104 protein-coding genes, 2 other RNA genes and 7 pseudogenes (2 of these 113 cut by a window edge) are annotated in these 112,867 nt (G+C 67.8%); 54 read left to right on the top strand and 59 right to left on the bottom strand.

All coding sequences use genetic code 11. From position 1 onward, the window contains the following. Nucleotides 1–201: the 3' portion of a GntR family transcriptional regulator gene (locus tag JHW48_RS07690; RefSeq protein ID WP_170152212.1), read on the top strand. It extends 453 nt beyond the left edge of the window; 201 of the gene's 654 nt are visible here — the last part of the coding sequence; the start codon falls outside the window, past its left edge; it ends in the stop codon at nt 199–201. Here the strand turns inward: JHW48_RS07690 and JHW48_RS07685 are convergent. Next, nucleotides 186–3,257, bottom strand: coding sequence for an efflux RND transporter permease subunit (locus JHW48_RS07685; protein ID WP_119884953.1), 3,072 nt, complete (start codon nt 3,255–3,257; stop codon nt 186–188). The two genes, JHW48_RS07690 and JHW48_RS07685, sit on opposite strands and share 16 nt — an antisense overlap. Beyond that, nucleotides 3,254–4,369 (bottom strand): efflux RND transporter periplasmic adaptor subunit, encoded by a 1,116-nt coding sequence (locus JHW48_RS07680; protein WP_170152211.1) that lies wholly within the window; start codon nt 4,367–4,369, stop codon nt 3,254–3,256. Before JHW48_RS07680 ends, JHW48_RS07685 begins: the two co-directional genes overlap by 4 nt. Before the next feature lie 149 nt (nt 4,370–4,518). Here JHW48_RS07680 and JHW48_RS07675 point away from each other — a divergent pair, with 149 nt between their 5' ends. Beyond that, a complete protein-coding gene (locus tag JHW48_RS07675; protein ID WP_119884951.1) occupies nt 4,519–5,316 on the top strand; it encodes an inositol monophosphatase family protein in 798 nt (265 codons plus the stop codon). Here the strand turns inward: JHW48_RS07675 and JHW48_RS07670 are convergent. After that, entirely contained in the window at nt 5,298–6,029 is a 732-nt protein-coding gene (locus JHW48_RS07670) for an FkbM family methyltransferase (protein WP_240637677.1), read from the bottom strand. The genes JHW48_RS07675 and JHW48_RS07670 overlap by 19 nt on opposite strands. Nucleotides 6,030–6,233: 204 nt before the next feature. Between JHW48_RS07670 and ribA the strand changes: the two genes are divergently transcribed. From ribA to JHW48_RS07645, 5 genes are read left to right on the top strand one after another with little or no spacing between them, the layout of a single operon-like run. After that, nucleotides 6,234–7,367, top strand: coding sequence for a GTP cyclohydrolase II (gene ribA / locus JHW48_RS07665; RefSeq protein WP_119884950.1), 1,134 nt, complete (start codon nt 6,234–6,236; stop codon nt 7,365–7,367). After that, nucleotides 7,364–8,308 (top strand): zinc-dependent alcohol dehydrogenase, encoded by a 945-nt coding sequence (locus JHW48_RS07660; RefSeq protein ID WP_119884949.1) that lies wholly within the window; start codon nt 7,364–7,366, stop codon nt 8,306–8,308. Before ribA ends, JHW48_RS07660 begins: the two co-directional genes overlap by 4 nt. Nucleotides 8,309–8,333: 25 nt before the next feature. Continuing rightward, complete coding sequence (locus tag JHW48_RS07655) at nt 8,334–8,729, top strand: 6-pyruvoyl trahydropterin synthase family protein (protein WP_119884948.1); 396 nt, start codon at nt 8,334–8,336, stop codon at nt 8,727–8,729. 1 nt (nt 8,730) lies between these two features. Then, entirely contained in the window at nt 8,731–9,504 is a 774-nt protein-coding gene (locus JHW48_RS07650; protein ID WP_119884947.1) for a class I SAM-dependent methyltransferase, read from the top strand. Nucleotides 9,505–9,521: 17 nt separating this feature from the next. Then, nucleotides 9,522–10,358: a RibD family protein gene (locus tag JHW48_RS07645; RefSeq protein ID WP_119884946.1), complete on the top strand. Its 837-nt coding sequence runs from the start codon at nt 9,522–9,524 to the stop codon at nt 10,356–10,358. Here JHW48_RS07645 and JHW48_RS07640 read toward each other — a convergent pair. Both JHW48_RS07640 and JHW48_RS07635 read right to left on the bottom strand, forming a co-directional pair. Then, nucleotides 10,342–11,493: a CaiB/BaiF CoA transferase family protein gene (locus JHW48_RS07640; protein ID WP_119884945.1), complete on the bottom strand. Its 1,152-nt coding sequence runs from the start codon at nt 11,491–11,493 to the stop codon at nt 10,342–10,344. The genes JHW48_RS07645 and JHW48_RS07640 overlap by 17 nt on opposite strands. Continuing rightward, the gene (locus tag JHW48_RS07635; RefSeq protein ID WP_240637676.1) at nt 11,486–12,712 is read right to left on the bottom strand and encodes an acyl-CoA dehydrogenase; all 1,227 of its coding nucleotides are present in this window, start codon (nt 12,710–12,712) and stop codon (nt 11,486–11,488) included. Before JHW48_RS07635 ends, JHW48_RS07640 begins: the two co-directional genes overlap by 8 nt. A gap of 89 nt (nt 12,713–12,801) precedes the next feature. On the opposite strand from JHW48_RS07635, the gene JHW48_RS07630 reads away from it, so the two are divergent. After that, nucleotides 12,802–13,704 carry a LysR substrate-binding domain-containing protein gene (locus tag JHW48_RS07630; protein WP_119884972.1) on the top strand — a complete coding sequence of 301 codons (903 nt, stop codon included), beginning with the start codon at nt 12,802–12,804 and terminating at the stop codon, nt 13,702–13,704. Here JHW48_RS07630 and JHW48_RS07625 read toward each other — a convergent pair. From JHW48_RS07625 to gmk, 10 genes are all read right to left on the bottom strand, one after another. Continuing rightward, entirely contained in the window at nt 13,701–14,114 is a 414-nt protein-coding gene (locus tag JHW48_RS07625; protein ID WP_170152210.1) for a DUF2141 domain-containing protein, read from the bottom strand. The genes JHW48_RS07630 and JHW48_RS07625 overlap by 4 nt on opposite strands. Before the next feature lie 92 nt (nt 14,115–14,206). After that, the gene (locus tag JHW48_RS07620) at nt 14,207–14,530 is read right to left on the bottom strand and encodes a 2Fe-2S iron-sulfur cluster-binding protein (RefSeq protein WP_119884943.1); all 324 of its coding nucleotides are present in this window, start codon (nt 14,528–14,530) and stop codon (nt 14,207–14,209) included. 91 nt (nt 14,531–14,621) lie between these two features. Then, nucleotides 14,622–16,199: a DegQ family serine endoprotease gene (locus tag JHW48_RS07615; protein ID WP_119884942.1), complete on the bottom strand. Its 1,578-nt coding sequence runs from the start codon at nt 16,197–16,199 to the stop codon at nt 14,622–14,624. A gap of 181 nt (nt 16,200–16,380) precedes the next feature. Continuing rightward, nucleotides 16,381–17,619 carry an SPFH domain-containing protein gene (gene hflC, locus JHW48_RS07610; RefSeq protein WP_119884941.1) on the bottom strand — a complete coding sequence of 413 codons (1,239 nt, stop codon included), beginning with the start codon at nt 17,617–17,619 and terminating at the stop codon, nt 16,381–16,383. Then, nucleotides 17,619–18,926, bottom strand: coding sequence for an FtsH protease activity modulator HflK (gene hflK / locus JHW48_RS07605; RefSeq protein WP_119884940.1), 1,308 nt, complete (start codon nt 18,924–18,926; stop codon nt 17,619–17,621). Before hflK ends, hflC begins: the two co-directional genes overlap by 1 nt. A gap of 116 nt (nt 18,927–19,042) precedes the next feature. Further along, on the bottom strand, nt 19,043–20,422 hold the full coding sequence (gene gorA / locus JHW48_RS07600; protein ID WP_119884939.1) for a glutathione-disulfide reductase: 1,380 nt from the start codon (nt 20,420–20,422) through the stop codon (nt 19,043–19,045). A gap of 1 nt (nt 20,423) precedes the next feature. Continuing rightward, entirely contained in the window at nt 20,424–21,176 is a 753-nt protein-coding gene (gene rpiA, locus JHW48_RS07595) for a ribose-5-phosphate isomerase RpiA (protein ID WP_119884938.1), read from the bottom strand. A gap of 69 nt (nt 21,177–21,245) precedes the next feature. Next, the gene (locus JHW48_RS07590) at nt 21,246–22,346 is read right to left on the bottom strand and encodes a sensor histidine kinase (RefSeq protein ID WP_419182414.1); all 1,101 of its coding nucleotides are present in this window, start codon (nt 22,344–22,346) and stop codon (nt 21,246–21,248) included. Nucleotides 22,347–22,353: 7 nt separating this feature from the next. Next, complete coding sequence (locus JHW48_RS07585) at nt 22,354–22,878, bottom strand: gamma carbonic anhydrase family protein (protein WP_119884936.1); 525 nt, start codon at nt 22,876–22,878, stop codon at nt 22,354–22,356. Beyond that, entirely contained in the window at nt 22,875–23,507 is a 633-nt protein-coding gene (gene gmk, locus JHW48_RS07580; protein WP_170152213.1) for a guanylate kinase, read from the bottom strand. The genes JHW48_RS07585 and gmk overlap by 4 nt, the downstream gene beginning before the upstream one ends. 194 nt (nt 23,508–23,701) lie before the next feature. Here gmk and JHW48_RS07575 point away from each other — a divergent pair, with 194 nt between their 5' ends. Further along, nucleotides 23,702–24,460 (top strand): PAS domain-containing protein, encoded by a 759-nt coding sequence (locus JHW48_RS07575; protein ID WP_240637675.1) that lies wholly within the window; start codon nt 23,702–23,704, stop codon nt 24,458–24,460. 7 nt (nt 24,461–24,467) lie between these two features. Here the strand turns inward: JHW48_RS07575 and JHW48_RS07570 are convergent, their stop codons facing one another. From JHW48_RS07570 to JHW48_RS07530, 9 genes are all read right to left on the bottom strand, one after another. Further along, entirely contained in the window at nt 24,468–25,433 is a 966-nt protein-coding gene (locus tag JHW48_RS07570) for a GNAT family N-acetyltransferase (RefSeq protein ID WP_170152209.1), read from the bottom strand. A gap of 7 nt (nt 25,434–25,440) precedes the next feature. Further along, complete coding sequence (gene rnd / locus JHW48_RS07565; RefSeq protein ID WP_119884970.1) at nt 25,441–26,610, bottom strand: ribonuclease D; 1,170 nt, start codon at nt 26,608–26,610, stop codon at nt 25,441–25,443. 127 nt (nt 26,611–26,737) lie between these two features. After that, nucleotides 26,738–27,097 carry a monovalent cation/H(+) antiporter subunit G gene (gene mnhG / locus JHW48_RS07560; RefSeq protein WP_119884932.1) on the bottom strand — a complete coding sequence of 120 codons (360 nt, stop codon included), beginning with the start codon at nt 27,095–27,097 and terminating at the stop codon, nt 26,738–26,740. Then, a complete protein-coding gene (locus tag JHW48_RS07555; RefSeq protein WP_205961857.1) occupies nt 27,094–27,384 on the bottom strand; it encodes a monovalent cation/H+ antiporter complex subunit F in 291 nt (96 codons plus the stop codon). The genes mnhG and JHW48_RS07555 overlap by 4 nt, the downstream gene beginning before the upstream one ends. A gap of 5 nt (nt 27,385–27,389) precedes the next feature. After that, a complete protein-coding gene (locus tag JHW48_RS07550; RefSeq protein WP_119884931.1) occupies nt 27,390–27,866 on the bottom strand; it encodes a Na+/H+ antiporter subunit E in 477 nt (158 codons plus the stop codon). After that, nucleotides 27,863–29,362, bottom strand: coding sequence for a Na+/H+ antiporter subunit D (locus JHW48_RS07545; RefSeq protein ID WP_119884930.1), 1,500 nt, complete (start codon nt 29,360–29,362; stop codon nt 27,863–27,865). The genes JHW48_RS07550 and JHW48_RS07545 overlap by 4 nt, the downstream gene beginning before the upstream one ends. Beyond that, complete coding sequence (locus tag JHW48_RS07540; RefSeq protein ID WP_119884929.1) at nt 29,359–29,793, bottom strand: Na+/H+ antiporter subunit C; 435 nt, start codon at nt 29,791–29,793, stop codon at nt 29,359–29,361. The genes JHW48_RS07545 and JHW48_RS07540 overlap by 4 nt, the downstream gene beginning before the upstream one ends. Nucleotides 29,794–29,795: 2 nt before the next feature. Continuing rightward, the gene (locus JHW48_RS07535; protein WP_119884928.1) at nt 29,796–30,212 is read right to left on the bottom strand and encodes an MnhB domain-containing protein; all 417 of its coding nucleotides are present in this window, start codon (nt 30,210–30,212) and stop codon (nt 29,796–29,798) included. Between the two features lie 3 nt (nt 30,213–30,215). Then, nucleotides 30,216–32,510, bottom strand: a complete 2,295-nt coding sequence (locus JHW48_RS07530; RefSeq protein WP_119884927.1) for a putative monovalent cation/H+ antiporter subunit A — start codon at nt 32,508–32,510, stop codon at nt 30,216–30,218. 379 nt (nt 32,511–32,889) lie between these two features. On the opposite strand from JHW48_RS07530, the gene JHW48_RS07525 reads away from it, so the two are divergent. Both JHW48_RS07525 and gndA read left to right on the top strand, forming a co-directional pair. After that, nucleotides 32,890–33,429, top strand: coding sequence for a biotin transporter BioY (locus tag JHW48_RS07525; RefSeq protein WP_119884926.1), 540 nt, complete (start codon nt 32,890–32,892; stop codon nt 33,427–33,429). A 126-nt stretch (nt 33,430–33,555) separates the two neighbouring features. Further along, nucleotides 33,556–34,956, top strand: a complete 1,401-nt coding sequence (gndA, locus tag JHW48_RS07520; RefSeq protein WP_119884925.1) for an NADP-dependent phosphogluconate dehydrogenase — start codon at nt 33,556–33,558, stop codon at nt 34,954–34,956. Here the strand turns inward: gndA and JHW48_RS07515 are convergent. Continuing rightward, entirely contained in the window at nt 34,944–35,447 is a 504-nt protein-coding gene (locus JHW48_RS07515) for a MarR family winged helix-turn-helix transcriptional regulator (protein ID WP_119884924.1), read from the bottom strand. The genes gndA and JHW48_RS07515 overlap by 13 nt on opposite strands. Nucleotides 35,448–35,672: 225 nt before the next feature. Here JHW48_RS07515 and ectA point away from each other — a divergent pair, with 225 nt between their 5' ends. Genes ectA through JHW48_RS07495 form a run of 4 tightly spaced genes read left to right on the top strand, consistent with a single transcriptional unit; the run spans nt 35,673 to nt 39,361 of the window. Beyond that, nucleotides 35,673–36,197, top strand: coding sequence for a diaminobutyrate acetyltransferase (ectA, locus tag JHW48_RS07510; protein WP_240637674.1), 525 nt, complete (start codon nt 35,673–35,675; stop codon nt 36,195–36,197). Between the two features lie 57 nt (nt 36,198–36,254). Next, nucleotides 36,255–37,550 carry a diaminobutyrate--2-oxoglutarate transaminase gene (gene ectB / locus JHW48_RS07505; RefSeq protein WP_119884922.1) on the top strand — a complete coding sequence of 432 codons (1,296 nt, stop codon included), beginning with the start codon at nt 36,255–36,257 and terminating at the stop codon, nt 37,548–37,550. Nucleotides 37,551–37,553: 3 nt separating this feature from the next. Further along, nucleotides 37,554–37,943, top strand: coding sequence for an ectoine synthase (locus JHW48_RS07500; RefSeq protein WP_119884921.1), 390 nt, complete (start codon nt 37,554–37,556; stop codon nt 37,941–37,943). Further along, entirely contained in the window at nt 37,943–39,361 is a 1,419-nt protein-coding gene (locus tag JHW48_RS07495) for an aspartate kinase (protein WP_119884968.1), read from the top strand. Before JHW48_RS07500 ends, JHW48_RS07495 begins: the two co-directional genes overlap by 1 nt. A 35-nt stretch (nt 39,362–39,396) precedes the next feature. Here JHW48_RS07495 and JHW48_RS07490 read toward each other — a convergent pair whose 3' ends face one another. Then, a complete protein-coding gene (locus JHW48_RS07490) occupies nt 39,397–39,657 on the bottom strand; it encodes a PepSY domain-containing protein (protein WP_119884920.1) in 261 nt (86 codons plus the stop codon). A 59-nt stretch (nt 39,658–39,716) separates the two neighbouring features. Here JHW48_RS07490 and ssrA point away from each other — a divergent pair. Both ssrA and JHW48_RS07480 read left to right on the top strand, forming a co-directional pair. Continuing rightward, nucleotides 39,717–40,072: a transfer-messenger RNA gene (gene ssrA / locus JHW48_RS07485) on the top strand. 103 nt (nt 40,073–40,175) lie between these two features. Further along, a complete protein-coding gene (locus JHW48_RS07480; RefSeq protein ID WP_240637673.1) occupies nt 40,176–41,630 on the top strand; it encodes a methyl-accepting chemotaxis protein in 1,455 nt (484 codons plus the stop codon). Between the two features lie 3 nt (nt 41,631–41,633). Here the strand turns inward: JHW48_RS07480 and JHW48_RS07475 are convergent, their stop codons facing one another. From JHW48_RS07475 to rplU, 4 genes are all read right to left on the bottom strand, one after another. Continuing rightward, nucleotides 41,634–42,647 (bottom strand): LLM class flavin-dependent oxidoreductase, encoded by a 1,014-nt coding sequence (locus JHW48_RS07475; RefSeq protein WP_119884918.1) that lies wholly within the window; start codon nt 42,645–42,647, stop codon nt 41,634–41,636. A 64-nt stretch (nt 42,648–42,711) separates the two neighbouring features. After that, nucleotides 42,712–43,287 carry a GNAT family N-acetyltransferase gene (locus JHW48_RS07470; protein WP_119884917.1) on the bottom strand — a complete coding sequence of 192 codons (576 nt, stop codon included), beginning with the start codon at nt 43,285–43,287 and terminating at the stop codon, nt 42,712–42,714. A gap of 116 nt (nt 43,288–43,403) precedes the next feature. Beyond that, nucleotides 43,404–43,676 carry a 50S ribosomal protein L27 gene (gene rpmA / locus JHW48_RS07465; RefSeq protein ID WP_119884916.1) on the bottom strand — a complete coding sequence of 91 codons (273 nt, stop codon included), beginning with the start codon at nt 43,674–43,676 and terminating at the stop codon, nt 43,404–43,406. A gap of 12 nt (nt 43,677–43,688) precedes the next feature. Next, complete coding sequence (rplU, locus tag JHW48_RS07460) at nt 43,689–44,102, bottom strand: 50S ribosomal protein L21 (protein WP_119884915.1); 414 nt, start codon at nt 44,100–44,102, stop codon at nt 43,689–43,691. A 274-nt stretch (nt 44,103–44,376) separates the two neighbouring features. Here rplU and JHW48_RS07455 point away from each other — a divergent pair, with 274 nt between their 5' ends. Beyond that, nucleotides 44,377–45,354 carry a zinc-binding metallopeptidase family protein gene (locus tag JHW48_RS07455; RefSeq protein WP_119884914.1) on the top strand — a complete coding sequence of 326 codons (978 nt, stop codon included), beginning with the start codon at nt 44,377–44,379 and terminating at the stop codon, nt 45,352–45,354. Between the two features lie 4 nt (nt 45,355–45,358). On the opposite strand, the gene JHW48_RS07450 is transcribed toward JHW48_RS07455, so the two are convergent. Continuing rightward, nucleotides 45,359–47,164 (bottom strand): ABC-F family ATP-binding cassette domain-containing protein, encoded by a 1,806-nt coding sequence (locus tag JHW48_RS07450; RefSeq protein WP_119884913.1) that lies wholly within the window; start codon nt 47,162–47,164, stop codon nt 45,359–45,361. A 116-nt stretch (nt 47,165–47,280) separates the two neighbouring features. Between JHW48_RS07450 and JHW48_RS07445 the strand changes: the two genes are divergently transcribed. Further along, nucleotides 47,281–48,279 (top strand): Fe(3+) ABC transporter substrate-binding protein, encoded by a 999-nt coding sequence (locus tag JHW48_RS07445; protein ID WP_119884912.1) that lies wholly within the window; start codon nt 47,281–47,283, stop codon nt 48,277–48,279. Between the two features lie 102 nt (nt 48,280–48,381). Beyond that, a complete protein-coding gene (locus JHW48_RS07440; RefSeq protein ID WP_119884911.1) occupies nt 48,382–49,317 on the top strand; it encodes a nucleoside hydrolase in 936 nt (311 codons plus the stop codon). On the opposite strand, the gene JHW48_RS07435 is transcribed toward JHW48_RS07440, so the two are convergent. The 9 genes from JHW48_RS07435 to pyrH form a co-directional block, all read right to left on the bottom strand. Beyond that, on the bottom strand, nt 49,276–49,977 hold the full coding sequence (locus tag JHW48_RS07435) for an OmpH/Skp family outer membrane protein (RefSeq protein WP_119884910.1): 702 nt from the start codon (nt 49,975–49,977) through the stop codon (nt 49,276–49,278). The genes JHW48_RS07440 and JHW48_RS07435 overlap by 42 nt on opposite strands. Beyond that, nucleotides 49,977–52,277: an outer membrane protein assembly factor BamA gene (bamA, locus tag JHW48_RS07430; protein ID WP_119884909.1), complete on the bottom strand. Its 2,301-nt coding sequence runs from the start codon at nt 52,275–52,277 to the stop codon at nt 49,977–49,979. The genes JHW48_RS07435 and bamA overlap by 1 nt, the downstream gene beginning before the upstream one ends. 105 nt (nt 52,278–52,382) lie before the next feature. Then, nucleotides 52,383–53,714, bottom strand: coding sequence for an RIP metalloprotease RseP (rseP, locus tag JHW48_RS07425; RefSeq protein ID WP_419182406.1), 1,332 nt, complete (start codon nt 53,712–53,714; stop codon nt 52,383–52,385). Further along, entirely contained in the window at nt 53,711–54,862 is a 1,152-nt protein-coding gene (gene dxr, locus JHW48_RS07420) for a 1-deoxy-D-xylulose-5-phosphate reductoisomerase (RefSeq protein ID WP_119884908.1), read from the bottom strand. Before dxr ends, rseP begins: the two co-directional genes overlap by 4 nt. Nucleotides 54,863–54,865: 3 nt before the next feature. After that, nucleotides 54,866–55,696 (bottom strand): phosphatidate cytidylyltransferase, encoded by an 831-nt coding sequence (locus JHW48_RS07415; RefSeq protein ID WP_119884907.1) that lies wholly within the window; start codon nt 55,694–55,696, stop codon nt 54,866–54,868. Continuing rightward, a complete protein-coding gene (uppS, locus tag JHW48_RS07410; RefSeq protein ID WP_119884906.1) occupies nt 55,693–56,430 on the bottom strand; it encodes a polyprenyl diphosphate synthase in 738 nt (245 codons plus the stop codon). Before uppS ends, JHW48_RS07415 begins: the two co-directional genes overlap by 4 nt. Nucleotides 56,431–56,437: 7 nt before the next feature. Beyond that, entirely contained in the window at nt 56,438–57,001 is a 564-nt protein-coding gene (gene frr / locus JHW48_RS07405; protein ID WP_119884905.1) for a ribosome recycling factor, read from the bottom strand. Nucleotides 57,002–57,083: 82 nt separating this feature from the next. Continuing rightward, nucleotides 57,084–57,884 (bottom strand): ion transporter, encoded by an 801-nt coding sequence (locus JHW48_RS07400; RefSeq protein WP_119884904.1) that lies wholly within the window; start codon nt 57,882–57,884, stop codon nt 57,084–57,086. 1 nt (nt 57,885) lies between these two features. Further along, nucleotides 57,886–58,611, bottom strand: coding sequence for a UMP kinase (gene pyrH, locus JHW48_RS07395; protein WP_119884903.1), 726 nt, complete (start codon nt 58,609–58,611; stop codon nt 57,886–57,888). 80 nt (nt 58,612–58,691) lie between these two features. On the opposite strand from pyrH, the gene miaA reads away from it, so the two are divergent. Then, entirely contained in the window at nt 58,692–59,573 is an 882-nt protein-coding gene (gene miaA / locus JHW48_RS07390; RefSeq protein ID WP_119884902.1) for a tRNA (adenosine(37)-N6)-dimethylallyltransferase MiaA, read from the top strand. 104 nt (nt 59,574–59,677) lie between these two features. Beyond that, nucleotides 59,678–60,718: a helix-turn-helix domain-containing protein gene (locus tag JHW48_RS07385; protein ID WP_147388043.1), complete on the top strand. Its 1,041-nt coding sequence runs from the start codon at nt 59,678–59,680 to the stop codon at nt 60,716–60,718. 59 nt (nt 60,719–60,777) lie between these two features. Here JHW48_RS07385 and JHW48_RS07380 read toward each other — a convergent pair whose 3' ends face one another. Both JHW48_RS07380 and JHW48_RS07375 read right to left on the bottom strand, forming a co-directional pair. Continuing rightward, on the bottom strand, nt 60,778–61,530 hold the full coding sequence (locus tag JHW48_RS07380; protein WP_119884900.1) for an RlmE family RNA methyltransferase: 753 nt from the start codon (nt 61,528–61,530) through the stop codon (nt 60,778–60,780). Further along, nucleotides 61,530–62,651, bottom strand: a complete 1,122-nt coding sequence (locus tag JHW48_RS07375) for a Ppx/GppA phosphatase family protein (protein WP_119884899.1) — start codon at nt 62,649–62,651, stop codon at nt 61,530–61,532. Before JHW48_RS07375 ends, JHW48_RS07380 begins: the two co-directional genes overlap by 1 nt. 139 nt (nt 62,652–62,790) lie before the next feature. Here JHW48_RS07375 and JHW48_RS07370 point away from each other — a divergent pair, with 139 nt between their 5' ends. After that, on the top strand, nt 62,791–64,242 hold the full coding sequence (locus JHW48_RS07370; protein WP_272835832.1) for a TrkH family potassium uptake protein: 1,452 nt from the start codon (nt 62,791–62,793) through the stop codon (nt 64,240–64,242). On the opposite strand, the gene JHW48_RS07365 is transcribed toward JHW48_RS07370, so the two are convergent. After that, on the bottom strand, nt 64,239–65,450 hold the full coding sequence (locus tag JHW48_RS07365; RefSeq protein WP_147388103.1) for a peptidoglycan-binding domain-containing protein: 1,212 nt from the start codon (nt 65,448–65,450) through the stop codon (nt 64,239–64,241). The genes JHW48_RS07370 and JHW48_RS07365 overlap by 4 nt on opposite strands. A 93-nt stretch (nt 65,451–65,543) precedes the next feature. Here JHW48_RS07365 and JHW48_RS07360 point away from each other — a divergent pair, with 93 nt between their 5' ends. The 3 genes from JHW48_RS07360 to glyS are packed head-to-tail and all read left to right on the top strand — an operon-like array spanning nt 65,544 to nt 69,222. Further along, the gene (locus tag JHW48_RS07360) at nt 65,544–66,467 is read left to right on the top strand and encodes a glycine--tRNA ligase subunit alpha (RefSeq protein WP_119886482.1); all 924 of its coding nucleotides are present in this window, start codon (nt 65,544–65,546) and stop codon (nt 66,465–66,467) included. Then, entirely contained in the window at nt 66,464–66,940 is a 477-nt protein-coding gene (locus tag JHW48_RS07355) for a DUF6446 family protein (RefSeq protein WP_119886483.1), read from the top strand. Before JHW48_RS07360 ends, JHW48_RS07355 begins: the two co-directional genes overlap by 4 nt. Beyond that, nucleotides 66,940–69,222 carry a glycine--tRNA ligase subunit beta gene (gene glyS, locus JHW48_RS07350; protein WP_119886484.1) on the top strand — a complete coding sequence of 761 codons (2,283 nt, stop codon included), beginning with the start codon at nt 66,940–66,942 and terminating at the stop codon, nt 69,220–69,222. The genes JHW48_RS07355 and glyS overlap by 1 nt, the downstream gene beginning before the upstream one ends. A gap of 134 nt (nt 69,223–69,356) precedes the next feature. Here the strand turns inward: glyS and JHW48_RS07345 are convergent. The 3 genes and pseudogenes from JHW48_RS07345 to JHW48_RS07335 all read right to left on the bottom strand — a co-directional run bounded on the left by JHW48_RS07345 (nt 69,357) and on the right by JHW48_RS07335 (nt 71,561). After that, a pseudogene (locus JHW48_RS07345) lies at nt 69,357–70,618 on the bottom strand (IS3 family transposase). A gap of 84 nt (nt 70,619–70,702) precedes the next feature. Beyond that, nucleotides 70,703–70,780 (bottom strand): annotated as a pseudogene (locus JHW48_RS07340) (IS5/IS1182 family transposase); the annotation flags it as partial. Nucleotides 70,781–70,803: 23 nt separating this feature from the next. Further along, nucleotides 70,804–71,561 (bottom strand): IS5 family transposase gene (locus JHW48_RS07335; protein ID WP_119886485.1). Its coding sequence is split into 2 segments (ribosomal slippage): nt 70,804–71,237 and nt 71,237–71,561, totalling 759 coding nucleotides; the frame shifts between segments, so codons are not numbered across the junction. A gap of 180 nt (nt 71,562–71,741) precedes the next feature. On the opposite strand from JHW48_RS07335, the gene JHW48_RS07330 reads away from it, so the two are divergent. From JHW48_RS07330 to uvrB, 11 genes are all read left to right on the top strand, one after another. Next, entirely contained in the window at nt 71,742–73,259 is a 1,518-nt protein-coding gene (locus JHW48_RS07330; protein WP_119886486.1) for a YifB family Mg chelatase-like AAA ATPase, read from the top strand. A gap of 66 nt (nt 73,260–73,325) precedes the next feature. Beyond that, nucleotides 73,326–74,513, top strand: coding sequence for a bifunctional phosphopantothenoylcysteine decarboxylase/phosphopantothenate--cysteine ligase CoaBC (coaBC, locus tag JHW48_RS07325; RefSeq protein ID WP_119886487.1), 1,188 nt, complete (start codon nt 73,326–73,328; stop codon nt 74,511–74,513). After that, complete coding sequence (locus tag JHW48_RS07320; protein ID WP_119886488.1) at nt 74,510–75,553, top strand: cysteine desulfurase family protein; 1,044 nt, start codon at nt 74,510–74,512, stop codon at nt 75,551–75,553. The genes coaBC and JHW48_RS07320 overlap by 4 nt, the downstream gene beginning before the upstream one ends. Nucleotides 75,554–75,580: 27 nt before the next feature. Beyond that, nucleotides 75,581–77,101, top strand: coding sequence for a Fe-S cluster assembly protein SufB (gene sufB / locus JHW48_RS07315; protein WP_119886489.1), 1,521 nt, complete (start codon nt 75,581–75,583; stop codon nt 77,099–77,101). Nucleotides 77,102–77,159: 58 nt separating this feature from the next. Further along, entirely contained in the window at nt 77,160–77,915 is a 756-nt protein-coding gene (sufC, locus tag JHW48_RS07310; protein WP_119886490.1) for a Fe-S cluster assembly ATPase SufC, read from the top strand. Beyond that, the gene (locus JHW48_RS07305; protein ID WP_119886491.1) at nt 77,915–79,234 is read left to right on the top strand and encodes a SufB/SufD family protein; all 1,320 of its coding nucleotides are present in this window, start codon (nt 77,915–77,917) and stop codon (nt 79,232–79,234) included. The genes sufC and JHW48_RS07305 overlap by 1 nt, the downstream gene beginning before the upstream one ends. Continuing rightward, nucleotides 79,207–79,725, top strand: a complete 519-nt coding sequence (locus JHW48_RS07300) for a hypothetical protein (protein ID WP_240637863.1) — start codon at nt 79,207–79,209, stop codon at nt 79,723–79,725. Before JHW48_RS07305 ends, JHW48_RS07300 begins: the two co-directional genes overlap by 28 nt. Then, nucleotides 79,722–80,312, top strand: coding sequence for a Yip1 family protein (locus JHW48_RS07295; protein WP_119886493.1), 591 nt, complete (start codon nt 79,722–79,724; stop codon nt 80,310–80,312). The genes JHW48_RS07300 and JHW48_RS07295 overlap by 4 nt, the downstream gene beginning before the upstream one ends. Then, entirely contained in the window at nt 80,309–81,520 is a 1,212-nt protein-coding gene (locus JHW48_RS07290; protein WP_119886494.1) for an aminotransferase class V-fold PLP-dependent enzyme, read from the top strand. The genes JHW48_RS07295 and JHW48_RS07290 overlap by 4 nt, the downstream gene beginning before the upstream one ends. Before the next feature lie 102 nt (nt 81,521–81,622). Continuing rightward, a complete protein-coding gene (locus tag JHW48_RS07285) occupies nt 81,623–82,840 on the top strand; it encodes an NAD(P)/FAD-dependent oxidoreductase (RefSeq protein WP_119886499.1) in 1,218 nt (405 codons plus the stop codon). A 54-nt stretch (nt 82,841–82,894) separates the two neighbouring features. After that, nucleotides 82,895–85,081, top strand: a complete 2,187-nt coding sequence (gene uvrB / locus JHW48_RS07280) for an excinuclease ABC subunit UvrB (RefSeq protein ID WP_119886495.1) — start codon at nt 82,895–82,897, stop codon at nt 85,079–85,081. On the opposite strand, the gene JHW48_RS07275 is transcribed toward uvrB, so the two are convergent. Continuing rightward, complete coding sequence (locus JHW48_RS07275; RefSeq protein WP_119886496.1) at nt 85,078–85,368, bottom strand: I78 family peptidase inhibitor; 291 nt, start codon at nt 85,366–85,368, stop codon at nt 85,078–85,080. The two genes, uvrB and JHW48_RS07275, sit on opposite strands and share 4 nt — an antisense overlap. Before the next feature lie 154 nt (nt 85,369–85,522). On the opposite strand from JHW48_RS07275, the gene JHW48_RS07270 reads away from it, so the two are divergent. Both JHW48_RS07270 and JHW48_RS07265 read left to right on the top strand, forming a co-directional pair. Continuing rightward, complete coding sequence (locus JHW48_RS07270; protein ID WP_119886497.1) at nt 85,523–85,834, top strand: ETC complex I subunit; 312 nt, start codon at nt 85,523–85,525, stop codon at nt 85,832–85,834. 67 nt (nt 85,835–85,901) lie between these two features. After that, entirely contained in the window at nt 85,902–86,867 is a 966-nt protein-coding gene (locus JHW48_RS07265) for an MYG1 family protein (protein ID WP_119886498.1), read from the top strand. A gap of 3 nt (nt 86,868–86,870) precedes the next feature. Here JHW48_RS07265 and JHW48_RS07260 read toward each other — a convergent pair. Then, nucleotides 86,871–87,628 (bottom strand): IS5-like element ISPaes2 family transposase gene (locus JHW48_RS07260; protein WP_272835831.1). Its coding sequence is split into 2 segments (ribosomal slippage): nt 86,871–87,304 and nt 87,304–87,628, totalling 759 coding nucleotides; the frame shifts between segments, so codons are not numbered across the junction. A gap of 348 nt (nt 87,629–87,976) precedes the next feature. Here JHW48_RS07260 and JHW48_RS07250 point away from each other — a divergent pair. Both JHW48_RS07250 and ffs read left to right on the top strand, forming a co-directional pair. Continuing rightward, entirely contained in the window at nt 87,977–89,839 is a 1,863-nt protein-coding gene (locus tag JHW48_RS07250; RefSeq protein WP_272835830.1) for a bifunctional 2',3'-cyclic-nucleotide 2'-phosphodiesterase/3'-nucleotidase, read from the top strand. 41 nt (nt 89,840–89,880) lie between these two features. Further along, nucleotides 89,881–89,977, top strand: an RNA gene (ffs, locus tag JHW48_RS07245) — signal recognition particle sRNA small type. A 92-nt stretch (nt 89,978–90,069) separates the two neighbouring features. Here the strand turns inward: ffs and JHW48_RS07240 are convergent. Together JHW48_RS07240 and JHW48_RS07235 are read right to left on the bottom strand one after the other, a co-directional pair. Then, on the bottom strand, nt 90,070–90,816 hold the full coding sequence (locus JHW48_RS07240; RefSeq protein WP_119887743.1) for a Bax inhibitor-1/YccA family protein: 747 nt from the start codon (nt 90,814–90,816) through the stop codon (nt 90,070–90,072). Between the two features lie 116 nt (nt 90,817–90,932). Further along, complete coding sequence (locus JHW48_RS07235; RefSeq protein ID WP_119887744.1) at nt 90,933–91,901, bottom strand: NADPH:quinone oxidoreductase family protein; 969 nt, start codon at nt 91,899–91,901, stop codon at nt 90,933–90,935. A gap of 201 nt (nt 91,902–92,102) precedes the next feature. Between JHW48_RS07235 and JHW48_RS07230 the strand changes: the two genes are divergently transcribed. From JHW48_RS07230 to JHW48_RS07200, 8 genes and pseudogenes are all read left to right on the top strand, one after another. Then, the gene (locus JHW48_RS07230; protein WP_119887745.1) at nt 92,103–92,462 is read left to right on the top strand and encodes a helix-turn-helix domain-containing protein; all 360 of its coding nucleotides are present in this window, start codon (nt 92,103–92,105) and stop codon (nt 92,460–92,462) included. A 139-nt stretch (nt 92,463–92,601) separates the two neighbouring features. After that, the gene (locus JHW48_RS07225; protein ID WP_119887746.1) at nt 92,602–93,387 is read left to right on the top strand and encodes an inositol monophosphatase family protein; all 786 of its coding nucleotides are present in this window, start codon (nt 92,602–92,604) and stop codon (nt 93,385–93,387) included. 121 nt (nt 93,388–93,508) lie between these two features. Then, entirely contained in the window at nt 93,509–94,831 is a 1,323-nt protein-coding gene (gene mgtE / locus JHW48_RS07220; RefSeq protein ID WP_119887747.1) for a magnesium transporter, read from the top strand. Beyond that, on the top strand, nt 94,828–95,250 hold the full coding sequence (locus tag JHW48_RS07215) for a 5-formyltetrahydrofolate cyclo-ligase (protein ID WP_336390908.1): 423 nt from the start codon (nt 94,828–94,830) through the stop codon (nt 95,248–95,250). Before mgtE ends, JHW48_RS07215 begins: the two co-directional genes overlap by 4 nt. After that, a complete protein-coding gene (locus JHW48_RS18570; RefSeq protein WP_336390904.1) occupies nt 95,142–95,381 on the top strand; it encodes a 5-formyltetrahydrofolate cyclo-ligase in 240 nt (79 codons plus the stop codon). The genes JHW48_RS07215 and JHW48_RS18570 overlap by 109 nt, the downstream gene beginning before the upstream one ends. 300 nt (nt 95,382–95,681) lie before the next feature. Then, on the top strand, nt 95,682–98,351 hold the full coding sequence (locus JHW48_RS07210) for a vitamin B12-dependent ribonucleotide reductase (protein ID WP_272835829.1): 2,670 nt from the start codon (nt 95,682–95,684) through the stop codon (nt 98,349–98,351). A gap of 273 nt (nt 98,352–98,624) precedes the next feature. After that, nucleotides 98,625–99,047: pseudogene (locus JHW48_RS07205) on the top strand (transposase family protein); the annotation flags it as partial. A gap of 25 nt (nt 99,048–99,072) precedes the next feature. After that, a pseudogene (locus tag JHW48_RS07200) lies at nt 99,073–99,321 on the top strand (transposase); the annotation flags it as partial. A 243-nt stretch (nt 99,322–99,564) separates the two neighbouring features. On the opposite strand, the gene JHW48_RS07195 reads toward JHW48_RS07200, so the two are convergent. Continuing rightward, complete coding sequence (locus JHW48_RS07195; RefSeq protein ID WP_419182405.1) at nt 99,565–100,560, bottom strand: IS110 family RNA-guided transposase; 996 nt, start codon at nt 100,558–100,560, stop codon at nt 99,565–99,567. Between JHW48_RS07195 and JHW48_RS07190 the strand changes: the two are divergent. Further along, nucleotides 100,462–101,344, top strand: a pseudogene (locus JHW48_RS07190) (DDE-type integrase/transposase/recombinase); the annotation flags it as partial. The gene JHW48_RS07195 and the pseudogene JHW48_RS07190 sit on opposite strands and share 99 nt — an antisense overlap. Nucleotides 101,345–101,644: 300 nt before the next feature. Here the strand turns inward: JHW48_RS07190 and JHW48_RS07185 are convergent. Beyond that, nucleotides 101,645–102,621: pseudogene (locus JHW48_RS07185) on the bottom strand (IS110 family RNA-guided transposase). A gap of 70 nt (nt 102,622–102,691) precedes the next feature. Here JHW48_RS07185 and JHW48_RS07180 point away from each other — a divergent pair. Further along, nucleotides 102,692–102,961, top strand: a pseudogene (locus JHW48_RS07180) (integrase core domain-containing protein); the annotation flags it as partial. Nucleotides 102,962–103,136: 175 nt separating this feature from the next. On the opposite strand, the gene JHW48_RS07175 reads toward JHW48_RS07180, so the two are convergent. Continuing rightward, nucleotides 103,137–103,894, bottom strand: a protein-coding gene (locus tag JHW48_RS07175; protein WP_119885943.1) for an IS5 family transposase whose coding sequence is annotated in 2 segments (ribosomal slippage) — nt 103,137–103,570 and nt 103,570–103,894 — 759 coding nt in all. Because the reading frame shifts where the segments join, the coding sequence is not laid out codon by codon here. Between the two features lie 872 nt (nt 103,895–104,766). On the opposite strand from JHW48_RS07175, the gene JHW48_RS07170 reads away from it, so the two are divergent. Next, nucleotides 104,767–105,524 (top strand): IS5-like element ISPaes2 family transposase gene (locus tag JHW48_RS07170; protein WP_119885944.1). Its coding sequence is split into 2 segments (ribosomal slippage): nt 104,767–105,091 and nt 105,091–105,524, totalling 759 coding nucleotides; the frame shifts between segments, so codons are not numbered across the junction. 185 nt (nt 105,525–105,709) lie between these two features. Here JHW48_RS07170 and JHW48_RS07165 read toward each other — a convergent pair. From JHW48_RS07165 to JHW48_RS07140, 6 genes are all read right to left on the bottom strand, one after another. Then, a complete protein-coding gene (locus JHW48_RS07165; protein ID WP_119885945.1) occupies nt 105,710–106,159 on the bottom strand; it encodes a F0F1 ATP synthase subunit epsilon in 450 nt (149 codons plus the stop codon). Nucleotides 106,160–106,168: 9 nt separating this feature from the next. After that, complete coding sequence (gene atpD / locus JHW48_RS07160; RefSeq protein ID WP_119885946.1) at nt 106,169–107,593, bottom strand: F0F1 ATP synthase subunit beta; 1,425 nt, start codon at nt 107,591–107,593, stop codon at nt 106,169–106,171. A gap of 21 nt (nt 107,594–107,614) precedes the next feature. Further along, nucleotides 107,615–108,484, bottom strand: coding sequence for a F0F1 ATP synthase subunit gamma (locus JHW48_RS07155; protein ID WP_119885947.1), 870 nt, complete (start codon nt 108,482–108,484; stop codon nt 107,615–107,617). Between the two features lie 12 nt (nt 108,485–108,496). After that, nucleotides 108,497–110,032 (bottom strand): F0F1 ATP synthase subunit alpha, encoded by a 1,536-nt coding sequence (atpA, locus tag JHW48_RS07150; RefSeq protein ID WP_119885948.1) that lies wholly within the window; start codon nt 110,030–110,032, stop codon nt 108,497–108,499. Next, complete coding sequence (locus JHW48_RS07145) at nt 110,032–110,598, bottom strand: F0F1 ATP synthase subunit delta (protein ID WP_119885949.1); 567 nt, start codon at nt 110,596–110,598, stop codon at nt 110,032–110,034. Before JHW48_RS07145 ends, atpA begins: the two co-directional genes overlap by 1 nt. Nucleotides 110,599–110,821: 223 nt before the next feature. Beyond that, nucleotides 110,822–111,658, bottom strand: a complete 837-nt coding sequence (locus JHW48_RS07140; RefSeq protein WP_119885950.1) for a methyltransferase domain-containing protein — start codon at nt 111,656–111,658, stop codon at nt 110,822–110,824. Between the two features lie 57 nt (nt 111,659–111,715). On the opposite strand from JHW48_RS07140, the gene gloB reads away from it, so the two are divergent. Together gloB and clpA are read left to right on the top strand one after the other, a co-directional pair. Continuing rightward, on the top strand, nt 111,716–112,462 hold the full coding sequence (gloB, locus tag JHW48_RS07135; RefSeq protein WP_119885951.1) for a hydroxyacylglutathione hydrolase: 747 nt from the start codon (nt 111,716–111,718) through the stop codon (nt 112,460–112,462). Between the two features lie 178 nt (nt 112,463–112,640). Further along, nucleotides 112,641–112,867: the beginning of an ATP-dependent Clp protease ATP-binding subunit ClpA gene (gene clpA / locus JHW48_RS07130; RefSeq protein ID WP_119885952.1), read on the top strand. It continues 2,098 nt past the right edge of the window; the window shows 227 of its 2,325 coding nt (coding positions 1–227); the start codon lies at nt 112,641–112,643; its stop codon lies beyond the right edge, outside the window.

Raw genomic sequence — 112,867 nt, 5'->3', positions numbered from 1 at the left:
CTGCCATGGCGCAGCGCCCAGTTCCAGCTGCGCACAGGGCGCATCGACACCTCGCGCGCGGAACATCGCGCCATCCTGGATGCGGTGGCCACGCGGCGGCCGGACCGCGCGGCCGATCTGATGCGCGGGCATATGGCGGCATCGCTCGGGGTGATCCTGGACCTGCTGGCGGCGCGGGACCGCGCCTATTCGGCGGGCTGAGCCTGAGGCTCGGGCGCATCGCCCCGCCGCCCGATCCGTTCCACCAGCACATAGATCACCGGCGTCAGCAGCAGCGTCAGCACGAAGGCTATGGACAGCCCCCCCACGATCACCGCGCCGATGGCCCGGCGGCTTTCCGCCCCCGCCCCCGATGCGGTGGCCAAGGGAACCGCGCCCAGCACCGTGGCGATGGTGGTCATCATCACCGGTCGCAGGCGCGTCACCGCCCCCTCGCGCGCGGCGGTGACCAGATCGCGCCCCTCGTCGCGCAGCTGATTGGCGAATTCCACGATCAGGATGCCGTTCTTGGCCATGATCCCGATCAGCAGGATCATCCCCACCTGAGAGAAGATGTTGACCGAGGCCCCCGTCAGCAGCAGTGTCGCCACCGCCCCCGCCAGCCCGATCGGCACGGTCAGCATGATGACCAAGGGCGTGCGAAAGCTTTCGAACTGGGCCGCCAGGACCAGAAAGACGATCATCAGCGCCATGCCGAAGACGGTGGCGACGCCGCCCTGATTCTCAAGGAAATCGGCGGCCTGGCCGCGCCAGACCAGCATCGCGCCCGCCGGCAGGTCGGCCGATGCCGCCTCGACCTGGGCCATGGCGCGGGCCAGATCCGTGCCCTCGACCAGATCCGCGCTCATGTTGACCGAGATCAGCCGGTCGTTGCGGGTGATCGAGGGCACGGTGGCCCCGGTCGTCACATCGGCAAAGGCCGATAGCGGGATCAGGTCGCCGCGATTGTTGCGGATCAGCACGGACAGCATGTCGTCGACGCTGTCGCGATCCTCGGCCGCGGCCTGCAGGATCACCGGATATTGCCGCCCGTCGCTGGTATATTCCCCCACATTGCGCGAGGCGAACAGGACCTGCAGGGTCTGCGCCACCGTCTCGCTGTCCAGGCCCAGATCCTGGGCGCGGGCGCGGTCGATCTGCAAGGATGCGCCGGGCTGGTTGGCGGCGAAATCGACCTCGACCGCGGCAAGGCCCGGCGCATCGGCCAGGCGCTGCGCGATCTCCTCGGCCCAGGCCGCGGTGCGGGTCAGTTCCGGCCCGCCGATGGACCAGGTCAGCCGCCCGCTGCCCCCGCCGATCCCCAGCCCGCCGCCCGCCCGGATCGAGACCTGCGCCTCGGTCAGCGCGGAAAGCTGCGGGCGCAGCTGCGCGATCACCTCGTCCACGGCCTGATCGCGGCTGTCCCAATCGGCCAGGTTCACGAACATCAGCGATCGCCGCGCATTGCCGCCCAAGCCCACGATGGCGGTCACGTTCTCGATCACGCCGTCATCGACCAGGGGTTGCAGCAGCGCCTCGACCCGCCGGGTGGCGGCGTCGGTGTAATCCAGGTTCGACCCCTGCGGCGCGTTCACCACAACGACCATGCTGCCGCGATCCTCGTCCGGGGTCAGCTGGCGCGGCAGGTTCTGATAGACCGAGATCGCCGCCGCGACCAGGAAGGCGGTGATCGACAGGATCACCACGGGCCGCGCAATCAGCCGATCCAGCAGCGCGCCATAGCCCCGCTCCAGCCAGCCGATCACGCGGTTGACGCTGCGGGTCAGCAGGTTGGGCCGGTCCTCGCGCGGCATGACGCGCTGCGCCAGGACCGGCGACAGGGTCAGCGCGACAAAGCCCGACACCGCGACCGCGATGGCCAGCACGATGCCGAATTCGGCAAACAGCCGGCCCAGATCGCCCTCCATGAAGCTGACCGGCACGAAGACCGCGATCAGCACCGCCGTGGTGGCGATGACGGCAAAGCTGACCTGGCCCGCGCCGCGCCGCGCGGCCTCGGCCCGGCTGGCGCCCATGGCGCGGTGGCGCTGGATGTTCTCGAGGACCACGATGGCATCATCGACCACCAGCCCGATCGCCAGGATCAGCGCGAAGAGCGTCAGGATGTTGATCGAAAAGCCCAAGGCCATCATGCCCAAGGCCGCACCCAAGGCCGATACCGGGATGGTCACCGCAGGCACCAAGGACAGCCGCGCCGATCCCAGGAACAGGAAGATCACCGCCGTCACCAGCACCACCGCCTCGACGAAGACGCGCAGCACCTGCCGGATCGAGCTTTCGATGAACACGGCCTCGTCAGTGGTGACGCGCAGGCTCATCCCCTGCGGCAGGGTGGGGGCGATGGCGTCCAGTTCGGCGCGGACGGCGGCGGATATGGCCACGGTGTTCGACTGCGCCTGCGGCAGCACGCCCAGGCCCAGGGCCAGGGTGCCGTTCGCGCGATAGATGGTGGTGGTCTGTTCCGGCCCCTCCTCGATCCGGGCGACGTCGCCCAGGCGCAGGGGCCGGCCGCCCTCGTCGCGCAGAACGGTCTGGGCAAAGACATCGGCGCTGGTGAAGCGGGTCTGGGCCAGGACCTGCAGCTGGCGGGCGCCGGTCTCGATCTCGCCCGCGGGCAGTTCGACATTGTTGGCCTGCAGCGCGCCGATGATGTCGCCGGTGGTGATGCCATAGGCGGCCATGCGCGACTGATCCAGCCAGATCCGCATCGATGGCGCGCGTTCCCCGAAGATCTGGGCGCTGGCCACGCCGGGCAGCCGTGCCAGCCGGTCGGTGATGAAGCGGTTGGCGTAATCCGACAGCTCCAGGGGCGTCATGGCGTCGCTGGACATGCTGAGCCGGATGACCGGGTCGCCCTCGTCGTCGTTCTTCTCGATGCGCGGGGTGCCCGCGCCGTCGGGCAGGTTGTTCAGCACCCGGTCCACGGCGGCGCGCACGTCATTGGCCGCCGCGTCGATGTCGCGCGCGGAATCGAATGTCAGGACCGTCCGCATCCGGCCCCGGTTCGATGTCGTGCGCATCGCGGTGACGCCGCTGACGCCCGCCAGGCTGCCCTCGATCACGCTGGCGATCTGGTTGTCGACCACGTCGGGGGCGGCGCCGGTGTAATCGACGCGGACGCTGACCTCGGCCGCCTCGACCGAGGGCAGTTCACGCACCGGCAGGCGGCTGACGGCCATCGCGCCGATCAGCACGATCAGCAGGTTCATCACCACCGCCAGCACGGGGCGGCGCAGGGCCAGGCCGGGCAGGCTCATCCATCCGCCTCCGGCCTGGGCGCCTCGGCGGTGCGGTCGGCGCGGGGGCTGGGGGCGACGGGGGTGCCGGGCTGGACGCGATGCAGGTTCGAGACGATGATCTGGGTGCCGATCTCGACCCCCTCCAGCACCTCGACCCGGCCGTCCAGCTGCTGGCCGATGCGGATTTCGGCCCATTGCGCTTCGTCGCCCCGGACGACCAGCACGCGATGGGTGTCGCCCTCGACGCTGAGCGCGGATTCGGGGACGGCGGGGCGGTCGCGTTCGTCCAGCACCAACTCCACCTGCAGGAACATGCCGCCGGCCAGGGCGCCGTCGTCATTGGGCATTTCCGCCCGCAGCGCGATGGACCGGGTGGCGGCATCGACGCGGGTATCGACGCGGGTGATCCGCGCCTGGAAATCGCGCCCCGGCCAGGCCGAGGATCGCAGCGCCACCGGCTGGCCCTGCGACAGGCGCGGCAGCAGGGTCTCGGGGACGGCGAAATCGACCTCGATCACCGACAGGTCGTCCAAGGTGGCGATGGGGGTGCCGGGGTCCAGCATCTGGCCCTCGACCAGGTCGGTCAGCCCGACCACCCCGGCAAAGGGCGCGCGCAGCCGCCGGTCGTCCAAGGCCAGCCGCGCGCGGTCGCGATCGGCCTGGGCGCGCAGCTGGGCGGCGCGCGCGGTCTGGAAGGCCGCGTCCGAAACGCTGCCGCTGCGGTTCAGCTGTTCCTGGCGCTCCAAGGCGGCATCGGCCTCGGCCAAGGTCGCCTCGGCCGCCATCAGGTCGGCCTGTTCGGCGCGGTCGTCCAGTTCCAGCAGGACCTGGTCGCGTTCGACCCGGTCGCCGGGCTGAAAGGCGATGCGGGTGATCCGGCCCCCGGCCTCGGGCATCAGATCGACGGCGCTGCGGGCCCGCGCGGTGCCCACGGCGCGCACGCTGTCCACGAAGCGGGCGGGTTCGACCGCGACGGTCTCGACCGGCACCGGGCCGCCGCCGCCAGCCCCACCGCCGCCGCGGGCGGCCTGGGCGGGTTCGGGGGCCAGCAGGCGGTCGGCCATGGTCAGGCCCAGCACCGCGGCACCGATGATGACGATCGCGGCGATCGCGGCCTTGAGGATGCGCATGGCGTCGTCTCCGGCTGAAGGTCCGATCTGGCGGACGGGTCGATGCCCGCGCATGCAGATTGCGCGTTCATTCACACTGTGCAACTGATAATCCCGTGTCCGGGTTGCCCCTGCGGAACCCCTGCCCCCCAGAATTGCGCGGAAGACCGATGACCCTTGCCCAAGATCTGACCCTTGCCGTCGACGCGGCCCGCGCGGCGGGCGACCTGCTGCTGGACCATTGGGCCGACCGCGACGCGCTGGCCATCGATGCCAAGCGTCCGGGCGACTATGTCTCGCAGGCCGATCACCGGGCCGAGGCGCTGCTGCGCGACCGCCTGCTGGGCGGGCCGCCCGGCGATGGCTGGCTGGGCGAGGAATCCGACGCCCGCCCCGGCACCCGCCGCTGGATCGTCGATCCGCTGGACGGGACCACGAACTTCCTGCGCGGGATCGGGCATTGGGCGGTCTCGGTCGCGCTGGAGGATGCGGGCCGGCTGGTCCTGGGCGTGGTCCATGACCCGCTGCGGGCCGAGACGTTTTCCGCCATGGCGGGGGGCGGGCTGCGACTGAACGACGCGGGGCTGCTGCCTGCCCAACCGCCGGGCTTCGATGCCGCGCTGTGGGGCACGGGGATGCCCTTCGGCGACATGCCCCATATCGACGACCATGCGGCGGACCTAGCGCGGATGCTGCCCGGCACGGCGGGGGTGCGGCGGATGGGGGCGGCGGCGCTGGATCTGGCCTATGTCGCGGCGGGGCGGCTGGACGGGTTCTGGGAACGCCGCCTGCGCCCGTGGGACATCGCCGCAGGCCTGGTCCTGCTGCGCGAGGCGGGCATCCGCGTCGAGGGCTGGACCCCCGACGAACGCCCCGAGGAGACCGGCACCGTCATCGCCGCCCCCCCGGCGCTGTTCGATACCTTCGCGGGGCGGCTGCGCGCGCCCGGTCAGTCCAGCCGCGCATAGAGGTCGCCCGACCCCCCGTTCGCCGGCAGCGCCGACAGCCAGGCCCGCGCCTCGTCGGCGCTGCGCCAGTCGTCCCACAGAAAGCCCCCCGCCTCGCCCGTGACCGGGTTGAAGCGGTAGGGGCCCAGATCCTCCAGCCGGTCGATCACGGCGATGGTGCGGTTTCGGAAGGCGGGCAGATATTCCACCGACAGCATCGGCACCGGCTGGCCCAGGCCGGACAGCACGTCCAGTTCGAACCCCTCGACATCGATCTTGACGAAATCGGGCAGGCCGTGGCGCGCGATCTGGGCATCCATCGTGGTCATGCGGACCTGCTGGCTGCGGTCCCATCTCACATGGCCGAAGCCCGGCGCATCCGCCGCCTCGGCCGCGAAGCTGGTGCTGAGCGAGGAGACCGTCGGATGCAGCGAGGACACGGCCATGCGGGCCTCGGCCTCGGCGGGGCCGACGGCCATCTCCTCCAAGACGATATCGCGGGGCAGGCTACGGCGCAGGAAACCCGCAAAGGGTTCCTGCGGCTCGAAGGCCACGACCCGCGCCCCCGCCGCCCGCATCGCCCGCGCCCGGCTGCCCACATGGGCGCCGATGTCGAAGCACAGATCCCCCGGTTCCAGCAGATCGGCATAGAAGCTGCGCAACTGCCGCCGGCGCAGCGGGTTGTAATAGATGGCCAGCGACCGCATCAGCCCCGCCCAGGCACGCATCTGCATGTGAAAGCTCCGTTCCTCAGGGGCCAGATTCGGGCCAAGACTAGGGGCCGCCGCGCCGGGCCGCAAAGGCAATCGGCGGTCCGGCGCCGCCGTCACGGAATTTGCGACATTCTGCCACGCGGCTGAAACCATCACGGAACTGCGACGTGTTTCAAGACGTTGCGACAAACGTGACTTCCTGAACCATGGGACGAAGGTTGACCTATGCGCGTGTTTCCCCCGATCTCTCCGTCTTCGCCTTCCGTCTCGCAAGCCCATGATCCGCTGGCGCTGCGCAAATCCGAACGGGTGGCGCGGATGATATCCGACCTGCGGCTCGGCCTGCCGGTCGCGCTGATCGGCGGTCCCCAGCCCGCCCTGGTCTATCCGGTCGAGACGATGTCGCCCGAACGCTTCGCGGCATTGGGACCGGACCGGGTGCTGGTCCTGACGGGGCGGCGCGCGGAATCGCTGCGCCAGTCCGGCATGCCCGAGGTCGCGCTGTTCCCCGTTCCCGCCGATGCCCGCATGGATTGGGTCCAGGCCTTGGCCGATCCGTCGCGCAGGATGCCCGGCTCGGCCGCCCTGCCCCCCGCACCGCAAAGCGATCCGACCGCCGTGCACCGCGCCGCCATCCGCCTGGTGAAGGCAGCCGAGCTGGTCCCCGCCGCGCTGGTCGTCACCGGCCCCGACGTGATCGACGTGGCGCTGCGCCATGATCTGGGGATCCTGTCGGCAGATGACGTTCTGGCGCAGCTGCTGCTGGCGCGCGATCCGCAGCCGGTCTCCGATGCGCGGGTGCCGATGCTGGCGGCGCGCAACGGGCGGCTGCATGTCTTTCGCGCCAAGGATGGCGGCCCCGAACATTACGCGGTCGAGATCGGCCAGCCCGACCGCGACCAGCCTGTGCTGGTCCGCCTGCATTCCGCCTGTTTCACCGGCGACGTGCTGGGCAGCCTGAAATGCGATTGCGGTCCCCAGCTGCAGGCCGCCCTGCGTGCGATGGAATCCCATGGCACCGGCGTCCTGCTCTATCTGAACCAGGAAGGGCGCGGCATCGGGCTGGCCAACAAGATGCGCGCCTACAGCCTGCAGGATCAGGGGCTGGACACGGTCGAGGCGAACCACCGCTTGGGCTTCGAGGATGACGAGCGCGATTTCCGCACCGGCGCCGCCCTGCTGCGCCAGATGGGGATCGGCCGCGTCCGGTTGATGACGAACAACCCCGCCAAGATTGCCCGCCTGGACAGCGAGGGCATCGAGGTGGTCGAACGCGTCTCGCTGCAGGTCGGGCGCGGGCCGGACAACACCCGCTATCTGGACACCAAGGCGCGCAAGTCGGGGCATCTGCTGGCATGACCGCTCAGGCGCTGTGGTGCATCGACCCTGACACGGCCCGGATCGAACCCGGCGCCGAGGGTCAGGGCATCGCGGTCCGCACGCTGTTTTCCGGCATCAGCCGGGGGACGGAACGGCTGGTCGCCTCGGGCCGCGTCCCGGAGGCGGAGGCGCATCGCATGCGCGCCCCCTTTCAGGAGGGGGATTTCCCCTTTCCGGTGAAATACGGCTATGCCGCCGTGGGCCGGGCCGAGGATGGCGATCTGGCCGGGCGGACGGTCTTTGCGCTGTTTCCCCATCAGGACCGGTTCCGCCTGCCCGCCGATGCGCTGATCCCCCTGCCCGAGGGGCTGGCGCCCGAACGCGCCGTCCTGGCCGCGAATATGGAAACCGCGCTGAACATCCTGTGGGACAGCGGTGCGGGTGCGGGCGACCGCGTGGCGGTGATCGGCGGCGGGCTGGTCGGCCTGCTGACCGCATGGCTGGCCGCGCGCTTGCCGGGGGCCGAGGTCACCGTGATCGACATCCAGCCCGAACGCCGCGCCTTGGCCGAGGCTCTGGGCTGCGCCTTCGCGCTGCCCGATCAGGCGCAGCCCTGCCAGGATTGCGTCATCCATACCAGCGCCACCGATCAGGGCCTGGCCTTGGCCATCAGAATCGCCGGCACCCAATCCACGATCACCGAGGCCAGCTGGCATGGCGAGGGCCGCAGCGCCATCCCCCTGGGCGGCGCCTTTCACAGCCAGCGCCTGCGCATCGTCGGGTCGCAGGTGGGGTCCATCCCGCCCGATCGCGCGCCGCGCTGGACCTATCGCCGCCGCCTGTCCAAGGCGTTGGAGCTGCTGCGTGACGACCGCCTGGATGCGCTGATCTCGGGCGAGACCGCCTTTGCCGACCTGCCCGCCGCCTATGGCCGGATCCTGGCCGATCCGGCGACGCTCTGCCACCGCATCCGCTACTGACATCCCATCCAAGGAAAGACCGTCCATGTTCGCCGTCGAAGTCCGAGACCATATCATGATTGCCCATTCCTTCCCCTCGCCGACCTTCGGTCCGGCCCAGGGGGTGCATGGGGCGACCTTCACGGTCGACTGCGCCTTCTTCGCGCGCGAGATGGACGATGAAAGCCTGGTGGTCGATATCGGCCTGGCGACCGAGGCCTTGGCCGACACGCTGGCACCGCTGCGCTACAAGAACCTGGACGACATCGAGGAATTCAAGGGCCGGATGACCACGACCGAATTCCTCTGCAAGCACATCTTCGACCGGATGGCGGCCAAGGTCCGGGCGGGCGATCTGAAGGATGGCGGCCGGGTCTGCAAGCTGCGGGTGCTGCTGCATGAAAGCCATATGGCCCGCGCCTGGTTCGAGGGGGACATCTGAGATGGGCTTCACCCCCGAATGGCTGGCGCTGAGGGAACCCGCGGATCAGACGGCCCGCGACCCGGGCCTTCTGGCCCGCGCGGCCCAGGCTGCGGGGCCGAAACCCGTCATCCTGGATCTGGGCTGCGGCACCGGATCGACCCTGCGCACCTTGGCCCCGCATCTGCCCGAGGATGCGCGCTGGCATCTGGTCGACAATGACCCGACGCTGTTGGACCGCGCCTCGGCCGAGGCGCCGGGCCGGGCCGATCTGCACCGGATCGACCTGCGCGACCTGGACGCCCTGCCGCTGAAGGGCGTGACGCTGGTCACCGCATCCGCGCTGCTGGACCTGATGCCCGCCGACTGGATCACGCGCCTTGCCGACCGGCTGGCAGCGGCGGGCCTGCCGTTTTACGCGGCCCTGTCCTATGACGGGATGATGTGGTGGGAACCCGCGCTGCCGCGCGACGAATCCATCATCCGCGCCTTCAACGACCATCAGCGCGGCGACAAGGGGCTGGGCCCCGCGCTCGGGCCCGATGCCGCGGCCCGCGCGACCGAGATCTTCGCCGCCGCGGGGTTCGACGTGCAGGACGGCCCCAGCCCGTGGCGCATCGGTCCGGGTGACGTGCCGCTGCACCGCGCCCTGATCGAGGGCATCGCCCATGCCGCCGCCGAGACGGGCGAGAACATGGCCGCCGATTGGGGCCGCCACCGCGCCGCCATGGCCGGCGACAGCCGCTGCCTGATCGGCCATTACGACATGCTTGCCCTGCCCCCCGGCAGGTCGTGACGGAAAGGGGTCCAGCCATGCAGATGGTCGAAGTCACCCCCCGGGTCTGGGATCGCATCCTGGCGGTGCGCGCAGGCCTGTCCTGCGCCTGCTGCGGCACCTTCACGGGGCCGGAACGCGCGGCGCTGGACCTTTACGGCCCGGTCGCGCGGCGCGATCTGGCGCCGGTGACGGTGGCCCAGATCGGCCAGTCGCTGGACGGGCGCGTGGCCACGGCATCGGGCGATGCGCGCGACGTGTCGGGCCCCGAAGGGCTGGCCCATCTGCACCGGCTGCGGGCCTTGGTGGATGGGGTGGTGATCGGCGTGGGCACCGCGCTGCATGACGATCCGCGCCTGACGGTGCGGCTCTGCGCGGGGCCGAACCCCGCGCGCATCGTCATCGACCCGCGCGGCCGCCTGCCCGATGACGCGCCGATGCTGACAGCCGACGGCACGCGGCGGATCATCGTGACCGCGACCCCCCGCCCCCGCGCCCCGGGGATCGAGGTGCTGCACCTGCCCGCCACCGACGGCCGCCTGGACCCCGCCCAGGTGCTGGAGGGGCTGCGCGGCCTCGGCCTCGGGCCCCTGCTGATCGAGGGTGGCGGCATCACCATCACCGGGTTCCTGGAGGCGGGCCTGCTGGACCGGCTGCAGGTCTCGGTCGCGCCGCTGATCATCGGGTCGGGACCGCAGGGCCTGACCAGCCTGAACCCGGTCGATCGGCTGAAGGACGCGCTGCGCCCGGAGGCCCGGATCTTTGGCCTGGGCAGCGACATCGTCTTCGACTGCGCCCTGGGTCCGCAGGCGCATCAGGCGATCATGCCGCTGCATGACCGTCAGCCGGTGACGCGGATCACCGCCGCGGGCTGAAGCGCCAATCCCCCTGCCCCAAGGCAGGGGCGGCGCGATCCGACAGGGTCGGGCTGCGCGACAGGGTGACGGGGCTGCGCAGCCCCGCGATGCCCTCGGGCGCGATGACCATGCCGCGGGCCCGGGCCTGGGGGTCGGCCAAAGCCTCGGACACGCGGTTGATCGGCCCCGCAGGCACGCCCGCCGCGGTCAGCGCCGCGATCAGCGTATCGCGCCCCCAGCCCGCCGTCGCCCGCGCCAAGGGCCCGCAGACCGTATCCCGCGCCGCCACCCGCTGCGGATTGGTCGCGTAATCCGGATCCGCGCCCAGTTCCCCCAGATCCAGCACATCACACAGCGCGCGGAACTGGCGGTCATTGCCGCAGGCGACGATCAGATGCCCGTCCTGCGCCGGAAAGACCTGATAGGGCACGATATTGGGATGCGCATTGCCCAAACGCTGCGGCTCCTGCGCGCCCAGCAGGTGATTGGCGCCCTGATTGGCCAGCACCCCGAGCGCGCAGTCGAACAGCGCCATATCGACCTGCTGGCCCAGGCCCGACCGCGCCCGTTCGGCCAGCGCGGCCTGGATGCCGATCACGCCGTAAAGCCCGGTGAAGATGTCGATCCAGGCGATGCCGACCTTCTGCGGATCGCCCGAAGGCTCGCCCGTCAGCTCCATCACCCCGGAGAGGCCTTGGATCATGAAATCATATCCCGGCTGGCTGGCCCGCGGCCCGGTCTGCCCGAAACCCGTGACCGAGGCATAGACCAGCCCCGGATTGCGCGCCGAGACCGAAGGGTAATCCAGCCCGAACCGCGCCAGTCCCCCGGCCTTGAAATTCTCGATCACCACATCCGCATCGTCGATCAGCCGATGCAGCCGCGCCAGGTCCTGCGCATCGGTGAAATCGCAGATCACACTGGTCTTGCCGCGATTGGCCGCGTGAAAATAGGCGGCGACGGTCTCCACCGTGCCATCCGCGCGGGGGCGGTCGATGAACGGCGGGCCCCACCTTCGGGTGTCGTCGCCTTCGGGGGATTCGACCTTGATGACCTCGGCCCCCAGATCGGCCAGGGTCTGGCCGATCCAGGGACCGGCCAGGATGCGCGCCAGCTCGACGACGCGCAGCCCGGCCAAGGGCGCCTCAGGCAAAGGCCTGCAGCCCGGTCTGCGCGCGGCCCAGGATCAGGGCATGGACGTCATGCGTCCCCTCGTAGGTGTTCACCGTCTCCAGGTTCTGGGCGTGGCGCATGACGTGATATTCGGCCTGGATGCCGTTGCCGCCATGCATGTCGCGGGCCATCCGGGCGATATCCAGTGCCTTGCCGCAATTGTTGCGCTTGATGATCGAGATCATCTCGGGCGCGAAACGGCCCTGATCCATCAGGCGACCGACGCGCAAGGACGCCTGCAGGCCCAGGGCGATCTCGGTCTGCATGTCGGCCAGCTTCTTCTGGAACAGCTGCGTGGCGGCAAGGGGGCGGTTGAACTGCTTGCGGTCCATGCCATAGCGATGGGCGCGGAACCAGCAATCCTCGGCCGCCCCCATCACGCCCCAGCTGATGCCATAGCGCGCGCGGTTCAGACAGCCAAAGGGGCCGGACATGCCGCTGACATTGGGCAGCAACGCATCCTCGCCGACCTCGACATTCTCCATGACGATCTCGCCGGTGATCGAGGCGCGGAGCGACAGCTTGCCGCCGATCTTGGGCGCGCTGAGGCCCTTCATGCCCTTTTCCAGCACGAAGCCGCGGATCTTGCCGTCATGGGCGTCCGATTTCGCCCAGACCACGAAGACATCCGCGATCGGGCTGTTCGAGATCCACATCTTGGACCCGTTCAGCACATAGCCGCCCTCGGTCTTCGTCGCGCGGGTCTTCATGCCCGCGGGGTCGGACCCGGCATCGGGTTCGGTCAGGCCGAAACAGCCGATCCATTCGCCCGATGCCAGCTTGGGCAGGTATTTCCGGCGCTGCTCCTCGGAGCCATAGGCCTGGATCGGATACATGACCAGGCTGGACTGGACCGACATCATGCTGCGATAGCCGCTGTCAATGCGCTCGACCTCGCGCGCGACCAGGCCATAGGCGACATAGCCCGCGCCCACCCCGCCATATTCCTCGGGGACGGTGACGCCCAGCAGACCGCTGGCGCCCATCTCGGCGAATATCTCGGGATCGGTCTGTTCGGACAGATAGGCATCGGTCACGCGCGGGGCCAGCTTGTCGGCGGCAAAGGATGCGGCGGTGTCGCGGATCATGCGCTCGTCCTCCTCCAGCTGGTCGTCCAGCAGGAAGGGGTCCTCCCACGCGAAGGTGGCGCCCTTGTGGTCGGTTCCGGTCTTGTCCAGCATGGCGTCGCTCTCCTGCATCCGATGACTGTTTCGCCACAGGGTAATGCGGGGCAGGCGGGATGAAAAACGCTATTTCCTCATCGGATGATGCATTCTATGAATGGATCATGCGTCAAAGACGGTTCCTGCCCAGCCTGTCCCAACTGATCGCCTTCGAGGCGGTCATGCGGCACCGTTCGGTCACCGCCGCCGCGGACGAGCTGCACCTGACCCAGAGCACCGTCAGCCGGCTGGTCGCGTCGCTGGAACGCCAGCTGGGGCGCGACCTGTTCCTGCGACAGCGCCGCCGCCTGATCCCCAATGCCGAGGCGCTGGTCTATGGCGCCTCCGTCACGCAGGCGCTGGACCAGATCCAGCGCGCCAGCATGGCGGTGGTCGCCAATCCGGGCGGCGGGGCGCTGTCGCTGTCGGTCCTGCCGACCTTTGCCACGCGCTGGCTGGCGCCCAGGCTGGGTCAGTTCCTGGCCAGCAATCCGGGCATCTCGGTCAATCTGTCGACCAAGATCCAGCGCTTCAGCTTTGCCAGCGAAGCCTTTGACGCGGTGATCTATTTCGGGGCCGAGGATTGGCCCGAGGCGCATCACGTCAAGCTGTTCGACGAAAGGCTGACGGCCTGCGCATCGCCCGATTTCCTGGCCCGCCACCCGATCGCGCGGGCCGATGACATGGCCGGCCTGCCGATGCTGCAGCTGGAGACGCGGCCCTTCGGCTGGCAGGCCTGGTTCGCGGCCCAAGGCGCGACCGGGGTGCCGGTCTCGGGGATGGTGATGGACCAGTTCTCGATGATGATCCAGGCGGCGATCGCGGGCCTGGGCGTCGCGCTGCTGCCCAGCTATCTGGCCCGGCCCGAGATCGCGGATGGCCGCCTGGCCCCCACTCTGCGGGCCGAGGTGCCGGGCGACGGGGCCTATTGGCTGGCCTGGCCCGACCGGCGGCAGGGCGATCCGGCCTTCACCCGCTTTCGCACCTGGCTGGAGGCCGAGGTCGCCCGCGACCACCCCCACGCCTAGCGGCGCAGCCTGACATTCAGGCGCATGGGCCGATCCCCCATGCGGAACGAGGCCTCGTCGAAGCGCGGCGCCCGAAAGCGCGGCGCAGGCCCGGCCGAGATCCCCCAGGATTCCACCGGATAGCCCAAGGCGTTCACGTCCAGCCGCCCATTGGCATTGCCGTCATGCAGCACCGCGACCGCATAGGTCCCCGGCGCCACCCCGTCAAAGCGGCACATCGCCTGCCCGGCCCGCGGCACCGCCACCGTATCCGAGACGGCGGCCCGTTCGGGAAAGCCCTCGGGCTGGGCATGCAGGCTGCAGAGTACCTGGCCGCGATCGTCGGGAATGCCCGTGATCGCGACCTCGATCACCCCGGCCTGGGCGGTGCCCGCGGCCAGCACGGTCCCGATGATCAGCCAATTGCGCATGCGACACCCCGCGACGATCCGAGCAATGGGCGAAACTCTGCATGAAATGCGCAGGCGGACAAGCCGCCCCACGCCAAGTTGAGCCGCTGCGATCAGATCTGGCGTTCGGGCATCTGCACGATCAGGCCGTCCAGCGCCTCGGTCACCTTGATCTGGCAGGTCAGGCGCGACCGGGCCGGATCGGGCTGCCATGCGAAATCCAGCATGTCATCCTCCATCGGGTCGCGCGGCGGCAGCTTGTCGGCCCATTCCGGCGCGACATAGACATGGCAGGTCGAACAGGCGCAGGCCCCGCCGCAATCGGCGTCGATGCCGGGAATGCCGTTGTCGCGCGCGCCTTCCATGACGGTCATGCCGGGGCGGACCTCGACCTCGTGGCGGGTGCCGTTATGTTCGATATAGGTAATCTTGGCCATGATCGCTGCCTTCCTTGCTGTCACCCAGCAATTAGGCGATCGGGCCCATGTTGAAAAGGGGCGGGGCCGATGCGCCCCGCCCCCATCAGCGTCATTCCTGGTCGTCGCCGATCGGCAGCGCCACAAAGAGCGGCTCGCCGCCCCGGCGCACCAGCAACAGGACCGACCGGCGCCCGGCCTCGCGGGCCTCCTCGACGCGGGCGTTCAGATCCGCGACGGATGCCACGGGCTGCTGGTTCACATCGGTGATGATGTCGCCCGCGGCCAGGCCCTTTTCGGCGGCCGGGCCCTCGGGGTCGATGCCGGTGATCGCCAGGCCCGAGGCGTCGCGCGGTGCGCCCAGTTCCTCGGCCATGTCGGGGGTCAGGACGGTCACGGACATGCCCAGAACATCGCTTTCCATCGGTTCGTCGGACGGGGCCTGCGGGCCCGTGGCGGAACCGCCCTGCGCGGTCTCGCGGCGACCCAAGGTGACGTCCAGCGTCTCCTCGGAGCCCTCGCGCATCACGATGACCTGCACGGTCTCGCCCGCGGGGGCCTCGGCCACGCGGCGCACCAGGCCGCGCGTATCCTCGACCGGGGTGCCGTCGAACTGGGTGATCACGTCGCCGGTGCGCAGGCCCGCGTCACGCGCCGGGCCTTCGGGCACATCGGTGATCATCGCGCCGGATGCGACCGACAGGCCCATGGCCTCGGCCATCTCAGGCGTGACATCCTGGATCATCACGCCCAGCCAGCCACGCCGGGTTTCCCCGAATTCCTGCAGCTGATCAACAACTTGCGAGACGACGTTCGACGCCATCGAGAAGCCGATCCCGATGGATCCGCCATTGGGCGACAGGATCGCGGTATTCACGCCGATCACCTCGCCGCGCAGGTTGAACAGTGGGCCGCCAGAATTGCCGCGGTTGATGGCGGCGTCGGTCTGCAGGTAATCGTCATAGGTGCCCGACAATTCGCGGTTGCGCGCCGACACGATCCCCGAACTGGCCGAGAAGCCCTGCCCCAAGGGGTTGCCCATGGCCAGCACCCAATCGCCCACCCGGGCCGCATCGCTGTCGCCGAATTCGACAAAGGGGATGGCCTCGTCGCTCTCGACCTTCAGCAGGGCCACGTCGGTATTCGGATCGGTGCCCACCACCTCGGCCGGCAGGCGTTCGCCGGAATAGAATTCGACCTCGATCTGGTCGGCACCGTCGATGACGTGGTTGTTCGTCACGATGAACCCGTCCGAGGAGATCACGAAACCCGATCCGAGCGCGTTTGACCGCTGCGGGCTGCGCTGGCGGGGCATGCCCTCGGGCGCGCCGGGCATGCCGGGAAAGCCGAATTCGCGGAACAGTTCGGAAAAGGGGCTGCCCTCGGGAAAGCCCGGCCCGGCGGTCGGCTGCGACACGACCGAGGTCGTGGTGATGTTCACCACCGCGGGCGAGACCTGCTCGGCCAGATCGGCAAAGCTGTTGGGCATCACCTGGGCCTGGACGGCCCCGTCGGTCTCGGCCCCGAGCGGGCGGTTGGCCTCAGCGGCATCCTGGGCCTCTTGGGCGACCTGCGGGGGCACGTCCTCATTGGCGGGGTCTGCCACCTGCTGCGCGCCCGCATGGCCCAGCCCCACGACCAGGGCCAGCGCCGAGGCGGTCAGGATGTGGCGAGGAAAAAGCGGTTTCATGCTGGATGTCCTCATCTGTGGACGGCAGCGATCGGGCTGCCGGGTGGATATGACACCAATCTAGGGCCTCGTTGCAAGAATACCACGCCTGCCCGTCGTGAACTGATCGTGATTTCACTGACATATTGAAAACGGGCGGAGGTTTCCCCCCGCCCGTCCGCATGGCAACGCGCGTCCCCGGTCAGTTGGCCGGGACCGGTTCCTCAGGTGCCTCCTGGGTGGGGACCTCCTCGACAGGCGTCTCGGGTGCGGGGACCGGCTCCGCCTCGGGGGCGGCCTCGCCCTCGCCCGCGGCGGGGCTGTCCAGGTCCACCGGCGATTCGGGCTGCAGGATGCCACCCTCTTCCTGCGGCGGCGTGGCCAGGCTCTCGGGCAGCGGGGTCAGCTCGACGCCGGCGGATTCGCCGATCCGGTTGCCCTCGCTGTCATAGAGCTCGGGCGAGACCAGCTGTTCCTCGCCGCCGTTCTGCCCCAGTTCCAGCCCGAGCCGTTCGGCCGAATTCCCCGCCGGCACCGGCGTCGAGGCCGGGCTCGCATCCGCCGCACCGTCGGTGGACAGATAGGTGAAGAATTCGCTGTTCGGCTGCAGCACCAGCGAGCTGTTATCCCCGCGCAGCGCCCGCTGATAGGAGGTCAGCGACCGCGTGAAGGCAAAGAATTCCGGATCGCGGCCATAGGCGTCGGCATAGATGGCGTTGCGCTGCGCATCGGCCTCGCCTCGCACGATCTCGGACCGGCGCTGCGCCTCAGAGGTCAGCTCGACCACGGTCCGGTCGGCGGCGGCGCGGACGCGCTGCGCGGCCTCGTTACCGCGCGCGACCTCGTCGGCGGCCTCGCGCGCGCGTTCGGCGCGCATCCGGGCATAGGTGGCATTCAGATTCTGCTCGGGCAGGTCGGTGCGGGTCAGGCGGACGTCGATGATCTCGATCCCCAGACCGGCCGAGTTGTTGCGCGCCTCGTTGCGGATCTGGTTCATCAGGCTGGTCCGGTCGTCCGACAGAACGGCGGTCGACGGGACGGTACCCAGAACCTCGCGGATGGCGTTGCGGACGATGGGTTCCAGCCGCATCTGCGCGCCCGACACGCCCTGCACGCCGACCGCCTGGCGGAAGCGCACCGGATCGGTGATCCGAAAGCGGGCGAAGGCATCGACCACCAGGCGGCGGTCGTCCAGCGGCGTGACCTCCAGCGGGCTGGTCGGCAGGCCCAGGATCCGGCCGTCATATTTGACGACATTGTCCACGAAGGGCAGCTTGAAGTTCAGGCCCGGCGTCTCCTGCACGTCGACGACGCGGCCAAGCCGCAGGACCAGCGCCTTCTCGCGCTCGTCCACGATGAACAGCGAGGATGCGACGACGACGGCCACCGCGACGACGGCCGGGATGGCCAGGGTTCCCAACAGGGTCTTGCGTCCGGCCATCAGTTCGTCCCTCCGCTGGTCGTGGTTCCGGCCGGGCCGGTCGTCTGCGATGCCCCGGGCGAGGCGGTCGCGCTGGTATTGGGCTGGGTGCCGCCGGTCTGGCTGCCCGTCTGGCCGCCTTGGGTGCCGCGCAGCTGGTCCAGCGGCAGATAGGGCACGACGCCCGATCCACCCTCGCCGCCGGCGATGCCCTCGCCGATGATGATCTTGTTCACGTCGCCCAGGACCTGCTCCATCGTCTCCAGATACATCCGGCGACGGGTCACGTCGGGCGCGTTCACATATTCCTCGTAGATCGAGTTGAAGCGCGAGGCTTCACCGACGGCGGTGTTGACCGCCTCGGCGCGATAGGCCTCGGCCTGTTCCAGGATCTGGGCGGCCTGACCGCGGGCTGCGGCCAGTTCGCGGTTGGCATAGGCGTCGGCCTCGTTCTGCAGGCGGTCGCGTTCCTGCTGGGCGGCCTGGACCTCGCGGAAGGCGTCGATCACCTCGGCCGGGGGGTCGGCGCGGTCCAGGTTGACCCGGACGACGTTGATGCCCGACTGATAGGCGTCCAGCGTGTTCTGCACCGCCGCCTGAAGGTCCGTGGCGATGGCGCCGCGGTCGCGGTTCAGGATGGGGGCCAGTTCGCTGCGCGCGATGATGTCGCGCATCGCGGCCTCGGACACGGCGCGGATCGTGTCGGCGGGATCGGCCAGGTTGAACAGGAACATCTGCGGGTCGCGGATATTCCAGACGACCTGGTATTCCATGTCCACGATGTTCTGGTCGCGGGTCAGCATCAGCCCGCTATCCATCGGGCCCGCGGCGCCGGTGCCGATCTCGGTCACGCGTTCGTTGGTGACGGACACGACCTCGGCGGTGACGACGGGCCAGGGGGCAAAGTTCAGACCCTCGGTCCCGACCGAGATGGCGCGGCCGAACAGGAACTCGACCGATTGTTCGTTCGTTTGCACCCGATAGAAGCTGGCAAAGGCCCAGAGACCCGCCACCACCAGACCTGCCACGGCCAGGGTCGAACGGTTGATCTGGAAGTTGGGGCCGGAGGGGCCGCGGCCATGGCCGCCGCCGTTCATGCCGCCGCCATTGCCGTTCCGGCCGCCCATCAGGACGCGCAGGCGTTCCTGGCCCTTCTTCATCAGGTCTTCGATCTCGGGTCGGGGCGGTTCGCCCCCCGGTCCGGGACGACGCGATCCGTTCGGCGGCTGTGCCCCCCAAGGCCGGTTTGCGGGCTTCTTGTCCCCATCCCCGTCACCCCGGCCGCCATTTCCGCCGCCGCCTCCGCCCCAGGGGCCCTGATTTGCCATCCGTCAGACCTTCTTTCGCTGGTATTTCCGTTGGTTGAAAACTGGTGCCCAGGGCGGGGAAATGCAACCCTGCCCGGGCGCCGCAGACGCGACCCAAGGCCGCGCCCACGGGAATGTCAGCCGCCCACCCCCTGATGCCGGCGCGCAGGCGCGCGCATGGTGACCAGTTCCTCGGCGGCGGTCGGGTGGACCGCGATGGTCGCGTCGAACTGGGCCTTGGTGGCGCCCATGCCGATGGGGATGGCGGCCAGCTGGATCATCTCGCCCGCCTCGGGGCCGAAGATGTGACAGCCCAGCACCCGGTCGTCGGCGGGATCGACCAGCAGCTTCATCATCACCTTGGCGTCGCTGCCCGCGAACATCGACCGCATCGGGCGGAAGGTCGTGGCATAGACATCGACCGGGCCGCGCGCCTTGGCCTGTTCCTCGGTCAGGCCCACGGTGGCCAGCTCATGCGGGCGCAGATAGACGGCGCTGGCGACCAGGCCGTGATCGACCGTCCGGGGCCGCGCGCCAAAGACCGTGTCGGCAAAGGCATGCCCCTCGCGGATCGCCACGGGGGTCAGGTTCACCCGGTCGGTCACGTCCCCCACCGCAAAGATCGAGGGCACGCAGGTCTGCGACCAGTCATCGACCTCGATCGCGCCGTTGGGCGTCAGGCGGACCTCGGTATTCTCCAACCCCAGCCCTGCGGTATAGGGCGCGCGCCCCGCCGCCATCAGCACCGCGTCGAAGCGCTCCTCCGTCCCATCGTCGAAGCGCACGCGGATGCCCTCGCCGTCGCGTTCCAGCGCCACGGGCGTCAGGCCGAGGCGCAGATCCACCCCCACCGCGCTCAGCTGCAGCGTCGCCAGGTCGCGCGCCTCGCGGTCGAAGCCGCGCAGGACCGCATTGCCGCGATAGGCCTGGACCGTGTCCACCCCCAGCCCCGCCAGGATCGTGGCGAATTCACAGGCGATGAAGCCGCCGCCCACCAGCAGCACCCGCCCCGGCAGGCGGTCCATCAGGAACAGGTCGTCCGAGACCATCGCCAGTTCCTCGCCCGGGATGCCGATCCGCGCGGGGCGGCCGCCGGCGGCGATCAGGATGTGGCGGGCGGATTTCACCGTGCCATCGGCCAGGCGGACCTCGTGATGGCCGATCAGCGTGGCGCGCTGGTCGTGGATCTCGACGCCCGCGCGGGTCAGGCCCGCGCGATAGATCAGCTCCAGCCGGGTCAGCTCGGCATCCAGCTTCTCGCGGAAGACGGTCCAGTCGAATGCGCCTGCCTGCGCGCCGCACCAGCCATAGCCGCGCATCTCCTCGGCCATCAGCCCGGCCTGGGAGGCAAAGATCATCAGCTTCTTGGGCACGCAGCCGCGGATGACGCAAGTGCCGCCCATGCGGCTTTCCTCGGCCAGCCCGACCTTGGCGCCATGTTCGCCCGCCGCGATCCGCGCCCCCCGGACCCCGCCCGAACCGCCGCCGATGACGAAGAGGTCGTAGTCGAAGCTCATCTCATTCCCCTTCCTGGGCCAGCATGTCGGCATCGATGTCGTTGCGTGCCAGCTCGATCACGCTGCCATCCTCGCGCCCGATGATGGCCAGATCGCACATGCCCAGAAACAGCCCGTGTTCCACCACTCCCGGAATGGCCGAAAGCGCGCGGGCCAAGGCGACGGGATCCTCGATCCGGGCCAGATGCAGGTCCAGGATCAGGTTGCCCTCGTCGGTGATGACCGGATCGCTGCCGCGCAGGCGCTGCAGCACGTCGCATTCGCCCAGATCCTGCGCCTCCAGCGCGCGGCGGATCAGCTTGCGCGTCGTCTCGAAGCCGAATTCCAGAACCTCGACCGGCAGGGGAAAGGCGCCCAAGGTCTCGACCACCTTGGCGGGGTCGGCCACGACGACCATGCGGTCGCTGGCCGCGGCCACGACCTTCTCGCGCAGATGGGCGGCACCCCCGCCCTTGACCAGGTGCAGATGCGGGTCGACCTCGTCGGCGCCGTCGATGGTCAGGTCCAGCCAGCCGATCTGGTCCAGCGTCTCGATCCGCAGGCCCAGGCTCTCGGCCAGTTCGGCCGTCGCGCGCGAGGTCGCGGCGCAGCGCAGCGTCAACCCTTCGGCCGCGACCCGCGCGGCCAGTTCGCGCACCATGATCGCCGCGGTCGAGCCGGTGCCCAGACCCAGCCTCATCCCGTCCTCGACCATGGCGACGGCGGCCCGTGCGGCGGCCAGCTTGGCCGGATCGACCCCTTGCGATTGCGACATGACGACATCCCCTTGCCAACATCTGGCGGCCTTATAGGACAAGCCGCCGCCAAGGGCGAGAGGAACCGGTCAGCCCCGACCGGCCGTCTCGGGCAGGACCACGGTGAAGCGGCTGCCCTCGCCCACGCGGCTGTCGATGCGCAGCCGGCCGCGATGGCGGTTCACGATATGCTTGACGATGGCCAGGCCCAGCCCGGTGCCGCCCTGCGCGCGCGCCCGGTGCCCGTCCACGCGATAGAAGCGTTCGGTCAGCCGCGGCAGGTGCTGTTCCTCGATCCCGTCGCCGTGATCCTCGATCGTGACCGCCCAGGCCGGGCCGCGCAGCACAGCCTCATGCGGGATGCGCGACAGCGACACCCGCAGCACCCCGCCGGACCCCCCGTATTTCACCGCGTTCTCGATCAGGTTCTGAAAGACCTGGGTCAGCTGGTCGGTATCGCCCGGCAGGCGCAGCGGCTGGTCCAGCCCCTGGGTCCGCACCACGACGCCCGCCGCCTCGATCCGCGGGCCCAGCATGGCCAGCGTGCCGCGCAGCAGGCCCGGCAGGTCCACGCGCCCCGCCGGGCGCTGGCGTTCCTCGGCCTGAACGCGGCTCAGCGACAGCAGGTCGCTGATCAGCCGGTTCATGCGCCCGGCCTCGCGTTCCATGATGTCCAGAAAGCGGTCGCGGGCGCGGGCATCGTCGCGGGCGGGGCCGCGCAGCGTCTCGATGAAGCCGGTCATGGCGGTCAAAGGGGTCTTCAGCTCGTGGCTGACATTGGCCACGAAATCGCGGCGCATCTGTTCGGCCTCTTCGGCCATGCTGCGGTCCTGCACAGCGATGGTCGCGCCGCGCCCCAAGGCGGCGGGCAACGGCGCGACGGTCACCTCGGCCAGGATCTCGCGCCCGTCGGCGGCGCAGTTGGCGCGCAGCGTCACCACCCCGTCGGGCGGCTTGGGCAAGGCGGGGTCATGGGGGGGCTGGGGCGCCTCGGTCGGGTCCAGCGCCCAATCGACGGCGCGCAGGATCGCGGGGTGGCGCAGGACGGTCACGAAGGGCCGCCCCTCCAGATCCGCGCCCAGCAGGGCCGCGGCCAGCGCATTGGCCGCCGCCACCCGCGCGTCGCGGTCCACGGCCAGCATGGGCACGGGCACCGCGTCCAGAAACCCCGCCAAGCGACGCGAGGCCAAGGCCATCTCAGCCCGCCCGCGGGGCAAGGCCCGCCCGGAACCGGGCCGCGTTCTCGCGGTAGCGGGCGGCCGATCCGCGCAGTCCGGCCCGCGCGGCAACGTCCAGCATCCGCACCACCCGGCCCGGCGCGCCCATGACCAGGGCACCGGCGGGGATCTCGCGCCCCTCGGGGATCAGGGCGCCGGCGCCGATCAGCGCGCCCTCGCCGATGACGGCGCCGTTCAGGATGGTGGCGCCCATGCCGACCAGCGCCCCGTCCCCGATCCGGCAGCCATGCAGGATCGCGCGGTGGCCGATGGTGCAATCGGCCCCGATCACCAGCGGAAAGCCCGGATCGGTATGCAGGCAGCACAGGTCCTGGACATTGCTGCCCTGCCCCACCCGGATCAGGTCATTGTCGCCCCGAAGCACCGCCCCGAACCAGACCGAGCCGTGATCGGCGATCTCGACATGGCCCATGACCTGGGCATCGGGCGCGATCCAGGCGCTGTCGGCGATGGCGGGGCTGCGGTCGTCCAGGGTCCAGATCACGGTGCCTCCTCGGCCATCAGGCGCTGCACGAAACCGCCCAGGCCCGCCTGGCGGTCGCGGCGCAGGCGTTCGGCGGTCAGGATGGCGCGCATCCGCGCCTCGGTCTGGTCCAGGTCGTCATTGACCAGGACGTAATCGTATTCGGCCCAATGGCTGATCTCGGACCGGCTTTTCAGCATGCGCCCGGCGATGACCTCGTCGCTGTCCTGGCCGCGGCCGCGCAGGCGGCGCTCCAGCTCCGGCAGGGATGGCGGCAGCACGAAGATCGACACGACATGGGCCCCCAGGGCCGATGCGCGGATCTGCTGGCCGCCCTGCCAGTCCACGTCGAAGAGCGTGTCGCGCCCGGCCTGCATGGCCGCCTCGACCGGGCCGCGCGGGCTGCCATAGAGATTGCCGAAGACCTCGGCATGTTCCAGCATCTGGCCGTCGCGGACCAGGGCCATGAACTCCGCGCGGGTGGTGAAATGGTAATGCTGGCCGTCGACCTCGCCCGGGCGGGGCGCCCGCGTCGTGGCCGAGACCGAAAAGCGCAGTGCCGGGTCCCAAACCATCAGGCGCCGGGCCAGGGTCGATTTGCCCGCCCCCGACGGCGATGACAGGATGACCATCAGGCCGGTGCGGTCGATCATGGCGAACTATCCTTGCCCTTCCGTCGTCCCGGCCCGGGATGCAACGACAGGGCGCCCCGGTCAAGACCCGGCGGTCGCGACGATCTTAACCATTTGTTCAGGAAATGACTCGGCGCGGGGCGGTCATCCGCGTTATGGTGGGGTGTGAGATCGGCCTCTGGCAGGCCGGACGAAGTGTGAAGGGTGGACCGTTGTCGGAACGCGAAGAGGGAACGGACAGCAAGACGGGCCTGCCGCAGGACGCGGCCGGCCAGATCCTGCGCCTGCAGGATTACGAGACCTGCCGCCCGGACCGCGTCCTGCGCGAGATGCGCGATTACTGGGACGGCATCCGCCGCGGGCGGGCCATTCCGGCGCGGTCGGACGTGGACCCGCGCGGCATCGCTCGGACGCTGGATTACGCCTTCATCCTGGAACGGATCGCGCCGGGGGCGGGACGCCTGCGCCTGGCGGGGCGGCACCTGATCGACCTGATGGGGATGGAGGTGCGCGGCATGCCGATCTGCGCCTTTCTGAACACGACGTCGCGGGGGCGGTTCTCGGACGTGCTGGAAAGCGTGTTCAAGGCACCCCAGATCGCGCGGCTGACGCTGCATGGCAAGGCCGATTATGCCCGCCCCGCCCTGTCCGCGCAGATGCTGCTCCTGCCGCTGCGGTCGGATCTGGGCGACGTGACGCGCGCCCTGGGCTGCCTGGTGGCCGAGGGCGATACCGGCATCGCGCCGCGCCGCTTCGATCTGATCGACGATGAGGTGATGCCGATCATCGAGGGCGGCAAGACCGTCACCCCTTCGCCCTCGACCATCGGCTTTGCCGAGGGCAGCGCGGAATTCGCCCGCCGCCCGGGCCGGCGCGCCCCGCCGACGGTCACCACCGCGCCCCCGCCGGAAACGCCCGAGGAACGGCGCGCGATGTTCCGCGTGATCCAGACCGCACCCGAGACGGAGTGACCGGCCCTCAGGCCAAGAGCCCCCGCCGCCAGCGATAGAGCGCGGCCGCCGACCGCCCCTCGGCCCGCGCGGCGGGCAGGGTCATGTCCTCAAACCGGCGAAAGCCCTGGTTCTTCAGCAGATGCCGCGCCGCAAGGTCGTCGAGGAAACATTCCGCCGCGATCTCGGGCAGGTCATGGCGGGCGGCCAGTTCGGCCAGGACGGCGGCGACCATCTCCTGCCCCAGGCCCTGACCGGCGTGATCGGGGTCCAGCAGAAAGCGCAGCATCGGCGGGCGGTCCGCCGTCACGCCCACCGCGCCGATCATCCGCCCGTCCCGGCGCACGGCCAGCCGCAGGGGCAGGCCCAGCCCGTCGCCCTGATCCGCCCCAAGGTCCGGGGCGGTCGCCGGGATCATCCGCGCGATGCGGGGATCGGCCAGCAGCCGGTCCAGATCCGGGCCGTCCTGCGGGCGCAGCGTATCGATCCGCAGGCGCGGCGTGGTGACGGAAAAGGCATGGCGCGCCGCAAAACCCGCGCGGGTCAGCTCCAGCGCATGGGCCTCGACCGGGCCGCCTTGGGGGCGCGATTGCAGGGTCAGGCGGCCGGTTTCCACAAATCCCATCCGGTCCAGCAGGTGGCGCGACCGGTGATTGCCCAGCAGGCAATGCGCCTGGACCGAGGCCGCGCCCGTCGCGAACAGCCGCGACAGCGCCAGGACCGCCGCCCGCTGGCCGATGCCGCGCCCTTGGCAGTCGGGCGCGATCCAGATGCCGAAGACGCGGCCCGCCTGGACCATGCCGACCAGCGCGTCGTCCATGCGGATCGCATATTCGTCCAGCCCGGCCACGGCGATGAAGTCGCGCGCATCCTCCAGCCGGTATGGCCAAGGCAGCGTGGTCAGCCAGCGCACCGTGTCCCAATCGGCCAGGGCGCGGGTGATCCGCCCCGCATCTTCGGGCCATGGCCGCGACAGGATGACGGGGTGATCCATCGCGCCCTCAGCCCGCCGGAACGACCCGGACGGCACCGCCCTTGGCCGACAGCGCGATCTGGCCATCCGCCAGCCGCAGCGCGTCCTGGCCGAAGACCTCGGCCCGCCAGCCCTGCAGCGCGGGCAGGTCGCGTTCGCCCGTGGCGATCGCATCCAGATCCGCAGATGAGGCGATCAGCTTGGGCGCCACCCCCGCCGCATCGGCCTTGGCCTTCAGCAGCACGCGCAGCAGGTCCGACAGGGCGGCATTGCCCGGCTTGCCCGGTTCGTCATTGCGGGGCTGGGGCAGGTCGCGCGCCTCCAGCCCGGCCTTGACGGCGGCCAGGATGCCGGCGGCGATATCGCCCTTGCGGGCCTCGCGCAGCAGCAGGCGGGACTTGCCCAGATCGCCCTCGTTCTGCGGCTTGGTCGAGGCCAGCTCGATCATCGCGTCATCCTTGTAGACGCGCGACCGGGGGATGTCGCGGGCCTGGGCATAGGATTCCCGGAACCGCGCCAGTTCCCGCAGGATCGCCAGGAAGCGCGGCGAATTGGTGCGGGTGCGCACCTTCATCCAGGCCTCCTCCGGGCGGGTGATATAGGTCTCGGGGTCGGTCAGGACGGCCATCTCCTCGGCCAGCCAGGCCTCGCGCCCGGTCTTCCTCAGCTCGGCCGACAGGAATTCATAGATCACCCGCAGATGCGTCACATCGGCCAGCGCATAGGCGGCCTGGGCATCCGAGAGCGGCCGGCGCGACCAGTCGGTGAAGCGCGAGGACTTGTCCAGGTTCGCCTTGGCAATCTTGCGGACCAGGGTCTCATACCCGACCTGTTCGCCAAAGCCGCAGACCATCGCCGCGACCTGGGTGTCGAACATGGGCGTGGGAAAGATGCCCGCGTCGTGGTGAAAGATCTCCAGGTCCTGGCGCGCGGCATGGAAGACCTTGACCGTGCCGGTATGGCGGAACAGGTCATAGAGCGGTTCCAGCGACAGCCCCTCGGCTAGGGGATCGACCAGCACGGCCTCGCCCCCGGCGTCGCGGGTCGTCGATGCGGGCGGCACGGCCAGCTGGATCAGGCACAGCTTGGACCAATAGGTCCGCTCGCGCAGGAATTCCGTGTCGACGGTGACATAGGGGGCGGATTTCGCGGCCTCGCAGAAACGGGCCAGGTCTTCGGTGCGGGTGATGGTGGGGATGTCGTGGCTCATTCGGCTCTTTCGGAACGGGCGGTTCGTCCGCCAATCCCGACGATTTACGCCCATGCGCCGCGTTTGGAAAGCCCCGTTTCGGCGGCCGCGCCCGTGCGGGGCGCGGCCCCTGCCCCTATTCGGGGGCCTTTTCGCCGGGCCGTTCGCGCAGGGCCTCGGCCACGCCCGGCTCGCATTCGGTCCTGTCGGCCATGGGCACACCGGTGCGGAAGGCCGCGCGCCCGATCAGATGCGCCGCGACCGGCGCCGTCAGCAGCAGGAACAGGATCGCCGCCACCGCGCGGGCGATGACCGTGCCTTCGGCAAAGTTGATCGCCACGGCCACCAGGATCAGGCCGGATCCCAGGGTGCCCGCCTTGGTCGAGGCATGCATCCGCGTCAGCAGATCCGGCAGGCGCAACAGCCCCAGCCCCGCGGCAAAGCAGAAGATGCCGCCCGAGATGACGAAGAAGGAGACAACCAGCTCGGTGATCATGTCAGGTCCTCCGCCGCCAGCAGGATGCGGCGTTCCAGGTATCGCGCCAGGCAGACGGTGGCCAGAAAGCCCACCAGCGCCAGCACCACCGCCACGTCCAGAAAGCCCGCATTGGCCGCCTGCAGCGCCGCCAGACCCCCGAACGAGACCAGCTGCACCGTCATCGCGTCCAAGGCCACGATGCGGTCGGCCAGGGTCGGGCCGCGCACCAGCCGGATCGCGGCCAGCGTCACGCCCAGGATGACCAGGGCAAAGCCCAGGATGATCGCGTAATCCAGAATGCTCATGTCGTTCACTCCGTAGCCTCCCGGACCCAGACTTCGAACCGGTTGGTGATCTGCGCGCGGATCGCGTCAGGGTCGTCGGCGAACATCGCGTGGATGTAGAGCGTGCTGCGATCCTTGGACACGTCCAGCGACAGCGTCCCCGGCGTCAGCGAGATGAAGTTCGCCAGCAGCGTGATCTGCAGGTCCGATGTCACCGTCAGCGGCACCGAGATCAGCGCCGGGTTCGATGCCTGTCCCGGCGTCATCACGTCGCGCACCACCGGCAGCGAGCTGATGACCAGCTCGTAGACGAACATCACGATCAGCCGCGCCCAGTAATAGAGCCGCAGGAAATAGCGCCCCGTTTCCGGGAACAGCGGCCGGACGACCCACATCGCGGCCAGACCCACCAGAAAGCCGGTGAGCAGCCCCCCCAGGGTCATCCCCCCGGTCAGCGCGACCCAGGCAAAGGCCAGCACCATGTTGATGGCAAAGAGGTTCATGGCTGCACCCCCAGGACGGTCGTGACATATTCGGTCGGATCAAGCAGCTGCTGCGCCGACCGCTCGGCGAACTGCACGAAGGGTTCGGGGAAAAGGCCGATGATGCAGGTCAGCGCGGCCAAGGCCACGATGGGCAGCATCAGGGCCATGCGCTCGCCCGTGGGGATGTCCGACAGGCGCGGCTTGATCCCGTCGGGATGGGACGGCCAGAAGGCCGCGCCCCAGATCTTGGTCATCGAGAAGATCGTCAGCAGGCCCACGGCCAGCGACACGCCCGCGACGAACCACATCTCCAGGTCCAGGGCGGCCTTGACGACGACGTATTTGGCCCAGAAGCCCGACAGCGGCGGAAAGCCCGCCAGCGAGAATGCCGGGATCAGGAACAGGAAGGCCAGGACCGGCGCATGGGCGTAAAGCCCCCCGATCCGCGACAGGTCCGTGGACCCCGCAATACGCTTGGCCACGCCCGCGACGAAGAACAGGTTCGCCTTCACGATGATGTGGTGGACCAGGTAGAAGACCGCACCCACCAGCCCCAGGGGCGTATAGAGCGCCAGGCCCAGCACCATGTAGCCGATCTGGCTGATGATGTGGAAGGACAGGATGCGGCGGAAATCGTTCATCGCCGCCGCGCCAAGGACGCCGGTGACCATGGTCACCACCGCCAGCCACAGCAGCAGCGTATGGGTGAAGCCCACATCCTGGTCGAAGATCAGCGTGAACATGCGGATCAGCGCATAGACGCCCACCTTGGTCAGCAGGCCCGCAAAGATCGCCGAGACCGCGACCGGCGGCGTGTGATAGGAGGCCGGCAGCCAGAAGAACAGCGGGAACAGCGCCGCCTTGACCCCGAAGGCCACCATGAACATCACCGCGACCGTGGTCAGCAGGCCCTGGTTCTCGACCTGGCGGACGGCCAGGTGCAGGTCGGCCATGTTCAGCGTACCGGTCATGCCGTAGAGCAGCCCGATCCCCGCCAGGAACATGATGGTCGAGACCAGGTTCAGCAGCACATACTTGATGCCGCCATCCAGTTGTTCGCGCGTCCCGCCCAGGACCAAGAGGCCGAAGCTGGAGATCAGCATGACCTCGAACCAGACATAGAGGTTGAACAGGTCGCCCGTCAGGAAGGACCCGCAGACGCCCATCAGCAGGGTCTGCAGCAGGGCGTGAAAGCCCAGCTTCTCCAGCCGCTCGGGGATCTCGGCCAAGGTGTAGATGACGGTGGCCAGGCCGGTGATCGCGGTGATCACGACCATGACCGCGCCCAGGAGGTCCGCCGCCAGGGTGATGCCGAAGGGCGCGTCCCAGTTCGACATCTGGCCCGCGACGACGCCTTGGTCCAGCACCTCGGACATCAGCATGACCGAGGCCAGCAGCAGCGCCAGCGTGCCCACGACCGAAATCCAGCGCCCGGCGGGGGAGTTGCGGAACAGATAGGCCAGGACCGCCGTGAACAGCGGGATCAGGATGGGATAGACCAGAAGCCAGCTCATATTCCGGCCTCCTGCCCGGTGGCGGGTTTGTCGGGATTGGCCCGGCCCAGGCCCAGCCTGCCGGTATCCTCGTCACGGCCGTCGCGCGGTTCGGCGATGCGCATCTCGTCGCTGTTGACGGTGCCGAGCGTCATGAAGGTGCGATAGACCAGCGCCAGCGTGAAGGCCAGCAGGCCGAAGCCGATGACGATGGCCGTCAGCACCAGCGCCTGCGGCAGCGCATTGGCCACCACGCCGGTGGGGGCGTATTCGCCCGCGTCGATCAGGGGCGGCGCACCGGCCGTCAGGCGGCCCGCGGCAAAGATCACCAGGTTGACGGCATTGGACAGCAGCACCAGCCCGAACAGGAAGCGCAGCACATTGCGGTCCAGCATCAGATAGGTCGATGTCGCCACCAGCACGCCGATGGTCAGGGACAGAAGAAGCTCCACGTTCAGATCTCCTGTTCCATGGCAAAGACCAGGGTCAGGATTCCGCCGAAGACGGCCATGTAGACTCCGATATCGAAAAACAGGACGGATGAGATCGGCAGGTAGCTGTCGCCGTCCTGAAACAGGAACAGCCACTGGCCGGTGAAGAAGGGCTGGCCGAAGAAGCCCGCGGCCAGGCCCGACAGGCCCGCGACCCCCAGGCCCAGCATCGCCAGGTTCGACGGGTCGATCCGCAGCGCGGTCCGCGCCTCGTCCACCGATGTCGCGATGGTATAGAGGATGAAGGCCGTCGCCCCGATCAGCCCGCCGATGAAGCCGCCGCCGGGCAGGTTATGCCCGCGCAGCAGCGAATAGACCGAAAACATCAGCAGCAGGGCCGCCAGCAGGCGCGTGGTGGTGGTCAGGATCAGCGATTGCATGTCTCAGCCCTCCTTTTCCGCGTCGGTCCGGCTGCGGGGCGATCCGCCGCGCAGCAGGGCCAGCGCGCCGATCGCGGCGATGGCGACGACGACGATTTCCCCGAACGTGTCCACGGTGCGGAAATCGACCAGGATCACGTTCACGATGTTGCGCCCGAAGGCCTCGGGATAGGAGGCCGCCTCGAAGAACTGGGTCAGGCGCGGATCGAAGGCCCCCGCCAGCATCGAGGTCATCAGCAGCGTGGTGATCAGCCCCATGCCGCCCGCGATGACCGCATGGCCGGTGCGGAACCCGCCCTTGGTGCGCCGCGGCAGATAGGGCAGCCGCAGCATCGCCAGGCTGACCAGCACGACGACCAGAACCTCGACCAGCAGCTGGGTGATGGCCACGTCCGGCGCGCTGAACATGATGAAGAGCAGCGCGACCCCGATGCCCGCGGCGCCCATGCCCGCCACAGCGGTCATGCGGCTGTGGGTCATCACCGTCAGCACGGCGCCCGCGATGATCAGCGCCAGCACCGTCCACTGGATCGGATGCACGCCGTCGGTGGTCATCCCCACCCCGGTCGCGAAGGCGCCGCGCAGGATGAAGGTGCCGCCCACCAGCACCACGAAGGTGGCGAAGGTGACCGCCATGTAGCGCGGCAGGTCGCCGTTCTGGATGATCCGGGTCTGCCAGGCGGCCATGGCCTTGAACCCCTCCAGCAGGCGGTCCCAGCCCGCGTCGAAATCGACCGGGTTGCGGGATTCGAACCGCATCAGCCCCGCCCGCACGGCCTCGTGCCGGCGATAGAGCAGCCAGCCCGCCACGAAGGTCAGGATCGACAGGACCAGCGCCATGTTGAACCCGCCCCACAGGTAAAGATGCACGGGACGCACCTCGCCGAAGACGGCATGGGTCGCGGGACCGACCAGGTAATATCCCAGCACCCCCGGCACCAGGCCGAAGATCAGCGACAGCGCGCCCAGGACCAGCGGCCCGGCCAGCATGGGCCAAGGCCCCTCATGCGCCTCGGTGGGCGTGGGGCGCAGATCGCCGCGGAAGGGCTTCAGCGCGACGATCCCGCCGACGGCGAACATCATCACCGATGCGGCGAAGGCCATGACCGTGACCCAGAAGGCGCCGAAGCCGCCGAGGCCCAGCCCCGCCTTGTACATGAATTCCTTGCCGATGAAGCCGACCATGGGCGGGATGCCCGCCATGCTGATCGCGGCCATGGCCGCCGCCAGCCCGGTCAGCGGCATCGCCTTGGACAGACCCCCCAGCACGCCCGCCTCGCGGGTGCCGGTGGCGTGATCGACGATGCCGATCATCAAGAACAGCGCCGCCTTGTAGAGCGAATGCACCACCAGGAACAGCATCGCCGCCATGATCGCGTAATGCGTGCCCGCCCCCAGGAACATCGTCAGCGTGCCGAGCGCCATCAGCGTGGTATAGGCCAGCACCTGCTTGATGTCGGTCTGGCGCAGCGCCATGACCGAGGCGAAGACCGCCGTGACACCGCCGAACAGCGTCAGGATCCAGAACCAGGCATCCGTGCCGCCAAGCGCGGGGTTCATCCGCGCCATCAGGAACACGCCCGCCTTCACCATCGTGGCGCTGTGCAGATAGGCCGAAACCGGCGTCGGCGCGGCCATGGCATTGGGCAGCCAGAAATGGAACGGCACCTGCGCGGATTTGGTGAAGCCCCCTGCCAGGAACAGCAGCAGGATCGCCAGATACCAGGGATGGGCGCGGATCAGATCGCCCTGCTGGGTGATCTGCGACAGCTCGAACGTGCCCGCGACATTGCCGATGACGATGATGCCCGCCAGCAGGATCAGCCCGCCCGTCCCCGTGACCAGCAGCGCCTGCAGCGCCGAACGCCGCGACTTGGCGCTGTCGGCATTGAAGCCGATCAGCAGATAGGAGGCGATGGTCGTCACCTCCCAGAACACGAACAGCGCGATCAGGTTGTCGGCCAGGACCAGCCCCAGCATCCCCACCATGAACATCAGCAGATAGCTGACAAATCGGGGATAATCGGGATGCTGGCCCAGATAGCGGGCCGAATAGAGCGTGACCGCCGTGCCGATCCCGGTGATCAGCAGCGCGAAGGTCAGGCTCAGCCCGTCCAGCAGCACCGACAGGCGCACCCCGAGCGAGGGCACCCAATCAAAGCCGTGGACCTGCGGCCCCTGGGCGATCTGGGGCAGCCACCCCAGGAAATACAGAAACAGGATCGCCGGGAAGGCGACAGAGATCCAGCCCGCAGGCCCCCCCATCACGCGATCCACCTTGGGATAGTCGTCAGCCATGTCTCGAACCTCTGTCGCGGCATGCAGTTGGCGAAGGGTCTTAGCACCCTTCCCCGGCGGAAAACAGACGCACCGGGCCCGGTTTGGTGCCGCCGCGTCAGAAAAAAATTCCGCCCCGCCCCGCGACCCCTGCGCGGCCCCTATAAAGAAGTGCCCCCGCGCCGAGGCCCGCCGGTCAAGCGTCGCACGCGCCGCAGGGTGCGACGGTCTGACGCAGGACGGGGCGGGCGAAAACCGCGGCCGGGCGGGCGCTTGGCGGGCCGGTCGCGGGGCGCGGCATGGCGGGGGGCTTGTGCGGGCCCGGCGCTTGGGGTCTTGATGCAAGGCTGATGGCGCGGTCCGGCCGCGCGTGATTCGCGTTCTTCGAAAGGGACATCGGATGCAGCTTTCCCGCAACCATGCCGCCGGCAACAGCCTGGCGATGAAGACCGGCCTGACCTTGGCCGCCGCCGCCATGATCGCCCTGGGCGCCAAGGCGCAGGTGCCCTTCTGGCCCGTGCCGATGACCCTGCAGACGCTGGCCGTGCTGGTCATCGCGGCGGGCCTGGGGCCGCGGCTCGGGCTGGCGGCGATGGGGGCCTATATGGCGGCGGGGCTGGCGGGCCTGCCGGTCTTTGCCGGATCGCCGGAACGCGGGATCGGGCTGGCCTATCTGGCGGGGCCGACCACGGGGTTCCTGATCGGCATGGCGCTGGCCATGGTCGTCACCGGCTGGCTGGCCCAAGGCCGCGGCCTGGGGATGCGTGCGCTGGCCATGCTGGCGGGCACGGTCGCGATCTATGTGCCGGGGCTGATCTGGCTGTCGGCCTTCGTGCCGGCCGACCGGCTGCTGGCGGTGGGCGTGGCGCCCTTCATCCTGGGCGACATGGTCAAGATCGCCTTGGGCGCGCTGGCGCTGCAGGCCTTTGCCCGCCGCTGATCGCGGGCCCGTGCAATCCGGAACGGGGGCCCCGCGCGGGCCCCTTTTTCATGGCCTTCGGCGGGTGACAGCGGGGCGGGGCTCGATTACACATCGCGCATGTCTTTCGCATGACAGGGGATCGCGATGCAGCAGGCCAGGATCGGGTTGATCGGATTGGGAACCATGGGCGCGGCGCTGGCGCTGAACATTGCCGATAACGGCTTTCCCATCGCCGTCTGGAACCGCACGACCGAGGTGACCCGCCGCTTTGCCGATGCCGCGGGCGACCTGGCCACCCGGATCGTCCCGACCGAAAGCCTGCAGGATCTGGTCGCCGCCATCGCCCGGCCCCGTGCGATCATCCTGATGGTCCCCGCGGGCCAAGCCGTCGACGACCAGCTGCAGGCGCTGGCCCCGCTGCTGGAGGCCGACGACCTGGTCATCGACGCGGGCAATGCCGATTTCCACGACACCAACCGCCGCGACGCGGCCGACCTGCCCTTCCGCTTTCTGGGCATGGGCGTGTCCGGCGGCGAGGAGGGCGCGCGCCACGGCCCCGCCATCATGGGCGGCGGACGGGCCGAGGATTGGGACCGCGTGGCCCCTGTGATGACCGCCATCGCCGCCCGCGCCGATGACGGCACCCTCTGCGCGGCCCGGATGGGCGATGCGGGGGCGGGGCATTTCGTCAAGATGGTCCATAACGGCATCGAATATGCCGACATGCAGATGATCGCCGAGGTCTATGGCCTGATGCGCGACGGGCTGGCGCTGGAATCGCAGGCGATCTCGGACATCTTCGCGCGCTGGAACGAGGGCACGCTGTCCAGCTATCTGATCGAGATCTCGGCCAAGGTCACGGCGGCGCGCGATCCGCTGACCGGCCAGCCCATGCCCGACGTGATCCTGGACCGGGCGGGCCAGAAGGGCACCGGCCGCTGGACCGCGATCGAGGCGCAGCACCTCGCCGCCCCCATCCCGGTGATCGAGGCCGCGGTGATGGCGCGCAATGTCAGCGCCCGGCTGGAGGAACGGCGCGCGGGCCAGGACCGTTTCGGCGCGGCCCCCGGCCCCGTCGCGCTGGATGCCGATGCGCTGGAACGCGCGCTGATCGCGGGCAAGATCCTGTGCTATGCCCAAGGCTTCACGATGATCGCGCGCGCCTCCGAGGGGTTCGGCTGGACGCTGGACCTGCCGGGCATCGCGCGGGTCTGGCGGGCGGGCTGCATCATCCGGTCGGCCATGCTGAACGACATGGCCGATGCCTTGGCCCAGGACCCGGGCCGCAACCTGGTGCTGGCCCCGTTCTTCGCCGATCTGATCGAGGCATCCCTGCCCGCCCTGCGCCAGGTCGTGTCCCAAGGCATCGCGGCGGGCCACGCCCTGCCCGCGCTGGCATCGGGGCTGACCTGGTTCGACATGATGCGCACCGCGCGCGGCACCGCCAACCTGATCCAGGCGCAGCGCGACTTCTTCGGGGCGCATGGCTTCGACCGGCTGGACGGGGCCGACCGGCATCACGGGCCTTGGGGTCAGTCCGCCTGACGGTTCAGCTCGCCCAGGGTCAGCATCGGGGATGCGTCGATCCCCTGGGCGTTCAGCATCGCGGCCACCCGTTCCAGGCTGGCCACCAGCATCGCCTGTTCCCAGTCCTGCAGGGCGTGAAAGCCGGTCACGAAATGCTGCTGCAGGGCGTCGGGCGCCTCGCGCAGGGCGCGCAGCCCGGGATCGGTCAGGATGACATGCATCTGGCGGCGGTCCGTGCTGGATCGCTGGCGCTGCGTCAGGCCCAGCTTGTCCAGCTGATCGACCAGCGCGGTGACGGTCGCCTGGCTGACCCCCATCTGCGCGGCCAGCCGGGTCGGCGTCGCACTGCGATCGGGCGCGCCCGACAGGATCTGCAGCACCCGCAGCTTGGCCGGGGTCAGCCCCGCCGCCTGCGCCAGGTCGCGTTCATATTGTTCGGTGGCGCGCAGGATGCGGCGCAGCGCGATCAGCGCGGCATCGGTGCGGGGAATGGCGGAATCGCGGCTCATGACGCCGTTATGCCACCGCCACGGGCGTCCTGACAATCGAAAGACCGCTTCGATGTCCCAATCTGTTCGGTCACGCGCCCGTGTGGCAGGCGTGAATTAAACCCTTGGGATACCGGCACTTGGCTGAATTCTCCCTGAAATCGGCCGCGATGGTTGAAACCAGGGGTCCGGTTTGTTAGTTTGACGCTCGAAGCAACTGAGGACCAGCAGCCCATGCCCCGCGACATGCAAGACATCGATACGACAAGCCAGCTTGTCTTCCGCAAGCCCGATCCCACCGATGGCAGCAACATCTGGGACCTGGTGCGGCAGTGCAAGCCGCTTGACGAGAATTCGATGTATTGCAACCTGGTCCAGACCGACCATTTCCGCGACACCTGCGTCGTGGCCGAACTGGAGGGGCGGATCGTGGGCTGGGTCTCGGGGCACCTGATCCCGGGCCAGGACGCGCTTTTCGTGTGGCAGGTGGCCGTCAGCCCCGTCGCACGCGGCATGGGGTTGGGCCGCCGGATGCTGACGCATCTGCTGGCCCGTCCGGAATGCGCCGAGGCGCGCCACCTGAACACCACGATCACGCGAGACAACGACGCCTCTTGGGCGCTGTTCCGCAGCTTGGCCCGCAGCCTGGGCGGCACGCTGGATGACGATCCGCATTACAAGCGGGACGAACATTTCGACGGCCGCCACGCGACCGAACACATGGTGACGATCGAATTGCCGCAGCCCCTGCCCCGGGTTCACGCGGCCTGATTCTCTTCACAGATCGAAGCATTCAAAGATAACGCGCATCGCGCGAAAGGATATCTCATGCCCAAGGACATGACTGCGACCACCACCGATACCGGCATCTTCACCCGCCGCGAAAGCGAGGCCCGGTCCTATTGCCGCGGCATCCCGACGCTGTTCCAATCGGCCAGCGGCTCGATCATGCGCGGCGCGGACGGTCGGGACTATATCGACTTTCTGGCCGGCTGCTCGTCGCTGAACTATGGCCATAACGACCCCGACATGAAGGCGGCGCTGATCGACCACATCGCGGGCGACGGCATCGCGCATGGTCTGGACCTGCACACCACCACCAAGGCCGATTTCCTGCGCGCCTTCGAGGCCCATATCCTAAAGCCGCGCGGCATGGATCACCGGGTGATGTTCACCGGCCCCACCGGCGCCAATGCCGTCGAGGCCGCGATGAAGATCGCGCGCAAATCGACCGGGCGCACGAATGTCATCGCCTTCACCAACGGCTTTCACGGTGTGACCATGGGCGCGCTGGCCGCGACCGGCAACGGCTATCACCGCGGCGGCGCGGGGATGGAGACGCAGGGCGTCACCCGCGTCCCCTATGACGGTTACGCCGACGGGCTGGACAGCGCGGCCCTGCTGGACCAGATGCTGTCGGACAATTCGGGCGGCATCGACGCCCCCGCCGCCATCATGATGGAGACGGTCCAGGGCGAGGGCGGCCTGAACGCCGCATCCGCCGATTTCATCCGCGCCGTCGCCGACATTGCCAAGCGCCACGGCGCGCTGCTGATCCTGGACGACATCCAGGCGGGCTGCGGACGGACCGGCAAGTTCTTCTCCTTCGAGGAGATGGGCGTGATGCCGGACCTGGTGCCGATGGCCAAATCCGTGTCGGGCTTCGGCCTGCCGCTGGCCATGGTGCTGGTGCGCCCCGAACATGATGTCTTCGGCCCCGCCGAACATAACGGCACCTTCCGGGGCAACACCCATGCCTTCGTCACCGCCCGCGTCGCGGTCGAGAAGTTCTGGGCCGATGGCGCATTCGAGACCGTTCTGGCCCGCCGCGCCACGCTGATCGAGGACCGGCTGACCGAACTGGCCGCCCTGGTCCCCGGCGCCTATCTGAAGGGCCGCGGGTTGATGCGCGGCGTCGATGTGGGCACGGGCGATCTGGCAGGGGCCATCTGCAAGCGCGCCTTCGAGGGCGGGCTGATCATCGAGACCTCGGGGAACGAGGATCAGGTCGTCAAGGTCCTGGCCCCCCTGACCACCCCGGACGAGGTTCTGACCCGCGGCTTCGACATCCTGCTGGATGCCGCCCGCGCCGTCACCTCCACCACCACCATTGCTGCGGAGTAACCCATGATTGTTCGCGATTTCAACGAATTGAAGAATACCGACCGATCCGTGTCGGATGCCCGCTGGAATTCGGTCCGCATGCTGCTGGCCGATGACGGGATGGGCTTTTCCTTCCACATCACCACGCTGGAGGCGGGCTCGGAACATCAGTTCCACTACAAGCACCATTTCGAAAGCGTCTATTGCATGCAGGGCAAGGGCTCGATCACCGATCTGGGCACGGGCGAAACCCATGCCATCAAGCCGGGCGTGATGTATGCGCTGAACCTGCATGACAAGCACATCCTGCGCGCGGATGAGACCTTGGTCATGGCCTGCTGCTTCAACCCGCCGGTCACCGGGACCGAGGTGCATCAGGAGGACGGCAGCTACGCCCCTGCCGAGACGGCATGATGGGTCATACTGTCGAAAAGATCGGCGGCACCTCGATGTCGCGCCTCCACGAGCTGCGCGACACGGTGCTGATCGGCGATCCCGCGGCGCCCTATGGCCGGATCTTCGTCGTCTCGGCCTTTGGCGGCATCACCAACCTGCTGCTCGAACACAAGAAATCGGGCGAGCCGGGGGTCTATGCGGCCTTCGCCTCGGGCGAGGGCGACCATGGCTGGCTGGCCGCGCTGGACCGCGCCAGCGACGCGATGATCGAGGCGCATCGGGTCGTTCTGGATCATCCGGGCGATCTGGAACGGGCTGACGCCTTTGTCCGCGACCGCCTGGTCGGGGCGCGCAACTGCCTGATCGACCTGCAGCGCCTGTGCTCCTATGGGCATTTCCGGCTGTCGGAACACATGCTGCAGACGCGCGAGCTGTTGTCGGGGCTGGGCGAGGCGCATTCCGCCTTCGTCACCACGCTGATGTTGCAGCGCGCGGGCATCCAGGCGCGCTTCGTCGATCTGTCGGGATGGCGCGACACGGGCGAGGTCAGCCTGGAGGAACGCATCACCGGCGCCATGTCCGGCGTCGATCCGCAGACCGAGATGCCCATCGTCACCGGCTATGCCCAGTGCCGCGAGGGGTTGATGCGCGAATTCGACCGCGGCTATTCCGAGGTGACCTTCTCGCGGCTGGCCGCCCTGACCGGCGCGCGCGAGGCGATCATCCACAAGGAATTCCACCTCTCCTCGGCCGATCCGAACCTTGTGGGCCATGACGCGGTGCGCAAGCTGGGCCGCACGAATTACGACGTGGCCGACCAGCTGTCGAACCTGGGGATGGAGGCGATCCACCCCAAGGCCGCCAAGACCCTGCGTCAGTCGGGCGTGCCGCTGCGCGTGACCAATGCCTTCGAGCCGCATGACCCGGGCACGCTGATCGACGACCAGCCCGCCCCCTCGCCCGCGGTCGAGATCGTGACGGGCCTCGACGTCTTTGCGCTGGAGCTGTTCGAACAGGACATGGTCGGTGCCAAGGGCTACGACGCGGCGATCCTTGAGGTGCTGACCCGTCACAAGGTCCGCATCGTCAGCAAGGTCTCGAATGCCAACACGATCACCCATTACGTGGACAGCAGCCTGAAGGTCCTGCGCCGGGTCGAGAAGGACCTGACCGAGCGCTACCCCTCGGCCCAAGTCTCGTCGCGGGCAGTGGCGATGGCGGCGGCGGTCGGGCGTGATCTGGAAGGGCTGAAGGTCCTGTCGCGCGGTCTGAACGCGCTGGCCGCATCGGGGTTGGAGGCGATCGGCGCGACCCAAGGTCCCCGCGCCGTGGACGTCCAGTTCATCATCGAACGGGAATCCCTGTCGGGCGCCATCGCCGCCCTGCACGGCGCCTTGGTCGAGGATCGCAAGACCGACCTGGCCGCGGTGGCCTGAGACGGAAAACGGCGGCCCCACGGCCCCCGTTCGCCTTATCGCGTGATCGGCTGGCCCGAGACCGGGTCGATCCGCATCTTCACCTCGCGATTGTCCGAGGTGTAATATTCCACCTCCCAATAGCCGTCGCTGTCCCATTCGACCTCGTCGAAATGGCCCAGATCGGTGGCCGGGTCGTTTTCCAGCCCGGCCAGGATCTGGGACAGCGGCATCGCATCGGCGGGCGGCGTCGATTGCGCGGCGGCCGCAAGGGGTGCGGCGGTCAGGGCCAGGATGGCCAGCGGGCGCAGGATCATCGGATCGTCCTTTCTGTGCATTCGGTCCGGGCCAACCCGGGCGCACCGGGCCCGGTTCCACCCTTGCGAAGCGCCCGGGCCCGGCCTATATCTGATCTGTCCGGAGCGATCCGGACTATGGACATAAACGCGCTCGTAATAAGCGGATCGGACCCGGGGGCGGTACCCGGCGGCTCCACCAGATCACCTTCGTTGGGGGATAATGGGGCCGAAACAGGATCGACGAACGTCTAAAGGGGTTATGCTTTGTCCCGGTGAGCGACCACCGTTATCGGTGCAAATTGTACAGTTGCCAACGACAACCGTGCTCCGGTCGCGCTGGCTGCGTAAGCAGTCCGCAAGATCGAAACCTAAGCCCTTGCGCCTAGCAGCGTAAGGCGGGGCCCGCAGGAGCCTGGCAACAGAATCCTGCATCTTATCCCCCTTGAAATTTTGACGCACCGGATGGTTTAGGATTCAACGTTCCTTAACTGCCGTCGGGTAAGACTGTGGCCATGCTTTTGCGAAAGGATCGCCGCGTGGCCATTTCCGATGTGAATACTGTAACCGACCTTCAGGCCCGGCTGGAATTCCTGGGCCTCGACGGTGCCGATCAGGCCCGGATCAGGGCGATCTCGCCCCAGATCCAGGTCAGCGTCGCCAAGGCGCTGGAGGCCTTCTATACCAAGGTCGCGGCGACCCCCATCCTGCGCCGCCACTTCTCGGACAAGGCGCATACGGACCGCGCCCGGTCCAGCCAGGCGCGGCACTGGGACCGCATCGCCTCGGGCGAATACGGGTCGGATTACGCCGATGCCGTGACCCGGATCGGCGCCGTCCATGCCCGCATCGGGCTGGAGCCGCGCTGGTATATCGGCGGATATGGGCTGGTGCTGGACCAGGTGATCCGCGACCTGCTGACGGAACGCAGGACGCTGACCGCGGCCGGCCGGATGAGGCTGGCCGAGGACATCTCGGCGGTGATGCGCGCCGCGCTGCTGGATGTGGACCTGTCGATCTCGACCTATCTGGACCAGGTGGACGGGCGCCGTCGCGCCTCCGAGGCGGCGCAGCAGCGCGCCTTCGAGGCCTTGGCCGACGCCATGGGCCGGCTGGCCGAGGGCGATCTGACCGCCCAGCTGGACCCCGATCTGTCGGCGCGGACGCATTTCAACGACACGATCGAACGGCTCGGCGGCATCATGACCTCGGTCCGCGACGCCGCCCATCAGATCGGCACCGGCACGGGCGAGATCGCAGCCGCCTCGGACGACCTGGCGCGGCGCACCGAACAGCAGGCGGCCAGCCTGGAACAGACCTCGGCCGCGCTGAACGAGATGACCGAAGCGGTGCGCGATTCCGCCACCCGCAGCCGCCAAGCCGAGGAGATGACCACCCGCGCCCGACAGGTCGCCAGCCGCGGCAGCGAGATCATGGAACAGACGCGCACGGCGATGGCCGATGTCTCATCCAGCGCGGGCGAGATGGGTCAGATCATCGGCGTGATCAGCGAGATCGCCTTCCAGACGAACCTGCTGGCCCTGAATGCCGGGGTCGAGGCCGCCCGCGCGGGCGAGGCCGGGCGCGGTTTCGCCGTCGTGGCGGCCGAGGTGCGCGCCTTGGCGCAACGCTCCGCCGATGCGGTGCGCACCATCCAGACGCTGATCGACCGCAGCGTCGAACAGACGACCCATGGCGTGTCGCTGGTCGGTGCCACCCATCAGGCGCTGACCGACATCCTGAAGGTCTTTGACGAGATCGAGACCATCGTGACCGAGATGTCGGCCACCGCGCAGCGCCAGTCGCTCAGCATCTCCGAGATCAACAGCGCGGTGCGCTATCTGGACGATGTCACCCAGCAGAACGCCGCCATGGTCGAGGAGGCGAACGCCACCAGCAGCCTGCTGAACACCGAGGCCAAGGAGCTGACGCGCCTGGTCAGCAGCTTCCGCACCGCCCAGGACGCGCCCGCGGCGATGCGGCTGACCGGCTGATCGTCAGGCCGCGGCCGGCAGGGCGGTCAGCCCGGCCGCCGCCTCGGCCGCGATCTCGAAGCTGCGCAGGCGCGCGGTGCGGTCGTGGATCTGGCCGGTCAGGATGACCTCGTCGGGGCGGTGGCGATCGACCAGCGCGGCCAGCTGATCCTGGACCTGCGCGCGGTCGCCCGTCGCGGTGATGCGCAGGGCCTGATCGACGGCGCGGCGGGTGGCCGCGCCGATCTCGGCATCGATATCGGCGACCGGGCGGGGCAGCTTGCCCGGCTGGCCCGTCCGCAGCCGCGCGAAGGCCAGCTGCATGGTCGTGCGCAGATAGGCCGCCTGCCCCGGATCGTCGGCGGCAAAGACATTCGCGGCCATGACGGCATAGGGCCTGTCGCCCCAAGGCGACGGCCGGAACCGCTCGCGATAGATCTGCAGCGCCTGTTCCAGATGGTCGGGCGCGAAATGGCTGGCAAAGGCATAGGGCAGGCCCAGATGCGCCGCCAGCTGCGCGCCATAGAGGCTGCTGCCCAGGATCCAGACGGGGACGTTCGTGCCCTCGCCCGGCAGGGCGCGCACAGGCGCCCCGGGGCGTTCGGGACCCAGGTAATCCAGCAGCTCGACCACGTCCTGGGGAAAGCTGTCGGCCATGGGATCGCGCCGCAGCGCGCGGATCACCGCGCCGTCGCCGCCGGGCGCGCGGCCCAACCCCAGATCGATGCGGTCGGGAAAGGCGGTGGCCAAGGTTCCGAAGGCTTCGGCCACGGTCAGGGGCGCGTGGTTGGGCAGCATGATGCCCCCCGCGCCCACACGGATCGTACGGGTCGCCTGCGCGACCAGCCCGATCAGCACCGCCGTCGCCGCGCTGGCGATGCCCGGCATGTTGTGATGTTCGGCCAGCCAGAAGCGGCGATAGCCCCAGCCCTCGGCATGGCGGGCCAGTTCGATCGTGTTGCGGATGGCGTCAGCTGCGGTGCTGCCCTCGGGGACCGGGGACAGATCGAGAAGCGAATAGGGAAGAGGCTGTGTCATGAGACATGATCTAGGATGCGCATCGTGCAATGCAATGGCGCGCATCCCGTCCGGGGCGGTTTTCTCAGCCCGCCATGCGCCGCAGATAGGTCCAGGTGGGCACGCGCGCGCCCCGCGCGACCGACCAGCTTTCCGCATCGCCCAGATAGACGAAGCCGCAATTGGTCAGCACCCGGGCGGAACCCGGATTGTCCTGGAAGGCCTCGGCGAAAAGCGTGCGCGAGCCATGCGGATTGGCCGCGACCAGCGCCGCCACCGCCTCGGTCGCAAAGCCCGTGTTCCAGAACCCCGCACCGATCCAGAAGCCCAGCTCGGATCGCGCATCCTCCATCCGGGTCAGCGAGACGACGCCCAGCAGCTCGGCCAGTTTGTGGTCGCTGCCGTCGATGGCCCAGACATCCTCGGCCCGGTCGGCGGCCAAGGCCCGCGCGACGAAGCTGTCCGATGCGCCCGGCGGCAGCGGATGCGGGATGGCGCGCGTGCCCTCGGCCACGCGTCGATCGGCGGTGTAATGGGCGATCATCCCGGCATCGGACCGCCGCAGCGGCCTCAGCGTGAAACGGTCGGTGCGAATGACAGGCTGGGACAGCGCCCCTGCCGCGGCGGCGTCCAGGTCGTCCAAACGACTACCCTCCCTCATCGGTGCAGACATCACCATGCTTCCTCCCCAGGAAACCTTGCAAAATATGACGATCAAACGGCTTGGGGGACCGGCTCTCGCCGATCCCCCCTTAGCAGCGAAACATTACGCTGTGGTTACTCGGCCGCTTCCAGCGTGGCGGGGATCACCGAAATGAAGGTGCGACCCTTCAGACCCTTCTTGAAGGTCACGTGACCGTCGGTCAGCGCGAACAGGGTGTGATCCTTGCCCATGCCGACATTGGTGCCCGGCCACCAGGTGGTGCCGCGCTGACGCACGATGATGTTGCCCGCGATGGCGGCCTGGCCGCCGAACAGCTTGACGCCGAGACGGCGGCCGGCGCTGTCGCGACCGTTGCGGGAGGAACCGCCTGCTTTCTTATGTGCCATGGGTCGTTCTCCTTAGGCTTCAGCGGCGTCTTTGGCCGGTTTCGTGGCTTTGGCCGGGGCTTCGGTCGCCTCGACCTTGGTGCGGGCGCCGGTGGCGGCCTTGACGCCGGTCTTGTCCGCGCCGGTCTCCAGCACGTCGGTGACGCGCAGCAGCGTCAGCTGCTGGCGGTGACCGCGGGTCCGCTGCGAGCTGTGCTTGCGGCGGCGCTTGACATAGGTGATGACCTTGTCGGCCTTGATCTGGTCGATCACCTCGGCCTGCACGCAGGCGCCCGCGACCAGGGGGGCGCCCAGGGTGCCGCCAACCATCAGCACGTCGTTGAACTGGACAGTCTCGCCAGCCGCGGCATTCAGCTTTTCGACGCGCAGGACGTCGCCTGCCTGCACCTTGTACTGCTTGCCGCCAGTTTTCAGAACCGCGAACATCGTCTCTTCCTTCGTCAACCGCGTCCTTCGGCTTCGACCCCCGGGCAAAGATCGCCGGGGCCGAGATTTCCGGGGTGGACCCCGCCTTCGGACAGCGCACCCGTCAAAGGGTGTCATGAATAAAAATCGCCGGCCAAGGGCGGATGCCCTGCCGGTGCGCGTCATCTGGCCCATCGGCGGGCCAAAGTCAACCCCGCACAATCGCCCGATCTTGGGGAACCGCCCCGGTCCGGCGCGGCTTGATCATGGCCCAAGGACAGGACCGGTCGCCCCCATGCAACGCTTTTCATGCCCCCATTGCGGGACGCGTGCCTATTTCCACAATCTGATCTGCAACTGCGGCGAGGCGCTGGTCTATGACCCCGAACGGATGGAGATGGTCGCGGACGCCCCCCGCTGCCTGAACCGCGACAGCATCTTTTGCAACTGGACCGCGCCCGCCGCGGGGCGGCTCTGCCGGTCCTGCGCCATGTCCGAGGTCGTCCCCATCCTGCATGTGGGCGAGAACGAGCGCCTGCTGGCCAGCGCCGAACGCGCCAAGCGGTGGGTCCTGGCGAACCTGGCCAAATGGGGCTGGTTCACCGAGGCCGATCCCGGCCGCCGCCCCCGCTTTCTGATGCTCTCCGAGGATACCGGCAACGGGTCGCGCACCCAGCAGATCACGATGGGCCATGCCCATGGCGAGATCACCATCAACGTCACCGAGGCCGACGAGCTGATCCGCCTGAAGCGCCAGCTGAAGCTGGGCGAGCAGTACCGATCCATGGTCGGCCATTTCCGTCACGAGCTGGCGCATTTCCTGTTCGACCGGCTGGCCGTGGCGCCCGATTTCCTGACCGCCTTCCGCGCCACCTTCGGGGATGAGCGCGCCGATTACGGCCAGGCCCTGCAGCGCCATTACGAAAACCCCCGCGATCCGGGCGAGGATTACATCACCGGATACGCCACCGCCCATCCGCATGAGGACTGGGCCGAGACGGTCGCCCATCTGCTGCACTTGACCGACGTGACCGACAGCTTCTGCAGCACCCATCTGGCGATGCCGGGCGTGCCGCCGGATTACCACGCCTATGCCGAGGACGACCCCCATCGCCTGCTGTCCATCGCGGCCGAGATCACCATCGCGGTCAATGACATCAACCGCGCGCTGGACAATTCCGACCTCTATCCCTTCGTGCTGACCATGCCGGTGCGCGACAAGATCGCCTTTGCCCATGGCTGGCTGAAGAACCACCGCGCCCGCGGCGCCTGAGGCGTCAGGACGCGGCGCGTTCCTCCAAGGCCAGCCATTCCTCCTCGGCATCGGCCAGCGCCGCTTGGCGTTCCGACAAGGCCAGGCTGGCCTTTTCGAACTTGGCGGGGGCGGTGGTGAACAGGTCCGGGTCGGACATGAATTCCGACAGCTTGGCGATCTCGGCCTCCAGCTTGGCGATGATGCCGGGCAACGCCTCCAGCCGGTGGCGTTCGGTGAAGCTCAGCCCGTCGCGCGCGGGCTTCGGCTTGTCGGCCACGGGCGCGGATTTCGCCGCGGCCACCGGCTCCTCGGGCGGGGTCTCGCCGCGTTGGGCCTGATAATCGCTCCAGCCGCCGGCATAGACGGTGGCGCGGCCATCGCCCTCCATCGCCACGGTCGTGTCGGCCACGCGGTCGATGAAGTCGCGGTCGTGGCTGACCAGCAGCACCGTGCCGTCATATTCGCCCAGCAGATCCTGCAGCAGGTCCAGCGTCTCGACGTCCAGATCGTTGGTCGGTTCGTCCATCACCAGCAGGTTCGAGGGCCGCGCCATCAGCCGCGCCAGCAGCAGACGCGCCTTTTCGCCGCCCGACAGGCTGCGCACCGGCGCGCGGGCCTGACCGTCATCAAAGAGGAAATCCTTCAGATAGGCCACGACATGCTTGGGCGTGCCCCGCACCATCACCTGATCGGCGCGGCCCGACACCCGCATCTCCGGATCGCCGGTCAGCGATTCCCACAGCGTCTGGTCGGGGTTCAGCGCGGCGCGGGCCTGGTCGAAGACCGCGACCTCCAGATTGGTGCCCAAGGTGACGGTGCCTTGGTCGGGCGCGATCTCGCCGGTCAGCATCTTGATCAGCGTGGTCTTGCCCGCGCCATTGGGGCCGACGAATGCGATGCGGTCGCCGCGCTGGATGCGCAGGTCGAAGGGCCGCAGGATGACCTTGTCGCCGAAGGCCTTGGAAATCCCGGTGGCCTCGACCACCTTCTTGCCGCTGGTCGGGCCGCTGTCGAAGGCCATCGCGGCGGTGCCCTGACGGCGGATCTGGCTGCTGCGTTCGGCCCGCAGCGCGGCCAGCGCGCGAACACGGCCCTGGTTGCGCTTGCGGCGGGCGCTGATGCCCTCGACCGCCCATCGGGCCTCGGCCTTGATCTTGCGGTCCAGCTTGTGGCGGGCATCGTCCTCGGCGGCCCAGGTGGCCTCGCGCCAATCCTCGAAACCCTCGAAGCCGCGTTCCTGGCGGCGGACCTGGCTGCGGTCGATCCACAGCGTCGCCTTGGTCAGGCGGCGCAGAAAGGCGCGGTCATGGCTGATCAGCACAAAGCCCGCGCGGGTCTGGGACAGATGCTCCTCCAGCCAGCCGATCGCCTGGATGTCCAGATGGTTGGTCGGCTCGTCCAGCAGCATCAGCTCGGGCGCGCGGGCCAGCAGGCGGGCCAGGGCGGCGCGGCGACGCTCGCCGCCCGATGCGGTGTCCACGGGGCGGTCGGGGTCGAATTTCAGCCCCTCGGCGGCCATGTCGACCAGGTAATCCTCGCCCGGCTCCAGCCCGTCGCGGGCGAATTCGCCCAAGGTGGCGAAGCCGGACAGATCCGGGTCCTGCTCCATGTAGCCGGTCGATACGCCCGCCGACAGGACCACGTCGCCCCGGTCGGGTTCGACCAGGCCGCCCATGACCTTCATCAGGGTAGACTTGCCCGACCCGTTGCGCCCCACCAGCGCGACGCGGTCGCCCTGCTGGACGTTGAGGGACAGGCCGTCGAAGACGGGATCGCCGCCATAGGTCAGCGAGATGTCGGAGAGTTGCAAAAGGGGTGCGCGTGCCATGCCCGCGCCCTAGCGCGCGGCGCGCGGCGGGTCAATGCAGCCTGCGACCCGATGATGCTTGACAGGAATAGTAGGAAAAGCCAAACAGCCCGCATAACCTTACCAAAGGAGTCAACATGCGCCCCCTGATCCTGGCCTCCCTGATGACCGCCACCGCCCTGCCCGCCCTGGCGCAGGAGGTGAACGTCTATTCCCACCGCCAGCCGGAGCTGATCCAGCCGCTGATCGACGCCTTCACGGCGGAAACCGGCATCCGCGTGAACCTGGCCTTCGTCGATCAGGGCATGGTCGAGCGGCTGGAGGCCGAGGGCGCCCGGTCGCCGGCCGATGTGGTGCTGACCGTGGACGTGGCCCGGCTTGGCCAGCTGAAGGATGCGGGCGTGCTGCAGGCGGTCGAGAACGACGCCTTCGACGTGATCCCCGCCGAGCTGCGCGACGACGAGAACATGTGGTTCGGCCTGACCACCCGCGCGCGCATCCTCTATGCCCACAAGGACCGCGTCGCCGATGGCGAGGTGACCACCTACGAGGATCTGGCCGACGAGAAATGGCGCGGCCGCATCTGCACCCGCACCTTCACCAACGATTACAACGTCGCGCTGACCGCCGCCTATCTGGCCCATCACGGCGAGGAGGAGACCGTCGCCTGGCTGGAGGGCGTCAAGGCGAACCTGGCCAAGCGCCCCGAAGGCAATGACCGCGCGCAGGTCCGGTCCATCTGGGCGGGCGAATGCGATGTCAGCCTGGGCAACACCTATTACATGGGCCAGATGGTCGCCGATCCCGAACAGCGGGAATGGGCGGATGCGGTGCGCATCGAATTCCCGACCTTCGAGGATGGCGGCACGCATGTGAACGTCTCGGGGATGGCGATGACCGCATCCTCGCCCAACCAGGAACAGGCGCTGGCGCTGATGGAATTCCTGGTCAGCGACGAGGCGCAGCGCATCTATGCCGAGACGAACCACGAATTCCCCGTGGTCGAGGGCGTGGACCGGTCCGAGCTGGTCGCCAGCTGGGGCGATTTCACCGCCGACGACCTGGGCCTGTCCGAGATCTCGGACCTGCGCCCGCAGGCGCTGGACCTGATCGAGCGGGTGAATTTCGACGGCTGATCCCCGTCGCCCCCGACATCCCGAAAAACGAAGGCGCAAGCGGGGCTTGCGCCTTTTTCATGACTGTCGCACAACCTTCGGCGAACCCGGCAGGAGCGTGGCATGGCTCAGAAGATCATCATCGACACCGATCCCGGCCAGGACGACGCCGTGGCCATCCTGCTGGCCCTGGCCTCGCCCGAGATCGAGGTGCTGGGCATCGTCGCCGTGGCCGGCAACGTGCCCCTGGCCCTGACCCAGCTGAACGCGCGCAAGGTGGTCGAGCTGTCGGGCCGCGAGGTGCCGGTCTTTGCGGGCTGCGACCGGCCCTTGGACCGCGACCTGGTCACGGCGGAACATGTCCATGGCAAGACCGGCCTGGACGGGATCGAGCTGCCGGACCCCCGCCTGCCGCTGCAGGACCGCCACGGGGTCGATTTCATCATCGACACCCTGCGCGCCGAACCCGCGGGCAGCATCACGCTGGTGCCCATCGGGCCGCTGACCAACATCGCCCTGGCCTTCCGCCGCGCCCCCGACATCATCGACCGCGTCCAGCGCATCGTGCTGATGGGTGGCGCCTATTTCGAGGTGGGCAACATCACCCCCGCCGCCGAATTCAACATCTTCGTCGATCCCGAGGCCGCGGCCGAGGTCTTTGCCGCGGGCGTGCCCTTGGTCGTCATGCCGCTGGACGTGACCCACAAGGCGCTGACCAGCCGGGACTGGGTGGACCAGATGCGCGCCCTGCCCGGCCGCTGCGGCCCCGCGGTGGCGGGCTGGACGGATTTCTTCGAACGCTTCGACACGGCCAAATACGGCAGCGAGGGCGCGCCGCTGCACGATCCCTGCACCATCGCCTGGCTGCTGGACCCGGACCTGTTCCAAGGCCGCCAGATCAATGTCGAGATCGAGACGCAGGGCCGCTGGACCACCGGCATGACGGTCGCCGACTGGTGGCGGGTCAGCGACCGCCCCGCCAATGCGCTGTTCATCAAGGATGTGGATCGCGACCGGCTATTCACCCTGATCCGCGACCGGATCGCCACCCTGGGCTGATCCCGCGCCATCGGGCAGGGGCACCGCCCCGTCGCCATCGCCCACGCGCTGGTCGACCGCCTCGATCAGCCTGTCGGTCACGTCGATCGCGTCCAGCGAGACAAACACCGTGCGCCGGTCCAGCACCGCCACCGCGCCCCGGTCATCCATCACCTGCCCCATCACCGGCAGCGCGGCGCGGAAGAACGCGGCGCGGTCGGCCTCGGCCCAGGCATTCAGCTCCTGCACGGCCTGGGCGCGCTCGCGACGGATCTCGGTCGCGCGGATGTCGAAATTCTCGGCCATGCGGCGAAATTCATTGGCCGAAAGCGTCGGGCGCACCTCGGTCAGCCGCGCCTCCTCGGCCGACAGCATCTGGGTCAGACGCTCGTTCTCCTCGGCGATCAGGTCGCCCTCGGCCTCCAGCCGGGACTGGGCGCGCAGCCCCCAGGCCGAATTGAGATAGAGCATGTCCTGATCCACCGTCAGGATCGGCACGGTCTGGACCTGATCGGCGGGCGCGGGGATCGTGCCCGCCGGGATGTCGGCGGGCATGGGGGCGATCCGGGGCGGCGGGATCTCGGCCGGTTCGGCCGGCCCCGGATCGGCGCCGGGATCCACCTGGGCCGCGGCGGGCGCGGCCAGCAGCAGCGCCAGCAGGACGACGCCCGCCCCCCGCATCAGAAGTTGGTCTGGATCGTCAGGTCGAAGTTCTGCACCTCGTCCGCGTCCTGCTTGCGCAGCGCGCGCGAGAAGTTGAACCGCAGCGGCCCGATGGGCGTCGTCCAGAAGATCGAGGCCCCGACCGATGCGCGCACATACATATCGTCATCGACCAGCACCCCGTTGGTGCCCACCCGCTGATCCAGACCCCAGAGCGAGCCGACATCCGCGAACAGACCGCCCGAGATGCCATATTCCTCGGGCAGGCCGATGGGGAACTGCGCCTCGGTCCGCGCCGCCCAGAAATAGTTGCCGCCGAGCGCGTCCTCGTTCCCGGCCTCCAGATCGCGCGGGCCATAGCCGTTGGGACGGAAGCCGCGGATGCGGTTGCCGGTGCGGTAACGGTCCAGGATCCAGGTCGAATAATCGCCATAGGTATAGATCGCCCCGGCCTCCAGCTCGGCCCGCAGGGTCACGTCGTCGCGCCAGGCGGTGCTTTCCACCCCGGCCAGCGCCGTGGTGGCGATGGTCTTGGTGTCGCCCCCCGCGCCCGCGAAATCCTGCGAGAAGCGGAACCGATAGGCGGTCAGCGGGTCCAGCCCGGTGCGCCGCGAATCCCAGTTGTAGGTATAGCCCAGGGCCGAGGTCAGGCGCGTGCCCTCCTCGTCGATCAGCAGCTGCGAGCTGTCATCGGTGACGCCGCTCAGCCGGTCCTCGGACAGGCGATAGCGCAGCTCCAGCCGGCCATTGGCGGAAACCGGGAATTCCAGCGAGGGCTGCACCTGGATCTGGCGGGTGTCGTAATCGGAGTTCAGCCCCTCGGTCTTGACGTAATTCGCCCCGAAGCCAAGCCGCAGGTCGCGGCCCAGAAAGAACGGCTCGACGAAGTTGATCCCGGCGGCGCGGTCGTCGGTGCCGGTGCTCAGCTGCAGGCCCAGGATCTGGCCGCGGCCCAGGAAGTTCTGCTCGGTCAGGCCCAGGTTGAAGCCGATCCCCGAATTGACCCCGTAGCTGGCGCCGAGCGACAGCGAGCCGGTGGGCTGTTCCTCGACGCTGACGCCGACGATGACCTGGTCGGGGCCGCTGCCCTGCCGCGTCTCGACCTGCGCATCGGCGAAATAGCCCAAGGCACGCACCCGTTCGGCGGAATTGCGGATCTCGCGCGGGTTGAAGGGGTCGCCCTCGACCGTGGTGAACTGGCGGCGGATCACCTGGTCCAGCGTGGTCGTGTTGCCCTCGATGTCGATGCGTTCGACGAAGATGCGTTCGCCCCGGGTCAGCGCGAAGGTCAGGTCCAGCGTCTGGTTCTGCGGGTTGCGGGTGATGCGCGGTTCGATATTGACGAAGTTCAGCCCCTGCTGGATCGCCACCGTCTCCATCCGGCGGATCGAGGTGTCGATGACCGAAGGGTTGTAGACCGCGCCGCGGCGCACCCGGCTCTGTTCCGCAAAGGCGGATGCGTCGACGCCCGGGATCTCGGACACGGTGTCGACCCGGCCGAAGCGGTAGCGCGGGCCTTCCTGGATGTTGAAGGTAATGAAGAACGCGTCGCGTTCGCGCGCGATCTCGGGGGCGATGCCCTGCACGCGGAAATCGGCGTAACCCTGCGAGCGGTAGAAATCCGTCAGCAGCTGTTCGTCCAGCGGGATGCGTTCGGGCGCGAAGGTGTCGCGCCGGATGAAGGTGCGCAGAAGGCCCGCCTGCTTGGTCTGCAGGACGTTGCGCAGCCGGCGGTCGGAAAAGGCGCGGTTGCCGGTGAAGCTGATGCGCTCGATCTCGGTCACTGCGCCTTCGCGGATCTCGAAGACCAGATCGACGCGGTTGTTCGCCCGGCGGATGATGCGCGGATCGACCCGCGCGGCCAGCCGCCCCTCCGAGGCATAGGCCTGGGCGATGGTCTGGGCGTCCTGCAATGCCTGGGCGGGCTGATAGACGCGGCGCGGCTGGCTGCGCACGATCTCCTGCAGGCGGGCATTGTTCAGGCGGCGGTTGCCCTCGAAGCTGATCTGGTTGACGATCGGGTATTCGCGGACCTGCACGACCAGCGTGCCGCCCTGCGGGACCAGTTCGACGGATTCGAACAGGCCGGAATTCTGCAGGCGCTGCAGCCCGTCATTGATCTGGCCGGGCGACAGGTCCTGGCCCTGCGGCAGGGCCAGCGTGGACAGGATCGCCCCGGTCTCGATCTGCTGGTTGCCCTCGACGCGGATCGCGCTGAAGACGACGGCCGCCGCGGGGGACGGCATCATCCCCGCCGGCATCGCGACCGCCAGCGAGGTCATCAGCGCGATGGCGCCCTTGCCCAGTTTCCGTTTCATCGTCGCCCCTCTTGATTCCGGCCTTCATGCGCCCTGTTGCGGGCTGTCGTTTTGCCTATGGTTCCTAGCGCGGGCGGGGCGCGCCTGTCAAAAGCGCATCGCGCCTCACGGGCAGAAAAGATCGTTGGTCAGGCCGAACACCATCAGCGACAGCACCGCAGCCATGCCGATCGCCGTCAGCACGTTCAGCACCTTGTCCGAGGGCGGGCGGCCGCGCACCGCCTCGTAGGTGTAGAACATCAGATGCCCGCCATCCAGCACCGGAATCGGCAGCAGGTTCAGAAAGCCGATCGCCGCCGACAGGACCGCGATCCACCACAGGAAGTTCGCCCCCCCCGCGCTGGCCGCCTGGCCGGTGCTTTCGGCGATGCTGATCGCGCCGCCCAGGTTGCAGGTGCCGATCTGCCCCGAGATCATCGCCCAGAGCCCGGTGATCGAGGACCAGATGATCCCCCAGGTCTGGCGCGCGCCGATGGCCAGCGCCTCCAGCGGGCCGGCGCTGCGGGTCTGGGGGGTGAAGAAGCTGTCGCCGCCGGTGACCCCGATCAGCCAGCGCTGCTCGAACCCGCCGCCCTGCGCGGGCAGGTCCGACAGGCGCGGGGTCAGCGTCACCTCCAGATCGCCCAGGCCCGGACGCCAGAGGCTGAGCGCCAGGGGCGCGCCCTGGGCGGCCTCCACGGCCTCGCGCATCTGGGTGAAGCGGGTCACGGGCTGGCCGTCGATGGCCAGGACCACGTCGCCCTCGCGCAGGCCGGCTGATGCGGCGGGGCTGCGGGGCGCGACGCCGCCAATCCGGGCGGGCATCGGGTCGGGCCCGGTCACCGTCATGCGGCGCCCGTCGCGTTCGACCTGCCAGTCCTGGCTGGAGGCGACGGGCAGTTCGCCCACCGCGCGGCCCAGATCGCCCCAGGACGCGACCGGCTGGTCGCCGATGGCCAAGATCCGGTCGCCGGGCTGCAATTCGTTGGTGATGGCGGGCGGCGCCTCGCTGATGCGGCCCACGCGTACCTCGTCCAGGGCGATGCCTTGGACCACCGCGAATCCGCCGAAGATCGCGATGGACAGGATGAAGTTGAAGACCGGCCCCGCCAGCAGCGTGGCGAAGCGCGCCCAGAGCGGCGCGCCATGCAGCGTCTGGCGCCGCAGCGCGGGATCGACCCGCCCCCCGGGCCCCGCGCTGGCCGCGTTCTCGTCGCCCAGAAACCGCACATAGCCGCCCAGAGGGACGGCCGCGACCTGCCAGACGGTGCCGCGCCGGTCGGTGCGGGCCAGCAGGCGCGGGCCGAAGCCCACGCTGAACACCTCGGCCCGGATGCCGGACCAGCGGCCGACGATGTAATGGCCGTATTCATGCACAGTGACGATCACCGCCAGCGCGACGAAAAAGGCCAGCAGCGTCCACAGCGTGCTTCCGGTCTGGGCGATCAGGTCCATCATCGGGCGGCCTTTCGTCGGGCGAGCGCGTCCCAGTCAAGGACGGATCGCAGGTCCTGGGGGTCGCGGGAAAATCCGTCCATGCCCGCCAGCGCGGCCAAGGTGGCCTCGACCCGCGGGGCCATGTCGGTGAAGCGGATGCGCCCGGCGATGAAATCGTCCAGCGCCTGTTCCTTGGCGGCGTTGAAGACCGCGCCCGCGGCGCCCCCCGCTTCCATCACCTCGCGCGCAAGGCGCAGGGCGGGCCAGCGGGTCTCGTCCGGGGCGCGGAAGGTCAGGCGACCCAAGGCCGCCAGATCCAGCGCCGGAACGGGCAGCGGACGACGTTCGGGCCAGTTCAGCGCATAGCCGATGGCATGGCGCATGTCCGGCGCGCCCAGATGCGCGATCGAGCCGCCGTCGTGATGGGTCACCATCGCATGGATGATCGATTCGGGATGGACCAACACCTTGATGCGGCGCGCGTCGAGGCCAAAGAACTCCTTGGCCTCGATCACCTCCATCGCCTTGTTGAACATCGAGGCGCTGTCGATGGTGATGCGCTGGCCCATGGCCCAGTTGGGATGGGTCGATGCCTCGGCCACGGTGGCGGCGGCCAGCCGTTCCAGCGGCCAGTCGCGGAAGGCCCCCCCCGACGCGGTGATGGTCACATCCATGACGCTGTCGAGGGTTTCACCCCCAAGCGCCTGAAACAGCGCGGAATGTTCGCTGTCCACCGGCAGGATCCGGGCGCCCGCCCGTTCCGCCGTGCCGCGCAGCAGCGCGCCCGCGCAGACCAGCGATTCCTTGTTGGCCAAGGCCAGGATCGACCCCTGGCCCATCGCCGCCAGCCCCGGCGCCAGCCCGGCCGATCCGACGATGGCCGACAGGACCCAATCGGCGGGCCGGGCGGCGGCATCGACCAGCGCCTGCGTGCCGGCGGCGGCGGCGATGCCCGTCCCCGCCAGCGCGGCGCGCAGATCCTCCAGGCAGTCGTCATGGGCGGTGACGGCGATCTCGGCGCGCAGGTCGCGGGCCATCTGCGCCAGCCGGGCGATGTTGCGCCCCCCGGTCAGGGCGACGGTGTGGAACCGGTCGGGATCGCGCCGGATCAGGTCCACGCCATTGGCGCCCACGGAGCCCGTCGCCCCCAGGATCGAAATGCGTCTCATACGTCAGTTCACCACGGGCAGGCTGGTCAGGACGCCGATCAGCATGGTGGCCAGCACCGCGCCGGTCACTGCGTCAAATCGATCCATGAAGCCGCCATGGCCCGGGATCAGGTTCGAGCTGTCCTTGACGCCCGCGCGGCGCTTCAGCCAGCTTTCGGCGATGTCGCCCAGCTGCCCCGCTAGGCAGACCAGCGGCGAGACCCAGATCAGCGTCGCATCGCCCCGATCCATCGCCCAGAGGATCGCGCCCAGGATGCAGGCGCCGATCCAGCCCGCGACGGTGCCGGACCAGGTCTTCTTGGGGCTGACGGCGGGCCAGAACTTGGGCCCCCCGATCATCCGGCCGAAGAAATATCCCGCCGTGTCCGAGATGATGATGACCCCCATCAGCCACAGCACGAAATTCAGCCCGTAGCTTTCGCGGAAATCCACCAGCCCATAGGCCACCAGCAGGATCGCCGCGCCGAAGATCGCATAGGTCGCCCGGTCCCGCGCCGCCGCCCCCGGCAGGCCCAGCAGGATGGGCAGCGCCAAGGCCGCCCAGGCCCAAGGCAGGCCGGTCAGCGCCACGGCCTGGGACAGGCCCGCGATGGCGGCCAGCGCGATGGGGCGCGACCGTCCGAACAGGGTGACGTGGCGGGCCGGGTTCTTCCAGCCGGTCATCGCCGCCAGTTCCCAGAAGGTCACCGCCGATATCACCGCCATGCCGAGCCGCAGCCAGGCCCCCTCGGCCACGGCCAGCAGCACCCCGATCCCCAGCAGCACGATGGTGGATGCCACGCGCCGCGACAGGTCGGCCCACTTGCCCCCGGTTCTGACGCCGGCGGCCGTCATGCGCCCCCGAAGCGGCGCTCGCGCAGGCCGTAGCGGTCCAGGATGCGGGCCAGGTGATCGGGGGTGAAATCCGGCCACAGGGTCGGCGTGAACTCGTATTCGGAATAGGCCGCCTGCCATGGCAGGAAGTTCGAGGTCCGCGTCTCGCCCGAGGTGCGGATCACCAGGTCGGGATCGGGATGGCCGGCCGTGTCCATGCAGGCGGCCAGATCGGCCTCGGTCGGCGCGGTGATCTCGCCCGCCGCGATCCGTTCGGCCAGCCGGGCCGAGGCGCGCAGCAATTCGTTGCGCCCGCCGTAATTGATGGCCACCGTCAGGTTCAGCCGCGTGTTGCCCGCCGTCCGCGCCTCGATCGAGGCCATCAGGTCCTGCAGCCGCCGGTCCAGCCGCGAGCGTTCGCCGATGAAGCGCATCCGCACCCCTTCGGCGGACATGCCCTCGGCCTCGCGCTGGATATAGCGGCGAAAGATCTTCATCAGGCCCAGGACCTCTTCGGTCGAGCGCTTCCAGTTCTCGGTCGAAAAGGCATAGACGGTCAGCCAGTCCACCCCCAGATCGGGACAGGCAGTGACGATCTGCTTGACGCGCTCGGCCCCGCGACGGTGCCCGACCAGGCGCGGCCAGCCGCGCTCGGCCGCCCAACGGCCATTGCCGTCCATGATGATCGCGACGTGACGCGGGCGCGTCACGCCCCCCGCCGCCACGGCCGTCGATGCCCCCCGAGCCCATACCATGATCGGATCAGACCTGCATGATTTCGGCCTGCCTGGCCGTCAGCGCCTCGTCAACCGATGCGATCATGCGGTCGGTCAGGGACTGGATCTCGGTTTCCCAGAACTTCTGGTCGTCCTCGGGCATGCCGGCGGTCTTGCCCTTCTTCACCTGGTCCATGCCGTCGCGGCGCACGTTGCGGATCGAGACGCGCGCGCTTTCGGCATATTGGGCGGCGACCTTGGTCAGCTCGCGGCGGCGTTCCTCGTTCAGCTCGGGGATGGGCAGCATGATGATGGTGCCGTTCAGCTGCGGATTGATCCCCAGCCCGGATTCGCGCAGGGCCTTTTCGACCTTGCCGACCATGGCCTTGTCCCAGATGTTGATGGTGACCATGCGCGGTTCGGGGACGTTGACGGTGCCCAGCTGGTTGATGGGGGTCATCTGGCCATAGGCCTCGACCTGGACCGGGTCGATCATCGAGGCCGAGGCCCGCCCGGTGCGCAGGCTGGCGAATTCGCCGCGCAGGCTGTCCATCGCCCCCTTCATGCGCCGTTCCAGATCGTCGATGTCGATTTCGATGTCCTCAGCCATGTCGGACTGCCTCTGCTTTGAATTTTTTCCGCTTGTAACCGCAACGCCCCGGATTGGCAAAGCCTTTGCCGGGGCGGTCCGATCAGGACGCGTCGCGGTCGCGCCCGGTTCCCTCGGCCCGCGACAGGCGCTCCTCGATCTGGGCCAGGCGCGACAGGACCTCGTCGCGATAGGCCTCGGTGGCTGCGTTCTCCTCCTCCTGATGGGCCTCCTGCATGGAGTTCACGATGAGACCCACGACCAGGTTCATCACCGCGAAGGTGGTCATCAGGATGAAGGGCACGAAGAACAGCCAGGCCAGGGGAAAGACCTCCATCACCGGGCGCACGATGCCCATGGACCAGCTTTCCAAGGTCATGATCTGAAACAGCGAATAGGCCGAATTGCCCATGTCGCCGAACCATTCCGGGAAGGCCCCCGCGAAGAGCTTCGTCGCCATTACCGCGAAAATGTAGAAAATGATACCCATCAGCAGAAAGACTGAGGCCATGCCCGGCAGCGCGGACAGGAATCCCTCGACCACGCGGCGCAGCCGCGGCGTGACCGACACGATGCGCAGCAGCCGCAGGATGCGCAGCGCGCGCAGAACCGACAGGCCTTGGGTCGCCGGCATCAGCGCGATCCCCACGATCACGAAGTCGAAGACGTTCCAGCCGTCGCGGAAGAATCGCCCCCCGCGCGCGAACAGCTTCATCCCGATCTCGATCACGAAGATCGACAGGCAGGCCGCGTCCAGAAACAGGATCAGCGGCCCCGCCGCGGCCATGACCGTGACGGATGTCTCCAGCCCCAGGATGATCGCGTTGAACAGGATGACGGCGGTGATGAAGCCCTGGGCGCGCGGGCCGTGGATCAGTGCGTCGATCCGGGCGCGCAGCGACATGTCAGTTGTGGACACGCGTATAGGTCCCCCGCCCTTCCAGGATCGACCGGAAGCCCCCCGGCGCGTCCAGCGAGAACACGATGATCGGCAGCTTGTTGTCGCGGGCCAGCGCGATGGCGGATGCGTCCATCACGCCCAGATGCTTCTGCAGCACCTCGTCATAGCTGACATCGCCGTATCGCTTGGCATCGGCATGCTTGACCGGGTCCTTGTCATAGACGCCATCGACCTTGGTGCCCTTGAAGATCGCCTCGCAGTTCATCTCGGAGGCGCGCAGCGTGGCCGCGGTATCGGTGGTGAAATAGGGGTTCCCGGTGCCCGCGGCAAAGATCACGATGCGCTTCTTTTCCAAGTGGCGGATGGCGCGGCGGCGGATATAGGGCTCGCAGACCTCGTCCATGCGGATGGCGCTGATGACGCGGCAATGCAGGCCCTTGGCCTCCAGCGCGGATTGCATGGCCAGGGCGTTCATGACGGTGGCCAGCATGCCCATGTAATCGGCGGTGGTGCGTTCCATCCCCTGCGCGCTGCCCTGCAGCCCGCGAAAGATGTTGCCGCCGCCGATCACCATGCAGACCTCGACGCCCATGGCCTGGACGGCCTCGACCTCATTGGCGATGCGGGTCACGGTGGGCGGATGCAGGCCGTAGCCCTGGTCGCCCATCAGCGCCTCGCCCGAGATCTTCAGCATCACGCGGCCATATTGCTTCGGTGTCTCGGTGGTCATGGGGGGCTCCTGTCGCCGGTCGCTTTTCTCGGGGCGCTAAATGTCGCAAAAGGGCAGCCGGATCAACTGCCGGATGGACGATGCGCGACCCTGACCTGACACAGATCGATCCGGCGCGCCACCTGGTGATCGCGGGTCCGACCGCCAGCGGCAAGTCGGCGCTGGCCCTGGCGGTCGCGCGGGCCCAAGGTGGGCTGATCGTGAATGCCGATGCGCTGCAGATCTGGTCCTGCTGGCGGGTGCTGACGGCGCGGCCCGATGCGGCGGATCTGGCGGCCGCGCCACACGCGCTCTATGGCCATGTGGCGCCGGGGCGTGCCTATTCCGTGGGCGACTGGCTGCGCGAGGTGGCGGGCCTGCCGGGGCGGCTGATCGTCGTGGGGGGCACGGGCCTCTATCTGACGGCGCTGACGCGGGGGCTGGCGGCGATCCCGCCCGTGCCCGACGCGGTGCGGGCGCGGGCCGATGCGATTCTGGCCGAACCGCAGGGGCTGGCGCGGCTGGTCGGCGATCTGGATGCGCCAAGCCGGGCGCGGATCGATCTGCGGAACCCCGCCCGCGTCCAGCGCGCATGGGAGGTGCTGACCGCCACCGGGCGCGGCATCGCCGATTGGCAGGCCCGGACCCCGCCGCCCCTGCTGTCGCCCGACCGGGTGCAGGGGCTGGTCGTCACCGCCGATCGCGACTGGCTGGCCGACCGCATCGCCCGGCGCTTCCATGCCATGCTGGACCAGGGCGCGCTGGAGGAGGCCCGCGCCGCCCTGCCCGCATGGGACCCCGCCGCGCAATGGGCCCGCGCCATCGGCGCGCCGGAACTGATCGCCCATCTGCAGGGCCGCATGACCCTGCCCGAGGCGACCGAGCGCGCCGTCATCGCCTCGTGCCAGTACGCGAAGTCGCAGCGGATCTGGTTCCGCAACCGCATGCCCGACTGGCAGCTGTGGCCCGTCGGCCACGACTGAGGCCTCGCGCGCCCGAAATGCGAAACCCGACAGCCGTTCATTGAGTTTTCACCCATATCGGCGATAATTTGCCGATGCGCGATTGGGGAAGGCGGGCTGGCATCATGTCGCTATGGGAACGCTCTGGTTGGACTGGCGGATTTCCGTTCACGCCCTCGGGGCTGGGCCTGTCCGATCCCGCCCGCACTGGGGCCCGATCAGGCCAGGGCGACCGCGTCCCGGTAACGGCGGCGCGGGTGCCCGATGCGGGCCCCGCCCGCGTTCAGGCCCGGCCCGTCGCCAGCTATGGCCGGATCGTGATGCCCGATGCGCTGGCCGTGCGCGTGGCGCCCGCCTCGCGCCGCTTCGCGCCCCGCAAGGCCAGCCTGCGCCTGCTGCCGCTGGAGGCGTTCAGCTGGGGCACCGGCCGGGGCCCCGTCCATCCCCGCACCCGCCCCGACCACACGCTGATCTGGGTGACCCAAGGCCGCGTCCGCCTGGATTTCCCGCGCAGCGGCGCGCTGCTGGACGCCGACGACGTCCGCTTCATCCCCGCCGGAACCGCCTTTGCCAGCCGCTCGCAGCCGGGGGCCTTGGGCCATGTGCTGCTGCTGTCGCCGGAACTGGCCGTCGATCTGGACCCGGCCCTGCCCTGTCGGGTGACGGCGGGCTGCGCGGGCCATGGGGCGGCGGCGCTGATGTCCTGCCTGCAGGGTCTGGTCGATGAGGCCGCGCGCGCCCCCGACTGCAAGGCGCTGACCTGCCATCTGAACCTGCTGGCCCTGCGCCTGTCGCGGCTGGATCCGGAACGTGGGGCAATGCCGGGCCAGCCCCATGCCGGCCCCGACCGCCCGCTAGTAGACCGCTTCCTGGCCTTGGCCGCCATCCAGATCGGCGCGCCCCGCACCCTGGCCGAACTGGCCCAGGACCTGGGCACGACGCTGACCCTGCTGGACCGCGCCTGCCTTGAGGCGCGGGGCAAGCGCGCCATCGACCTGCTGCACGAGCTGCGCCTGGAACGCGCGGCCGAGATGCTGCGCCATACCGACCGCCCCGCGGCGCGCATCGCCCAGGATCTGGGCTATGCCAGCCACACCCATTTCACGCGATCCTTCGTGGCCGCCACCGGCCGTACGCCCGAGGCCTATCGCCAGCAGATGCAGTAAGGACCCCATGGCAGGGGGGTCCGGGGGGCGCAGCTCCCCCCGGCCGTCGCGGGACGCAATCACTCCGCGTCGGGCGCGCCCAGGACGTCGCGGCCGCGGAACCCGGTCGCCACCACGAATTTCTCCGAGGAATCGCTGCGGCTGGCCGGGGGCTTCACATTCGCGACCTTGGTGAAGTTGCGCTTCAGCATGGCCTGCATCTCGACCTCGGCGCCGCCGGCCAGAACCTTGGCGACGAAGGTGCCGCCCGGCTCCAGGACGTCGAAGGCCAGCTGCGCCGCCGCCTCGACCAGCGCCACGATCCGGATATGGTCGGTGCCCTTGTGCCCCGAGGACGAGGCCGCCATGTCCGACATCACCACATCGGCCGGCCCGCCCAGCCATTCCTTGACCTTGTCATCCGCGCCTTCGGACAGGAAATCCAGCACATGGATCTCGGCCCCGGCGATGGGGTCGACCTCCTGCAGGTCCAGGCCCAGAACGCGCCCGACCTTCTTGCCCGATTTCTCGCCCAAGGCGTTCACGCGGGCCACGGCCACCTGGCACCAGCCGCCGGGCGCGCAGCCCAGATCGACGACCCGCGCGCCCGGCACCAGAAAGCGGTACTTGTCGTCCAGCTCGATGATCTTGTAGGCCGCGCGCCCGCGAAAGCCCTCGCGCTTGGCGCGGGCGACATAGGGGTCGTTCAGCTGCCGCTCCAGCCACAGCTTCGAGGACATCTTGCGGCCCTTGGCGGTCTTGACCCGCACCTTCAGGTCGCGCGTGCCGCGGCCGCTGGTCTTGCCGGCCCGGCTGGTGGGTTGTTTCGTCATCAGGCCACTCCGTTCAGTCCTTCGGGCGTCAGCACCCCATCGCGCACCATCTGGGCATAAAGCAACCCCTCGCGCAGGCCGCGATCCGCGACTGACAGCTTGCTGGTGGGCCAGACCCGCATCAGCGTCTGCAGGATCGCCGCACCCGACATGATCAGCGCATGGCGCTCGCGCCCGATGCGCGGATCGCTGCGCCGCCCCTCGGGGCCCAGCTGCAGATAGGAATGGATCACCCGGTCGATCTGGTCGCTGGTCATCTCCAGCCCGTCGACCTTGGTCCGGTCATAGCGGCGCAGGCCCAGGAAACTGGCCGCCACGGTCGTCACGGTCCCTGAGGTGCCGATGATCTGGAACCCCTCATCGGGCGATCCGTCCGCATAGGGGGTGAAATTCGCCAAGGCCTCCTCGAAGAACCAGGACATCAGCGCAAAGCGACCCTGATCATCCTCGACATCCGCGAACTGGTCGCGCAGCGTGGCCACGCCCAGGGGCACGCTGATCCAGTCGACGACCCGCGCGCCCCCCGGCTGCGGGTTCCCGAAGCCATCCGACAGGCGCATGATCGCGCGCGGACGCTCCTTGGGCTCGACATCCTCCAGGTCGATCCAGACCAGCTCGGTCGACCCGCCACCGATATCGACGACCATCAGGGTCTCTGTCTTCTGGCTGACCAGCGGGGCGCAGCTGATGACGGCCAGGCGGGCCTCCTCCTCGGCGCCGATGATCTCGATGGGCAGGCCGGTCTCGCGGCGGATGGTGCGCATGAAATCGCGGCTGTTGCGGGCCCGGCGGCAGGCCTCGGTCGCGACCAGGCGCATGTTGCGGACCTTGTGCTGGTCCAGCTTGCGCTTGCAGACCTGCAGCGCATGCACCGTCCGGGCCATCGAGCTGCGCGACAGCCGGCCAGACGCCTCCAGCCCCTGGCCAAGCTGAACCGGCTTGGAGAAGCTGTCTATGACCTGGAACTGACTGCCCGTCGGACGGGCGATCAGCATCCGGCACGAATTGGTCCCCAGGTCCAAGGCAGCGTAAAGCGCCCCTTCACCGGGTTGTCGGGTGCCCGACGGCTCGACCGTATTTCTCGGGAACGCGTCCGCACCCGCAGGACGCTTGGGCGTCATGACACACGCCCTCCGATGACTTGTTGATCAAAAGGTAACCTGCCGCGTGCCGCCATTCAAGGGCCCGTGACCCGCGCCTTTTCCGGGGCGAGCGCGTCGGGCCTTGACGCGCCAGATGCCGCGCGGCAATCCAGAGGCGATGATGGACCTCCGCCCCGTAGCCCACCCGATCGGCAAGATCCTGACCGTGATCGGGGCGTTCATGCTGTTTCCGATGGCGGTCGACTGGTGGAACGGCGATCCGCATTGGGTGGTGTTCCTGCAATCGGCGGCGCTGACGATGATCGCGGGCACGCTGGTCGCGGTGGCGACGGCGGGGCGCTATGACCACCTGACGCTGCATCAGGCCTTTCTGCTGACATCGGGGATCTGGCTGATCCTGCCGCTGTTCGGGACGCTGCCGCTGATGCTGGGGGCGTCGGACGCCAATTTCACAGATGCCTTCTTCGAATCCATGTCGGGATTCACCACGACCGGCACGACCGCCCTGCCCCAGCTGGACGGGCTGGCCCGCGGCATCCACCTGTGGCGCGCGATCCTGCAATGGGCGGGCGGGCTGGGGATCGTCGTGGTGGCGATGGTCTTTCTGCCGGTGATGAAGGTCGGCGGAATGCAGTTCTTCCGATCCGAGGGGTTCGACACCTTGGGCAAGGTCCTGCCCCGCGCGGGCCAGATCGCGGGCGAGATGACCCAGCTCTACCTGATCCTGACCGGGGCCTGCGTCATCACCTATCTGCTGCTGGGGCTGAGCGGGTTCGACGCGATCGTGCATGCCCTGACGACGATCTCGACCGGCGGCTTCTCCAGCTATGATGCCAGCTTCGGGGCGTTCCTGGGGCCACCGGAATGGGCGGCCTGCCTGTTCATGATCCTGGCCTCGATCCCCTTCATCCGCATGGTCCAGCTGATGCGCGGCCAAGCGGCACCCCTGTGGCGCGACACCCAGGTCCGGGCCTATCTGCGATGGGTCTTCTATGCCTGCGCGATCATCGTGATCTATCGCCTGGCCTGGATGGGCCAGAGCGCCCATCCCGAGGAGATGCTGCGCGAGACGGTGTTCAACACCATATCGACCTTTTCGGGCACGGGGTTCGCATCGACCAACATGACCATGTGGGGGCATCTGCCGCTGACGGTGCTGATCATCGCGGGGCTGATCGGGGGCTGCACCGGGTCGACGGGCTGTTCGGTCAAGGTGTTCCGATACCTGGTCCTGTTCGAGGCGGTGGGCGCCCAGATCCGCCGGATGCATTCGCCGCACCGGATCTATCCGCTGCGCTATGACGGCCAGCCGCTGGACCAGGACGTGGTCGATTCGGTCATGGCCTTCTTCACGCTGTTCTTTCTGACCTTCGGGCTGCTGATCGTGGGGCTGTCGCTGACCGGGCTGCATCCGCGCACCGCCCTGACCGCCGCCTGGACCGCCATCGCCAATATCGGCCCGGTCTGGGGCCCCGAGATCACCGCCAACGGATCGGTGGCGGAGTTTCCGACCGCGGCCAAATGGCTGATGATCCTGGGCATGTTCCTGGGCCGGTTGGAACTGGTCTCGGTCCTGGTGCTGCTGCTGCCGCGGTTCTGGCGGCCCTAGTCCCCGGCCAGGCTGTCGCTGATCTGGGCCATCAGGCGGGCATGGGTCACCGGGTCGGATGCGGGCCAGATCAGCACCCAGCCCTCGGCCCGGCCCTCGCGCAGCCGCATCTCAGCCCCGCCCAGATGGTCGTCATTGCCGCCGCGCAGCGTCACATGGCCGCGCCGCACCTGCCGTTCGGGGCGCGGCACCCAGCCAAGCGCGGTGACCAGCCCCGCCATGTGCAGCATCTCGGCCTGATCGCCGGGGCGGCTAAAGAGGATCAGCGCCGCCCCCGACCCGTCCCGCGGGCCATAGATCGCCATGCCGTCCTGGACCCGGTCGAAGGCCAGGGCCCGCATCGGCGCCGTCAGGCGCAGGCCGGTGGCGGCATCCGTCAGCACCTCCAGCCCCTGATCCGCGGCCCAGGCCGCGCGGCGTTCCGACAGCAGCCGCAGTGCGCGGCCCGGATCGGTGGCGGCGCGGGCGGTCGCGATCTCGGCTTGGATGGCGGCGCGGGTCATCGGCCCGTCCAGCCCGTCGATCGGCCCCGGGTAATGGCCCGCCCATCGCAGGTCGCGCTGCGCCGCATCCAAGGGCGGCATGGGTTCGGGATCGCCCGGCGCGGGCAACTCGGGCGCCCCGCCCGCGTCCAGCGCGCGCCCCAGATCGCCGCGCGGGACGATGGCCGCATCGCCCGGCGCCAGCCCCGCCTGGACCAGGATCGGCAGCCAGGCCTCGGCCGCATCGGGTGCGACCGGGCCCAAGGCGATGGCAAAACCCTCCCCATCCGCCCAGAGCCCCGCCTCGGGCAGGTCCGCGCGGGCGGCCTCCAGCGCGGCGCGGGCCTCGTCCTCGGTCGCATGGGCGGTCAGGCGCAGCCAGACGCCCGGCGCGGGGGCGGCCTCCGGGGTGGCGCCGACCGGGGTCAGGGCGGTGCCGGGCGGCGGCAGGCTGACAAAGGCATCCGCAGGCACCCGCCCCGCCGCCTGCAGCTGGCCCAGCAGCGCCTCGGCCCGGGCGGCGGGCAAGGGGCCGATGGCGATGCCGGTCCAGCCCCCCTCCAGCGGCAGGGTCACGACGCCTTGGATCCGCATGGCCCAGTCCCGCGCGACATCGCCCGCCTGCGCGTCGGGCCGGGCCTCCAGCCGGATCACCGCATCCTGGGCCGACACCACCCCCGGCAAAGCCAGCGCCAGCGCCGTCAGCACCATCCTCGTCGCAGACATCCCGCCCCCGTCATCCGGGCCTTTATTGACCCTGTTCCGCCGCGCGCCTAGAAGACGCCGACGCATGCCCGATCTATGCAAAAGGATGGCCCGATGACCAGCCCCGACCGACCCCGCAGCTTTCAGGAGATCATCCTGCGCCTGCAAGGCTATTGGGCACAGCAAGGCTGCGCCGTCCTGCAGCCCTATGACATGGAGGTCGGCGCGGGCACCTTCCACCCGGCGACCACGCTGCGCGCGCTTGGCAGCCGCCCTTGGGCCGCGGCCTATGTCCAGCCGTCGCGCCGCCCCACCGACGGCCGCTATGGCGAGAACCCCAACCGGTTGCAGCATTACTACCAGTATCAGGTCATCATCAAACCCTCGCCCCCCGACCTGCAGGAGCTGTATCTGGGCAGCCTGCGCGCGATCGGGCTGGACCCGATGGTCCATGACGTGCGCTTCGTCGAGGATGACTGGGAATCCCCCACGCTCGGCGCGTGGGGCCTGGGCTGGGAGGTCTGGTGCGACGGCATGGAGGTCAGCCAGTTCACCTATTTCCAGCAGGTGGGCGGCCATGACTGCAAGCCCGTCAGCGGAGAGCTGACCTATGGGTTGGAGCGTCTGGCCATGTATGTGCTGGGCGTCGAACATGTCATGGACATGCCCTTCAACGACCCCGACGCGCCCATCCCGCTGCGCTATGGCGACATCTTCCGCCAGACCGAACAGGAATATTCGCGCTGGAACTTCGACCAGGCCGACACGGACACACTGTTCCAGCATTTCAAGGATGCCGAGGCCGAATGCGCCCGCATCCTGTCCGCCGATCCGACCGACAGCGCGGGCCGCGCCATTCCGATGGCGCATCCGGCCTATGACCAGGCGATCAAGGCCAGCCACATCTTCAACCTGCTGGATGCGCGCGGCGTCATCAGCGTGACCGAACGCCAGGCCTATATCGGCCGGGTGCGCGCGCTGTCCAAGGGCTGCGCCGATCTGTTCCTGACCACCGACGCCGCCGGGGCGCCAGCATGAATTGGGGCAAGGTCGCGATCATCGCCTTGGTCGGCGGCGGCATCGCCGCGGGCGCGGGCGTGTGGTACACGCAGGAATACGCCTTCTTCGACAGCATCGACCCCGCCAGCCCCGAGGCCGCGATCACCGTCCAGACGGCAGACGGCCCCGTCCCCCTGCCCCTGACCGGGTTCGAGGGGATCAACGCCGACAGCTCGCCCATCCGCTGGCGCATCTGCGGACGCGCCGAGGCGCTGCCTGAGGGCATGATCCCCGCGCCCGCCTCGCAGCCGCTGAACGGGCCGCGCTGGTTTTCCTGCTATGACGCGCCGCGGATCGGCGCCGACCTGCAATCGGGCGCCGCCACCGCCTGGCTGGCCCAGTCCGAGGTGCGCCCCGACGTGGACCGCATCCTGGCCGTCTATCCCGACGGGCGCGTCTATGGCTGGCACGAATATAACGAAAAGAACCCGGAACGCGGAGTGATGGACTGATGCCCGACCTTCTGATCGAGCTTTTCTCGGAGGAAATCCCCGCCCGCATGCAGGCCCGCGCCCGCGAGGATCTGCGGCGCATGGTCACCGACGGCCTGGTCGAGGCCGGGCTGACCTATGCATCCGCCGGCGCCTTCTCGACGCCCCGCCGCCTGGCCCTGACCGTCGAGGGCCTGACCGCCGCCAGCCCGACCACGCGCGAGGAACGTAAGGGCCCCCGCACCGACGCGCCCGAAAAGGCGCTGGAGGGGTTCCTGCGTTCGACCGGCCTGACCCGCGACCAGCTGGAGGCGCGCGACGACAAGAAGGGCCAGGTCTGGTTCGCCACCGTGACCAAGCCCGGCCGCCCCGCCGCCCAGATCGTGGCAGAGGTGCTCGACGCCACGATCCGCAATTTCCCTTGGCCCAAATCCATGCGGTGGGGGTCGGGGTCGCTGCGATGGGTGCGCCCGCTGCATTCGATCCTCTGCATCCTGTCGGATGAGGCCGGCGCGACCGTCGTGCCCCTGACCGTGGACGGCATTACCGCAGGCGACACCACCCGCGGCCACCGCTTCATGGCCCCCGATGCCTTCGCCGTCACCGGGTTCGAGGATTACGCCGCCAAGCTGCGCCGCGCCCGCGTCATGCTGGACGCCGAGGAACGCGCGTCCGAGATCCGGTCCCAGGCCGACAACCTGGCCTTCGCCCGCGGCTGGCGCATCGTGCCCGACGACGCCCTGCTGACCGAGGTCGCGGGCCTCGTCGAATGGCCCGTCCCCCTGATGGGCGTGATCGAGGACCGCTTCCTGGCCCTGCCCCCCGAGGTCCTGCAGACCTCGATGAAGGAGCATCAGAAGTTCTTCTCGGCCCAAAACCCCGCCACGGGCCGGATCGAAGGCTTCGTCACCGTCGCCAATATCGAGACCCCCGATGACGGCGCCACGATCCTGTCGGGCAACCAGCGCGTGCTGGCCGCCCGCCTCTCGGACGCCGCCTTCTTCTGGGAGAACGACCTGCGCGAGGCGACATCGGGCATGAAGGCGTGGGAGGACGGGCTGTCAGCGGTCACCTTCCACAACAAGCTGGGCAGCCAGGCCGACCGCGTGGCCCGCATCGCGGCGCTGGCCCGCGAGATCGCCCCCCTGGTCGGCGCAGACCCGGACCAGGCCGAACGCGCCGCGCGTCTGGCGAAACTGGACCTGCGCTCGGCCATGGTGGGCGAGTTCCCCGAGCTGCAGGGCACCATGGGCCGCTACTACGCGCTGGAGGCCGGAGAGACTGACGCCGTCGCCGACGCCGCCCGCGATCATTACAAACCCCTTGGCCCCTCCGACGAGGTCCCCACCGCCCCCGTCTCGGTCGCCGTGGCGCTGGCCGACAAGATCGACACGCTGACAGGGTTCTGGGCGATCGACGAGAAGCCCACCGGGTCCAAGGATCCGTTCGCCCTTCGACGTGCGGCGTTGGGGGTGATCCGCCTCTCTCTGAAGAACATGCTCACCGTTTCCATGCGCACACCTCTGCGCAACGGTCTCATGGCCTCATTTGCGCAAAGCATACGCGCTGCTGTGGAAGAACATGATGACGCTACTGAACGAGCGTGGCAAACGATAGGTGGCCAAGGCGCGGCCTACGCGAAAAAGCTGTATTCAGATGCAGTAGATAAGAAGTTCAATGAGATTGACTGGGAGGGCATTCTCGAGGGTGCCAAGAAAAGCGGTAAGCTAGAGCAGGCAATAGACCGTCGTCCGGGGAGGTATCTCAATGATTACATTACCGACCTCCTCTCCTTCCTCCACGACCGCCTCAAGGTCCATCTGCGCGAGCAGGGCATTCGGCATGACATCATCGACGCGGTGCTGGCGCAGGAGGGGAATGACGACCTCGTGCGCGTGGTGGCGCGCGCCACGGCGCTGAACGCGATGCTGGCGACGGATGACGGGCGGAACCTGACCCAGGGCCTCAAGCGCGCCGGCAACATCCTGGCCCAGGCCGAGGAGAAGGACGGCGTCGAATACAGCTTCGGCGCAGACCCCAAATTCGCCGAGACCGACGAGGAACGGGCGCTGTTTGCCGCGCTGGACCGCGCCGATCCGGCGATCCGCGCGGCGATGAAGGCCGAGGACTACCCCGCCGCCATCACCGCCATCGCCGCGCTGCGCGCGCCCATCGACGCCTTCTTCGAGGCGGTGCAGGTCAACAGCGACAACCAGATCCTGCGCCGCAACCGCCTGAACCTGCTGTCGCGCATCCGCGACGCGGGCCGCCAGATCGCGGATTTCACCCGCATCGAGGGCTGAATATTGGAACGTCACAGCGTCTCTTTAATAGGTTAAGGATCCGTTCATTCCCGTTGCGCTACGTGATTCACGGCCCTGGAAGCGGAGAGGCTCTATGAGCTACTCCCCGACTCTTGGACAGTTTCCGGTGTGATTTAAGCTACTGCCTGCACCTGGTGATCGGTTTCGATGGTGTTGAAGTAGACCACGGCGGGCGGTTGACCCCCATGGGCGGGGGGAGGCCGCTGGTGATTGTAAAAGGTGATCCAGCGGCCGATGCCAGCTTTTGCCTGTGACCCGGTCTCCCAGGCATGGAGATAGACGCACTCATACGTCAGGGAGCGCCAGAGACGTTCGATGAAGATGTTGTCGAGACAGCGGCCCTTGCCGCCCATCGAGATCCGGGTGCCGATCCGTTTCAGCCGGTCGGTTCAGGCAAAGGACGTGAGCTGCGATCCTTGATCGGTATTCATGATCTCGGACGGGCCGAACTTGTGGATCGCCTCGTTCAGCGCGTCGACGCAGAAGTCGGCCGCAAGCGTGTTCGATATTCGCCAGGTCAGAACCTTGCGCGTGAACCAATCCATGATGGCGACCAAATAGAGAAAGCCCTTCTGCATCGGCAAATAGGTGATGTCGGCGCACCAGGCCTGGTTGGGCCGGTCCACCCGCAGCCCGCCCAGCAGGCAGGGGTAGATTTTGTGCCCCCTCGCTGGACGGCTGGTGTCGGGCTTTTGATAGATCGGCAGTGAGGAGGTTCAGAAAACGGTCCGGTGGACCGTTTTCCCGACGAACGCGCATGAGGCGCATCAGTCGCCGGATGCGTTTCTGGGTCACAGCATGACCCTCGTTCTGCAGGTGCTACGTCATCTGCCGCACGCCAGAGAACGGGGTATCCAGGAACTGCTTGTCGGTCAGCAACATGAGGTCGAGGTTCACCGCCGTTTCGCCCTGCGGCGCGTAATAGAACGATGACCGCAAGATCGACAGCAGGTGGCATTGCGCCCCGACCGACAGGCTCGGCTGGTTCTTCTCGATTATGGCACGCCTCACTTGCCGATCCAGGGCTTGAGCTTTCGCGACAAAAAACCGTTGGCGACCGCCTTCGCCATTGGGTTCGGACCGATGGCGCCTCGATGGCTCAGTCCCCGATCTTCGCATGACGCGACCGCACCGTATCCTCATCGATCTCGGGGTCCTTCTTGCCGCCCCGCTCGAAGATCTCTGCCGCGCCGTCCAGCAAAGCGCTCGCCATTGTCCTTGAACCAATGGCGGACTATGGCTCGCTCCATTGATGGATCATCGTCGGATGCACGCCGTATTCGGCGGCCAGTTCTGACACTGTGCGCTCGCCCTCCAGAGCCTCCAGCGCCACGCGGGCCTTGAACCCCGCATCATGGTTCCTGCGTTTCCTCACGTCCTGATCTCCTCGCTCTTGGAGACCAGAGGACGTCAGATCGTAGCTTCCGTTACTGTCCGATTCTCGGGAAGTAGCTCAGCCATAACGGGTTGCGACGCGCCTCCAGTCCTTCAGACGCCCGAACATGATTTCGATGCGGTTACGCCTTTTGTAACGCCGCTAGGCTCCAGACTCATTGAGTTTCACAGCCAGAACAAGACGGTTGCGGCGAGCATGATCGCTGAGAAGAACGTTTCCGGGCAGCGGTCATAACGGGTTGCGACGCGCCTCCAGTCCTTCAGACGTCCGAACATGATTTCGATGCGGTTACGCCTTTTGTAACGCCGCTTGTCGTATTTGACGGCCTTCTTGCGGGACCTCCGTCCGGGGATGCAAACCTTTATCCCCTTGTCTTTCAAAGCGTCTCTGAACCAGTCAGCGTCGTAGCCCCTGTCGGCCAGAAGCCACTCAGCCTTCGGCAGGCTGCCCAGCAGCGCCGCCGCGCCGGTGTAATCGCTAACCTGGCCGGCCGACATGAAGAACCCGATCGGCCGCCCCTTCGCATCGGCGACAGCGTGCAACTTGGTGTTCATACCGCCTTTGGTGCGCCCGATCTGGCGCCCGCGCCCCCCTTTTTCACCCCAAGGCTCGAGGCCGTGCGGTGTGCCTTGAGATAGGTCGCGTCATTCATGATCGTCTTGTGCTCGGCGCTCTCGGCGGCAAGGCCGACCATGATCCGGGCAAAAACCTCGCTATCGCTCCAGCGCTTCCAGCGGTTGTAGAGGGTTTTGGCCGGGCCGTATTCCTTCGGCGCGTCACACCACCGCAACCCATTACGATTGATGAAAATTATGCCGCTGAGGACGCGACGATCATCGACCCGGGGCTTGCCATGGCACTTGGGAAAGAACGGTTTCAGACGCTCCATTTGGGCGTCGCTCAGCCAGTAAAGATTACTCATCGATCAGGTCTCCTTGAGGAGCATGAATCATGCAAAGACCGTAAGATCAATGGGTCTGGAGCCTAGACTGAGGCCTCTGGAAAGCATGCGAATGCGCCTCCGTCGAGGAGCGTTATCTCGCACTTTAAACGCTTTGTTAACTTCGTGCCGATAGCATTTGGCGAAGGAATGAGGGTTAAAATGGTTGCAGTTGCCTATTCGGTCGCTTTCCAAGGCATTGAGGCACGTCTGGTCGAGGTGCAATGTGCCGTCGCCGCCGGATTGCCCGGGTTCTCGATCGTAGGCCTCCCCGATAAGGCTGTCAGCGAAGCGCGCGAGCGGGTTCGCGCGGCCTTTGCTGCCTTGGCGATAGCATTGCCGAACAAGCGGGTGACGGTGAACCTTTCGCCGGCGGATCTTCCGAAGGAGGGCTCGCATTTCGACCTGCCCATCGCCTTGGCGGTTCTGGCCGCGCTGGATGTCGTCCCGCGGGATGAAGTCGCGCGCTGCGTGGCGCTTGGCGAACTGGCGCTGGACGGGCGGCTGGTCGCGGTATCGGGGGCGCTGCCCGCGGCCGTTGCTGCGGCGGACGAGGATCGGACGCTGATCTGCCCCCGGGCTTGCGGCCCGGAGGCGGCCTGGATCGAGCAGGTCACGGTCCTGGCCCCGGACACCTTGCGCGCGGTGATCGAACATTTGACCGACCGACATCCGATTGCCCCCGCACGCCCCGGGGCCATCGTGGATGACGGGCCGGTTGCGCCCTGTCTATCCGAGCTGCATGGGCAGGAACGCGCAAAGCGTGCGATGGAGGTTGCCGCGGCCGGGCGCCACCATTTGCTGCTGGTCGGACCGGCGGGGTCTGGAAAATCCAGCCTGTCCGCCTGCATGCCGGGCCTGATGCCGCCTTTGACCGCGCGCGAGGCGTTGGAGACTTCGATGGTGCATTCGGTTGCGGGGCTGCTGAAGAACGGCCGCATCTCGCGCAGCGCACCCTTTCAGCGGCCGCATCACACGGCCTCGTCACCCGCTGTCGTTGGTGGCGGACCCAAAGCCCGGCCGGGCGAGATCAGCTTGGCCCATAATGGCGTGCTGTTTCTGGACGAATTGCCGGAATTCGACCGCAAGGTGCTGGAAAGCCTGCGCCAGCCCGTCGAGACGGGCGAGGTTTTCGTTTCGCGCGCCAATGCGCATATCCGCTATCCCTGCCGGTTCCTGCTGATGGCGGCGGCCAATCCCTGCCGGTGTGGACATCTGGCGGATCCTGCACAGGCCTGCTCGCGCGCGCCCCTGTGCGGCGAGGCCTATATGGGCCGCATTTCGGGGCCATTGATGGACCGTTTCGACCTGCGGCTGGACGTGCCCGCAGTGCAGACCGGACGTATGGATGGCGGCCCCACGGGAGACAGCTCGAAGGTCGTGGCCGAACGGGTCGCCCGTGCAAGGCAGGTCCAGGCCGAACGCTATCGCGACCATGAGGGGATCAGCGTGAATGCAGACGCCCCGCCGCCGCTGCTGGAGGAGGTCGCCGCGCTGGATCGCGAGGGGCGCGAGACGATCCAGCGCGCGGCCGAACGGTTCAGCTTGTCCGCGCGCGGCTATCACCGCGTGTTGCGCACGGCACGGACGATTGCGGATCTGGGCGGCTCGGCCACGGTGCGTGGCGTTCACCTGCGCGAGGCCCTCAGCTATCGGCTGCCGCAGCTGACGGCGGCCTGATCCGACGCGCGTTCCTTGCGGCAGGGGCGCCGGACCGCTATCTGGGGGGCGGAAGCGGTCGGGGGCGTGATGCAGGGCAAGCGGATATTGTTGATCGTCGGCGGCGGCATCGCGGCCGTCAAGGTCCCGGCCCTGGTGCGGCTGATCCGCGGCGCGGGGGCCGCCGTCACGCCGGTCCTGACGGCCGCGGGGGCCCAGTTCACGACGCCCATGTCGCTCTCTGTTTTGGCGGGCGAGCCGGTCCATGACACGCTGTGGGATCGCAATGCCGAGGCCGAGATCGGCCATATCCAGCTGTCGCGCCGGGCCGATCTGGTCGTGGTGGCCCCCGCCACCGCCGATCTGATGGCGCGGATGGCGCAGGGGCAGGCGAATGACCTGGCCTCGACCCTGCTGCTGGCCACCGACAAGCGGGTGCTGATCGCGCCTGCGATGAACGTGCGGATGTGGGACCATCCCGCGACCCGGCGCAACCTGGCCCTGCTGCGCGGCGACGGCGTCATGGTCGTGGGCCCGGACGAGGGCGACATGGCCTGCGGCGAATACGGCCCGGGCCGCATGGCCGAGCCCGAGGCGATCCTGGCGGCGATCCGCGCCGCCCTGGGCACCGGGCCGCTGGCGGGTCGGCATGTCATCGTCACCTCGGGGCCCACGCATGAGCCGATCGACCCGGTGCGCTATATCGCCAACCGTTCATCGGGGGCGCAGGGGGCGGCGATCGCGGCGGCCTTGCGCGATCTGGGCGCGCGGGTCAGCTTCGTCACCGGCCCCGCGACCGTGCCCGCGCCCGATGGCGTCACCGTGATCCCGGTCGAGACCGCCGCCCAGATGCGCGCGGCGGTCGAGGCCGCCTTGCCCGCCGATGCCGCCGTCATGGCCGCCGCCGTCGCCGATTGGCGCGTCGAGAACGGCAGCGACCAGAAGATCAAGAAGACCGGCGCGCTGCCTGTCCTGCATATGGCCGAGAACCCGGACATCCTGGCCTGGATCAGCCGCGACGCGCGCCGCCCGCGCCTGGTCGTGGGCTTTGCCGCCGAGACTCAGGACGTCACCGCCCATGCCACCGCCAAGCGCGCCCGCAAGGGCTGCGACTGGATCGTGGCGAATGATGTCAGCCCCGCCACCGGCATCATGGGCGGCAGCCACAACACCGTCACCCTGATCACCGGGACCGGCCCCGAGGATTGGCCCCGCATGGACAAGCATGCCGTCGCCGCCCGCCTGGCCGCCCGCATCGCCGAGGCCATCGCATGAGGACCTATCTGGACTGGAACGCCACCACGCCCCTGCGCCCGGAGGTCAAGGCCGCCATCATCGAGGCGCTGGAGATCGGCGGCAATCCCTCATCCGTCCATACCGAGGGGCGGGCCGCCAAGATGGCCCTGGAACGCGCGCGGGAGGAGATCGCGACCGCCTTGGGGGCCGAGGGGGCGGATCTGGTCTTCACCTCGGGCGCGACCGAGGCGGCGGCGATGGTGCTGGGACAGGGCGGGTTCCATTGCGCGCCGGTCGAACATAGCGCGGTCAAGGTCTGGTGCGATCCCGACCTGCCCGTGGACCGCGACGGGATCGTGACCGTGACGGACCCCGCCCGGACCAGCCTGCAGCTGGCCAATAACGAGACCGGCGTGATGCAGACCCTGCCGCAGGGGCTGCATTCCAGCGACCTGACCCAGGCCTTTGGCAAGGTGCCCATGGCCTTCAACTGGCTGGGCGTCACGGCGGGCTTCGTCAGCGCGCATAAGCTGGGCGGGCCCAAGGGGATCGGCGCGCTGGTCCTGAAAAAGGGCACCGACATCGCGCCGCTGATTCGCGGCGGCGGCCAGGAACAGGGCCGGCGCGCAGGGACCGAGAACCTGATCGGCATCCTGGCCTTCGCCGCCGCCGCCACCGCCGCCCAGAGGGAGCTGGAGGCCGGCCTCTGGGACGAGGTCCGCGCGCGCCGCGACGCGCTGGAGGCCCGGCTGACGGACATCGCGCCGGAGGCGGTCATCGTGGGAAAGAACGCGCCCCGCTTGCCGAACACGACCTGCCTTCTTACATCGGGCTGGAAGGGCGAAACTCAGGTCATGCAGATGGACCTGGCCGGATTTGCGATCTCGGCCGGGTCGGCCTGTTCGTCGGGCAAGGTCCGCGCCAGCGGGGCCTTGCAGGCGATGGGGTTTGACGATCAGGTTTCGCAATCGGCGATCCGGATTTCGATAAGCCCGGCTTTGGGCGACGATCAGATCAACCGATTTGCGGATGCTTGGGAAAAAGCGTATTCACGCTGGCGCGACAGGAATGGTGCGTGATCACGCACCACCGAGGAAGGATAGAGGATGACGGCAACCACCGATCTTGACGTGCGCGAAGGCGTCGACCGCGAAACGGTCGAGACCGTGCAGAACATGGGCAGCTACAAATATGGCTGGGACACCGAGATCGAGATGGAATACGCCCCCAAGGGGCTGAACGAGGATATCGTCCGTCTGATCTCGAAGAAGAACGACGAGCCGGAATGGATGACCGACTGGCGGCTGGAGGCCTATCGCCGGTGGGTCACCATGACCGAGCCGCGTTGGGCGATGCTGAACTATCCCGAGATCGACTATCAGGACCAGTATTATTACGCGCGTCCGAAAAGCATGGAGGTCAAGCCCAAGTCCCTGGACGAGGTCGACCCCAAGCTGCTGGCCACCTATGAGAAGCTGGGCATCCCGCTGCGCGAGCAGATGATCCTGGCAGGCGTCGAGGGCGCCGAGGGTGCGCCCGCCGAGGGGCGCAAGGTCGCCGTGGACGCGGTCTTCGACAGCGTCAGCGTCGGCACGACCTTCAAGGATGAGCTGGCCAAGGCCGGCGTGATCTTCTGTTCGATCAGCGAGGCGATCCGCGAGCATCCCGAGCTGGTGAAGAAGTACCTGGGCAGCGTCGTGCCGCAATCGGATAATTATTTCGCGACGCTGAACAGCGCGGTGTTTTCGGATGGCAGCTTCGTCTACATCCCCGAAGGCGTGCGCTGCCCGATGGAGCTGTCCACCTATTTCCGCATCAATGCGGAGAATACCGGCCAGTTCGAGCGCACGCTGATCGTCGCCGAAAAGGGCAGCTATGTCAGCTATCTGGAGGGCTGCACCGCGCCCAAGCGCGACACCAACCAGCTGCATGCCGCTGTCGTGGAGATCGTCATCCTTGAGGATGCCGAGGTGAAATACTCGACCGTTCAGAACTGGTTCCCCGGCGACGAGGACGGCAAGGGCGGCATCTATAATTTCGTGACCAAGCGCGCCGATTGCCGGGGCGACCGGGCCAAGGTGATGTGGACGCAGGTCGAGACCGGGTCGGCGATCACCTGGAAATACCCGTCCTGCATCCTGCGCGGCAATGAATCGCAGGGCGAGTTCTATTCGATCGCCATCGCGAACAACCACCAGCAGGCCGATACCGGCACCAAGATGATCCATCTGGGCAAGAACACCCGCTCGCGGATCGTGTCCAAGGGGATTTCCGCGGGCCATGCGCAGAACACCTATCGCGGGCAGGTCTCGATGCATCCGCGGGCGACGAACAGCCGGAACTACACGCAGTGCGACAGCCTGCTGATCGGCGACAAATGCGGCGCCCATACCGTGCCCTATATCGAGGTCAAGAATACCAGTAGCCGGGTCGAGCATGAGGCGACGACCAGCAAGGTCGATGACGATCAGCTGTTCTACTGCCGCTCGCGCGGGATGGACGAGGAAGAGGCCGTGGCGCTGGTCGTGAACGGTTTCTGCCGCGAAGTCCTGCAGGCCCTGCCGATGGAATTCGCGATGGAGGCGCAGAGCCTGGTCGCCATCTCGCTGGAAGGGTCCGTGGGCTGACCGCCCGCACCGCCACCCAATTCGGCGCCCCGGGGCGCCATCGCCGTTTGAGGAAAAGATGCTGAAAATCAAAAACCTGCATGTGAAACTTGAGGAAGAGGACAAGCAGATCCTGAAGGGTCTGACGCTGGAGGTCCCCGCCGGAGAGGTCCATGCCATCATGGGCCCCAACGGGTCGGGCAAATCCACCCTGTCCTATGTCCTGTCGGGCCGCGACGGCTATGAGGTGACCGAGGGCGAGGCGACGCTGGACGGCACCAGCCTGCTGGACATGGAGCCCGAGGAGCGCGCCGCCGCGGGCCTGTTCCTGGCCTTCCAGTATCCGGTCGAGATCCCGGGCGTCGGCAACATGACCTTCCTGCGCACCGCCGTGAACGCGCAGCGCAAGGCGCGCGGCGAGGAGGAGCTGTCCGCGGGCGAGTTCCTCAAGGTCGTGCGCGCCAAGGCCGCCGAGCTGCAAATCAGCCCCGACATGCTGAAGCGCCCGGTCAATGTGGGCTTTTCCGGCGGCGAGAAGAAGCGCAACGAGATCCTGCAGATGGCCATGCTGGAGCCGCGCATGTGCATCATGGACGAGACCGACAGCGGTCTGGACGTGGACGCCATGCGCCTGGTCAGCGACGGCGTGAACGCGCTGCGCGATGCGGGCCGCAGCTTTCTGGTCATCACCCATTACCAGCGCCTGCTGAACCACATCCAGCCGGACGTGGTCCACATCATGTCCAATGGCCGCATCATCAAGTCCGGCGGCCCGGAACTGGCGCTGGAGGTCGAGGAGAACGGCTACGGCGATCTGCTGGCGGAGGCCGGCTGATGTCCGAGAGCGCCGTTCAGGATATCCTGACCCCCGACGTGCAAGGGAAGGCCAAGCCCAAGGGCGCGCTGGATGCGCGTCTGGAGGCCTTGGACATGCCCGCCGGTCTGCGCGACGCACGCGGGGCCGCCCATCAGCGCCTGACCGCGATGGGCCTGCCCGGCCCGCGCGACGAATACTGGCGCTATACCGATCCGCGCCCCTTCAACGCGGCCACGCCTGCGCCGAAGCCGTTGGACGATGACGCGCCCTCAATCCTGTTCTCGGAGCTGGACGCGTTGCGGCTGGTCTTCGTGGACGGGGTGTTCGACGCCGAGGCCTCGGACCCGCTGCAGCTGGAGGGGGCCGAGATCGGCACCCTGGCCGATGCGCAGGGGGGCTGGGCCGCCGGTCTCTACGGCACGCTGGAGGAGGCCGGGCAGTCGCCCGTCGCGCGCCCCTTTGCGGTGCTGAACACTGCCTATGCCCGTGACGGCCTGCTGATCCGGGTGACCGGCACGCCCGCGCGTCCGATCCACGTGATCCACCGTCGCGGCTCGGCCGAGGCCGACGCGATCTGGCACCATGTCATCCGCGTCGAGGAAGGCGCGGCCCTGACCCTGCTGGAGACCGGCAAGACCGGCGCGCGGTCCAATGCCGTGATCGAGGCCGATCTGGCCCCGGGCGCCAAGCTGCACCTGATCTCGTCCAAGCGGGCGGGCGATCCGCTGGTGGGCCAGTCGCACATCTTTGCGCGGGTCGACCGCGAGGCCCAGTTCAAGGCCTTTGCCCTGGCCGTCGGCGGGCGCATCATGCGCCACGAGGCGGTGATCGACATGGTCGGCGATGATGCGGTGGCCCATGTGGCCGCGGCGGTGCTGGGCGACGGCCATGACGGGCCGTTCCATCACGACGACACGGTCTTCGTGACCCATGGGGCGCTGCGCGGCGAAAGCCGCCAGGTCTTCAAGAAGGTGCTGAAGAACGGCGCCACTGGCGTGTTCCAGGGCAAGATCCTGGTCAAGCCCGGCGCGCAAAAGACCGACGGCTATCAGATCAGCCAGGCGCTGCTTCTGGACGAGGCCAGCCAGTTCCTGGCCAAGCCCGAGCTGGAGATCTATGCCGATGACGTGAAATGCTCGCATGGCTCGACCACCGGGGCGATCGACGAGGATGCGCTGTTCTATCTGCGCTCGCGCGGGGTGCCGCGTGACCGGGCGATCGTCTTTCTGGTCCTGTCCTTCCTGGCCGACGCCCTGCAGGAGGTCGAGGACGAGGGTCTGCGCGACGAGATCAACGAACGGCTGGAAGCGTGGCTGACAAGACACCCCGCGCAATAGGTCCCGCGCGCGGCGGCATGGTGCTGCGCGTGCTGGAAAGCTGGTGGGCCCCGCGCCGGGTGGTGCGGGGCCTTTCCGGCATGCCCGACCGGGTGATGCTGGTCGTGCTGCTGCTGGCCATGCTGATCACGCTGATCGCGCAGGCGCCGGGCCATGCCCGCGCGGCGGAGCTGGACCCCTCGATCCCGCTGAACGCGCGCATCGGGGGTGCGGTGATGGGCACCATGTTCATGATGCCGCTGCTGGCCTATGGGGTGGCGGCGCTGGTGGGGGCGCTGTCCCGGCTGACACCGTGGCGCCTGACGGGGCGGGCCTCGCGGCTGGCGCTGTTCTGGGCGCTGCTGGCGGCGGCGCCGGCAGTCCTGCTGGCCGGGCTGGTGGCGGGGCTGATCGGCCCGTCCCCGGCCCTGACCCTGACCCGCGCGATCGCGGGCCTGGGCTTCCTGTTCATCTGGGCCGCCGGGATCGCGGCATTGGCGAGGCGCGCATGACGACCGACGACTTCAAGGCGCTGGTGCGCCAGACCTTCCGCAACCCCGAGGATGCCGCCCGCTGGCTGATCGCCCAGAACTGGCCGATGCAGGCCCGCTGGATGGCGCTGGTGACCGCGGTGTCGATCTCGGGGGTGCTGGCCTATCTGTCGGTCCAGCTGTTCCCCATCCCCGAGGGCGAGACGCCGATGCTGCCTTTGGGCCAGCAGCCCCTGGTCCTGGCCGGCATGCAGCTTTTCGCCATCATCGTCGGCGCCGGTCTGATGGCCGGGGTGGGGCGGATGTTCGGCGGCCATGGCCGGTTCGAGGACGCGCTGCTGCTGGCCGTCTGGATCGAGGTCATGCTGCTGATCGTGCAGGTGCTGCAGATCGTCTTTACCCTGATCCTGCCGCCCTTGGCGGGGATGCTGGGCATCCTGGCCATTGCGCTGTTCCTGTGGCTGACCGTCCAGTTCACCAAGGCGCTGCACGGCTTCACCAGCGCGCCCAAGATCCTGCTGGTGATGTTCGCCACGCTGATGGTGATGGGCTTCGTGCTGTCCTTCTTCATGGCCGGTCTGGGCCTCATGCCGGAGATGCCGCAATGAGTTTCGACGTCAACGCCGTCCGCGCCGATTTCCCGATCCTGTCCACCCAGGTGAACGGCCGCCCGCTGGTCTATCTGGACAACGGCGCCAGCGCGCAGAAACCCCGCTGCGTGATCGAGGCGATCACCTGCGCCTATGAGGGCGAATACGCCAATGTCCACCGGGGCCTGCATTACCTGTCGAATCTGGCCACCGACAATTACGAACGCGTCCGCGGCACCATCGCGCGTTTCCTGAACGCCCCGCACGAGGATGAGGTGATCTTCACCTCCGGCTCGACCGAGGCGCTGAACATGGTCAGCTACGGATGGGCCGCGCCGCGCCTTCAGGCGGGGGACGAGATCCTGCTGACCCTGATGGAGCATCACGCCAATATCGTGCCGTGGCATTTCCTGCGCGAACGGCAGGGCGTGGTCCTGAACTGGGTCGAACCCGAGGCCGATGGCAGCCTGCCACCCGAAAAGGTGCTGGCCGCGATCACCCCGCGCACGAAGATGATCGCCGTCACCCATATGTCGAACGTGACCGGCACGGTCGTGGACATCGCGGGCATCCGGGCGGGGACCGACCTGCCGCTGGTCGTGGACGGGTCGCAGGCGGCGGTGCATATGCCGGTGGACCTCTCGACGCTCGGGGCGGATTTCTACTGCATCACCGGGCACAAGCTCTATGGTCCCTCGGGCTCCGGCGCGATCTGGGTCCGGCGCGAGCGTCAGGCCGAGATGCGGCCCTTCCTGGGCGGGGGCGACATGATCCGCACGGTCGGCCGCGATCAGGTCACCTATAATGACGGCCCGCTGCGCTTCGAGGCGGGCACGCCCGGCATCGTCAACCAGATCGGCCTGGGCGTGGCGCTGGAATACCTGATGGATCTGGGGATGGAGAACATCGCCGCCCATGAACGGTCCCTGCGCGACTATGCCCGCGACCGGCTGCGCGCCCTGAACTGGCTGCAGATCCAGGGGGACGCAGCCGACAAGGGCGCGATCTTTTCCATGACGATGGAGGGAGCCCATGCGCATGACATCTCGACCATCCTCGACAAGAAGGGGATCGCGGTGCGCGCCGGCACCCATTGCGCCATGCCGTTGATGGAGCATCTGGGCGTCCCCGCCAGCGCGCGGGCCAGTTTCGCGATGTACAACACGCAGGCAGAAGTGGACGCGCTGATCGAAGGATTGACCTTCTGCCGGGAACTTTTCGCCTGAATCTTGCAAAGATTCGGGCGCATGCCGAAGAATGCCCGATAATCCTTGCCGGGCGCGGGCGATCCCGGCATCCCTGACCCATCATCAGCGATGGGGGCGGTCATGGCCGAGATTCTGGTTCTGGGTGGGGGAATGGTCGGCGTCTCGACCGCGCTGGCGTGCCAAGCGCGCGGCCATGCGGTGACCCTGATCGAACGCGGCGTGCCGGGGCGCGAGACCAGCTATGGCAATGCCGGCCTGATCCAGACCGAGGCGGTCGAGCCCTATGCCATGCCGCTTTCGCCCGGGGCGCTGTTCCAGATCGCGCTCGGGCGCGGGTTTGACGTGAAATGGACGCCCTCGGGGCTGTTGCCGCAATTCGGGGCGATCCTGTCCTATGCGCGCCATTCGCTGCCCGCGGCGCACCGCCGCGCCTCCGAGGTCTGGGGGCGGCTGATCCGGCAATCGACCGACCGCCACGCGCCCTTGGTCGAGGCCGCGGGCGCGGGCAACATCATCCGCAAGAACGGCTATATCGAGATCCACCGCACCCCCGCCCGCATGGACAAGGCCCGCGCGACGGCGGAACGCGTGCTGTCGGAATTCGGGGTCGAGGCGCGGCTGATGACCGGCGCGGAACTGCGCGCGCTGGAACCCGCGATCAAGGTCACGGTCGAGGGCGCCACCCATTGGTCCGACAGCTGGAACTGCGCCGATCCGGGCGGGCTGGTGGCCAGCTATGCGGCGCTCTTCGAACGGCGCGGCGGTCGGATCGTGAACGGCGATGCGGGCGACCTGCACCGCAAGGGCGCGGGTTGGGCCGCCGACGAGGCCGAGGGGGAACATGCCGTCATCGCCCTTGGGCCGTGGTCGCCGATGCTGACCGGGCGTTATGGTCTGCGCGTGCCGATGGTCTTCAAGCGCGGCTATCACCGGCATTACCATGTCGAACAGGCCCCGAACCACCCGATCGCCGATTTCGGCAATTCGGTCGTCCTGTCGCCCATGCGCCGCGGCCTTCGCATCGCCACGGCGGCCGAGCTGTCGCCCCATCCGCGCCTGTCCCCGCCCCAGCTGAAACATGGGGAAAAGGCCGCGCGGGAGCTGTTCGACATCGGCGCCCCGGTCGAGGCCGAGCCTTGGACCGGCCGCCGCCCCTGCATCCCCGACATGCTGCCCGTGGTGGGGCGCGTGCCGGACCAGCCGAACCTCTGGGCGCATTTCGGGCATGGGCATCAGGGCTTCACCCTGGGCCCCGTCACCGCCGAGATCCTGGCCGAGGAACTGGATGGCGGCGAGGGCTGGGCGCAGCTGTCGCCCGCGCGGTTCCGGCGCGGTTGAATTCCCGCGCCTGCGGGCACATCTTGGGGGCAACGCTGACCCTTCAGGAAACCCATGGGCCATAACAACACCAACGCGCCCGTCGCGCGTCCGATCGAAGTGACCCGCCCCAAGCTGGAGGGCGGCAAGCGCTTCGTCATGCAGTCCGAATTCCAGCCGGCGGGCGACCAGCCCACCGCCATCCGCGAGATCGCGCAGGCCGTGCGCGACGGCGAACGCGATCAGGTCCTGCTGGGCGCGACGGGCACGGGCAAGACCTATACCATGGCCAAGGTCATCGAGGAGACGCAGCGCCCCGCGATCATCCTGGCGCCCAACAAGACGCTGGCCGCCCAGCTCTACGGCGAATTCAAGGGCTTCTTTCCCGACAACGCGGTGGAATATTTCGTCAGCTATTACGATTACTACCAGCCCGAGGCCTATGTGGCCCGCTCTGACACCTATATCGAGAAGGAATCGCAGATCAACGAGGCCATCGACCGGATGCGCCACTCCGCCACGCGGGCGCTGCTGGAACGCGACGACGTGATCATCGTCGCCTCGGTCAGCTGCATCTACGGCATCGGCTCGGTCGAGACCTATTCGGCCATGACCCAGGACATGATCGTGGGCGAAAGCTATGACCAGCGGGAATTCCTGGGCCAGCTGGTCGCCCAGCAATACAAGCGGCTGGACACCTCGTTTCAGCGCGGCAGCTTCCGTGTGCGCGGCGATCTGGTCGAGGTCTGGCCCGCCCACCTGGAGGACCGCGCTTGGCGCTTCGACTTCTTCGGCAACGAGCTGGAGGCGATCACCGAATTCGACCCGCTGACCGGCAAGAAGACCGACGGTTTCAAGCAGATCCGCATCTATGCCAACAGCCACTACGTCACCCCGCGCCCGACGCTGCAGCAGGCGGTCAAGGGCATCAAGGCCGAGCTTCAGGGCCGCCTGAAGCAGCTGCAGGACGAGGGCAAGCTGCTGGAGGCGCAGCGGCTGGAACAGCGCACCAATTTCGACATCGAGATGCTGGAGGCCACCGGCGTCTGCAACGGCATCGAGAACTATTCCCGCTACCTGACCGGCCGCGCGCCCGGCGAGCCGCCCCCCACGCTGTTCGAATTCATCCCTGACAATGCCATCGTCTTTGCCGACGAATCCCATGTCAGCGTGCCGCAGATCGGCGGCATGTACCGGGGCGACTTCCGGCGCAAGTTCACCTTGGCCGAACACGGCTTCCGCCTGCCCAGCTGCATGGACAACCGCCCCCTGAAGTTCGAGGAATGGGACGCGATGCGCCCGCAATCCGTCTTTGTCAGCGCCACCCCCGCGCAATGGGAGATGGACCAGACCGGCGGCGTCTTCGTCGAACAGATCATCCGCCCCACCGGCCTTCTGGATCCCCAGATCGAGATCCGCCCCGTCGAGATGCAGGTCGACGACCTGCTGGACGAGGTGCGCCGCGTCACCGCCGCGGGCTATCGCACGCTGGTCACCACGCTGACCAAGCGCATGGCCGAGGATCTGACCGAATACCTGCACGAGCAGGGCATCAAGATCCGCTACATGCACAGCGACATCGACACGATCGAGCGGATCGAGATCCTGCGCGACCTGCGCCTTGGCGCCTTCGACGTGCTGGTGGGCATCAACCTGCTGCGCGAGGGGTTGGACATTCCCGAATGCGGGCTGGTGGCGATCCTCGATGCCGACAAGGAGGGCTTCCTGCGATCCGAGACTTCGCTGATCCAGACGATCGGGCGGGCGGCGCGGAACGTGGACGGGCGGGTGATCCTCTATGCCGACCGGATCACCGGCAGCATGGAACGCGCCATGGCGGAAACCGAACGCCGCCGCGAAAAGCAGATGGCCTATAACGAGGCCCATGGCATCACCCCCCAGACCGTCCGCAAGAATGTCGAGGATGTGCTGGCGGGCCTGTGGCAGGGCGACACCGATCAGTCGCGCATCACCACCAAGGTGGACAAGCCGCTGATCGGCGCCAACCTGGCCGCCCATCTGGACGCGATGCGCCAGCAGATGCGCAAGGCCGCCGAGAACCTGGAATTCGAGGAAGCGGCGCGCCTGCGCGACGAGGTCAAGCGGCTGGAGGCGGTCGATCTGGCCATCGCCGACGACCCCTTGGCCCGCCAATCTGCCATCGACGAGGCCGCCGAGGCCGCGGTCAGGTCATCGGGCCGGTCCACCGCCGGCCGGGCGGGCCAGCGCGGCGGCAACAAGCGGTCGAAGCGGGGCCGTTAACCGCAGGCGACGCGGGTGATCCAGCCCTTGGCGTCCAAGAACAGGGTCAGCCGCCCGGGCTGGGTGCTGCCGGTCATCATCGCGCCCGGGTTGATCTCGCGCGTGCGCAGGGTGGGGGGCAGGCGCACTTCGCCGATATTGCGCCCGACCAGGGCCTGATGCTGGCTGGGGCTGCATTGCGTGGCCTGCACGTCATAGGGGCTGGCCCCGCAGCCGGCCACGATCAGCACCAGCGCCGGGGCGGCCAAAAGGCCCATGCGCAGGCGGGGTTTGGTTCGGATGGCCATGATGTGGTCCCTTCACATGTGACGGTCTGTCGCTCTGGTGCCAACATGCGCGGCGCGCGCAGGTTCCGAAAGGGCGCGAGGAAACATCCGCCGGGACTTGATCCGCGGGCCCGATTTGACGATATAGCGGGGGACCCAAGGCAAAGGACGACCCATGCTTGTGCGCATCTATCAGCCCGCCCGCACGGCGATGCAGTCCGGCACGGCCCGCATGCGGGGCTGGGTGCTGGAATTCCCGCCCTCGGATGCGCGCGAGATCGATCCGCTGATGGGCTGGACCAGCAGCGCCGACACCCAGAGCCAGGTGCGCCTGCGCTTCGACAGCCGCAAGCAGGCCGAGGATTACGCCCGCGAACACGGCCTGGACTTCGTGGTGCAGGAACCGCAGCGCCGCGCCCAGAACGTGCGCCCGCGCGGCTATGGCGAAAACTTCGCCACCGACCGGCGCGCGCCTTGGACCCATTGATCCGCGCCGGATCGCGTTGCTTTGTCATGGCCGCCCGCGGGCGGCCATTCGCTTTTCGGGATCCGTCATGACCATCACCCATCTCGTCACCCATTCCGGCGGCTTTCACGCGGATGAGCTGCTGTCCTCGGTCGTGCTGACGCGGCTGTTCCCGCAGGCGCGGATCGTCCGGACGCGCGACGCGGCCTGGATCACCCCGGCGCCGGGGCGGGTGATCTATGATGTCGGGCGCGACCATGACCCGGACCGGCTGATCTTCGATCACCATCAGCAGAACCCGCCCTTGCGCGCGGATGGGCGTCCCTTCAGCTCGTTCGGGTTGATCTGGGGGCGGTTCGGGCGCGACTATCTGGCGGCGCTGGCGGTGCCGGCGGCGGATCTGGACGCCGTCCATGCCGAATTCGACGCGGATTTCGTCCTGCCCATCGACCTGGTGGACAATGGCGCCCTGTCGCCGTCCGGGCTCTTGGCGGATTTGTCGCTGCCGATGCTGCTGGAAAGCCTCAAGCCCGTCTTCGACGATCGCGGCCCGGAGGCCGAGGATCAGGCCTTTCACCGCGCCCTGGCCATCGCCCGTGCCTTCGTCGAGGCCGCCATCGCGCGCAAGGCCGCCAAGCGCCGGGCCGAGGGCGTGGTCATCGCCGCCATCGCCGCGGCCGGGACGGGCCGCGTGCTGGAGCTGCCGATGGGCATGCCCTTCCGCGCGGCGATCGACAAGGCGGGGGCGGATCACCTGCTGTTCGTCATCCATCCGCGCGACCGCGATTGGGCGATCACCGGCATCCGCCGCGAGCCCGAGGGGTTCGCTTTGAGGGCCGACCTCCCGCGCGCTTGGGCGGGCCTCACTGATACGGCGTTCGAGGCAGTATCGGGCGTTCCAGGAGCCCTCTTCTGTCACAACGCCTGCTTCATTGCGGTCGCGGCAAATCGACAAGCGGCTCTGCAACTAGCGATGATTGCAGTCCGGAGTGGGGAAGTACCAGTTGCCGATAAGTGCAATTCCGTTTGCCGACCTAGGCTCCAGACTCATTAAGTTTCACAGCCAGAACAAGACGGTTGCGGCGAGCATGATCGCTGAGAAGAACGTTTCCGGGCAGCGGTCATAACGGGTTGCGACGCGCCTCCAGTCCTTCAGACGTCCGAACATGATTTCGATGCGGTTACGCCTTTTGTAACGCCGCTTGTCGTATTTGACGGCCTTCTTGCGGGACCTCCGTCCGGGGATGCAAACCTTTATCCCCTTGTCTTTCAAAGCGTCTCTGAACCAATCAGCGTCGTAGCCCCTGTCGGCCAGAAGCCACTCAGCCTTCGGCAGGCTGCCCAGCAGCGCCGCCGCGCCGGTGTAATCGCTAACCTGGCCGGCCGACATGAAGAACCCGATCGGCCGCCCCTTCGCATCGGCGACAGCGTGCAACTTGGTGTTCATACCGCCTTTGGTGCGCCCGATCTGGCGCCCGCGCCCCCCTTTTTCACCCCAAGGCTCGAGGCCGTGCGGTGTGCCTTGAGATAGGTCGCGTCAATCATGATCGTCTTGTGCTCGGCGCTCTCGGCGGCAAGGCCGACCATGATCCGGGCAAAAACCCCGTTATCGCTCCAGCGCTTCCAGCGGTTGTAGAGGGTTTTGGCCGGGCCGTATTCCTTCGGCGCGTCACACCACCGCAACCCATTACGATTGATGAAAATTATGCCGCTGAGGACGCGACGATCATCGACCCGGGGCTTGCCATGGCTCTTGGGAAAGAACGGTTTCAGACGCTCCATTTGGGCGTCGCTCAGCCAGTAAAGATTACTCATCGATCAGGTCTCCTTGAGGAGCCTGAATCATGCAAAGACCGTAAGATCAATGGGTCTGGAGCCTAAGGACTGGCAGCATGTTGCAATCCGATATCACCGGTGCCTGGAAACGTTCCTCTACGGGATCATGCTCGCCGCAGCCGTCTCGTTCTGGCTGTGAAAACTACTGAGTCTGGACTCTACGATGGCCGCAAATCGCACATGGCGAGTGTTCCGCAACCGGAATAATAGTAGGCTATAATTCAATCTAAAGTTGTTTTTTCGCGGACTGTGGCGCTAACAAGATCGTGACATGAGTGGAAGGTCGGTGACGCATATGGGCATTTTCTCTACGCACCGAAAAACGCCATGACCCGCACGAATGGGGCGACCCCGTCGCAGGATAACGACCCGACCGGGATGCGGCTGCGCATCCTCGCCACCAGCGACCTGCACATGCATCTGATGGCGCATGACTATCTGGCGGACCGGCCCTCCGACAGGCTGGGGCTGGCGCGGACCGCATCGCTGATCCAGGCGCGCCGGGCCGAGGTTTCCGCCTCCATCCTGCTGGACAATGGCGACTTTCTGCAGGGCGGGCCGATGGGTGACCTGGCGGCGCGCAGGCTCGGGGCGCGGGACGGGCCGCATCCGGCCATCGCGGCGATGAACGCGCTGGACTATGATGCGGCGGCCTTGGGCAATCACGATTTCAACTATGGCCTGCCCTTTCTGCGCCGCAGCCTGGCGCGGGCGCGGTTCCCGGCGCTGGCGGCGAACCTGACCCTGCGGCGGGGCCCCGATTTCCCCGCATGGTGCCTGATCCGGCGGGACTTGGTCGATGACCGGGGCGGGCGTCATCCGCTGTGCGTGGGGGTGATCGGCTTTCTGCCCCCCCAGACCGAGGAATGGGACCAGGACCTGCGCGACCAGATGCGCTGTCACGACATCATCCAGACCGCGCAGCGCGCCGTCCCCGCGCTGCGGGCGGCGGGGGCGCAGCTGATCGTGGCCCTGTCCCATAGCGGCATCGGCCCGCCCGACGCCACCCCGCGGATGGAGCATGCCTCGCTGGCGCTGGCCGTCCTGCCCGGCATCGACGTGGTGATCGCGGGCCACACGCATGAGGTCTTTCCCGGCCCCCGCTGGCAGGGGCGCCCGGGGATCGATGCGGATGCGGGGATGCTGGCGGGCAAGCCCGCGGTCATGCCGGGCTTCGGCGGGTCACATCTGGGGGTGATCGACCTGCGCTTCCGGCTGCAGGACGGCATCCCCCGCCTGTCCCACGCGACTAGCCGGGCCGAGGCCGTGCCCCCCGACACACCCATCTGCGACCGCGTGGCGCGGCCCCTGCTGCAGGATCACCGGCGCACGCTGCGCCAGCTCTCGACCCGGATCGGGCGCAGCATGACGCCGCTGAACAGCCATTTCGCGGTGGTGGGCCATGATGCGGGCCTGCGGCTGGTGAACCTGGCGCAGCGCTGGCACGTCAAGCACCGGCTGGAGGGGGGGCCGGACGCGCATCTGCCGGTCCTGTCGGCATCGGCCCCCTATCGCGCGGGCGGGCGGGCGGGGCCGCAGCATTTCACCGACGTGCCGGCGGGGACGCTGTCGCTGCGGCACCTGGCGGATCTCTATTCCTTTCCGAACCGGATCACCGCGATCCGGGTGACGGGGGCGCAGCTGCGCGGCTGGCTGGAACGATCGGCCAGCATCTTTCACCGGCTCGGCCCCGACAGCCGCGACGCGCCGCTGCTGAACCCGGATTTCCCACCCTATAATTTCGACGTGATCGACGGGCTGACCTGGCGGATCGACCTGACCGCCCCGGCGCGGTTCCATCCCGACGGGCGGCTGGCCGATGCCGGGCCGGGCCGGGTGCGCGACCTGTGCTGGGCCGGACGCCCGGTGACCGAGGATCAGCCCTTCGTGCTGGCCACCAATTCCTATCGCCTGGCCAGCTGCGGGCTCTTCAGCCCGTTGGTGGCGCGCAACCGGGTGATCCTGGACCGCGACGCGCTGACCCAGGACGTGCTGCGCCGCTATCTGCGCAGGCGGCGCAGCATCCGCGTGCCGCTGCGGCCCAACTGGTCCTTCCTGCCGGTGCCGGGCGCCACCGCGCTGTTCGACACCGCCCCCGCGGCGCTGGACCGGCCCCTGCCCGATCCCGACCGGATGGAATGCGCGGGCTTGGGGCCCGACGGCTTCGGACGGGTGCGCCTGATCCTTTGACGGGGTTGCATCCGCCGCGCGCCCGTCCTATCTGTGCGCCCGAGAGGTTGGCGCGGGCAGGCGCCTCGCCAAATCGGTCAGGTCCGGAAGGAAGCAGCCGTAACGAGCCCCGCTTGGGTCGCAGTCCAGCCTCTCACCCCATTCCCCCCATTCTCCCCTGCATCATCCGCCACGAAAAAGCCCCGCCGCAGGGTCTGCGACGGGGCGATGTCATGTGGGCTGTGGCGCGATCACTCGCGGTTGCCCATGAACTGCAGCAGGAACATGAACAGGTTCAGGAAGTCCAGATACAGGCGCAACGCACCCATGATCGCGGTCTTGCCCAGAAAATCGGCATCCGAACCGGCCATCTGCAGATAGGTGTTCTTGATGTTCTGCGTGTCATAGGCGGTCAGGCCCGCGAAGATCAGCACGCCGATGACCGAGATCGCGAACTGCATGGCCGAGGAGGCGATGAAGATGTTCACGATCGAGGCCACGATCAGGCCGATCAGGCCCATCAGCAGGAAGGTGCCCCAGCCCGACAGGTCCTTCTTGGTCGTGTAGCCCCAGAGCGACAGGCCCGCGAAGGCGATGGCCGTCACCAGGAAGGTCTGGACGATCGAGAAGGGCGTGTAGACCAGGAAGATCGAGCTGATCGACAGCCCCATCAGCGCGGCGAAGCCATAGAAGACCCCGGTCGCGGCCGACACGGACAGCCGGTTGATCGCGGCGCCGAAGGCAAAGACCATCAGCAGCGGCGCGAACATGATCACCCAGCGCAGCGGCGAGGTGTAGATCGCCGCGCCCAGCGCGGTCAGCTGGCCATCCGCCGTGACGGCGGCGGTCGAGATGCCATAGGCAGCGACGGCAGTCACACCCATGCCGACCGCCATCAGCCCATAAACCTTGTTCATGTAGGCCCGCAGGCCCTCGTCAACCACCGCCTGGCGGGTGCCGACGCCCTGCGCGGTGCGGTAAGTGTTGTAATCTGCCATCGAAAACTCCCCTTGAACGGCGTTCCGGGTCAGGCCCGGCCTGCCCGCAATATCGGATGGTTTTCGCCGATTTTCAATGCTGGACCGACCCGAAATCGCCCGGTTTCACACGCTGTTCACAGGGTTATCACGACCTTGCCCACGCTTTTGCGGTCCCGCAGCAGGCCAAAGCCCCGCGCGACCTGATCCAAGGGCAGCACGTCCCCTGCCACGGGGCTCAGCCGGCCGGCCTCGAACAGGTCGAACAGCGCGCACATGCTGCCCTGCAGGGCCTGGGGATCCAGGCTGCGATAGCCCCCCCAGTAGAATCCGTGAATGGCGATGTTCTTGACCAGCGCATGGTTCAGGGGCAGCGTGGGCGGACGGCCGCCGGCAAAGCCGATGGCCAGGAACCGCCCCCCCGGACGCAGCGCGCCGAAGGCGGCCTCGCCCGGCTCGGCGCCCACGGGGTCATAGACGACATCCGCCCCGCCCAGCGCCCGCAACGCCGCACGCAGATCGGGGCAGTCGGCGCTGTCGATCCCCTCGGCCGCGCCCGCGCGGCGCGCGACCTCCAGCTTGTCGGCCCCGCGCGCCACCGCGACCACATGCGCGCCCATCGCGGCGCCGATCTCGACCGCGGTCAGGCCGACCCCGCCCGCGGCCCCCAGAACGACCAGCCGGTCCCCCTCTGCCAAGCCCCCGCGACCCGCCAAGGCCAGGTGACTGGTCCCATAAGCCACCTGGAACCCCGCCGCCTGGTCCCAGCCCATCGCATCGGGCATCGGCTGGACCGCCTGAGGATCGACCAGCACCTGTTCGGCCATGGTCCCCGGGGCCGAGACGACCACGCGCATCCCCGCCTCCAGCCCCGGGCAGCCGCCGGCCGACAGGATGGTGCCCGCCCCCTCCAGCCCCGGCACGAAGGGCGGGTCGGCAGGTTCCTGATACTGGCCCCGGGCCTTCAGCAGATCCGCGAAATTCAGTGCCGAGGCGGCCATCCGCACCAGCACCCGACCGGCCTGCGGGGCGGGCGCGGGGATGGTGCGGATGACGGGGTCCTGGCCCAGGGCCTCGATCATGGCTGCGCGAATCATGTCGGTCATGGATGGCTTCCTGTCGCTGGTAAGGTCGTTCGCATTCTGTCCGGTGCGCGACACTCGCTGTCAACGCCCGGCGCAAACATGTCTTTCCGGATATGTCGTGACCTGTCTTTTTCGGCAGAACGGGGGGTGTTAACCAAGTTCTCACTCGAAAAGCGAACCTCGCCGCGTTAAGGCATCCCTAGATTGCAAGAGGTCGTGGCAATGAAGCATAGTGTAGATGTTCACGTTGGTAAGCGTATCCGCCATCGCCGCTGGATGATCGGGATGACCCAACAACAGCTGGCCGACAAGGTCGGCATCAAGTTCCAGCAGATCCAGAAATACGAGACCGGGATGAACCGGGTCTCGGCGTCGCGCCTATGGGATATCGCCCGCGCGGTCGACGTGCCCGTCAGCTTCTTCTTCGAGGGGCTGCACGAGGGCGAGGTTCCCGGCGTCATCGAAGGCGACATCTTCGCCGACAAGGAGGCGCTGCAGCTGGTGCGCGCCTATTACGCGATGCCCGAGGCGCAGCGCCGCCAGATCTTCGAGCTGGCGCGGGTCCTGTCCGACGCGGCCTGACTGCCGCGCCCGCCAGAAGGCGGCTGATATCCTGTCGTCCGGCGCCGTGTGACCGCCGGACGACAGCCCCGCGACGGCCTCTGGCCCATCGCCCCGGTTTCGGATTAAACCGTCCCGGACCGTTGGAAGAGGGCCGGCCATGCAGGATCACGCGACCATCATCCGCACCGCCCATCTGATGGCCGATGCGGCACGCGCGGCCATCCTGCCCTGGTTCCGCCATGCAGAGCTGAACGCCGACAACAAGCGCCCCGCCGATTTCGACCCCGTCACCCAGGCCGATCGCGACGCCGAACAGGCGATGCGCGCCGTCCTGGCCCGCCACCGCCCCCAGGACGCCATCCTGGGCGAGGAATTCGGCGCGACCGAGGGCACATCCGGCCTGACCTGGATCCTGGACCCGATCGACGGAACGCGCGCATTTCTCTGCGGCGCGGCAAGCTGGGGCGTGCTGATCGGCCTGTCGGACGGGCGGGACGTGATCTATGGCCTGATCGACCAGCCCTATACCGGCGAACGGTTCGAGGGCGGGCTGGGCCGGGCGCGGCTGACCCGCGGCAATGACGACCGCCCCCTGGCCGTGCGCGCCACGACCGACCTGGCCGCGGCGACGCTGATGACCACCTTTCCCGAAATCGGCACCCCGGCCGAGGCGCAGGCCTTCGGCCGCGTGGCGGGCCGCGTGCGGCTGACCCGCTATGGGCTGGACTGCTATGCCTATGGGCTGCTGGCCTTGGGCCAGGTGGATCTGGTGATCGAGGCGGGCCTGCAGAGCTATGACATCGCCGGACCCATGGCCGTGGTCCGGGCGGCGGGCGGCATCGTCACCGACTGGCAGGGCGGGCCCGCGCATCAGGGCGGCCAGGTGATCGCCGCCGCCACGCCCGCACTGCACCGCGCCGCACTGGACCTGCTGAACGGCTGAGAGGCCACCATCCCACCACCCGAACCGAACGAAGGGGGCATCCATGGCCGAACCGACGCGCAGCGAAAAGACCAGGACCGCACCGGACCGCGACGACGACGATTTCGGCCCCGGCCCCGAGATGCTGGCCCAGATCGACGCCGCCATCGAGGCCGACGACCGGGTCGCGCTGCATGCCTCGCTGGACCCGCTGCATGCCGCCGACATCGCCGACATCATCGAACGCCTGGCCCCCGCCCGGCGGCGCCTGCTGCTGGAGCTCTATGCCGACGAGATCGACGGCGAGATCCTGTCCGAGATCGACGAATCGATCCGCGAGGACGTGGTCGAACAGCTGCCCCGCGGCGTTCTGGCCGATGCCGTGCGCGAGATGGACAGCGACGACGTCGTCGACCTGATCGAGGATCTGGACGAACCCGAACGGGCCGAGATCCTGGCCGCCCTGGACGACAGCGACCGCGCCGCCGTCCAGCAGTCGCTGACCTATCCCGACTATTCCGCCGGCCGCCTGATGCAGTCCGAGGTGGTGACCGCGCCCGAACACTGGACCGTCGGCGACACGATCGACTTCATCCGCGCCGAGGAATGGCTGCCCGAACAGTTCTATCACATCATCCTGGTCGATCCGCGGCGCCATCCGACGGGCTATGTCACGCTCGGGCGGCTGTTGGCGGCGCGGCGCGACATGCCGCTGCGGTCGTTGGCCGAGGACAGCTTCCGCACCGTCAGCGTCATGGCCAAGGATGCCGATGTCGCCTACATGTTCAACCAGTATCACCTGATCTCGGCCCCGGTGGTGGATGCCGATGACCGGCTGGTGGGCGTCATCACCATCGACGACGCCATGGCCGTCCTCGACGAGGAGCACGAGGAGGACATCCTGCGCCTGGCCGGGGTCAATGACGAAAGCCACGTCTCGGACGGGCCGGTCACCACCGCGCGCCAGCGCCTGCCCTGGCTGGTCATCAACCTGTTCACCGCGTCGCTGTCGGCCATCGTCATCACCCAGTTCGAGGCGACGATCGAACAGCTGGTCGCCTTGGCCGCGCTGATGCCCATCGTCGCCTCGACCGGCGGCATCGCGGGCACGCAGTCGCTGGCCGTCGCGGTGCGCGCGCTGGCCACGCGTGACCTGAACCGGTCCAACGCCCGCCGGGTCGTGATGCGCGAACTGGGCGCGGGGATGCTGAACGGGCTGGGGCTGGCGCTGATCCTGGGCCTGGCGGGGACGTTGATCTTCCGCGACGTGAACCTGGGCGTCGTGCTGGGCCTGGCGATGATCGCCAACCAGATCGTCGCGGCGCTTGGCGGGGTGCTGGTGCCCTTGGGCCTGAACAAGATGGGGCTGGACCCGGCCCTGGCCTCGGGAACCTTCGTGACCACGATGACGGATGTGATGGGCTTCTTCGCCTTCCTGGGGCTGGCCACGCTGATCCTGATATGACCGACAAACCCGCCTTGCGCGCCCAGGCCCTGGCCGCCCGCGCGGCCGGGGGGGATGCGGCGGCGCTGGACCGCCACCTGCGCGCGGCCTTGGCGCCCCATGCGGGGGCGGCGCTGGCCGGATACTGGCCGATCCGGGACGAGGCCGATCCCCGCCCCGCCATGCGGGCGCATGACGGCCCGCTGCTGCTGCCCGTGGTCACTGCGCGCGACCACCCCCTGACCTTCCGCCTGTGGCGGGGCGAGCCGCTGGAGCCCGGCCCCCTGGGCACCGCCCACCCCCGGCCCGCTGTCCCGAAGGGCTGCCGCGCGTGGTCATCGTGCCCTTGGCGGGTTATGACGCGGCGGGGCACCGCTTGGGCTATGGCGGGGGGTTCTATGACCGGACGCTGCAGGCGCTGCGGGCGCGGGGGCCGGTGACGGCGATCGGGCTGGCCTTCGCCTGCCAGCAGGTCGGGGCGATTCCCGCGGGTCCCCATGACCAGCCGCTGGATCTGGTCGTCACCGATCGGGGGATCGTGACGCCGGTGGCGAAAAACCGCCCTGCGTGACAGTTTTGCATCGGATGTTGGCAAGTCCGGGACCAGTCCCGGATAAGCCTGTGGACAAGCTGGGGACAGCCCGCGCCATCCCCCTGATATGACGGCCAAAGCACCGATATCCCCCGCCCCCGCATCGCATCCCCCGCCCGCCCTGTGCGCGAATCCGACCCGCGCGGCACGGGCCGCCTGTCAACGGCCAAGCGCCTGCCATGACAGGGTTTTTTGCCTTGATCACAGGGGCTTGGCCCGCCACCCTGCCCGAAAAGCCGACATGGCGCAGCGCGCGCCCGAACGGCAGGGCAAGGCAGGATGACGGTCATGACGATCGAGCGGCGATACACCCTTCGGACCGGCGGTGCCTATGGCGGCATCGCCTTCGCGCAGCGCCCCTGCCCCTCCCATGATCCCGACCTGCCCGCCCCCGCCTGCGACGCCGTCGAGGTCCCCGCCGGCTGGAGCACCACCGCCTGCGACATCCTGATCCGCCGGGCCATGCGCCATCGCGGCGTGCCCGCCCGGCTGATGCCCGTGCCCGAACGCGGCGTGCCGGCCTTCCTGTGGCGCCACGTCCCCGACCATGCCGCGCTGGAGGCCCTGCCCCCGCAGGACCGCCACATCCCGGAGACCAGCGCCCGCCAGGTCTTCGACCGCATGGCCGGGGCCTGGACCTATTGGGGATGGAAGGCGGGCTGCTTTGCCGATGCGGCCGAGGCGCAGGCCTATCTGGACGAGATGCGCCACATGCTGGCCCGCCAGATGGGCGCCCCCGCCATGGGGCAATGGGCGGTGACGGGGCTGCACTGGGCCTATGGCCTCGACTGCCCGGACGAGGGGCATTGGCATGTCGATCCCGGGACCGGCGCTGTGGTGCAATCGGACGACGCCTGGATGCGGCCGTCACTGCTGGACGCGGCGATCCAGTCGGCGCCCGAGGCCGAGGCCATGCCCGACCTGTGGCGCCGCGAGGCCCGCCAGCTGCGCCAAGGCGGCGTCACCGGCACGAATCTGGGCGGGGTCGCGGCGCCGATGGCCGATCTGCTGTCGGCGGGCGATGCGGCGGCTGTTCTGGCCCCCGGCGGCGCGCGCGACCGGGCGGTGATCTGCGACATCGACCATCCTGGCGCCGAGGATCTGATCGCTTGGCGCGTCACCCAGGACGACCGCAGGGCCAGCCGCCGCACCGGCGCGCGTCTGCATCAGGCCCATCTGAACCGCATCCTCGCCGCGATCCGCGCGGGCGGGGCCCAGCCCGACCGCAACCCCGGCTTGGCGCAGGCGATGCGGGACGCGCGCCACGCGATGATCCCGGAGCGGATGCTGCACCGCGCGCTGGAGCTGGCCGATCAGGGCATCTCGGGGATCGAGGTCGATGATGACCGGCCCGTCCCGCCCGGCGCCATGGCGCTGCGGGTGGGCTGCGATTTCATGGCGGCGGCAGGACGCCCCGGCGGCCAGGCGGCGGCGCTGTGGCGCCAGATCGGCCATGCGGCCTGGGCCGCGGGCGATCCGGCCCTGCAGTTCCGCGACCGCATCGCGGCCTGGCACACCTGCCCGCATGACGGCCCGATCCGGGCATCGGCCCCGGCGGGGGATTTCCTGTTTCTGGACGATACGGGCTGCCCCCGGGCCTGGGTGAACCTGGCGGCCTTCTGGTCGGATGGCCGCTTCGATGCCGAGGGCTATGCCCATGCCTGCGGCCTCTGGGCCCTGACATTGGAGATCGGGCATTCGATGACCCGCGCGCCATCCGGCCCGATGGCGCGCAACAGCCACGACTTCCGGCCCCTGGGTCTGGGATACACCAATCTGGGCGGGCTGCTGATGGCGATGGGGTTGGCCTATGACGGCGATGCCGGGCGGGCGGTCTGCGGGGCGGTGACGGCGATCATGACCGGGGCCACCTATCTGCGATCGGCCCGGATCGCCGCGCGGACGGGCCCCTTCGCGGGCTGGGCGCGGAACGGCGCCGCCATGCTGCGGGTGATCGGCCAGCACCGCGCCGCCGCCCAAGGCCTGCCGGTGCAGGGGGCGCAGCCGCTGGATGCCGCGGCCTGCCCCGATCCGGCGCTGATCGGGACGGCCCGCGCGCTCTGGGATCAGGCGGCCGAGCTGGGCCGCCGGCACGGTTTCCGCAACGCCCAGGCCACGGCGATCGCGCCAGCGGGGCCGGTGACCCATCTGCTGGACGCCGACACGGACGGGATCGCCCCCGCGACCGCGCTGGTCCATGACCGCCCCCAGCCCGATGGCAGCCACCGCCGCACCCCCTGCGCCGCGCTGCGCAGCGGGCTGCGGATGCTGGGCCTCGGCTGCGCCGAGGCGCGGGCCGTCACCGCCCATCTGACCGGCCATGCCAGCCTGGCGCGCGCCCCCCATGTGAACCATGCAGCATTGGCCGGCCACGGCTTCGGCCCCGACCAGATCGCCCGGATCGAGGCCGCCCTGACGGGCATCCGCGACATCCGCTGCGTCTTCAACCAATGGACCCTGGGCCGGGATTTCTGCCGCGGCACCTTGGGCATCCCGGAGGAACGGCTGGCCGATTACGGGTTTGACCTGCTGGCGCATCTGGGCTTCACCCCCGCCCAGATCGCGGCCGCCAATGCCCATGTCTGCGGCAGCCCGACCCTGCAGGGCGCCCCGATCACCGCCACCGATGCGGCCGTCTTCGCCTGCGACCTGCCGGCGGGGGCGCATCTGGCGATGATGGCGGCGGCGCAGGGGTTCCTGTCCGGCGGCATCGGCCACAGCCCCGCCCTGCCCGCCCGCAGCACCATCGCCGAGGTCCAGGACCTGCTTCGCCGCGCACTGGCTATGGGCTTAAAGACGCTTCTGATATCGCGAACCGACGTCTCAACCGAAAACACTGGCTTAACTTGGAAGGGTTCGTTTAGCTTCTCCCGGATCGGTCGGCTCGATGACAAGGTCGTGACCAAGGAACTGGAGAGAGGGTATGACGAGACGAGACTTAAGCCGTGAATTTACGACCGAGGCCGACTTGACCTACCCCAGTTCCGTTCCAGTCTTTGAGAGCGATACTCGCCATCAAGGGGACCAGATATGGCAGCGATACGCAGCGACGCGTTCAAGCGGAATGCGGTTCGTAACGAGCTCACCATTTGCCTGACGAGGCATCAGGTCGCATCTGATTTTGGGATCGTACTTTCGAGGCTCGGCAAGTAGGTTCGGGCAGTTTCGGTGGAAGCCAAAGCGCCCGCGCAGGACGCAGACCTACTGCGCAAGAACGAACGGCTTCGCAAAGAGATCCTCGAAGCGCCGAACGAAAGTCGTATCGTGCCGGATGCGCTCCAGATGATCGACAGCACTGTGATCCGCCCCCTCATCAGGCAGCGAGCGCCAAAGGGGGACTCGAAGACAGGGTTCTGGCCGTTCAAGAGCGTCCGGTGGGAAAAACGATCCACTGGATCGTTTTCTGGACCACCTCCCATTTTCACGAGCAAGGTCCACCTGCGCGTCAATGCTGCCGGGCTGCCAATAAGGTCGGACATCGCGCTGGGCCAGACATCGCGCTACCAGGGCTTTGCTCTGGTCATGGACGACAACCTGCCGGAGCCTTGTATCCTGCCGGCCGATCGCGGCCATGACTTCGACAAGGTTCGCAAAACCATAGAGGCGCTGCCCTGCCACGGGATTTTTCCTCCACCAACGACTAGAGTCCGCCCCAAGGAAGGGACGTACGATGAAGCGAACGATACGAACTGAAGAGCAGATCATTGGCATTCTGCAGGAGCATGAGACCGGTGCGAAGTGCGCCGATCTCTGCCGAAAGCACGGGATGTCGGAAGGCACGTTCTATGCCTGGAAAGCGAAGTATTCAGGGATGACGGTGTCCGAGGCCAAGCGGCTGAAGGCACTGGAGGACGAGAACGCGAAGCTGAAGAAGTTGCTGGCCGAGCAGATGCTCGACATGGCGGCGATGAAGGGATTGCCATCAATGTATGGTCCGCCCCGCTCTTGCAAGGTTTTCGTGCGTGGCCGTCCGGCTTGCGTAAATGTATCCGGCCTCTGATCAGTCAGCCGTTTTTGGCGGCAAGGCCTTGATGAGATCCGCCCCTCGGGTTCCAGATTGGTGGTGCGGGATCGCGTCCCGCTTTTTTGCGCGTGGCTTACCTCAGCTCGATCAACCGTTTGGTCATCACTTTCCCCTGCAATCGGTTCTGCGGTCGAAGGGTCAGCTTAACGCTGCGCCTCTCGACGGCAGGTAGATGGCGCCGGGCCTTGTGAGGATAGCCCATACGATCCGGGTCAGCTTGTTTGCCAAGGCGACGACGACCTTGTTGCGGTGGGTCCGTGCCTCAAGGGCTGAGAGCCAGCCACCGAGGGCATGGTTCGCCCGGTTCAGATGCAGAAGGCAGGACCGGGCGCCATGAATGATCAGTCGCCGCACATAGCGATTGCCGCGTTTGCTGATGCCCGGAAGGGTCCGCTTGCCCCCGGTCGAATGCTCTGCCGGCACCAGCCCCAGCCAAGCGGCCAGATCGCGCGCCTTGCGGAATTGCCGTCCGTCCCCTGCCGCTGCGACGATCGCGGTCGCGCCGAGAGCTCCGATGCCCGGGATGGTCACCAGGCGACTGACGGGGTCATGCTGGCTGGCATAGGCTTCGACCTTGCCGGTCACAGCCTTGATGCGCCCTTCGATGGAGGCGAGGTCATCGAGCAGCTCTTCGAGCAGCACCCGCATGGTGGGGGTCAGGTCATTCTCCACATTGCCCAGATGCCGACGGATGTCGGCATGAAAGCCGCCAGCGCCGACGTGCATCGCCAGTCCATATTCAAGGCAGAAGGCTCGCGCCAGGTTGATCAGCGCCGTCCGCTGCCCCACGAGCCGGTCGCGGATGCGATGCAGGGCTTGCAGATCGATCTGCTCGGGTGTGCGAACCTCGACGAAGCGCATCGTCGGCCGCGTCACCGCTTTTGCAATCGCCGCCGCATCGACCGTCTCGGTCTTGTTCGATTTGACATAAGGCTTCACGAAGCGCGCCGGAATGATCCGGGCATCATGGCCCATCGCGACAAGCCGCCGCGCCAGCCATTGCGAGCCCGGGCTGGCCTTCATGCCGATGAGTGCATTCGGCGCGGCATCAAAGAAGGCCAGCAACGCGTCGCGCGAGAACTTCGCGCGCTGAATCACCGATCCGGCGGCGTTCAGGGCGACAACGTGGAACACCTTCTTGCCGATGTCGATGCCGAAGGCCGCCGTTTGAAGGTCAGGCTTTGTGCGCATCCTTTCTCTCCGTTTGACGGTGGTGCCACGATGCTACGCCGGGGCGCGGGGCGGGCCATCCCATTAGTGGTAACGCCCGCCGTGACGCGCGAGGCTGTCGCGCATCTGAAGGCCATCTCGGGCTGTCGGAACGGCGGGCATGCCAGGTTGCCGGGGCGGACCACAAGATGGTGCGCTACCAGTCGCAGCGTGCGCCGGATACGGCGCTGCGGTGCCGGCTGCGGGAATTGGCCAATGAACGGCGGCGGTTTGAATATAGGCGGCTGTTCGTGCTGCTTCGACGGGAGGGAGAGCCGTCAGGGATCAACCGCATCTACCGGCTCAACAGCGAGAAAGGGTTAACCGTCCGTAAACGCAAAGCGCGCCGTAAGGCGCTTGGCACAAGGGCCCCGATCATGGTCGAAGCCCGTGCAAACGCCCGCTGGTCGCTGGAATTCGTGCATGATCAGTTCGCCTGCGGACGGCGGTTCCGGGTGCTGAATGTGGTGGATGACGTCACGCGCGAGTGCCTCGCCGCGATCCCCGACACTTCGATCTCGGGCCGCCGCGTAGCCCGGGAACTGACGGCGTTGATCGAACGGCGTGGGAAACCCGGGATGATCGTCTCCGATAACGGGACGGAACTGACCTCGAACGTCATCTTGAAGTGGTGCGCCGAGACCAAAATCGAATGGCACTACATCGCGCCGGGCAAACCGATGCGAGACACGGTCTCGTCGAAAGCTTCATGTATAGACGGCCCCGCAGGCGCAAGTGTTTCTGATGGTGATAGCGACCGGCGGGTGCGTTCATGTATTCGGCCTGTTTGCGCAGTCCATACATGACTGCTGGCCCTGATGGTGTCCGCGGATCGAGGCCTCATCAACGGGACGCGCTTGGCACGCTTAAAGCTCTCCGGGCTTGCTCAATCCTCAGCTCTGCCGATTTGCCATCACGCTGTCATTGCACTTGTGCCATCTCTTCGTTTCGTGGTCGTTGCAGCTTACGGTCAAGCGCTTCGGCAGGTCTCGCCCGTGGACAGCATTGCCTAGATCGTCCTGGCAAGCTTGTTCGCGACAGCCACCTCCACAACCATGGGCCGCCGACGCGCCAGCAGCGCTTCAATCCACGGACCATCCACACGGGCCCGGGCATTGGGATAACGTACGACGGTTCGCGCTCCCAGGACCAATAGGTGGCGTAGATAACGATCTCCTTGTTAGGTGATGCCGCCCAGCCTGGACTTGCCGCCGGAGGAGTTCTGGCGCGGGGTCACGCCGAGCCAGTCCGCAAACTCCCAACCGGAGCGGAACGCGGACGGATCAGGGATCGTCGCGGCAAAGGCCGTGGCCGTGATCGGGCCGATCCCAGGAATGGTCGCGAGCAGGCGACAGATCGCGTTTGTCTTGTGCCTCTCGGTCAAGCGGGCATCGATCCCGTCGATTTGCCGGTTTAGTGAGTCCAGCTGGACTGCAAGAGCATCCAACGCGAAGCAGGCATCTTCAGGCAGATCCTCTCGAAGCTCATTGAGACGCTCTGAGAGGATATAGACCCGGTGCCGGCCCTGCGCAACAACGATGTCATACTCAGCCAGGTGGGCTCGGAATGCACAGGCCGCCATTGCCCTTTGCCGGACCAGAAGGCTGCGGGCCCTGTGCAGAATCAGGAAGGCTTGATCCTCCTGCGACTTGATCGGAACAAAGCGCATGCTTGGGCACGTGACGGCTTCACAGATGGCTGCCGCATCGGTGGCATCGTTCTTCGCGCCGCGGCGCACGAAGGGGTTTTTACGTAGCCTGGTGGAATGAGGCGCACCTGATGACCGAGCGCCCGTAGCTCGCGCGCCCAATAATGGGCAGTCGCACAATCTTTGATGCCGATCAAAGAGGATGGCAAAGGCCTGAAGAAACTTAGGACATCGCCGCGCGCCGGCTTCCTGCTTTCAAGCATCTTGCCGGAAGAGTCGAAGACATGGACGTGGAACCCATTTTTGGCCAGATCGGGGCCCACGAAGGCTGGGGTCATTGAAATGACCCTTGTGTGAGGCGGAACCAATATACGGATCCAGGTCAGGAGTGAGGCCGTCTTCCCCATCAATGGCCGGATGCGCGGTGAGCTGATGAACGAGACCCTGTTTCGCAACCTCACCCATGCCCGCGATCTGATCGCGGTCTGGGTGACCGACTACAACACCGAGCGGCCCCATTCGGCCCTCAGATACCAGACCCCCGCAGGCCTCGCCCTGCACCTGACCACCGCAATCGTCCGAACCACTGCACGCGATGAGAGTTGCGCGCGCCGGGCGATTGCTCAACCCGCACCAAAAGGCGTAAATCAGCAGCCTGCTCCGGTCGTGGCCGGATGAAAGTTCAGTGGCAGGTCAGCTTGAACGCTGACGAAAAAGCAACCTGATCATTGAACCTCAAAATCTCCACGAAACCCAGGGCGGTTCAATACTGTTCTCATAACTATAGCTGCTGTACTCATGACTATTAGAAGCTGCTGCGGCACAACACGTTAGGCTCCAGACTCATTGAGTTTCACAGCCAGAACAAGACGGTTGCGGCGAGCATGATCGCTGAGAAGAACGTTTCCGGGCAGCGGTCATAACGGGTTGCGACGCGCCTCCAGTCCTTCAGACGTCCGAACATGATTTCGATGCGGTTACGCCTTTTGTAACGCCGCTTGTCGTATTTGACGGCCTTCTTGCGGGACCTCCGTCCGGGGATGCAAACCTTTATCCCCTTGTCTTTCAAAGCGTCTCTGAACCAATCAGCGTCGTAGCCCCTGTCGGCCAGAAGCCACCCAGCCTTCGGCAGGCTGCCCAGCAGCGCCGCCGCGCCGGTGTAATCGCTAACCTGGCCGGCCGACATGAAGAACCCGATCGGCCGCCCCTTCGCATCGGCGACAGCGTGCAACTTGGTGTTCATACCGCCTTTGGTGCGCCCGATCTGGCGCCCGCGCCCCCCTTTTTCACCCCAAGGCTCGAGGCCGTGCGGTGTGCCGTGAGATAGGTCGCGTCATTCATGATCGTCTTGTGCTCGGCGCTCTCGGCGGCAAGGCCGACCATGATCCGGGCAAAAACCCCGCTATCGCTCCAGCGCTTCCAGCGGTTGTAGAGGGTTTTGGCCGGGCCGTATTCCTTCGGCGCGTCACACCACCGCAACCCATTACGATTGATGAAAATTATGCCGCTGAGGACGCGACGATCATCGACCCGGGGCTTGCCATGGCACTTGGGAAAGAACGGTTTCAGACGCTCCATTTGGGCGTCGCTAAGCCAGTAAAGATTACTCATCGATCAGGTCTCCTTGAGGAGCCTGAATCATGCAAAGACCGTAAGATCAATGGGTCTGGAGCCTAAATATATCGATGCCCGGCAGGGAGGCATTTATTATAGAATATCCGACGTCGAAAGCTTCTTTAAGTCAATGAAGGCCGAATTCGTCTGGCGCTACAACTCGCAAACCCGTCCCGAGGTCGAGATGACCTCCTCGAATACATAAGCGGCTTCAACAACGCGCGCCGCAAACACTTAGACCTCTGCTGGAAGTCACCGATGGCCTTTGCACAGATTGCCGCCCAATGCGAGCACGTGATCGGAACAAAACCGATGCAGATGCAAACGTGCTGGAAAAAGGCCTTGTTCGCCGCTTGTTCTGCCAAAAATTTTAATGACTCATGTATCGAAGTATTTAACGATTTCATCTACCACCTCGGCTAATGTGGGATCATGAGCCAGAATACGTGTACTTAGATCAGATCCTCCGCTTGGAACCAACAAAGTGAAACGCGTTGGCACACGGATCTTGATGGATGACACGAAGAGCAATATTGACAATCCTTGGGTATTCGCTTAGGCAATTCGACATTCAATTCCCTCGTTCGTCAAACACCTATGACGGCCGCTGCAATATGTATGCGTTTACGTGAATGTCCGGAAAACGGGGTCGCAGGCTAGGGTGCCGTCGGCCAATAGATCACCTTCCATGATAATCAGTGACCAATTACCGCCCATGGCGGGCAGCCGCTCGCTATGAGTTACTTCAGCAGTATTGAAACCGATCACCAAGTGCATGTAATAGCTTAAATCAGGCAAAAAAACTAGGCTCCAGACCCATTGATCTTACGGTCTTTGCATGATTCAGGCTCCTCAAGGAGACCTGATCGATGAGTAATCTTTACTGGCTGAGCGACGCCCAAATGGAGCGTCTGAAACCGTTCTTTCCCAAGTGCCATGGCAAGCCCCGGGTCGATGATCGTCGCGTCCTCAGCGGCATAATTTTCATCAATCGTAATGGGTTGCGGTGGTGTGACGCGCCGAAGGAATACGGCCCGGCCAAAACCCTCTACAACCGCTGGAAGCGCTGGAGCGATAACGGGGTTTTTGCCCGGATCATGGTCGGCCTTGCCGCCGAGAGCGCCGAGCACAAGACGATCATGAATGACGCGACCTATCTCAAGGCACACCGCACGGCCTCGAGCCTTGGGGTGAAAAAGGGGGGCGCGGGCGCCAGATCGGGCGCACCAAAGGCGGTATGAACACCAAGTTGTACGCTGTCGCCGATGCGAAGGGGCGGCCGATCGGGTTCTTCATGTCGGCCGGCCAGGTTAGCGATTACACCGGCGCGGCGGCGCTGCTGGGCAGCCTGCCGAAGGCTGAGTGGCTTCTGGCCGACAGGGGCTACGACGCTGACTGGTTCAGAGACGCTTTGAAAGACAAGGGGATAAAGGTTTGCATCCCCGGACGGAGGTCCCGCAAGAAGGTCGTCAAATACGACAAGCGGCGTTACAAAAGGCGTAACCGCATCGAAATCATGTTCGGACGTCTGAAGGACTGGAGGCGCGTCGCAACCCGTTATGACCGCTGCCCGGAAACGTTCTTCTCAGCGATCATGCTCGCCGCAACCGTCTTGTTCTGGCTGTGAAACTCAATGAGTCTGGAGCCTAACAAGGATGACAAAGAAACCGTATCCCCCGTGATCCGCGACTTAGCTCTCTAAATCAATACTGACGAACAATGCACGCGCTGCCTTCGCGGGCCAAAACAAAAAAAAAGGACCCGGCAGATGCCGGGGCCTTCATATGCCGTGAAACCGTCATCGGCTGACGATCAGTCGGGCACGGTGGACTGGTTCGGGTCCAGACCGATATGCGTGCCGAGCGCCTGCATGTCGCCCAGCAGCTTGACGGCGGCGGTCACGACCTCCTCGCCGACGTGCTCGCGGCGGTCCTCGGCATTGCGCTTGGTCCGATGGGCGTCGCGCAGCATGTCGTTATAGACCTCCTGTGTGATCTCCTCGCGCGGGTGGCCGCGTTCGGCCAGCAGGCTGACGCCGTCCTGGTTGATCTCGGCAAAGCCGCCGGTCACGGCGAATTCGCTGGTGGCACCATCGGCGCCGACCAGGATCACCATGCCCGGACGCAGGGTCACGATCGTGGGCGCATGGCCGGGCATGGCGGTCAGATCGCCATCGCTGCCCGGCAGGCGCACCTCGCGCACGGGAACGGAGGCGAGGCTCCGTTCCGGCGACACGAGGTCGAACTGCATGGTATCGGCCATGATGCCCCCTTACGCCGCTTCCGCGGCCAGACGCTGTGCCTTGGCCTTCACGTCCTCGATGTCGCCGACCATGTAGAAGGCCGATTCCGGCAGGTGGTCGTATTCACCGGCCACGACCGCCTTGAACGAGGCGATGGTCTTTTCCAGCGGCACCTGGACGCCGTCCGAACCGGTGAAGACCTTGGCCACGTCGAAGGGCTGCGACAGGAAGCGCTGGATCTTGCGCGCGCGGGTCACGGTCAGCTTGTCCTCTTCGGACAGTTCGTCCATGCCCAGGATCGCGATGATGTCCTGCAGCGACTTGTACTTCTGCAGGATGCCCTGCACGTCGCGGGCCACCTGGTAATGCTCCTCGCCGACGACGGCGGGGTCCAGGATGCGCGAGTTCGAGTCCAGCGGGTCCACGGCCGGGTAGATGCCCAGCTCCGAGATCGCGCGCGACAGAACGGTCGTGGCGTCCAGGTGGGCGAAGGTCGTGGCGGGCGCCGGGTCGGTGAGGTCGTCGGCCGGAACGTAGACGGCCTGGATCGAGGTGATCGACCCGTTCTTGGTCGAGGTGATGCGTTCCTGCATCGCGCCCATGTCGGTGGCCAGCGTCGGCTGATAGCCCACAGCGGACGGGATGCGGCCCAGCAGAGCCGACACTTCGGACCCGGCCTGGGTGAAGCGGAAGATGTTGTCCACGAAGAACAGCACATCCGTGCCCGAGGCGTCGCGGAACTGCTCGGCCAGGGTCAGACCGGTCAGGGCGACGCGCATGCGGGCGCCCGGCGGCTCGTTCATCTGGCCATAGACCAGGGCCACTTTCGAATCGACCAGGTTGTCGGGAACGATGACGCCCGATTCCACCATCTCGTGATAGAGGTCGTTGCCCTCGCGGGTGCGCTCACCGACGCCCGCGAACACGGAATAGCCCGAGTGCACCTTGGCGATGTTGTTGATCAGTTCCATGATCAGAACAGTCTTGCCGACGCCTGCGCCGCCGAACAGGCCGATCTTGCCGCCCTTGGAATAGGGCGCCAGCAGGTCGATGACCTTGATGCCGGTGACCAGGATTTCCGAGCTGGTGGCCTGGGCCGCGAAATCGGGGGCGGCCTGGTGGATGGCGCGGGTCTCGCCCGAGGCCAGGGGCGCGCCCTCGTCCACGGGTTCGCCCACGACGTTCAGGATCCGGCCCAGGGTCGCGTCGCCCACGGGAACGGTGATCGGGCCGCCCGTGTCGGACACGGCCTCGCCGCGGACCAGACCTTCGGTCGCGTCCATGGCGATGGTGCGGACGGTGTTCTCGCCCAGATGCTGGGCGACTTCCAGCACCAGCTTCTTGCCGTTATTCGTGGTTTCCAGCGCGTTCAGGATCGCCGGAAGGTGGCTGTCGAACTGCACGTCGACGACGGCGCCGATCACCTGTGTGATTTTACCAGTGGCCTCTGCCATGTTGTCACCTTTGCGTTACGGTCAGAGCGCCTCGGCGCCCGAAATGATTTCGATCAGTTCCTTGGTGATCGCTGCCTGACGCGAGCGGTTGTACTCGGTCGTCAGTCTGTCGATCATGTCGCCCGCATTGCGCGTGGCGTTGTCCATGGCACTCATCCGCGCGCCCTGTTCGGACGCCGCATTTTCCAGAAGCGCCGCGAAGATCTGCGTCGCGACGGATCGCGGCAGCAGCTCGGCCAGCAGGCCCTCCTCGCCCGGCTCGTAATCATAGAGCGCGTTGGCGGTGGCCCCTTCGGGCACCTCGGCGGGGATCACCTGCCGCGCGGTCGGGATCTGGCTGATCACCGATTCGAAGCGGTTGTAGAACAGCGTCGCCACGTCGAAATCGCCCTGGTCGAAGCGGGCCAGGACCTCGTCCGCGATGGCGCGGGCGGTGTCATAGCCCATGCGCTTGACCTCGGACAGGTCGACATGGTGGACGAACAGGCTGCCATAGTCGCGCTTCAGCTGCTCGCGGCCCTTCTTGCCGACGGTCAGGATCGCGACCTGCTTGCCTTCGCCCCGCAGCCGTTCGGCATGCTGGCGGGCCAGACGCACGATCGAGCTGTTGAAGCCGCCGGCAAGGCCCCGCTCCGCCGTCATCACGACCAGCAGGTGGCGCTTGTCGTCGCCCGTGCCGGCCAGCAGGCGCGGCGCGCCGGACTGGCCCGCCGCATTCGCGGTCAGACCGGCCATGACGGCCGCCATGCGGTCGGCATAGGGGCGCGCGGCCTCCGCCGCGTCCTGCGCCCGGCGCAGTTTCGCGGCGGCGACCATCTGCATCGCCTTGGTGATCTTGCGCGTGTTCTTGACGCTGCCGATCCGGTTCTTGAGATCCTTGAGACTGGGCATCTATTCCCCCTCTCAGGCGCGGGTGCTGTTGTATTCGTCCAGCGCCGCCTTGATCGCATCTTCCAGATCGCCGCTGACCTTGCGGTCGTTGCGGGTCATGTCGTCCAGAAGGTCGGACCTCTGGCTGCGCAGGAACTGGATCAGGCCCTCTTCCCACGCGGTGATCTCGCGGACGGGAACCTGGTCGATATAGCCCTTGGTGCCGGCATAGATGACGATCACGATCTCGGCGTTCGTCAGCGGGCGGTACTGGGGTTGCTTCATCAGCTCGGTCAGGCGCGCGCCGCGGTTCAGCAGGCGCTGCGTCGAGGCGTCGAGATCCGAACCGAACTGGGCGAAGGCCGCCATCTCGCGATACTGGGCCAGTTCCAGCTTGACCGGGCCGGCGACGGATTTCATCGCCTTGGTCTGGGCGGCCGAACCCACGCGGCTGACCGACAGACCGGTGTTCACGGCCGGGCGGATGCCTTGGAAGAACAGTTCCGTCTCCAGGAAGATCTGGCCGTCGGTGATCGAGATCACGTTGGTCGGGATATAGGCCGACACGTCGCCCGCCTGCGTCTCGATGATCGGCAGGGCGGTCAGCGAACCGGCGCCATTGTCCTCGTTCAGCTTGGCCGAACGCTCCAGCAGGCGCGAGTGCAGATAGAAGACGTCGCCCGGATAGGCTTCGCGCCCGGGCGGACGGCGCAGCAGCAGCGACATCTGGCGATAGGCGACCGCCTGCTTGGACAGATCGTCATAGATGATCAGCGCGTCCATGCCGTTGTCGCGGAAATATTCGCCGATCGCGGTGCCCGAATAGGGGGCCAGGAACTGCATCGGCGCGGGGTCCGAGGCGGTCGCGGCGACGACGGTGGTATAGGCCATGGCGCCGGTTTCTTCCAGCTTCTTGACCAGCTGGGCGACGGTCGAACGCTTCTGACCCACGGCGACATAGATGCAGTGGAGGGTCTTCATGCCCTCGGCCTCGCGGCCGTTGTAGTTCTGCTGGTTCAGGATCGTGTCCAGCGCGATGGCGGTCTTGCCGGTCTGGCGGTCGCCGATGATCAGCTCGCGCTGGCCGCGGCCGACGGGGATCATGGCGTCCACGGATTTCAGGCCGGTGGCCATCGGCTCATGGACCGACTTGCGCGGCATGATGCCCGGCGCCTTGACGTCGGCGATGCGACGCTCGGTCGTCTCGATCGGGCCCTTGCCGTCGATCGGGTTGCCGAGCGCGTCGACGACGCGGCCCAGCAGGGCCTTGCCGACGGGAACGTCCACGATCGAGCGGGTGCGCTTGACGGTGTCGCCTTCGCGGATGCCGCGGTCGTCGCCGAAGATCACGACGCCGACGTTGTCGGTCTCGAGGTTCAGCACCATCCCGCGAATTCCGCCCGGGAATTCGACCATCTCGCCGGCCTGGACCTTGTCCAGACCATAGACGCGCGCGATGCCGTCACCGACGGACAGGACCTGACCGACCTCGGCAACTTCGGCGTCCTGGCCGAAGTTCTTGATCTGCTCCTTGAGGATCGCCGAAATTTCGGCAGCCTGGATTCCCATTATCCGACCTCTTTCATGACATTCTGCAGGGAAGCGAGCTTCGAGCGGACCGAACTGTCGATCATCTGCGAGCCCAACTTGACAATCATGCCGCCGATGAGGGTCTCATCGACGCGCGTGTTCAGCTTGACCGTCTTGCCCGATTTCTCGGCCAGGGTCTGTTTCAGGCGGTTCTGCTGGTCATCGCTCAGCGCGACGGCGCTGGTGACCTCGGCGGTGACCTCGCCGCGTTCCTGGGCGATGCGGTCCTGCAGCGCGCGGATCAGCTGGGGCAGCACGAACAGCCGGCGGTTGGACGCCATCAGGCGCAGCGTGTTGCCCAGGACGGGCGACAGGCCCATCCGGTCGGACACGGCCGCGATGGCGCGGGCCTGGTCGTCACGGCTGTATTTCGGGCTGGAGATCAGCTCGCGCAGCGCGTCGCTTTCCGTCAGGGCCGCGTCCAGATCGGCGGTCTGCCGGGCCAGATCGTCCAGCCCCCCGCTTTCCTTGGCGATCTCGAAGACGGCCTGCGCATAGCGTCCGGCGATGCTCTGGGACATGGAAACAGAGTTGGCCACGGTCATCCTTTACGGTTTGCCCAAACCCCGCTGGCGGGCCGGGCGGATGCCTGGTCTGTCGCGGGGTGCGGGTCGCGGTCGCACGGCTTTTGGAGGGTCGTGCGGAATCTGCGGCGTCTCTAGCAGGTGATTTCGCGCCCGGCAACCTTCAACGCCCCCAAAAGACCGGGGCTTGCGACGAAGGATGCAGGATGTGGCCAAAGGGGCGCGGAGCGGCCATTGGGCAGCGCTAACACCCCGTCCCGGGGCCCGGTTCCGGGGCTGCGGCAGGTTGTCGCGCCCGGTCCGTCATCGCCCGTCCCACCGGCCCCGCGGGCAGGCCGCGCGGGCGCGGGCGGGCCACGCCGTCGAGGATCTCCAAGGGGCTGGGGACGTGGATTCGCACCCCCGGCCCCACCGGCGCGCGGGTCTGCTTGGTCAGTTCGACCAGCACCACGCCCGCGATCAGCACCCGGCTGATCCGCGCGCCGCTGCTTTCCCAGAATTGCGCGCTGCGGCGCCAGAACCGCCGGTCCGAGGGCGGGATATAGACCGCGCTGCCATGCCAGTCGGGCTGGAACCCGGCATGGCGCATCTGGGCCTCGATCTGGCCGGTGGTATAGGCCCGGCCAAAGCCGAAGGGCGTGCGGTCCGACGCCGCCCACAGCCCGGCGCGGTTGGGCACCATGACCATCATCCGCCCCCCCGGCCCCAGGCAGCGCCAGGCCTCGGCCAGCAGGGCGCGGGGATGATCGCTGGTCTCCAGCCCGTGCAGCATCACCAGCCGGTCCAGGCTGCCCGCGTCGATGGGCCAGCCGGTCTCGTCGCACAGGACCGCGTGATTGGCCTGCCCCGCGGGCCAGGCCATCACCCCCTGCGGCCCCGGCATCAGCGCCGTCACCCGCCGCGCGGTCGGCAGATAGGGCCGCAGCATCGGCGCCGCAAAGCCGAAGCCCGCCACCGTCATCCCCGTCGTCTGCGCGGGCGGCCAGCGTTCGGTCAGCCGGTCGCGCAGGATCCGCTGGACCACGCGGCCTAGCGCGCGCTGGTAATAGAAGCGCCGCAGCTGGTCGATGTCGTGATGCATTGCGCGCAGGTCCCGGTTTTGACAGGCTCAGGTGAACACAAGGTAAGGGATTTGCCAATGCCGCTGGAACTGGTCACGCTGCGCTGCCTGTCGGACAACTATGCCTATCTGCTGCATGGCGATGCCGGCACCGTCCTGGTCGACGCCCCCGAGGCCCTGCCGATCCTGACCGAGCTGGAGGCCCGCGGCTGGTCGCTGGACGCGATCCTGCTGACCCATCACCATGACGACCACATCCAAGCGGTGCCCGAAATCGTCGCAGCCACCGGCGCACGGGTCATCGGCGCATCCGCCGATGCCCACCGCCTGCCCGACCTGGACCTGCGCGTGGCCCCGGGCGAGCCGCTGGAGCTCCTGGGCGAGCCGGTCGCCGTCATCGAGGTGTCGGGCCACACGGTCGGCCATGTCGCCTTTCATTTCCCGCAGAGCCGGATGGCCTTCACCGCCGACAGCCTGATGGCGATGGGCTGCGGCCGCCTGTTCGAGGGCGACGCGCCGATGATGTGGGACAGCCTGCAGCGCCTAGCCGCCCTGCCCGACGACACGCTGATTTGTTCGGGGCATGACTACTGCGCGGGCAACGGCGCCTTCGCCCTGTCAGTCGACCCGGAAAACGACGCGCTGAAGGACCGCCTGCGCCGCATCGCCGAGGCCGAGAGCCCCTGCGCCCCCGCCACCCTGGCCGAGGAGCGCGCGACCAACCCCTTCCTGCGGGCCGCGGCGCTGGCGGCGGGGCTGGACATGGCCGACGCCCCGCCGGCCGAGGTCTTTGCCCGTCTGCGCGCGATGAAGGACGCCTTCTGAGCCGCTTGAATTGCGGGCGGTGCGACATCACATCTGCCTCAACCCCGGGATTTTCGTGGTCCCTGTCGGAAAAACCACTTGATGCCGGCGGAAATCCACCAAATCTTAAAGCTATCATGACAGTCTGGGCAGGTGGGCACGGCAGCCCATACCGCCAGCCGACTGACAGGAGACGACCGTGCCAAGTTTCTCGACCTCTCTGGAACAGGCCATTCACCAAGCGCTCGCGCTGGCGAACGAACATCGACACGAGCTGGCGACGCTGGAACACCTGCTGCTGGCGCTGACCGAGGAACCGGATGCGGTCAAGGTCATGCGCGCCTGCAACGTGGATCTGGAGGAGCTGCGCAAGACCCTGGTCGAGTTCATCGAGGATGACCTCTCGACCCTGATCACCGAGGTCGA

It is taken from the genome of Paracoccus aestuarii (assembly GCF_028553885.1).
Lineage (GTDB): Bacteria > Pseudomonadota > Alphaproteobacteria > Rhodobacterales > Rhodobacteraceae > Paracoccus > Paracoccus aestuarii.
This window is presented reverse-complemented; position numbering and strand designations above follow the sequence as displayed.

Bases quoted from the DNA above. Each gene is read 5' to 3' on its own strand.
- miaA (WP_119884902.1), top strand. From the start codon at position 58,692: ATGCGCGACCCTGACCTGACACAGATCGATCCGGCGCGCCACCTGGTG.
- JHW48_RS07685 (WP_119884953.1), bottom strand. From the start codon at position 3,257: ATGAGCCTGCCCGGCCTGGCCCTGCGCCGCCCCGTGCTGGCGGTGGTG.
- JHW48_RS07615 (WP_119884942.1), bottom strand. From the start codon at position 16,199: ATGAAACCGCTTTTTCCTCGCCACATCCTGACCGCCTCGGCGCTGGCC.
- JHW48_RS07645 (WP_119884946.1), top strand. From the start codon at position 9,522: ATGCAGATGGTCGAAGTCACCCCCCGGGTCTGGGATCGCATCCTGGCG.
- JHW48_RS07400 (WP_119884904.1), bottom strand. From the start codon at position 57,884: ATGTCGCTGCGCGCCCGGATCGACGCACTGATCCACGGCCCGCGCGCC.
- JHW48_RS07320 (WP_119886488.1), top strand. From the start codon at position 74,510: ATGAGGACCTATCTGGACTGGAACGCCACCACGCCCCTGCGCCCGGAG.
- JHW48_RS07145 (WP_119885949.1), bottom strand. From the start codon at position 110,598: ATGACCGTGGCCAACTCTGTTTCCATGTCCCAGAGCATCGCCGGACGC.
- JHW48_RS07250 (WP_272835830.1), top strand. From the start codon at position 87,977: ATGACCCGCACGAATGGGGCGACCCCGTCGCAGGATAACGACCCGACC.
- JHW48_RS07265 (WP_119886498.1), top strand. From the start codon at position 85,902: ATGACCATCACCCATCTCGTCACCCATTCCGGCGGCTTTCACGCGGAT.
- JHW48_RS07625 (WP_170152210.1), bottom strand. From the start codon at position 14,114: ATGCGCAATTGGCTGATCATCGGGACCGTGCTGGCCGCGGGCACCGCC.
- JHW48_RS07515 (WP_119884924.1), bottom strand. From the start codon at position 35,447: ATGAGCCGCGATTCCGCCATTCCCCGCACCGATGCCGCGCTGATCGCG.
- rplU (WP_119884915.1), bottom strand. From the start codon at position 44,102: ATGTTCGCGGTTCTGAAAACTGGCGGCAAGCAGTACAAGGTGCAGGCA.
- atpD (WP_119885946.1), bottom strand. From the start codon at position 107,593: ATGGCAGAGGCCACTGGTAAAATCACACAGGTGATCGGCGCCGTCGTC.
- JHW48_RS07155 (WP_119885947.1), bottom strand. From the start codon at position 108,484: ATGCCCAGTCTCAAGGATCTCAAGAACCGGATCGGCAGCGTCAAGAAC.
- JHW48_RS07215 (WP_336390908.1), top strand. From the start codon at position 94,828: ATGACCGACAAACCCGCCTTGCGCGCCCAGGCCCTGGCCGCCCGCGCG.
- JHW48_RS07140 (WP_119885950.1), bottom strand. From the start codon at position 111,658: ATGCATCACGACATCGACCAGCTGCGGCGCTTCTATTACCAGCGCGCG.
- frr (WP_119884905.1), bottom strand. From the start codon at position 57,001: ATGGCTGAGGACATCGAAATCGACATCGACGATCTGGAACGGCGCATG.
- JHW48_RS07500 (WP_119884921.1), top strand. From the start codon at position 37,554: ATGATTGTTCGCGATTTCAACGAATTGAAGAATACCGACCGATCCGTG.
- JHW48_RS07655 (WP_119884948.1), top strand. From the start codon at position 8,334: ATGTTCGCCGTCGAAGTCCGAGACCATATCATGATTGCCCATTCCTTC.
- mnhG (WP_119884932.1), bottom strand. From the start codon at position 27,097: ATGATCACCGAGCTGGTTGTCTCCTTCTTCGTCATCTCGGGCGGCATC.
- ribA (WP_119884950.1), top strand. From the start codon at position 6,234: ATGCGCGTGTTTCCCCCGATCTCTCCGTCTTCGCCTTCCGTCTCGCAA.
- JHW48_RS07670 (WP_240637677.1), bottom strand. From the start codon at position 6,029: ATGCAGATGCGTGCCTGGGCGGGGCTGATGCGGTCGCTGGCCATCTAT.
- uvrB (WP_119886495.1), top strand. From the start codon at position 82,895: ATGGGCCATAACAACACCAACGCGCCCGTCGCGCGTCCGATCGAAGTG.
- bamA (WP_119884909.1), bottom strand. From the start codon at position 52,277: ATGAAACGGAAACTGGGCAAGGGCGCCATCGCGCTGATGACCTCGCTG.
- sufC (WP_119886490.1), top strand. From the start codon at position 77,160: ATGCTGAAAATCAAAAACCTGCATGTGAAACTTGAGGAAGAGGACAAG.
- JHW48_RS07680 (WP_170152211.1), bottom strand. From the start codon at position 4,369: ATGCGCATCCTCAAGGCCGCGATCGCCGCGATCGTCATCATCGGTGCC.
- JHW48_RS07435 (WP_119884910.1), bottom strand. From the start codon at position 49,977: ATGCGGGGGGCGGGCGTCGTCCTGCTGGCGCTGCTGCTGGCCGCGCCC.
- gndA (WP_119884925.1), top strand. From the start codon at position 33,556: ATGCAGCAGGCCAGGATCGGGTTGATCGGATTGGGAACCATGGGCGCG.
- JHW48_RS07295 (WP_119886493.1), top strand. From the start codon at position 79,722: ATGACGACCGACGACTTCAAGGCGCTGGTGCGCCAGACCTTCCGCAAC.
- JHW48_RS07630 (WP_119884972.1), top strand. From the start codon at position 12,802: ATGCGTCAAAGACGGTTCCTGCCCAGCCTGTCCCAACTGATCGCCTTC.
- JHW48_RS07285 (WP_119886499.1), top strand. From the start codon at position 81,623: ATGGCCGAGATTCTGGTTCTGGGTGGGGGAATGGTCGGCGTCTCGACC.
- JHW48_RS07445 (WP_119884912.1), top strand. From the start codon at position 47,281: ATGCGCCCCCTGATCCTGGCCTCCCTGATGACCGCCACCGCCCTGCCC.
- JHW48_RS07535 (WP_119884928.1), bottom strand. From the start codon at position 30,212: ATGCAATCGCTGATCCTGACCACCACCACGCGCCTGCTGGCGGCCCTG.
- hflC (WP_119884941.1), bottom strand. From the start codon at position 17,619: ATGGCCGGACGCAAGACCCTGTTGGGAACCCTGGCCATCCCGGCCGTC.
- JHW48_RS07555 (WP_205961857.1), bottom strand. From the start codon at position 27,384: ATGAGCATTCTGGATTACGCGATCATCCTGGGCTTTGCCCTGGTCATC.
- gloB (WP_119885951.1), top strand. From the start codon at position 111,716: ATGCCGCTGGAACTGGTCACGCTGCGCTGCCTGTCGGACAACTATGCC.
- JHW48_RS07550 (WP_119884931.1), bottom strand. From the start codon at position 27,866: ATGAACCTCTTTGCCATCAACATGGTGCTGGCCTTTGCCTGGGTCGCG.
- JHW48_RS07210 (WP_272835829.1), top strand. From the start codon at position 95,682: ATGACGGTCATGACGATCGAGCGGCGATACACCCTTCGGACCGGCGGT.
- dxr (WP_119884908.1), bottom strand. From the start codon at position 54,862: ATGAGACGCATTTCGATCCTGGGGGCGACGGGCTCCGTGGGCGCCAAT.
- hflK (WP_119884940.1), bottom strand. From the start codon at position 18,926: ATGGCAAATCAGGGCCCCTGGGGCGGAGGCGGCGGCGGAAATGGCGGC.
- JHW48_RS07620 (WP_119884943.1), bottom strand. From the start codon at position 14,530: ATGGCCAAGATTACCTATATCGAACATAACGGCACCCGCCACGAGGTC.
- gorA (WP_119884939.1), bottom strand. From the start codon at position 20,422: ATGAGCTTCGACTACGACCTCTTCGTCATCGGCGGCGGTTCGGGCGGG.
- JHW48_RS07275 (WP_119886496.1), bottom strand. From the start codon at position 85,368: ATGGCCATCCGAACCAAACCCCGCCTGCGCATGGGCCTTTTGGCCGCC.
- rpmA (WP_119884916.1), bottom strand. From the start codon at position 43,676: ATGGCACATAAGAAAGCAGGCGGTTCCTCCCGCAACGGTCGCGACAGC.
- JHW48_RS07225 (WP_119887746.1), top strand. From the start codon at position 92,602: ATGCAGGATCACGCGACCATCATCCGCACCGCCCATCTGATGGCCGAT.
- JHW48_RS07330 (WP_119886486.1), top strand. From the start codon at position 71,742: ATGGTTGCAGTTGCCTATTCGGTCGCTTTCCAAGGCATTGAGGCACGT.
- JHW48_RS07635 (WP_240637676.1), bottom strand. From the start codon at position 12,712: ATGCAGGAGAGCGACGCCATGCTGGACAAGACCGGAACCGACCACAAG.
- pyrH (WP_119884903.1), bottom strand. From the start codon at position 58,611: ATGACCACCGAGACACCGAAGCAATATGGCCGCGTGATGCTGAAGATC.
- JHW48_RS07270 (WP_119886497.1), top strand. From the start codon at position 85,523: ATGCTTGTGCGCATCTATCAGCCCGCCCGCACGGCGATGCAGTCCGGC.
- JHW48_RS07475 (WP_119884918.1), bottom strand. From the start codon at position 42,647: ATGACACAGCCTCTTCCCTATTCGCTTCTCGATCTGTCCCCGGTCCCC.
- ectA (WP_240637674.1), top strand. From the start codon at position 35,673: ATGCAAGACATCGATACGACAAGCCAGCTTGTCTTCCGCAAGCCCGAT.
- uppS (WP_119884906.1), bottom strand. From the start codon at position 56,430: ATGGTATGGGCTCGGGGGGCATCGACGGCCGTGGCGGCGGGGGGCGTG.
- JHW48_RS07360 (WP_119886482.1), top strand. From the start codon at position 65,544: ATGACCAGCCCCGACCGACCCCGCAGCTTTCAGGAGATCATCCTGCGC.
- JHW48_RS07355 (WP_119886483.1), top strand. From the start codon at position 66,464: ATGAATTGGGGCAAGGTCGCGATCATCGCCTTGGTCGGCGGCGGCATC.
- JHW48_RS07415 (WP_119884907.1), bottom strand. From the start codon at position 55,696: ATGACGGCCGCCGGCGTCAGAACCGGGGGCAAGTGGGCCGACCTGTCG.
- atpA (WP_119885948.1), bottom strand. From the start codon at position 110,032: ATGGGAATCCAGGCTGCCGAAATTTCGGCGATCCTCAAGGAGCAGATC.
- JHW48_RS07370 (WP_272835832.1), top strand. From the start codon at position 62,791: ATGATGGACCTCCGCCCCGTAGCCCACCCGATCGGCAAGATCCTGACC.
- JHW48_RS07570 (WP_170152209.1), bottom strand. From the start codon at position 25,433: ATGGATCACCCCGTCATCCTGTCGCGGCCATGGCCCGAAGATGCGGGG.
- JHW48_RS07530 (WP_119884927.1), bottom strand. From the start codon at position 32,510: ATGGCTGACGACTATCCCAAGGTGGATCGCGTGATGGGGGGGCCTGCG.
- glyS (WP_119886484.1), top strand. From the start codon at position 66,940: ATGCCCGACCTTCTGATCGAGCTTTTCTCGGAGGAAATCCCCGCCCGC.
- JHW48_RS07470 (WP_119884917.1), bottom strand. From the start codon at position 43,287: ATGAGGGAGGGTAGTCGTTTGGACGACCTGGACGCCGCCGCGGCAGGG.
- JHW48_RS07365 (WP_147388103.1), bottom strand. From the start codon at position 65,450: ATGTCTGCGACGAGGATGGTGCTGACGGCGCTGGCGCTGGCTTTGCCG.
- JHW48_RS07495 (WP_119884968.1), top strand. From the start codon at position 37,943: ATGGGTCATACTGTCGAAAAGATCGGCGGCACCTCGATGTCGCGCCTC.
- JHW48_RS07490 (WP_119884920.1), bottom strand. From the start codon at position 39,657: ATGATCCTGCGCCCGCTGGCCATCCTGGCCCTGACCGCCGCACCCCTT.
- JHW48_RS07675 (WP_119884951.1), top strand. From the start codon at position 4,519: ATGACCCTTGCCCAAGATCTGACCCTTGCCGTCGACGCGGCCCGCGCG.
- JHW48_RS07455 (WP_119884914.1), top strand. From the start codon at position 44,377: ATGCAACGCTTTTCATGCCCCCATTGCGGGACGCGTGCCTATTTCCAC.
- sufB (WP_119886489.1), top strand. From the start codon at position 75,581: ATGACGGCAACCACCGATCTTGACGTGCGCGAAGGCGTCGACCGCGAA.
- JHW48_RS07450 (WP_119884913.1), bottom strand. From the start codon at position 47,164: ATGGCACGCGCACCCCTTTTGCAACTCTCCGACATCTCGCTGACCTAT.
- JHW48_RS07660 (WP_119884949.1), top strand. From the start codon at position 7,364: ATGACCGCTCAGGCGCTGTGGTGCATCGACCCTGACACGGCCCGGATC.
- JHW48_RS07525 (WP_119884926.1), top strand. From the start codon at position 32,890: ATGCAGCTTTCCCGCAACCATGCCGCCGGCAACAGCCTGGCGATGAAG.
- JHW48_RS07440 (WP_119884911.1), top strand. From the start codon at position 48,382: ATGGCTCAGAAGATCATCATCGACACCGATCCCGGCCAGGACGACGCC.
- ectB (WP_119884922.1), top strand. From the start codon at position 36,255: ATGCCCAAGGACATGACTGCGACCACCACCGATACCGGCATCTTCACC.
- JHW48_RS07230 (WP_119887745.1), top strand. From the start codon at position 92,103: ATGAAGCATAGTGTAGATGTTCACGTTGGTAAGCGTATCCGCCATCGC.
- JHW48_RS07235 (WP_119887744.1), bottom strand. From the start codon at position 91,901: ATGACCGACATGATTCGCGCAGCCATGATCGAGGCCCTGGGCCAGGAC.
- rpiA (WP_119884938.1), bottom strand. From the start codon at position 21,176: ATGTCGCAATCGCAAGGGGTCGATCCGGCCAAGCTGGCCGCCGCACGG.
- JHW48_RS07380 (WP_119884900.1), bottom strand. From the start codon at position 61,530: ATGACGAAACAACCCACCAGCCGGGCCGGCAAGACCAGCGGCCGCGGC.
- JHW48_RS07650 (WP_119884947.1), top strand. From the start codon at position 8,731: ATGGGCTTCACCCCCGAATGGCTGGCGCTGAGGGAACCCGCGGATCAG.
- JHW48_RS07290 (WP_119886494.1), top strand. From the start codon at position 80,309: ATGAGTTTCGACGTCAACGCCGTCCGCGCCGATTTCCCGATCCTGTCC.
- JHW48_RS07165 (WP_119885945.1), bottom strand. From the start codon at position 106,159: ATGGCCGATACCATGCAGTTCGACCTCGTGTCGCCGGAACGGAGCCTC.
- JHW48_RS07240 (WP_119887743.1), bottom strand. From the start codon at position 90,816: ATGGCAGATTACAACACTTACCGCACCGCGCAGGGCGTCGGCACCCGC.
- JHW48_RS07375 (WP_119884899.1), bottom strand. From the start codon at position 62,651: ATGACGCCCAAGCGTCCTGCGGGTGCGGACGCGTTCCCGAGAAATACG.
- mgtE (WP_119887747.1), top strand. From the start codon at position 93,509: ATGCTGGCCCAGATCGACGCCGCCATCGAGGCCGACGACCGGGTCGCG.
- rseP (WP_419182406.1), bottom strand. From the start codon at position 53,714: ATGATGGACCTGATCGCCCAGACCGGAAGCACGCTGTGGACGCTGCTG.
- JHW48_RS07305 (WP_119886491.1), top strand. From the start codon at position 77,915: ATGTCCGAGAGCGCCGTTCAGGATATCCTGACCCCCGACGTGCAAGGG.
- JHW48_RS07385 (WP_147388043.1), top strand. From the start codon at position 59,678: ATGTCGCTATGGGAACGCTCTGGTTGGACTGGCGGATTTCCGTTCACG.
- JHW48_RS07545 (WP_119884930.1), bottom strand. From the start codon at position 29,362: ATGAGCTGGCTTCTGGTCTATCCCATCCTGATCCCGCTGTTCACGGCG.